The organism is Nostoc sp. ChiQUE01b (genome assembly GCF_034531255.1).
Taxonomy (GTDB): domain Bacteria; phylum Cyanobacteriota; class Cyanobacteriia; order Cyanobacteriales; family Nostocaceae; genus Nostoc.
In genome coordinates, this window is record NZ_JAVRBM010000038.1 from 1 (window position 1) to 83,928 (window position 83,928).

The following is an 83,928-nucleotide window of genomic DNA, read 5'->3' on the forward strand; positions in this document are numbered from 1 at the left end:
GCACTCAGCACTCAGCACTCAGCACTCAGCACTCAGCACTCAGCACTTTGCTATACTCCTGTTTTGTCACTTTCGGAAAACAATAATCGAAGCGAAACTCTAAAACTTTGATTCAATCAAGCTTTGAGCTTTTCTTTTCTAACAGAAACTAAAATTTATAGCTAAAAGTTGAAAGGTAAAGCTCCGAAAGGCTTTCAGGGATTGGCTTTTCCCAGATTGATAAAACAGGGTTATTTGTGCTGGTTCTAGTAAAAAGATATAAAGTAATAGTCAAGATGAAATATAGATAAATATTAATTTTTTAAATCTTTAAATATTAAAAATTTTCTTTATCCAATTTTTATATAGTTAATAAATCTGTAGATAAAACACATTAAATTATCCAATACTTTAGCAAATTTTATTTAAAGATTATCAAAACTTTTATATTCCTTTAAAAAAGGATATATCAATGTGAATATTTAAACAAAGTCCCATAAACAAGATAGACAGAACACCGCAATCTATTGTCAAATATGTAGAAGTAAAAGAATACTTAAGTAATCTATGTAAAGTTATTGCATTTGACTAATTACGCATGTATCTGCTTTTCTTAGGCATCTCTTGCCTCAACAAATACGCATCTGCACATCAGTGAGATTAGAGGGAGATTAGAGGCTCTCAAGAATTCATAAATTTGTTGAAAGAAAACAAAGGCCAATATGTTCTTCAATTAATTATTCATAATTAGCAATTACTAATATATATATTTATAGGTCAATCAATTATTAACTTATCAATATATTTATATCAAGCTTTATGATGCATTCTTTGTTGAAAATATTCATCAATGTCAAACTGATCCTGAAACATTAATTATGGCATCAAATCAAAACTTATCAACATCTGTAAGTCCAGTAATTACTACTAAATCATCTCTAGAAAGCATTGATCAGGGACAAACCAGCATTTCTGCTCGGTCTAGCCTACTCTCTCAAGGAGATGGACTCAAGGCAGAGTATTATGACAATATCGACTTCACCAACCTGAAGGTAACTCGCACAGATGCGACGGTGAACTTTAACTGGGGTGCTGGTTCTCCCGCTTCGTCGATTGATGCAGATAGCTTCTCAGCGCGGTGGACAGGTCAGGTAGAAGCCAAGTACAGCGAAACTTACAAGTTCTACACCACTGCTGATGATGGTGTGCGACTGTGGGTGAATGGTCAACAAATCATCAATCAGTTTATCGATCAAGCTGCCACCGAATCCAGTGGCTCGATCGCACTAGTTGCAGGTCAGAAGTACGATATTAAACTTGAGTACTACGAAAATAAATCCAATGCCGTTTCTCAACTGCGTTGGTCAAGCACCTCTCAGGCAAAGGAAATCATTCCTCAGTCCCAACTGTATAGTAATGTCAGCCCAACTAGTAATGTCACCCCATCTAGTAATGGCAACGGACTAAAAGCAGAGTACTACGACAACATCGACTTCACCAACCTGAAGGTAACTCGCACAGATGCAACGGTGAACTTTAACTGGGGTGCTGGTTCTCCCGCTGCATCGATTGATGCAGATAGCTTCTCAGCGCGGTGGACAGGTCAGGTAGAAGCCAAGTACAGCGAAACTTACAAGTTCTACACCACTGCTGATGATGGTGTGCGACTGTGGGTGAATGGTCAACAAATCATCAATCAGTTTATCGATCAAGCTGCCACCGAATCCAGTGGCTCGATCGCACTAGTTGCAGGTCAGAAGTACGATATTAAACTTGAGTACTACGAAAATAAATCCAATGCCGTTTCTCAACTGCGTTGGTCAAGCACTTCTCAGGCGAAGGAAATCATTCCCCAGTCCCAACTGTATAGTAATGTCAGCCCAACTAGTAATGGCAACGGACTAAAAGCAGAGTATTACAACAACATCGACTTCACCAACCTGAAGGTAACTACTACAGATCCGACGGTGAACTTTAATTGGGGTGCTGGTTCTCCCGCTCCGTCGATTGATGCAGATAGCTTCTCAGCGCGGTGGACAGGTCAGGTAGAAGCCAAGTACAGCGAAACTTACAAGTTCTACACCACTGCTGATGATGGTGTGCGACTGTGGGTGAATGGTCAACAAATCATCAATCAGTTTATCGATCAAGCTGCCACCGAATCCAGTGGCTCGATCGCACTAGTTGCAGGTCAGAAGTACGATATTAAACTTGAGTACTATGAAAATAAAGGCAATGCCGTTTCTCAACTGCGTTGGTCAAGCGCTTCTCAGGCGAAGGAAATCATTCCTCAGTCTCAACTTTATTCACCATTTCTTCAGACTAGCATCACATTAGGATCGTCTTCGATGACTGTGAACGAAGGCAGTAATAGTGTTACCGTAAAACTAATTAGAGAAGGAGATTTAAGTGGTACATCTTCAATTAAGTATGCAACTATAGCTAATACTGCTACAAAAGGAGTTGACTATGGGAGTGAAGGCATTGAAAGTGCTGGAACACTGACTTTTGCGCCGGGACAAAGCAGCACGCAGGTATCCATTCCGATCAATGATGATTCTTCGATAGAAACAGATGAAACCTTTAATTTTGTCATCGATCAGGCAGAGGGGGCAACACTAGGAGTCCAAAGAACTCTCTCAATTACGATTCAAGACAACGATCGCTCTGACCTCGATTTCAGTCAGCCAGTAGTTAATGAAGGTGACGGTACTGCTAAGGTGACAGTTACACGGGGCAACACTTCGGCGGCTGCTAGCGTCAGCTACATAACCCAAGATGGGACTGCTAAAGCTGGATCTGATTACCAAACTGTATCTGGAACCTTGAATTTTGTAGCCGGACAAACCAGCAACACCATTGTTATCCCTATTCTGAATGACAACGTTGGGGAATCAAATGAAACATTTGCTTTGAAGTTTAGTAACCCAGTTGGAGTGCAGCTAACTAATCAACAAACAAGTATCACTATTATTGATAATGACTCTGGTAACTTTGCTTTAGATACGGTAGCTTCTGGTTTGACTCAACCCATAGCTTTTGAATGGGCACCTGATGGTAACAGCATGTTCATTGCCCAGAAAAATGGGGTAGTGCGAGTCATGAAAAATGGTAGCTTATTATCAACACCATTTACTGATATTCGCACACAGGTAAATGATACGCGCGATCGCGGTCTATTAGGCATTACCGTACATCCAGATTTTGGCAAAAGTCCAAACGGTAACAACTATGTTTACCTGTTGTATACCTACGATCCACTAGAAACTAATGTAAACAATCCGAATAACAATCCCAATAGCACATTGGACAATCCTGACCAGAATGGGAATCGTACTGCACGCCTAAGTCGCTTTACAGCTGACCCCAACACTAATTACACTACTGCTATTGCTGGCAGCGAAGTTGTGCTAATCGGCACAAATGGCACTTGGGCGAATATTAGCAAGCCAGATGGAAATAGTACAGATGTCTCACTTGGCTATGCACCATCAGGAATTCTCAACAAAGATACTGGTAAACTGTTTACCAGCTTGCAGGATTATCTGAATAATCTCGATAAAGTCCAAAATGTCGAGAATTTTATAGCCAATGATAGTGAATCTCACTCAGTTGGTTCTGTGCGTTTTGGTACTGATGGTTCTTTGTTTGTTAGCTTAGGAGATGGTACTTCCTACAATGGGATAGACCCGCGAGCAATTCGCGTCCAGGATAAGAATAATCTGTCCGGCAAGATTCTGCGGATTGACCCGATTACTGGTAAAGGTTTATCAAGCAATCCTTTCTACAACGGTGACGGCAATAGCAATATTTCCAAAGTTTATGACTTAGGTCTGCGTAACCCCTTCCGTTTCACAATTGATAAAAAGACCAATACCCCCTATATTGGCGATGTTGGCTTCGGTACTTACGAAGAGGTGAATGTCGGAAAACCAGGGGCTAACTTTGGCTGGCCATTCTACGAAGGTGGCCTTGATGCAAATGGTAATATCACCAGTCTGAAACAACCATCCTACGCTACTTTAGATGCAGCAAAAGCTTTCTATAATAGTGGCTCAACTGTTACAGATCCATTGTACACTTACAAGCATTTTGGTTCTAATTCGATCCTCGTGGGTGACTTTTACACAGGTAATACTTTCCCTTCAATCTATCAAGGTGCCTTATTCATTAGTGATTTCAGTCAAGGAACTATCGATGCTTTGATATTAGATAGTCAGGGCAAAGTTGCCTCAGTTAAGCAGTTTGCTTCCCAAACAGACAGACCTAATCTAGGACTGCCTACACAAATCACCACTGGCCCTGATGGTAATCTGTATTACGCAAACTTGACCGGAGGCGAGATTGATCGTTTCCGACCTGTTTAGAGATAAATACAGTTTAGAATGAGCAACAAAACCCTGATGTAGAGACGCGATTTCTCGCGTCTTGAAAGACCAATTATCCTTAACCCAAACGTATTGGTTTAGAGATGACATAAAAATTATCAGTTATCAGTGAACAGTCGAATAACTGTTCACTGATTTTGCTTAAGATAACTTTGTTAGAAATCCCAACAATTTTTTGGTATTTGACGTTAGGAGTGTTCGACGATAAGCATCAGCGGCTTTTTTAATCGCTTCCGCTTGAGTGGGATAAGGATGAATTACACTGCTTAACTTGCTCAAACCAATCTTATTCACCATTGCCGTAGTCACTTCTGAAATCATCTCACCCGCGTGACTGGCGACAATAGTTGCACCAATAATTTCATCAGACCCCTTTTTGTGGTGGATTTTGAGAAATCCTAACTCTTCACCATCTGCGATCGCTCGGTCTACACTACTAAAAGGTATGTTGATTGTCATCACCTCAATACCCAATTTCTGCGCCTCGTGTTCGGATAACCCGACGTGAGCAATTTCTGGGTCAGTATAAGTTACCCACGGCATCACCAAACTACTGAGTTTGGAGCGTCCCAAGCCAAAGGGAGAAAACAGGGTATTTTTAATTACAATCCGCGCGGCTGCATCAGCTGCATGGGTAAACTTCCAGTTCATGCAGATATCGCCAGCTGCATAAATTTTGGGATTGGTCGTCTGGAGGTAATCATTTACCTTCACACCTTGGTGCTTGTCGTATTCCACCCCCACTGATTCTAAATTCAAACCTTCCACATTTGGCGATCGCCCCGCACCGACTAAAATTTCATCGACTGTCACCGAATCTCGATGACCATTAGCACAAAAGTAAAGCCGTTTCCCCTCGGTGACAGTTACCACTTCTTCCAACTTGGAATTGAGTACTACGCGAATTCCTTCGTTAATCAAAACCTTTTGGAGAATTTTAGCGGCTTCAGCGTCTTCTTTATTCAGGAGATGAGAACCGCTATGGAAAAGCACCACCTCACAACCCAAACGTCGGAAAGCTTGCGCTAATTCGCAACCAATGGGGCCGCCACCAATCACCGCCAAATGTTCCGGTCGTTGAATCAGCGAAAAAACCGTCTCATTAGTTAAATAACCCGCCTGTTCAATTCCCAGAATTGCCAGTTGTGCAGGTCTTGTGCCAGTTGCAATCACAGCTTTTTTAAACTTGAGAGTTTTGTCCCCAACTTCCACAGTATTTTTACTCGCAAATCGACCGCTACCCAAAAAGACATCAACACCCAACTTTTGAAACCGTTCCGCCGAGTCATTATGGCTGATATCAGCTCTTATTCGCCGCATCCTGGCCATAACTTTGGAAAAATCAACATCAATATTATGTTGGGGAATATTAACTCCTAAGTCTTTAGCATCCCAGATTTCGCCAACAACGCGGGCAGACCGAATAATCGTTTTAGATGGTACGCAACCAACATTTAAGCAATCTCCACCCATGAGATGCTTTTCAATCAACGCCACTTTTAAACCCAAATCTAGACCCGCAGCACCCGCCGCCACGACTAATCCTGCCGTACCAGCACCAATTACTACCAAGTCGTAAACATCGGCAGGTTGAGGATTAACCCAACTTGGTGGATGGACGTAAGACACCAACTTTTGGTTATACTCGTCTATTGGGCGAACTGTGACTCTTTCTAAATCTGAATTGGTCATTGGCAAAACCTCTTTTAAAATTAAAAATCCCGATTAATTTAGGCGGTTCAGTCTTTTATTTTTTATGCTTGTTTAATAAGGAATACAGCCTTTGAATTATTTTGTCAGTTTGAGAATTGACAGATACGATTGAAGCTTTCGTGTATAAACCTTTTCAAATCTCGTTTCTAGCCTCTGGCTGGAAATGCTGCTCCTGGCGGCTCTGCCGCGAGGAGAGGGAGGCGGAGCCTCTAGAACGGCATTCCCAGTCTGAGACTGGGAACGAGACAATGTACAAATAAATGTACAAATAATTTGGGATAATTTATTTTTTGCAAGTCCCTAAACGTTTCAGCAATCAATAATTTACAGCAATTTGCACTTGAATAGACCACAGTAGGTTAGCACAGCTGTCCATCTCTACAATTCCTTTTTTAAAGCTTTGCGTGCAATCCAGGTTATATAAACTGTAACGGTAACTGTTGCAATCAAACCCAAGATGCGAATTGCCCATTGTAAAGTCGGGTTGGTAGGTTGAGCCTCAGTGCCAATCATCGCCAGATTACCTGCAAGGGAACCAATATAAACATACATGATGGTTCCAGGAATCATGCCTAGAGAGCCGATGAAGTAATCTTGAAGTGAAACTCCCGTGATGCCAAAGGCATAGTTGAGCAAATTGAAAGGAAATATCGGGGACAGTCGCGTTAACAGGACAATTTTTAATCCTTCTTTACCTACTGCTTGGTCAATGGCGGCAAATTTTTTGTTATCTGCAATTTTACCAGCAACCCAACCCCTTGCTAAATAACGTCCCACAAGAAAAGCAGCGGTAGCGCCAAGGGTTGCACCGATAAACACGTAGACAGAACCCAAAACTGCGCCAAAAATTACACCAGATCCCAAGGTGAGAATAGAACCTGGGAAAAAAGCAACGGTAGCGATAATATAAAGGGCAATAAAAGTTATGGCTCCCACCGCACCCAGGCTATCAATCCACTCCAAGGCTTCGCATAAAATGGCTTGGGGATTAAAAGAATTTGAATTTGCAGATTCTTGTGCCAAAGCTTGGTCTGTGTTTAATGAGAAAGCAGTCGCTAATATCAATAATGTTAATACACTTAGGTTAAAAAATTTCTGCAAGTTTTTGGCATCAATAGTTTTAAATATCTGAATGATTGTTAGTTTTGTCATGGTTTGCTACCTTCTGAAGCTCGATGTTGACCTTCCGAGGCTTGATGTTGACCTTCCGAGGCTCAATGTTGCTTCTGAGGCTCGACGTTGACCTTCTGAAGCTCAAGTTTGAAACCTACACTTTAAATTCAATGCCTCCAAGATATACTAACTAGATGAGAAACAGCTTAACAAAGTGTAGGGTTTAAATCCCCGGCTTCATCAAGCCGCAAGTGTTGTGGCTCTTTCTAAATCCCCGTTACAACACGTAATTGCGAATTGCGTTAGCGCAGCGTTAGCGAGTCCGCGTTCGCTTTTAGCGTCTCGTAGAGAGCGTCATTGCGAATTGCGAATTGGTTTAAACTCTCTTAAATTTTTCTCAGCGATACCAGCGACGAATTCGCTCAGGTGAAACGCCGAGTAAATAAGCAATAATTATGAATTGATTAAGTAGCGTGGTTTTGAATACTCCCTTTTGCAACCATCTACGGGCTGAAGTAATAACTGGTGTAGGGATAATTACAATGCGTCCGATGCGTTTTAATCGGTGCATGAGTTCAAAGTCTTCCATGATAGGCAATTCAGGAAAACCACCAATTTGCTGAAATACTTCCTTAGTTAAAAAAATTGCTTGGTCGCCATAGGGCATTTGATAAAAATGCGATCGCACATTTACTCCCCACTCCACCCATCGTAAACTTAAAAGTGACGCATCAATCCGCAACTTAAAAGCACCAGCCACAGTCCCAGGCTGTTGTAGTGCTATGCGAATCATCTCATCAAACCCCGTTGGCAAACGGGTATCTGCATGGAGAAATAACAGAATCTCACCACTAGCCGCTACAGCACCGGCGTTCATTTGAATAGCACGACCGGGAGATGATGAAATAACTTTTACACCTAAAGACTGGGCTATTTCTACTGTGTCATCCTTTGAGCCACCATCTACTACTATGACTTCTATATTTATACTGGGTTGAGTAGTAGCAATGGCTTCTTTAATATTTCCTGCTTCATTAATAACTGGAATAATAATCGAAATTTTAGCAGCAGCAATATTCTGACTCATGATTGCTGAGTTTGCTTTTCCAGTTGGTCAGGAAATGAACACTCTACCGTTACCTTAAGATTACTTTCAGCCGTGCCTTTAGTTATATAAGGTATACCTGCTTCACCGCCAACTTTGATACCAAATTCTAGAGTGACTTTATCAATATTAGCAATAGGGATTTTCTTAAAAGCATTAAGCGAATAAACAGTGTAAGCCCGAATTGTACCTTCAATTGCTTGGAAATTTTGCACTATTTGTTTTTGTACAGCATCAGCATCGCATCCCTTATCAATTAGCGCTTCTTCTTCTCCCTCTGGAGAAACTTCGGTAATGACTGGTGGAGCATCTACATTATTTGTAGCCTCAATGTAAATAATCGTGCCATCTTCTAACTGAATAGGTGTGAGTTGAGTCATAGGATAAATCTTGCCTAAAAGAATTGCGTGTAGAGTAGCCCAGATGTGCTAACCTACCAATTTTTACGGAAAATGCGGTAAATTTCTTGTAGAAGCTGGAAATAATTCGGCACAAGTATCATAGGGCTTTCTAAGATGAGTCGAGACGCTTTGGTGGTGGGAATTAATACTTATGACCGCTTAAAGAGTCTTAATGCGCCAGCTGGGGATGGTGAAGCGATCGCTCAAATCTTACAACAATATGGGGAATTTCGGGTAACGCGGCTGCCAGCAGTCAAAGACAAGGAAAATGAGACGATTCGCATTGGTAAGCAAACTAAAGTTAGTTTAACTCAGTTAGAAAAAGCGATCGTTCAATTGTTTAAGCCAGATGGGAAGCCGCCAGACACAGCATTACTGTATTTTTCTGGTCATGGATTGCGGAAAAATCTAGGGATTCAGGAAGGCTTTTTAGCGACAAGTGAAGTCAACCCCGATGCGGGTAATTGGGGATTATCTTTACAATGGCTGCGACGACTGCTGCAAGAAAGTGAAGTAAGACAACAAATTGTGATTTTGGATTGCTGCTATAGCGGGGAAGTGCTAAATTTTGCAGAGGCAGATCCAGGCGATAGAGGTAAAGGAAGAGACAGGTGTTTTATTGCGGCTTCTCGTAATTTTGAAGTTGCTTTTGAAGAGATTAACAGCCAACACAGCGTACTAACTGCCGCACTGCTAAAAGGTTTGGAACCAAAACAAGACCGTTGGGTGAGTAACTACACTTTAGTAGACTTGCTCAATCAAGAACATCACCCCTTCCCCCAGCGTCCAATTTTTGCGAATTCTGGTGAAGCAATTAATTTCACCCGCAAATGGAATTCCTCTGTTGTTAACTCCACAGTACAGATATCAGCTATTTGTCCTTACAAAGGGTTGTCTTATTTTGATTGCACAGAAGCAGATGCCAACTTATTTTATGGCAGAATAGCGTTAACTGATGAATTATTAGAAAAAGTGCGATCGGGTAATTTCCTCGCTGTGTTGGGAGCATCAGGAAGTGGTAAGTCTAGTGTTGTCAGAGCGGGTTTACTTTATCAATTAAAGTTAGGACGTAGGTTATCGGGTAGTGAAACTTGGCAGTTAAAAATATTTCGACCAGGGATTAATCCCTTACAAAATTTAGCACTGGCATTTGTAGAATCAGAATTATCAGATATTGAACGCGCATCTCAATTAGCAAAAGTTGAAAAATTAATTGCCAAAGGTGCAGTCGGTTTAGGACAGTTGATTACAGCCGCACAAACTCAGCGCGTAGTGCTAGTGGTAGACCAGTTTGAAGAAGCTTTTACCCAATGTCAAGACATTACAAAACGACAGCACTTTTTTGAATGTATGCTAGGTGCTTTGCAACGGGACGATAAGAAACTCTGCCTAATAATCACAATGCGGGCTGATTTCTTTGGCAAATGTCTGGAACAACAATATGGCGGACTAGCTAAGAAAATTCAAGAGCATTTAGTAACAGTAACACCGATGAATCGGGAGGAATTAGAAACAGCAATTATCAAACCTGCTGAACAGGTGAACTTAGCAGTAGAACCAGAATTAGTTTCTCAAATGATTGCAGATGTAGAAAATTCACCGGGGAGTTTACCGTTGTTGCAGTACACGCTGACAGAACTATGGCAGCAAAGAATTGAAGAACGGTTAACCCTGACTATGTATAGCAAACTAGGTGGAGTCAGGGGAACCCTACAAACACGCGCTACAGAAGTTTATGAGTCATTATCACTTGAGGAACAGCAAGCAACAAAGCGGATTTTTTTAGAATTGACGCAGTTGGGAGAAGGAACAGAAGATACCCGCAGACAGGTTGTGCAACGAGATTTAGTTACTTCACAGCATCCAGAAGCTGTAATGAATAGAATAATTCAACGGTTAGCTGATGAGAAACTAGTTGTCACCAGTACCTTATCTAATCAAATTGCTGTGGTAGATGTGGCACATGAAGCACTGATTCGCCATTGGTTGCTATTACGCAAATGGATTGAGGAAAGTCGGGATGTATTGCGACAAAAGCGGAAAATTGAAGCGGCGGCTATTGAATGGCGAGATAGGCGAAGAGTTAAGGATTATCTCTTTCAGGGGAAGCGGTTAAGAGAGGTAGAAGATTTTCACAAGCAACAAACTGATAACTTAAGATTATCTGACCTAGCTATTGAGTTTATTCAAGCAAGTGTCAGACAAAGACGGAATAATAGCTTTCAGTCAATTGCTTTTTTCTTAATTATCCCGCTGGGTTTATCACCATATGTGGGCATGGTTATTGAGAAACAGATTAGGATAAGCCAACTTTGGCAAACTGTTAATGCTGCTAGAGGAAAGGAGTATAGTCAGGCAAGAATTCAAGCACTTGAAAAACTGATCCAAGCTGGTGAAAGTCTAGCTAAGGAAGATTTCAACGGTGCCAACCTCAGCTTTGCCAATCTCAGCGGTGCCAACCTCAGCGGTGCCAACCTCAGTAATGCCGACCTCAGCCGTGCCAACCTCATCTACGCTAACCTCAGCAATGCCAACCTCATCTACGCCAACCTCAGTAGTGCCAACCTCATCTACGCCAACCTCAGTATTGCCAAGTTCAGCGATGCCAACCTCAGTGGTGCCAACCTGATCAATGCCAACCTCAGCGGTGTTCACCTCAGCGGTGCTAACCTCAGCGATGCCAACCTCGTCAATGCCGACCTCAGCAGTGCCGACCTCAGCAGTGCCGACCTCAGCAGTGCCTACCTCAAGTACACCAAAAACCTTACCCCTGAGCAAGTTAAATCTGCTAATGCTAATAGTTGGAAGAAGGCAACATACAACAAGGATTTTCGTGCCAAGCTCGGTTTACCACCAGAACCAGCTAAGTGAATACTTTGGGTTGCGTTTTTACTTCTACCCAATCCTGCAATGCAACTTTTTGCAAACTTTTTCTACATCATTATTCGACTAAAACGTAGTTGTTTTGCAGTCTTCTTTGCGTCTATACGGCAAAACAAAAAGACTTATTGTTAGAGGAAGTAAAGCGATCGCTCTTTTCAGAGATTGCTTTGCTGGCAATGAGTTTTTATAATTAAGCGATCGCACAGCTAATCTGAAAAAATGGTATCAAAGAGCGATCGCTTGACTCTGAAATTCATTGCCAGGATGTCTTGATATAATTGGTCTGTGCTACTAATAGTGATTTTGCCATCTACCTGAAGTTTCTTGATGACTGCTAAGGTTCCCTTAACATTTAATCCTAGTCGAGTTGCCTCTTTTCTAGCTGCGAAGTCATCTAAAATTATGTAGTCTGTTTGTAATTCAGTGCCTAAAGCAATGGCCTCTGATTCTCCTCTCCCTAGTCGCATATTTAGACGATTGGCTAAGGAAAGTAATTGAATTTCTTTGACTAATATTTTTTCAGCATCAATTAAAGCTTTTACCTGCTGACTAGCTGCATCAGATTTAGCACTAATTTCTTCAGCAACAAAATTTGGCAAATAAAACTCATCAGAGGAATCTAGAAAAATATCGAGGAATTACAGGCGCGATAAAAAGATTAATGGAGAAGAGTTAAAAACAACCTTCACACACCTTACCAATCCTTCTCTATAGCGATATCTTGTTCAGTTAAGTACGAAAATTCCAGCCCCATCAAATTTAATAGTTCAAGAAATACATCCGACTCTATTTCCATTAGTTCTGCGGCTTTTTTCAAACTAATAACTCTCGAAAATAGCGCCCCTATCACAAACAAAAATGTTTCTTTTTGCTCAATATTATTAAATAATGGAATTTCTGAAGCAACACTTCTTAATTCTTCCTTACTAGTCATAGGTATTTCCAGCTACCGACTGAATATCCTTAGATATTATCCCAAATTTCTGTAAGCGATGTCTACTGACAAGCGAAATGGGCAGTTAAAAACTGTACGTCAGTTGATTCCGATAAAGATTTTTGTACCAAGCTGGATTTATGCCGCCTTAATATGTTTAATCTGAAAAAATGGCATCAAAGAGCGATGCCTGCGGCAGGCTACGCCAACGCAACACTCAGAGATTGCTTTGCTGGCAATCAGTTTTATAATTAAGCGATCGCAGCAAACAAAAACCAACCCTGTAGTCACTCCCGTCAACCCTGGAGCCACTTCCGAGAACTCTGCATCTAATCTGAAAAAATGGTGTTAAAGAGCGATGCCTGCGGTGGGCTACGCCAACGCTTTTTTCGGAGATTGCTTTGCTGGCAATGAGTTTTTATAATTAGGCGATCGCAGCAAACAAAAACGAACCCTGAAGTCACTTCCATCAGCCCTGAAACCACTTCTAGGAACTCTGCATCTAATCTGAAAAAATGGCATCAAAGAGCGATACCTGCGGCGGGCTACGCCTACGCTTGCTATACAAAAGCTCTAGAATTCAGAAATGGTAAATGTTTTCGGAGAGTGACAGAAGCGTCTCAGGAAGCGATGTCTGACGACAAGCCGCAAGCGTCTACGCATTCCCAATGGATGTAAAGAAACATTTCTGTTTCTTAGAAGAGGGATATAGCAGTCGAAGCATAGGTTAGGACTATGTTGGTTGCTGAAACCTTTGATAATACTGAGTTTCTACTCAGCACGGGCTAAACGCCCCGCTTCCGCTAACAGCACGGGCTAAACGCCCCGCTTCCGCTAACAGCACTCAGCACTTTGCTATAGATGAGGATTTTTACGGGCTGTAGAGGATTGCTCCTGTTGTCATATTGTTTCACATCTAGATGGATAGACAGGTTAACCGAAAGGTTCTACAATTTGACTGATTGTGGTAAATTTACCTATTGCCCAATCCATATAAGCATAGTAAAGATTTTCTAGTGATTCCGTTTGATTGCGGAAGCACTAAATTAATATAGGAAAGTCTTTGAGTAAAGGGCAGCAAACAAATGGATGTAAAGCTGATTCTAGCTGGATTAACAGTTATATTTACGCTTTCGTGCTTATTTTTTGGCACGAAGAATGGATTCTATGATTCAGATAACTATCATGGCAATGGCTCCGCACATTGAGATAAATCTGTAGACGCTCGATCGACTTCCCGGAGGGTGAGTTGGCTAAGAGCGACTCAAAACTTGTAAAGGCAAAAGAAACCACAGGCAAACTCCTTGAGCTACTAGTTTGATAGCTTCTCGTTAGCCCACCTTTCCGAACAGTGCGGGTTCGGTGCAGGCGTCCTCCCCAATCAAAAATCCGTATTCTCAGGGTGTAGGGGCGCACGATAAAACTTACCCCTAAATCACAAAAGCAAAATTTGTGTAACTTTTGGCTTTTGGGATATGTCCATGATGATGAGGTTTGAGGGGAGGAGAGCATGAGGGATAATCTATCGGCATCCTCTCGCGTAGATGCAGAAGGGGGTAGTGAGTTAGAATGTTTGCCCTATAGTGTCCAGCATGACAATGAGGGCGTATGTTTATTGGTGAAAATGGGGCCACATCGCATCCTCTTGGACTGTGGTTTGGAGGATATTTCATCGCTGGCTAAAGAGCTTAATAAGTCGGTACGTGGAACTAGTTCGCCCCTACCAGCAGATTTAGTTTTGATTAGTCATGCCCACCCAGATCACGCTAAAGGCTTACTGGCGCTGCATAAAACTTTTCCAAAGTTACCAATTTATGGTAGTGAGGTAACTAGCAAGTTACTACCACTGAATTGGGTAGACGAAGACCCTGAGAAAATTTCCCAATTTTGTCATGCCTTGCCATTGCGATCGCCTGTGGAATTCCAAGATGGTTTGGTGGCAGAATTATTTCCCGCAGGGCATTTACCAGGAGCAGTGGCAATTCTCCTCACCTATACCACCCAGCAGCGGACTTACAAGCTACTGTATACAGGAGACTTTTTCTTATCGAACTCCCGACTAGTAGAAGGTTTGCGTTTAGAGGAACTGCGAGGTTTAGACTTGGATGTGCTAATCATTGAAGGTAGTTATGGCACATCCCGTCATCCCCATCGCCGCAACCAAGAAAATCAATTAGCCGAGCGAATTAATAGAGCAATCGCTGACCATTGTTCTGTAATCCTTCCCACTCCGGCTTTAGGATTAGGTCAAGAATTATTAATGCTGTTGCGATCGCATCACCACTTCACCGGACGAGATTTAGATATCTGGGTAGATGGTGCTGTCGCCACTGGATGTGATGCATATCTTGAACTGCTGCCCCATCTCCCCCCATCGGTGCAGAACTTCGCCCGCCATCAACCCTTGTTTTGGGATGAACGAGTACGTCCCCGTGTGCGTCGTCTACAACCAGAACATCGTCCCAGTGTCGGTAAGTCACCTTGTATTGTCCTCACCGACTCGACAGCTGATTTAGGCGAACACTGCCAATTAGACACCGGGCCTTGGCTGATTCTCCTACCAGAAAAAATTGATATAAAAGTTAACAAAGAATATTTAGCGCCCACCACTCTTGAAACTTATCTCTTAGCTCAACATAGCGATGGCCCTGGTACTACGCAGCTAATTCATAATTTGCGACCCCAGCACGTGATTTTTGTCCACGGTTCCCCTGCCTACTTGGCAGACCTGACTAGCTTAGAGGAGTTGCAAAACCGCTACCATGTACACTCTCCCGCGGCTGATACCTTAGTAGAACTGCCCATCGGCGACACATTTTTACAACCGGCAGCACCAGAAACTAACTATGAAGGCGAACTGACAGAGTTAGGAACAGTAATCACAATCACCCTACCCAATGTGATTACTGCCGATCAGCGTTGGCGGCAATTTGCCGATACTGGTTTAATCGAAGCTCGTTGGCAAGGGGAAGAATTAGTCTTAAGGGGATTGTCTCAACGAGAACTGCTCAACCAAAACAGCGATCGCTATACATGGGCCGATGTAGACTGTTGTGGTACTTGCCGACATCAAAGGGGGCAGCGGTGTTGGAATCCAGCTTCCCCGTTGTATAACTTTAAGGTAACTCTCGAAGGTTACTGTCCTGCCTTTGAAGGTTTGAATGATAGCCAATAGTCATTAGCTTTTTGTCCTTTGTCATTTGTCCTTTGTCCTTTTTGACTAAATGACTAATGACCATTGTACAGACGCGATTAATCGCGTCTCTACTGACTAATGACTAATGACTAATTATTCTGGATTCGAGTCAGTGTAACGGTTATGAATGCGCTCTGCTTCGGGACAATCTTCAGTCATCAGAGGTTCTACATTACCGCGTGGTACTGAAGCCAATTTTTGGGTTACAGCACCAATGCTCTCGAGGCGAACCATTTCTTCCCAAGAACAAACTTCGTCCTCTTCTTCTGTTTCATAGCGTAGGGTTACTAAATCACCCTCTATATCTATGATGCGGGCGCGTTCAATCCAGCGTTGCTGGTCCCGCAAGAAAACACATACCTCGCGCCCATCGCAACACAGTTGATAAATCTTGCGGTGTAGCATGTATTGTTTCTGCCTTTTTAAACAACGTAGTTAAACCTGTCAAAATCTGGGTTCTACCCCATTACATTACACCTTTAAGAGGTTAATTTCACTTTTCAGAACAAGTACGCTTCATCACCCAATCCCAAGATTTGCTTCTAGTTGTCAAAATATCAGGATAATATTGGGTCATAAATCAGATGCTCTAACAATGAACTCAATCTCCCTCCGGCTTATTCTAGGGAATGTCTGCTTCTATAGAAGTCAAACAATTCGGTACCTGTGCTAACCAGGTTCATATATGTTGGTGAGTCATTCTTACCATTATGTAATAAAGAATACTCCAAAACAATCGTTGATTGCGGTTGTTTAATTTGCCTACTTTTAATCATTGGCATTACTGGGAAGTCCGGGGACTTGGCTTTACTTTTACCCACTTGTATCTGATCTTAACTCATTCTCTTGCTGACCTTGATGTTTTTCAATAACAACACTCAAATAGTTTTGAGTTTTTCAGGCAAAAACCTGAAAAAAAGCAACAGCGTAAGGGAAGAGGTAGAGGGAAAAGACCATCAGAAAATTCTACTTCAGAAGTCTCAGGAGGGTTTATGTGGTAATGGAAATTCTATAAGCACGTTCGACGAGGATGCTTCTCGTTTAATTTTTCCGGCGCGAACTGCATCGTATAGGGCTGCAAGGTCTGACAAATCCTCTGACTGATAGCATTTAGTGGTTAGCACCTGCTGGAGTAAACCCTCAGATTCAACACTAAGATATCCAGTTTGGAAAGCAGATGCAATAATTGTGCGAATCATCTTGATTAGGGCAGAGTGAGCAAATTATTAGGTCTAGTGTGGAACATTTTCCTTTCTTGCTAATTGATATGAAACATTAATACTATGTGATTAGTATTACGCTCAATCAGTGATTTACATCACAATATGATTTTTCGATACTCCTCTATTAATCTACAGAGATAAAAAGGCATAGCAATTTTCAGCATCTAATGTTGGGAAGCTGAATGTTTTAACAAAATTATATAAAATACAACAATTTTTTTGACAAGTATCCACAAAATAGAATCAAACATCAGCAATCAAGCAAAAAACTGGCGGAAATCTTCATCTTTTTGACTTAATTGTACCCAGTCTAAGTTTAAAGACTGGAATTTTTGCACCAAGCGATCGCAAGCCGGACGTTCAGTAGCGTAATGTCCAGCATCGATTAAAATGAGATTGCGGTCGCGGCTTTCTTGAAACTGATGAAATTTACAGTCAGAAGTCAGATAAGCTTGAGCACCTGTTTTGGCGACGGCTGAAATGTAACTAGCCCCCGAACCACCCAAAACAGCAACTCGTGAAATTGTTTGCTGTAAATCAGCACTTGGGGAAAAAATCAAATTATGGGGAGCAAGTCGGGTTTGAATGGTTGCGAGTAATTCCTGTAATGTCAGAAATGGCTCTAGCAAACCAACACGACCATATCCTAATCCGGCTTGTGTAAGTTCTATCGGAGTAACTTCTTTGAGTTCTAAAATCTGAGCTAACACGTCAGCAGTCCCGTCTTGCACTTGGTCAAAATTCGTGTGAGCAGTGTAAATACCAATATTGTGGGTAAAGGCTAACCGTACCATTTCGGCGATCGCTTCACCAGTGCGTAAAGATTTGAGAGGATTAAAAATCAAGGGGTGATGGGCAAATATCAGATTAGCATTTAGAGCGATCGCTTCCTGCATTACCGCCAAAGTCGGTGTCAAACACACCAAAACCCGTGTTTTTTCCTGCAAAATACCTGGCTCAATTTGCCAGCCACAATTATCCCAGTTTTCACACCAAGCGGGATTCGCCCATGCTTCAAACCAAGTAATTAAATCAGCAATTTTCATAATTATTTTTTTCAGCAATTGTTAATTGCTAATCAGCGTTTCTGTGGTTGAATATTTAATTTTAATGCTAATTGCTGGCGCATTTCCTGAAAAGGTTTGTTCCATACAGGGCTAGCATTCCAGTTCCATACTGCTACTGGAATCAGTTGTTCTTCAGCAAGATAAGTTAGCAGACGGTATTCATCTTCTGGTTCGCGAGAAAAGGTGAAGGGGTTGCGGTAGCCCGTATCACACAGTTTATAAGATACGACCTGACCATGATTAATACGTTGTAAAAGTTCCTTACCTTTGATAAGCAAATAATCCAAAAACAACAGACTAAAAGGCTCTATATATGCACGTTTTTGTGGTTCTTTTTGTACCCATCTTGCCCATTCAAACCCATACATAAAATCATGAACATAACGGAAGCGTATTTCTGTTTTATTTCCGAACATCTCTGTTAGACAAACCATCTTTTCACCAAAAACCTTTAAGAACGCAATAGCGCCCTCATCAGCATTTAAAGCCTGCCTAAGCATACTACTTACCAGAAAATCAAAATCCCAGAAGATGTTTTCTGGGAAGTTTTGCAATTGAGTACGGACTATGCTTTCGAGAGTTTCTTGAATAGTTGTGATAATTTGAATGTCAGTATTTCGTTCTGCAATCAAATTTTCTAATGCTGCAAAGCTGGTAATTAATGTTTTTTGGGGGCTAAGTGACAATAAATTAACAGACTGCTGGGCAAGTATTTCATCAATAAGTTGAAATGTATGAGTTGGCGTTAGTTCTTGCTTCATAGTAATAGAAATACCCAGGCAGCTTACACTAAATACTAGTGTATATTGTCCTCAAAAAATTATTTAATAATCACAAATAAACTTAACTTTTAAATTTACAAATTTACATAAACTTTTGAATGTCTATCTAGTTAGTTTTTAGCTCAATAATTTTGATGAAAAAATTATCAAAACAAAATTTATTTAATCCATCTCAATCAGCGGAAGTTTAAGAGATTATACCCAAAATATAGGCGGTATAACCAGAGTATTTAAACTCTACAAAACTGCACCTTAAATAAAACTTGAGAATCTGCTATCCAGATATGTGAACAACCAATTCTCTGGAATGACTGCGTTGGCGGTGTTCCCAAATATAAATTCCCTGCCAAGTTCCCAGTACCAAGTGACCGCGATTAATAGGGATATGTTCAGAAGTGTGAGTGAGTGCAGTACGGATGTGTGCTGGCATATCATCGGCGCCTTCTGCGTCGTGGATGTATTTACCTGATTCTGGGACAAGTTTTGCCATAAAATTAGCTAGATCCACAAGAACATCAGGATCGGCATTTTCTTGGATCACTAAACTGGCTGAAGTGTGGCGCAAAAATAAAGTACAAAGACCAGTTTCAACCCCTGATTCGGCAACTGCGGCTGCAATTTGTGTAGTAATGTTGTAAAAAGATTTGCCAGTGGTGGAAATTTTTAGTAACTTTTGGTAGTGAGTCATTTAAAACAGTAATTATTGATGATAGTATTTGTAGTCCGGGAATGAAATAAACTGTTACTTGATGTAACAAGGCAACAAAGGTAATTCCGGCAATTACAAACGTAGCATATCTCAAGGATTGAGATGTATCCTCTACTCACTTCTGATTTTTATTATAAGTCTCTCTCAAGTTAACTAACATCTATGACTAGTATTCTTGAAGTTAGAAATTCAAATATTTATTTTGAAGCTCGTCAGTTTCTAGGTTTGGGCTGACAAAGAGTTTGCCTGCTAATCTAATAAAGCCCGTACAAGTAGCATAAATTTGAAAAGTGGTAATAATATTTCTAATATACTGAAAAGACTAAATATCATAATTTATGTATAGCAATCCTATCTGATTTGTGAAAAGTTAGATAGGATTGCTATAGATATTATTACAAAGCTTAATTGAACAGTGTTTTTAATAAATAAAATAATCATATAAATAATAAAAAACTAACTTTATTAACTATATTTTTCAATGATTAAACGCAGATTTTAGGCGGTTAATTATAGAGTTTTTTTACCTATTGTTGGATATTGTATTATTAATTGATATTCCTGGAAACAACTTTATTTTGTGTGTAAATAATTGAGAACAGCTTTAGCGATCGCTTCATTACCATCCTTAGCAATTGATTGAGATTGCTTTGGTAGTTGGGGTAACTCATGGAGAAAATTCCAAGTTCCTTGAAAAAACTCAGATGGGGTGATGATTTGATGCTGGTTATAATTCGTTATGCCTTCTACTAGAAAAGTTGCTTCGGCAAAGTCATCACGCGGCATAGTAACAATAGGCACTCCTAGTATTGTGGCTTCCGAAAAAGTGCTGTAACCAGGTTTAGAAACAACTCGTCCACAAATAGGCATAAAATCTACAGGGCGGTAGTTGTGATCATTAATTTTCACTAAATTAGGTAAATCAGGGGCAGATTGATCGAATACGATAAATTGCCAATCTGGAAATCGTTGTAGGTTATCATAAGGAATTTGCTGTAAACCTAATCCACCAAAGGTCAACAAAATAGTTTTTTCGGCTGGTGCAGTTATTCCCCAAAGAGAACGTAAATCATTAGCAGAGTAACGGGGGGAACCGCCTGTTAAGCCGACATCTGTGATATTGTTAAAAGCTGGCATTGCTTCGTGGAAAGGGAGACGAAATAGGCGATCGCACTTTGAATACCAATCACTAATCCAATCTGCAACTGCGGTAAATTCACCTCCCCAATCTCGGTAGATAAAGTCCCAGCCAAAGTTACTTATCATCCAGCAGGGAATATTTGCAGCTTTGGCAAACCCAGGAGCGAGGAAGGGAATATCTGCCAAAATAAGATTAACGCGATTTTGGCGGATAAAATTCACTTCTGAGGCAATCAGCGAATTTTGATGTTTCTTAATATCGAGCAACTTTTCTAAAGTCGCTGCTTTATCCATTGTCAAACTATCCGTTTGCACCACACCCAAATCAAATGCACGGGGACGATAAATAAAATCGCCTTCTATATAGCACTCTAGCAGCCAGCGTGGGGCAGTACTCACCAGAATTAGCAGAACTTCTGGACATAATTTTTGAATGGTTGCGGCTATAGATGCTGTGCGGGTAGCATGACCAAAGCCGTGGTTTGTGATGGCTAAATATAAGATTGGGCGTTCCATTTTATAGTTAGGAGTTAGGAGTTATGAGTTAGGAGTTGAAATCATAATTTCTAGACGCTAACTTACAACTCATAACTTTTAATTAATTTTGCAAAAATTTTGAATCGTCTCAACCAATAGGTCGATTTCCGATTCTAAAGTAAAGTAATGGACGCTAGCGCGTATACAGCTAGGATCGGCAATTGTCCGAGTTAATATTTTTTGTGAGTCTAAAAATTGTACCAACTTCAAATGAGCTGGAGGCTGATTATTTGCAAGTTGGAAGGAGACTATACCGCTTTCAGGTGGGGAAGTTCGCAAACAGTTAATATTGGGTAACGCCGTCAATTGTCGCCAGAGGTACTCACTGTTATGGCAAATTTGCTCGTAACGTTCCTGTGACGTTCCCCATTGCTGATGAATTGCGATCGCTTCCTTTAACCCAAGATACAACGGATAAGCTAATGTAGACACTTCGTATCGTCGCCCATCTGGAAGCCAATCCACAGGCTGAGATTGACTATTCACAACAATGCCATTTAAGCCAATAAACGTAGGTTTCAGGCTTTCTCGTGCTTCTGGGCGGACATACAAACCACCCGCACCCGCTGGGCCACATAACCATTTATGACCAGTGAAAGCATAAAAATCTACTCCCAATTCAGTTAAGTTTAAAGGCAATAAACCAGCAGATTGGGCAGCATCTATTAATAGTGCAGAATGATTATTTCTGCATACTTCGGCAATTTTATCAAGAGGTAAAACTTGACCAGTATTCCAGAAAACATGACTCAATATTACTAGGCGGGTATTGGGGCGCAAATGCTGGGCAATGATGGTTACAGGGTCGCCCTCATTTAAAGTCCCTTTTAGAGGACAAGTGGTAACTTCCACAGCAAATCTCCGCGAGATTTCCTGGGCTGTAGCAATTACGCCTGGATGTTCGCAGTCGGAGAGCAGTAGATGGTCGCCAGCACGCCATTCGATGCCCCACATGGCAATATTACAGCCAATTGTGACATTTTGCGTGAGAGTAATTGTTTGGCTTGGTGCATTTAACTCCAAAGCGATCGCTTCTCTTGCGGCTTGAGTCTGGGGCGCTATCCAGCGATACGCCTCATTGCCAAAGGGGCCTATTTCCTGAACATAAGCTTGAGTTTGGGCGATCGCATCCATTGCCCTTTGGGGCATGGGGCCTTGTCCCCCATAATTAAAATAAGCCTTATTCGCTAAAGCAGGAAATTGCTCTCGATGGTGATGCAGCTTGATTGGTGATGCAGAAATACTAGTCATAATTCACAAGGGATATCTGCTGTTTGCAGGCTATTGATATTCAGACGATCCCAATCACAAAGATTGAATACTGGAATTCGTAGATAAAGTAGGGATTTTAACCCTTTCTCCAGAGTGTGACACACTTACAGATAAGACACGGCTCATGTTGTTTTGTCATGTAACCTTGTAATAATGGACAAACTGTGGTTTTTTATCACTTTCTTTTAGTTGTAATTTGGGGCAAAAGCAAACGCTTGTGCTGTTTACACCAATAGCTAACTGTTGACAGTATAAAATAAACGGCAAATTAAGTGTGGACGCGATCGCCACTTCCAGATTTTATAGCGGATTTCAACTCAGTGGAATACAGTAGCAGCAGTGGCTAAAGTAATTACGAATATCATTGGATACAACAGAGTCTAATGCGATCGTAATTGCTTCATCTAAGGCATCTCTTGAGCGTGCAGCCACAGAACGTAGAAATTCCTTAACTTTTGACCAACAGTTTTCAATTGGATTGAAATCAGGAGAGTAAGGCGATAGATAAACTTAAATAAAAAACAGCCGCCTCCACAAGGGAAGCAGCCGTTTTAGCTTCTGTAACTACGTATTAGTAATCGAAGTCGCCGCCACCAGCGCCAGCGCCAGCAGGAGCGCTATCTTTAGGCTCAGGCTTGTCAACTATAATACATTCGGTTGTCAACACCATACCAGCGATAGAAGCAGCGTTTTGCAGAGCAGAACGAGTTACCTTAGCAGGGTCAACAATACCAGCAGCTAACAAATCGACGAATTCGTTTGTTGCAGCGTTGTAGCCAACACTAAATTCTTTCTCTTTCACGCGTTCAGCGATTACAGCACCATTCTGACCAGCGTTTTCAGCAATCCGCTTCAGAGGTGCGGGTAAGGCGCGAACGACAATCAAAGCACCAATCAACTCTTCATCTTTAAGATTGCTCTTTGCCCAAGTTTCCAAGTCGGGAGCAAGATGAGCCAGAGTTGTACCACCGCCAGGAACAATACCTTCTTCCACAGCAGCTTTGGTGGCGTTAATAGCGTCTTCTAGGCGCAACTTCTTGTCTTTCATTTCGGTTTCGGTCGCTGCACCCACTTTCACTACAGCGACACCACCAGAGAGTTTAGCAAGACGCTCTTGCAGTTTTTCTTTGTCGTAAGAAGATTCGGTTTCTTCGATTTGACGACGAATCTGTTCGACACGAGCCTTAACAGGAACTTCGTTACCTTCGGCAACAATTGTAGTGCTGTCCTTGGTGATGGTGATCCGGCGAGCTTTACCCAGGCTATCCAGCTTGGTGTTATCTAGCTTCAAACCAGCATCTTCGGTAACTAGTTGACCACCAGTTAAAACGGCGATATCTTCTAGTAGTGCTTTGCGGCGATCGCCAAAACCAGGAGCCTTAACAGCAGCCACGTTCAGTACACCGCGCAAACGGTTTACTACCAAGGTTGCTAAAGCTTCTTTTTCAATATCTTCGGCGATAATCACCAAAGGACGACCAGCACGAGCTACTTGCTCTAACACTGGTACAAGGTCTTGTACCAAAGCGATTTTCTTATCGGTCAACAGTAGGAAAGGTTCATCAAAAACCGCTTCCATCCGTTCAGCATCGGTTGCAAAATAGGGAGAGATGTAGCCTTTGTCAAAGCGCATCCCTTCAGTGATTTCCAATTCGGTGAACATAGATTTCCCTTCTTCTAGGGAAATTACGCCTTCTTTGCCCACCTTGTCCATTGCTTGGGCAATCATCTGACCAACTTCTTCGTCATTACCAGCCGAGATCGCACCAACTTGGGCAATGGCTTTGGAATCTTCCACTGGACGGGCGTGTTCTTTGATTTTGTCTACGAGGAAGGCAGTAGCTTTGTCAATACCACGCTTGAGGGAAATTGCATTAGCACCAGCTGCAACGTTCCGCAAGCCTTCTTTGACGATCGCATGAGCTAAAACGGTAGCAGTTGTAGTGCCATCGCCCGCAGCATCATTGGTCTTAGAAGCAGCTTGACGAATCAGAGCTACGCCAGTATTTTCAATATGGTCTTCTAATTCGATTTCTTTAGCGATCGTTACACCGTCATTGACGATTTGCGGTGCGCCAAATTTCTTTTCTAGGACTACGTTACGACCTTTGGGGCCAAGGGTAACAGCTACAGCCTCAGCCAGGATGTCAATGCCTCGCTCTAGAGCGCGACGGGCGTTTTCGTTGTAGATAATGCGCTTTGCCATAGGTGTCTAAATTTTGCGAGTAAGTCAATTTTTTCTTGAATTGGGCATTGGGCATTGGGCATCGAGCATTGGGCATCGGGCATTGTCTTTATTTTTGACATTTCCTATTCCCTATTCCCTATTCCCCATTCCCCACTAAATAACAACTGCTAAAATATCTTTTTCAGAAAGCAGTACGTATTCTTCAGTGCCGAGCTTGATGTCAGTGCCAGCGTACTTAGAGTACAGCACCTTATCGCCAACTTTAATTTCCAATTCCTGACGGTTTCCGTCGTCATTACGCTTGCCAGGGCCAAGAGCCACTACTTCCCCTACTTGGGGCTTTTCCTTGGCGGTATCGGGCAAATATAGACCACCTGCGGTCTTTTCCTCAGAGGCGTTCACTTTTACGAAAACGCGATCGCCTAAAGGTTTAACTGTAGAAACGCTTAAAGATAAAGCTGCCATAATTATTTTTCCCAGTTTAGCACTCTCAACTCCTGAGTGCTAATTTACCGAAAAGTGGCGTCCAATGGCAAGAATCTCTTGAGTACGGGTTCCCGAACTAGAGGGTCATAGATATACTTAAGTATAAATGCTTAATTATTTCTACCTTTCAGGTTTTGTTCTGTAAGTTACGAAGAGAGTAGGGAGTGGAGAGTTAGGAGTTATAAAAATTCTTCCCCATTCCCCATTCCCTACTCCCTACTCCCCTTCTGACTCAACTTTATTTGCAAAGCTTGCAAATTGTTATAAAACTGTAATCAGGGAGCCGCTCGATGAGTAACAATACAGTGACAGCGATCCAGTCCAGCCATCAAATTCCTGAAACTACTAAGTCTCTAGAACATAAGACCCTGAGTAATTGTGTAGAAAATTTAGGAATTGCAAAAATTCAGCGACATATTTTTATTTGCGCTGACCAGGCAATTGCTGCTCAAAACGAGCTAGTCTGGAATTCTGGAATTACTTGAAAAAGCGACTTAAAGATTTAAAATTTAATGAACTGCACTAAAGTAATTCTATTTGCGTCTATAAAATTAAAGCCAACTGCTTGCGTGTTTCTTGTTCTAGACCCATAATGGTGATTTATCCTGATGGTGTCTGGTATCGCCAAGCAAACCCGGAAGTTACCCTGCGGATCGTCCGAGAATACTGAATAGGCAATAAAGTGGTAGAAGAATATGCGTTTTCAATCCATTTTTTGCCAGAAACTTCCCTAGTTTCTTGTGAACACCTCATAGAGGCTTAACAACCATAGGATATGGTATAGCAGTAAGCTTTAAGAAAGTGCGGGTTGGTTTTGAGGTAGGGTCATCTTTAAGCCAATACTTAACTAGTTAAGTCAGAAGGATTATTATTTTATCAGTGTTTTTTTAGCCCGCCCCTTTCAAAGCGATATATAATAGCGCATTATAGATACTACTGCTATACGTATCCTTGCTGGACTTTTGCTATCGAGCTAGTAGTCTCTTGAAAGTGCTCGGCATTTTTGAGACTTGAGACAGCAAAGGCAAGTTAGGTAGGCAAAAGGACAACATCTCACATAACCCACCATAGAGGATAAATATTCAAGACCTTGATGGACCGAAGCGCGACAAGTGCCACTGCTATGAAAGAGCCCAGCATGAAAGATCACAAACGACTTCTATTGATTGATGATGACCCTAACCTCATCTTGCTGGTGAAGGATTACTTAGAATTCCGGGGATATGAAGTCATCACCGCTGAAAATGGACGCGAAGCTCTGGAAATTTTAGAGCAAGATGTTCCAGACATGATTATCTGCGATGTGATGATGCCGGAAATGGACGGATATACTTTTGTGGAACAAGTCCGGCAAAACGAACGCACCAGCTGGATTCCAGTTCTTTTCCTTTCAGCAAAAGGGCAAAGTGCAGACCGAGTTAAAGGTCTGAACAAAGGTGCTGATGTTTATATGGTCAAGCCTTTTGAACCAGAAGAACTCGTAGCCCAAGTTGAGTCCTCACTGAAACAAACTATCCGTTGGAAAGAACACCAAGCAAAAGGAGGCGAAAACGGTTCCCGTATCCAAGTTCCCTTTGATGTGCAGTTAACCCCAACCGAACTGAAAGTAGTCCAGTTTGTAGCTAGGGGTTTAGCTAACCGAGAAATTGCTGAAGAACTTAACGTTAGTCAGCGTACAGTTGAAAGCCATGTGTCCAATATGTTGGGCAAAACCAATCTCCACAACCGCACTGAACTAGCGCGGTGGGCGATTGAAAATCAAATGGCTTAAACAAAGTTAAGAGTTAAAAGTTATGAGTTATGAGTTATGAATTTTTTAACTTCTAACTCTTAACTCCTAACTCCTAACTAAATCTACCGCCATCTTTTTCAGGGCTAACAGCATTTGCCCGATCAATTTGCACTACTACGACAGCTCTAATTCCGGCTTGTTCTGTACCAACAACGGGATTGAGATCGCACAAAACTACATCTTTCCGTGTGATATCTACCACTGAATTTCTCCACGCGCCAAACGTTCTTCATAATCTTCTAAAATTCAGCACTTTGTGGTGTGCGCGGGAACGGAATTACATCACGAATATTTCCCATACCCGTTATAAATTGCACGAGTCGTTCAAAACCCAACCCAAAACCGGCGTGTGGAACAGTACCATAACGACGCAAATCAAGATACCACCACAAGTCTTCTGGGTTTAATCCCTGCGCTAACACACGGCGTTCTAGAACTTCTAGGCGTTCTTCGCGCTGGGAACCACCGACAATTTCGCCAATTTTCGGTGCGAGAATATCCATTGCGCGGACGGTTTTTTCATCGTCGTTCAAGCGCATATAAAAAGCTTTGATTTGCGCTGGATAATCTGTAACGATCGCAGGCTTTTTAAATAATTGTTCAGCTAGATACCGTTCGTGTTCTGATTGTAAATCTAAACCCCAACTCACTGGATATTCAAATTTAACATCAGCTTTTTCTAAAAGTTTGATGGCTTCTGTATAAGTTAACCGTTCAAACTGATTATTAATCATATTTTCGGCTGTTGCCAACACAGATTTATCAATGCGTTCATTGAAAAATTCCATATCTTCTGGGCAAGTTTCCAACACATATTTAAAAATGTGTTTGAGAAATGCCTCAGCTAAATCCATATCACCTTCTAAGTTACAAAAAGCCATTTCTGGCTCAACCATCCAAAATTCTGCTAAGTGGCGCGACGTGTTGGAATTTTCTGCACGGAAGGTAGGGCCAAAGGTGTAGACGTTACTAAACGCCATCGCCATAACTTCCGCTTCCAACTGGCCGCTAACTGTTAAATATGTAGGTTTAGCAAAAAAATCTTGGTTGTAATCTACTGCTTGGTTTTCTGTGCGGGGAATATTCTTTAAATCCAAACTGGTAACGCTAAACAGTTCACCCGCGCCTTCGCAATCGCTAGCAGTGATGATGGGTGTATGTACCCACAAAAAGCCTCTTTGTTGGAAAAATTGGTGAATCGCTGTCGAACAAGCATTTCTGACGCGGAAAACAGCACCAAAAGAATTGGTACGCGATCGCAAATGTCCAATGGTTCGCAGAAACTCAAAGGAATGGCGTTTCTTTTGTAGGGGATAGGTATCGGGATCAGCTTCACCGTAGACTTTCACCGTCTCGGTTTTCAACTCAATTCGCTGTCCTTTACCAAGAGAAGCTACTAGTACCCCTGTCACCTCGACAGCAGCACCCGTATTCAATTTTTTCAATATAGCTTCGTAATCTGGCAAATCTTGATTAATGACGACTTGCAAATTAGCTAGTGATGAGCCGTCATTGACTTCAATAAAAGCAAACCCTTTAGACTCGCGCTTAGTCCGCACCCAGCCTTGCACTAGGAGAGACTCATCAGGTTGACCACTTCGCAATATTTCTGCAATCCGTCGATTTACCATATTTTACAACTTGTATTTTATCAACGTAAGGAGTACAGATATTAAAGAATGTTACAGTTAACCCAATCCAAAATCTAAGTTGCGCTTCCAGCGCACCAAAGGTGCGACCTAAAATCCAAAATTGGAATTATCCAGCATAAGACTTTAATATCCAGCCTATGATAACGCCCATTCCACCAAAGCGGACGACTTGCCAGAAAGGTTTTTTGAGGCTACGCCAAGAAAATAACTGGCTTTCTAAGTTTAGTTCTAGCATTTCCAACTGCCGTTGAATTTGCCGTAACTCTGCTTTGATTTCTGGTGTCTGAGATTTATTGTGCTTTAGTCGATCGCGGCGCTGTTGCGATTGTGCCTGTTGTTGGCGATCGCGTTGCACTTGATCGTAACGTTCTCTTAAGGACAAGAGCGATCGCTCTACTTCCTCTAATTCTTGTTCAAAATCTGGTTCGGGATTTTCTGCTGACGGCTGTGATTGTTTTGGCGGCTTCATGTACAAGTAGTAAACTAAGATCAATATGAGCCAAACGTTAAAAGTCAAGAGTCACTGGTTATTAAGCAAATGACAAATGACAAATGACAAATGACAAATGACAAATGACAAAAATTATGTCTCAATCTACTCAGCTGCCTAAAACCAGTCAACTGAATGAACTTAGTACTCTGGAACTAGCTCAAGCTCTCATGGAAAGACTAAGCATTTCCCCTAACGATTGGCATCGCCTCAAGTCTAACCGCAATTCCCGCGCTAATGAGCAAGTAGCAGCAGCAATTGTGTATCTTTTAAAGAATCAGCCAGAAGAAGCTCAAGCTAGATTAGAACAAGCAGTTGGTTGGTTAGATCGCTCTATTTCTGCCCCTCCCTGTCCGACTCACGGGAAGTAGGGAATGGGGAATGGGGAGTAGGGAATAGGGAATAGTTAGTAAAAAACAACTAATCAATAACTTTCCCCACTCCACTCTTATCGTCGCAGAGATAATCCCCGGCGATTTTCCATTTGTTTACAAAGCCTCAATTCTGTGCCTTTGCGGTTCCACTCTACCTGATCAAAAATTTGATGTAGAAGACATAAACCACGACCATTTTCTGACTCATCTGGTGGAAGATAGTCTGTTGGTTCTTCATTACTAGTAGATGAAGGAGTAAAGCCACTACCCTGGTCTGATATTATCCACCAATAGTGATTATCTATTACGGAAAAACGAACTACAACTGTTTTACTCGGATCGAGATTGTTACCATGTTTGGCTGCGTTGACTAGGGCTTCTTGAAGTCCCAGCCGCAGTTCTGCTTGTAATCTTGCTGGAATTTCTGCCAACAATAAGTCTAATATGGGACAAAGGTAGAGGGTTGAGGCAAAACTAATAGTGCCCCAATAACGTCCAACTGGACGGAGTGAAATAGTAATCACAAGAGAAACCCCATAGCTTTCAGTTAGCTAGACATCAGTTTGGTGTCACAGGCACCCTGATAAAAATTGAGGTGGTCATGCTGCCTTCAAACTTGCGTCTTTAAAACTAAATTTTGAAAATGCTAGGGAGCATTGGCTTTATTGTATGAATTAGAACTGTTTAGGTATATATCGGCTGAAATAATTTTGATAATGAACTCAGCAAATTAAGAATATGCTGTTAATTTTAGAGAGTATTGGCATACTCTAGTTAGTTGCCGATTTATAATTCACACAATCTTCTTCATGTTTTTAAGAACCCATGCAACTTGAATTTATTTAAACAAAATGAATTTTTATTTTTGGCTTAATTCAATTTTAGCATCTTTAGTATGCACTAGACTACAATTTTCAAATTTCAGTTTTTTTGAAGGAATTACTACCCTTGTCAAAATGTGATAGCACAAGAAAGGTGGCAGTTTCAACATGAGCAGTTTGAGGAAAAAAATCAGCAGGTTGTACCCGTGTGATGGTATATTGCCCATCTTGACAAAGCAATTTCAGGTCGCGGGCGAGGGTAGCTACTTTACAGCTGACGTAAACGATCCGAGATGGTTTCAATTGCCGTAAAGTATCTATGACTGCGCGATCGCACCCCTTACGTGGCGGATCGAGTATTACTACTTCTGGTATTGTGCCCATTTGGGGAAGCAATTTCTCTACTGCCCCGACTTGGAATGTTGCATTATCAATTCCGTTGCGGTGGGCATTCAAAATTGCTTGTTCGACTGCTGCTGGTTGCACTTCTAATCCTGTAGCAATACGCACTTTTTTGGCGAGGGGTAAAGTTAAAGTCCCAATACCACAGTAGGCATCAACTAGGAACTCATGCCCTTGAAGATTGAGTTCTGATTGAATTACCTGCAATAGTGCTTCTGCTGTTTCTGTATACACTTGGAAAAATGTATCTGGGCGCACTTGAAATTCCAGTCCAGCAAAATATTCACGCAGGTGGGGTACTCCAGCGATGCAACGGGTTTCTGATCCAAAGATAGCATTTGTGCGATCACTATTGCGATTGAGCGACACTCCCACTAACTGGGGATAGCGCTTTAACCATTCCTGGGCTTGGGTTTCAATTCCTGATAAATTCCAGTCCTTTACCACCAAAGTCAGCAATATTTCCCCTGTGTGTCGGCCAATGCGTAAACTGAGATGGCGAATTTTTCCTTGGTGGCGCTGTTCATCGTAAATTTGCCAACCTTGCTGTTGAATATCTTGTTTAACTTCGGCAAGTAAGGGATTTAATCGCACATCTTGGACTGGACATTGATTTAAGTTAATTAATTGGTGACTACCTTTTTGATAGTAACCAGCTTGTACCTGTCCTGTTGCCGATGTGGCCAGAGGATATGTAGATTTGTTACGGTAGCCGAAAGCAGAAGAGGCGGCGAGTACCGGATCTACTGGTGGTTGGACAAAACCGCCAATGCGTTCCAAAGCTTGAATAACTTGATTTTGCTTGGCTACTAGCTGGTAATCATAATTAATATGCTGCCACTGGCAACCACCGCACTTATCCGCCACAATACAACTAGGTCGGATACGGTAGGCAGATGGTGACAATAGCTGCTGGAGCTTTCCGTGGGCGTATTTTGGTTTAACATGAACCAAGCGGACAATGGCGCGATCGCCTGGGACAGTCTCTGGGACAAACACAACACGCTCATCAGCGCGTCCCACACCATCACCTGTATCACTCAGATTAGCGATCGTCACTTCAATTAATTCACCCTGTTGCCAAATTATTTTAGTCATTAGTCATTAGTCATTGGTCATTGGTCATTGGGCATGAGGCATTGGGCATGGGGCATTGGGCATGGGGCATTGGGCATGGGGCAAGAATCAATAGTTCTTTCTTCTCCCCTGCTCCCCCTGTTCCCCCCACTCTCCCCACTCCCCACTCCCTACCTCCCTACTCCCTAAACAGATAAATTCAATACATAACTAGCTCCTATCCCTTCACTTGTGTACCTCTAACTCGCTAAACTAACAGATAATATTTCAGGTGATTTCAATAATCATGACTGTAATTAGCCAAGTTATTCTCAAAGCCGACGACGAACTGCGTTATCCCAGCAGTGGCGAACTTAAAAATATCAAAGACTTTCTGCAAACTGGCGTACAAAGGACGCGGATTGCGGCTACCTTAGCCGAAAGCGAAAAAAAAATAGTTCAGGAAGCAACCAAACAACTTTGGCAGAAGCGTCCTGACTTTATCTCCCCCGGAGGTAATGCTTACGGTGAACGCCAACGCTCTTTATGTATCCGTGATTTTGGCTGGTACTTACGCCTAATTACCTATGGTGTACTTGCCGGTGATAAAGAGCCAATTGAAAAAATCGGTTTGATTGGTGTGCGGGAAATGTACAATTCATTGGGTGTTCCCGTGCCTGGAATGGTAGAAGCGATTAATTCCCTCAAAACAGCCTCCCTTAGCTTACTGAGTAGAGAAGATGCTGCCGAAGCAGCACCTTACTTTGATTACATCATTCAAGCGATGTCTTAATACAAAGTGTGTGCTGGTTCTAGGAATATACTTTCGGTCTACTAGAGTGAGTGCGAGGTATTAGCACTCGATAGGCATAAAATCCCCAATTTGATCATACCTTCCCCACATTTGGTAGTGGCTGTGGCAAAATCTCTGTCAAGTTACCAACCAGTTGTGGGGAAATTTTATGGATATGGGCATAGGGCACTTGTACTGAGTGCGTAGCGTTTCGTAGAGAAGTATTGGGTATTGGGCATTGGGCATTTATAGCGCTTCTCGTTTGGATGAAATACACTTTCAACCCCACCCCCAACCCCTCCCTGCGCGCCTATGGTGTATACACAAGTCCTAAAATCATTGCCTGGTAAGATACAAGCCTTGGTAGGCAAGGTTTTGAGTTAAGTGAACTGATTATCAATAGTGTCAGGTTATTGATAGAGTCCTAACGGAAAATCAAGGATTTTAAAAATAATTTTCCGTTGTTTTTCGTTGATTTGATTGCCAACTCGACTTGTGTATACACGGTAGCCCTGCGCGCGGTGAGGGGAGCGTTTGCGTAAGCAAATGCGGGGTGGGCTTGGGACTGTATTGCAACGAAGTGAGAACCGCTATAACAAATGACAAATGACAAATACAAAAAACCGACAGTCCTTGATTAAGGCTGTCGGCTGTTAAGTGTGTTCCCTATTAATGACTCGGCTAGAGTTCAGTTGTCATTAATTATGCCTAGTTACCGATCGCTGGGAGACGATCCTAATCATTGATATGTGTGATTCTCGTCACTTGATTGTTACATCTAAACTGTATATACCCGAATAATCTCTGAGTGGACACTAGATTCACGTAAGTAAAAGAGCTAAAAATTTCACCAAGATTAAAAAATCAAGTTATCTTTAAAGACTAAAGCATTTGGTGTGCTAATGATCTTCATCTTGTCTACCTTATTGTCGGAATAATCCTGTTGAGTGCATTTTGGGGTTTTACTACCCTTTATCCAAGAAACAAGTTTGCTTGTAAGAAAGGCTGCACAAGCATCTTCTGCCAATATTTACCAAGATGGAAATACAAGTATTTAGTTAGAGTTTAAATTAAAGAGCGATCGCGCTTCAATCTACAGGAAAGTAAAAGTGCGATCACCTTCATTGAGTAAATCACAATAGCGCGATAAGTTAGAGTAGCAGCAGAAGTGATTCACAACTGGCAAAAAACCTAGCTTGGGGTAACGATGGCAACAGATCAAAAGCACAGCAATTATTTATCAGAAGCCGAAAGCCGTTTGCGTCAACTTTCTCCTGAAAAGTTGCGAGTAGCAGTTGCAATTATTGCTTATCTACAAAAAACAGAAGAAAGTGAAGCTAATGAAAAAATATTATTAAATATTCCTGATTTTGCCGAATATTTCCGCGAAATTGAACAAAATGAAGACAAATTAGAAAATACTGCCTCAAATCAGATTGCCTCAGATGAAGAAGTGTTGCAGGCTTATTTAGCTTCTAAACAGAGATGGCAGGAGGTTTATCGTCGTCTTGCAGACTCCTAGATTTATTTCTATTTCTCAAGTCCTAGACATTCACCAAGATGAGATAAACAGCTTTGGTGGAACATCAGGTGTCAGACACAAAGGTTTGCTAGATTCAGCACTGGCACAACCTCAAGCTACTTTTGGCGGTGAACTTCTCCATCCAACAATTTACCAGCAAGCAGCAGCGTACCTCTACCATTTAACAATGAACCATCCGTTTATTGATGGCAACAAGCGCACTGCATTTGCGGTTATGGATACCTTCATAAGCTTAAATGGCTACACTCTCAACCTATCTCAAGAGCAAGCTTACAACTTGGAGATGTCTAGTAGTTCAGAAAGAAATATCCAAACAAGAATTATCTGCATTTCTGGAACTGCACTTACAGGGCAAGTAAATCGATAGAATAATGCTCTGTCCCCCCAGAGTGCATTACTTCCATGACTGCAACCTCAAAACCAGCCTTTTCCCCCCAAGAAATTGCTGCTGAAGGTATTAAACCAGAAGAATACGCAGAAATTGTCCGTCGGCTAGGCCGTCATCCCAATAAAGCTGAACTGGGAATGTTTGGCGTGATGTGGTCAGAGCATTGCTGTTATAAAAATTCTCGACCTCTACTCAAACAATTTCCTACCGATGGCCCCCGCATCCTGGTGGGGCCTGGTGAAAATGCTGGTGTTGTAGACTTGGGTGACGGACTCCAACTAGCTTTTAAGATTGAATCTCACAACCATCCCTCAGCGGTCGAACCCTTTCAAGGAGCTGCAACGGGAGTCGGAGGCATTCTCAGAGATATTTTTACAATGGGTGCGCGTCCCATTGCCCTGTTAAACTCATTACGCTTTGGTTCCTTAGAAGATCCCAAAACCCAACGACTATTTAGTGGTGTAGTAGCAGGAATCTCTCATTATGGTAACTGTGTGGGAGTACCCACCGTTGGCGGCGAAGTTTACTTTGACTCTGCTTACTCTGGAAATCCTCTAGTGAACGTTATGGCACTAGGGTTGATGGAAACGCCAGAAATCGTCAAATCTGGAGCATCTGGCTTAGGCAACCCCGTGCTGTATGTTGGTTCCACCACTGGGCGCGACGGCATGGGAGGCGCGAGTTTTGCGAGTGCAGAATTGAGCGATCAATCTATAGACGATCGCCCTGCTGTGCAAGTGGGCGATCCCTTTTTGGAAAAGTCGTTAATTGAAGCTTGTCTGGAGGCATTTAAGACGGGTACAGTTGTCGCCGCCCAAGATATGGGAGCAGCAGGGATCACCTGTTCTACCTCAGAGATGGCGGCAAAAGGCGGTGTGGGAATTGAACTAGATTTAGATAAAATTCCCGTCAGAGAAATAGGAATGGTTCCTTATGAATATCTGCTTTCGGAATCTCAAGAACGAATGCTGTTTGTTGCTCATAAAGGGCGTGAGCAAGAATTAATTGACATTTTCCATCGGTGGGGACTTCAAGCCGTTGTTGCTGGTACAGTCGTCGCTGAACCCATCGTGCGGATTCTCTTTCAGGGTGAAGTAGCAGCAGAAATTCCCGCCGAGGCTTTGGCGGAGAATACCCCACTATATAATCGGGAGTTACTGGCAGAAGCACCAGAATATGCGCGTCAAGCTTGGGAATGGACTGCTGATTCCCTACCTCCTTCTACAACTGCTGGAATCGAACTTCCAGCAGGACTGCAAAGTTGGAATGATATTCTCTTAACTTTGCTCGATACACCCACGATCGCTTCTAAAAGTTGGGTATATCGTCAGTATGACCATCAAGTACAAAATAATACAGTTATGCTACCAGGTGGTGCAGATGCAGCTGTTATCCGTTTACGCCCCCTGGAAGAGGATAGGGGGCAGGGGAGCGGGGGGGCAGAGGAGCAGAGAAGAATTCCCAATGTCCAACGCGGTGTTGCGGCCACGGTAGATTGCAATCCTCGTTATGTTTATCTTGACCCCTACGAAGGAGCTAAGGCAGTGGTGGCAGAAGCTGCACGCAATCTTAGCTGTGTGGGCGCAGAACCTCTGGCTGTGACGGATAACCTAAATTTTGGCTCTCCAGAAAAACCCATTGGTTACTGGCAATTGGCAGAAGCTTGTCGCGGTTTGGCGGAAGGTTGTCGAGAATTGGCAACACCCGTCACAGGGGGTAATGTCTCTTTGTACAACGAAACTCTTGATTCTCAAGGCATCCCACAACCCATTTATCCTACTCCTGTTGTTGGAATGGTGGGCTTGATTCCTGATATAACCAAAATTTGTGGTCAAGGTTGGCAAGCATCTGGTGATGTGATTTATCTTCTCGGATTGCCTCTGGCATCTAAAATCAGTTTGGGAGCATCTGAATATTTAGCCACTATCCACGATACTGTTGCCGGAAAACCACCACGGGTAGATTTTGACTTGGAACGCCGTGTCCAGAAAGTTTGTCGTGAAGGAATTCGTAATGGTTGGGTACGTTCAGCCCACGATTCTGCTGAGGGAGGAGTGGCGATCGCCATAGCAGAATGTTGTCTTGCTGGCAATCTTGGTGTCGAAATCAATTTAGAAATACCACCAACACAGTTAAACCGCCTCGACGAGGTGTTGTTTGCCGAAGGTGGTGCCAGAATTTTAGTTTCTGTAGCATCAGCACAACAAGAAATTTGGGAATCATATTTACAGGAACATCTGAGTCAAGAATGGCAAAAACTCGGTGTAGTTGGTAATTTTGAGACGGGTTTGGGGGTTTTCACTACTGATAACCAAACCTTAATCAAAGTTAGTATCGAAGATATGAACGATCGCTATTTCCATGCGATCGCCAGACGTATCGCCATCCACACTACTACCACCCAAGAAGTTAAGAGTTGAAAGTGAGGATTTAGGAATAAAAAGCATAACTCCTAACTCTTCCCTCTTTGACTAGCGTCTCTGAGCAAAATTACGGTAGTGTTTTAATGGATGGTTAAAGATTTGTTAAGAACTCCCCAGCCATCTATATAATCCCAGTGACTGACTACCAATTTGAGATTTTGAATTTTAGATTTTGGATTAGGGGCGTCGCTTCTAGTTCATATCTTGTTCTTACTGGGCAAAAAATCTAAAATAGCCATTCTTAAATTCCAAGCCGCATCCTTACTACGGTGCGATCGATCCAAAATCGTCAATTTCAAATCCAAGATTGATTCACCCCCCACCAGGAGTAAAGCTAGCATGATTTCTATTCATTCTGTCACTTCGGATGAATACCCCGACCAGACCAACAACCCAATCAATAGTCATGAAAATCAGCCTGACAAGCCAGAAGAAGCTTGTGGTGTTTTTGGCATCTACGCCCCAGGAGAAAACGTTGCTAAACTGACCTACTTTGGATTGTATGCCCTCCAGCATCGGGGTCAAGAATCAGCTGGTATTGCCACCTTTGAGGGTACACAAGTACATCTTTACAAAGACATGGGTTTGGTGTCTCAAGTTTTTAATGAATCTGTCTTGGATCAATTGCCTGGTAGTCTTGCTGTTGGTCACACTCGTTATTCCACCACAGGTTCTAGCCGCAAAGTTAATGCCCAACCCGCAATACTAAAAACCCGTTTAGGTTCATTAGCCCTAGCACATAATGGTAATTTAGTCAATACTGTGCAACTGCGTCAAGAGTTGCTTGAGAATAAATGTAACTTAGTCACAACAACAGACTCAGAAATGATCGCTTTTGCGATCGCAGAAGCCATAGATACAGGCGCTGATTGGCTAGAAGGTGGAATTCAGGCATTTCAACGTTGCCAAGGAGCCTTTAGTTTAGTTATTGGCACTCCCGTCGGCGTTATGGGTGTCCGTGACCCGAATGGAATCCGCCCCTTAGTAATCGGTACTTTGGCTGGTAATCCAGTCCGTTACGTTTTGGCTTCGGAGACTTGTGGTTTAGACATCATTGGAGCCGAATACCTGCGAGACGTAGAACCAGGTGAATTAGTTTGGATTACTGAAGAAGGTTTAGCTTCTTATCATTGGAGTAAACAGTCCGAGCGGAAATTGTGTATCTTTGAAATGATTTACTTTGCCCGCCCTGATAGCGTCATGCACAACGAGAGTTTGTACAGCTATCGAATGCGATTAGGACACCAGTTAGCTAAAGAATCTGTTGTAGATGCCGATATTGTTTTTGGTGTTCCTGATTCTGGTATACCTGCTGCTATTGGATTTTCCCAAGCGTCTGGTGTTCCTTACGGCGAAGGACTAATTAAAAATCGCTATGTTGGGCGAACCTTTATTCAGCCAACCCAAATGATGCGGGAATCGGGTCTGCGGATGAAACTCAACCCCCTCAAAGATGTACTGGCAGGGAAACGAGTAATTATTGTAGATGATTCGATTGTACGGGGTACTACCAGCCGTAAACTAGTCAAAACCTTACGTGACGCAGGTGCAGTAGAAGTACACATGCGAATTTCTTCTCCACCTGTAACTCATCCCTGCTTCTATGGCATCGATACCGATTCTCAGGATCAGCTAATTGCTGCTACCAAGTCAGTAACAGAAATTGCCAAGCAACTGGAAGTAGACAGCCTCGCCTATCTGAGTTGGCAGGGAATGCTAGAAGCGACACGAGAAGACACCAATAGTTTCTGTTCTGCCTGCTTCACCGGAGATTATCCCGTGGCGATTCCTGAGCAAGTGAAACGTTCTAAGCTGATCTTAGAAAAGGTAGTGGTATAAGGACTGGGGGGATTAGGCAGATGAGGAGGAAGAGTTAAAATCTTCCCCAGTACCCAGCGATGCACTGAGCTTGTCGAAGTGTCCCTAGTCCCCAGTTCAATTACGAATTGTTATTACTGGCTTCATTTGGGGATGACTCTGATTTTTCTGGCTTGAGTAAGGGAAAAGCGATCGCATCCCGAATACTGGCACAATCAGTTAATAACATCACTAACCGATCGATCCCAATCCCTAAACCACCTGTAGGTGGCATACCGTATTCCAAAGCAGTCAGAAAATCTTCATCTACACCTTGGGCTTCTAAGTCGCCAGCAGCTTTCCGCGCCGCTTGTGCTTCTAAGCGTTCTCTTTGATCGATGGGATCGGTAAGTTCTGAGAAGCTATTCCCAGTTTCTCGCCCGACTATAAATAATTCAAATCTTTCCACCAAACCAGCCACAGAACGGTGAGGTTTTGCTAGGGGCGAAATTTCTACAGGGTAATCAATTACAAAGGTAGGTTGAATTAAATTAGCTTCTACTTTCTCTTCAAAGGCTAAATTTAATAACTTTCCAATTGATTGGGCTTCATCTATACCAGGAATACCAGCATTTTTACTTGCTGTTTTTGCTTCTTCCAAATTTTGGAACGAATTAAAATCCAAGCCCGTAAATTCTTTAACTAAATCGTGCATTGTTACCCGCCGCCAAGGTGGTGTTAAATCTATCGGTTCCCCTTGATAGGTGATTTCCAATGTGCCGAGTACCTCTTGGGCAACAGTGGTAATAATTCCTTCTGTCAGCGCCATCATATCGTTGTAGTCGGCGTAGGCTTGGTAAATTTCAATTGTCGTAAATTCAGGATTGTGTCGAGTTGAAATTCCCTCATTGCGGAAAACCCGCCCCAATTCAAACACCTTTTCAAAACCACCCACAATCAGCCGTTTGAGATGAAGTTCTGTAGCAATTCGCAAATACAACTCCATTTCTAAAGTGTTGTGGTAGGTGATAAATGGACGTGCGTCTGCACCTCCAGTCTCACTTTGCAAAACTGGTGTTTCAATTTCCAGAAAATCCCGTTCTTCTAAATAACGGCGAATACCAGCAGTAATTTGAGCGCGACGGCGGAAAGTTTGCCGCACTTCTGGGTTAACAATCAAGTCAACGTAGCGCTGACGATAGCGCTTGGCAACATCCGTTAATCCATGCCACTTGTCGGGTAGGGGCAACAGGGATTTAGTGAGGATAGTATATTGTTTAACGTAGACAGATAACTCGCCCTTTTCAGTCCGTTTAATAGTACCTTTGGCTCCTAATATATCGCCTGCATCTGTAAGTTGCTTCAGGTGATTGAAGGCATCGGCATCAATATCTGCCATACCTTCTTGGATGCGATTTTTATCCAGATAAAGCTGAATTGTACCGGTTTCATCTTGCAAGGTAAAGAAAGCCAATTTACCGAAAACGCGACGCGCCATAATACGTCCGGCGATGGCAACTTCTAAATCAACTTCTTCACCACTGACTAAATCGGCAAACTTTTCTTGCAACTGTGCTGCATGATGGGTAGATTCCCAATGATAGGCATAAGGGTTAGTCCCTAGCTGCTTGAGTTGTTCTACTTTCTCCAGCCTCGCGGCTCGGATATCTTCTTCCGACATGGTAACGAACTTTCAGGGGGCAAGATTAATTATAGATGCTCCAATCAAGTGGGACGATTATCTGCAATCTTTACAAACGTCAGATTTGATGTCGCCATCAAATACTACCAAAAATTTGCCATCGGGTATTAAGCGTTGAATAACCCGCAAATATCCATCAGCATTTGATTCTGTTCGGTAATGAGCCACAACAACTCGTTGCATGTTGGCAAGCAAACGCACAACTAACCACCTATTGAGATCATCTCGATAGGGCATAATAAGATAAGTCTCCATTGAGTTTGGAGCAACAGCCAGTGCCGAACTTTCCACGGGACGCACTGGCTTTTTGCTTTAGTCAAATCTTATCAGAAAAAAGCAAAATTTACTAAAACCCCTATTATATCAAATTTTGTAGGATTTTGAAACAAAGGTGAAACAAAAATGTGCCAAACCTGTTTCAAAATAGATTCATTAAATGAACATGATGACTGGCTGACAGTTTGAGCATGGTTAAACGATTGCAGCAAAGCAGCTCAAGGTGCTTCAGTCATCAACTTTAGAATTAGGGAAAGGAAATCTGAAATTGAAAGAATGCTGGAGTATATAGCGAAAAAGCGGGGAATGACTCCTGACGAACTGTTCAAAAGCATTCTGGATGGAACTGCTGACAGCAGTGGTAATGAGCCAGGTAGTGAGGAATGAAGGTGTCGAAAGCAATATTGCTCAGTTAACGGGTAGCTGTCATGCTAAAGAGGGCAAGATTAATTTATAGATGTTACAAAAGTTAGCAGTGAAAGATACTTGTCCTTGAGGTGCGTGCGTAGGCGTAGCCCGCCGCAGGCATTGCAGGGCGTGTTTTCAAACTATAAATTTTCCTTAACTGTCCTTGCGTCTTTGTCAAGATTTTGAGATATTAAATTGAAAAATTAATTCAGATAAAATATTTATGACAACCGAGCAAGAGCTTCAATCTCTTTTTAATAAGTTAGATGGCGATCAAGATGGCAAAGTCTCCATTAACGATCTTTTTTTAAGTCCTGGCTTAAGTGCAATCATCTCATCAGAAACAAATACCACTAGTCCCCAGGAGTTACTAGTAGAGTATGATTCAGACAAAGACGGTAGTATTACCTTTGAAGAGTTAAAGGAAGCAGTTGAGAAAGCAAATAATTTAAACTAGCAGTCAAAAAATCAACGCCACACTCACTCCAAAATCCCTCTCTAGGCAACTATTGAGGGATTTGCCTTTATTTGCCCCTTAGTGACACTTTGCTATCCAACTAACGTAAATTGCCATATTGAGAAATACCTAGTCTGGCGGAAGTTTGCCTAACTTTAAGCAAGTTGCTCAAGTAACTTATCTGGTTAATTAACCTCCAAAACCAGGAATTAAACGCTTCAGGGCACGACTGGCAACATCGCCATAGCGCAGTTCTCCACACATAATCTTACCCATGATCTGGGGAGCCAAGGGATGCTTAACACCAACTTTGTAGCCAATGTTGGAAAACCGATAGAATGCTCCAGCTAATTTTTGTGCCCAAGCCATCTCAGTACCCAACTCTTCATTAATGGCTTCGCTATATTTTTCTAAAGCGTTAGTGTCACCAGAAAGTGCTTCATTAATGGTTGCGGCTGCGAGTAAACCACTAAAAATTGAGGGGCGAATGCCTTCTGCTGTCATGGGATCAACCACACAAGCAGCTTCCCCAGCTAAAACCGCATTTTGCGTGTGCAGCTTTTGATTACCATCCCAAATACATAGGGGATGACCATATTGTTTGCTGGTTTTGAGGTCTACATTCAACGATTTGGCGTACTCATCCAAAATCTTTTTGAAGTCCTGGGGTTGACGACCAATAAACGTCCCGACACCTATGGAATAACCATCAGCTTTGGGGAAGTTCCAGAGATAGCCGTTTTTGACCAAGCCAAACTCAAAATGAATTACGGGTTGATTTTCTATAATGCCAGGGATTTCTGCCTCTAAAGCCCCTGTGAGCAGACGTTTACGTTCTTTGAAACCTAGCCATTTTGCCATTGGGCCTTTAGCACCATCAGCCGCGATTAAATAGCGACCTGTAACTGGGCCATTGGCTGTGTTAACTTGCCAATAGTCACTTTGAAATTCAATACCAGTTACTTCCGTATTATCTCGTAGTTCAGCACCTTGCTTCTGTCCTTGCTGCACTAGAAAATGGTCAAAAATATCTCGTCGCACCATCCAGACTGGTTCTTTGGTGGCGATTTTTGCTTCCACGGGGTCGCCCAATTTCCAGGTAAAACGAAGGGAGTTGGCTTTTACAGAAATCGCTGGGCTAAAATCAAAGTCAAACCATTGAGCGATCGCTGGAGATACGCCACCGCCACAAGGTTTATATCTTGGCAGAGATTCTTTTTCCAACACTAATACTGAGCGACCTTGTTTGGCTAAATGATATGCAGCTGTTCCACCAGCTGGCCCAGCGCCGACGATAATGCAGTCGTACATAAGGCTGAATTTTTGCTCCTCAATTAGTTTATTTTCTAGTAAAAGGGACTGGGGATTAGGGATTGGGGATTGGGGACTGGGGATTGGGGAGGCTTAGAACTTAAAGCTTCAGGCTCAAAGGTGCAAGCTTCAGGTTCAAAGGTGCAAGCTTCAGGTTCAAAGGCTCAAGCTTCAGGCTCAAAAGCTCAAGCTTCAGGCTCAAAGGCTCAAAGGTTCAAATTCTCCAATCCCCAGTCCCCAGTCCCCAGTCCCTTGCTATACCTAAGAAATGATAAAGGCTGAAGAATTTATCCATTATCCTTCAGCCTTTATGCTTAAGACTTGAGACTTTAAACAGTCGTGATGTCTTTTTCTTTTTCTGCCAACAGTGCGTCTATTTTGGCGGTATACTCATTTGTCAGTTTTTGCAAGTTGTCTTGTTGGTCTTTTGATTCATCTTTGGAGATTTCAGAGGCTTTCTCCTGTTTGCGAATGGCGTCTATGGCATCGCGGCGAATGTTGCGAATAGCAACACGACCCTCTTCAGCATACTTGGATGCCATTTTGACGAATTCTTTACGGCGTTCGCTCGTTAAGGGGGGAATATTCAACCGAATTACAGAACCGTCGTTACTGGGTGTTAAACCCACATCTGAGAGGGAAATAGCCTTCTCAACGATGTTTAGGGTGTTGCGCTCGTAGGGTTGAATTAAGATCGTCGTAGCATCCGGCGTGCTAATATTTGCCAGTGATTTTAAGGGAGTAGGCGAACCGTAATAGTCTACCAATACCTTATCTAATAAACTCGCATTGGCGCGACCAGTGCGAATCGAGTTAAAAGCTCGTTGAGTTGCCTCAACGGTTTTTTGCATCGTACTTTCAGCTTCAGCTAATTTCACAAGAACCTCCTACAAGCGTGCCGATGGATTCTCCCAAGACTGCTCGGTGGATATTTCCTCGCACCGTTAGGTCAAATACCAGAATTGGGATATTATTTTCTTTACACAAGGCGATCGCAGTACTATCCATCACCCGCAAATCTTTGGCTAAAACGTGCGCGTAGGTTAAGCTATTGTAACGTTTAGCGTCAGGATAAATATGAGGATCGGCATCATATACCCCATCTACTTTGGTAGCTTTAAAAATCACCTCAGCATCGATTTCTGCTGCTCTTAATGCCGCAGTCGTATCTGTAGTAAAAAAGGGATTTCCAGAACCAGCACCAAAAATTACCACCCGCCCTTTTTCAAGATGACGGATGGCACGACGACGGATATACGGTTCCGCTAATTCTTGCATAGCGATCGCAGTTTGCACTCGCGTCTGTACTCCTATGCGTTCTAGCGAATCTTGCAGTGTCATGGCATTCATTACCGTGGCAATCATCCCGATATAGTCAGCGGTTGCCCTGTCCATCCCCGCCGACGCTGCTTTGACGCCACGAAAAATATTGCCGCCGCCAACAACTATGGCGATTTGAGTACCAGTGGCTATCACCTCTGCTAATTCTTGTGCTATTCCTTTGACCACTTCTGGATCAATGCCATAGCCCATGTTGCCCATTAAGGCTTCACCGCTCAGTTTGAGTAAAACCCGTCGGTAATTGGTTCCCATGAAGTTACGCTTTATCAAAAAAGTTGCAATTGCCTCCAATTTAAGATAACAGTTACAGGGACTATCTATGTCTAGTTACGCCAAATCAATGTAGTACCTACTGGTTCTGTTTGTGGTATGGCTATTTCTTTACCTTTAAACAGAGAAGCGATCGCAGTTCTCAAATAATCCTCTCTCACTGATAATGGCTCTTGGGGATGATTATCAATTTTACCTTTGTAACGGACTATACCGTTAGTATCTATGAGAAAAGCCGTTGGGGTTTTTGTTGCGCCGAAACTACCGGTCACATCTTGCGTTGAGTCCCACAGGTAGGGGAAGTTCAACTGGTGACATCGGGCAAAAGCTTTCATATTTTCAAAGCTTGATTTAGTGTCGTAGTCAACATTACTACCATTGAGTCCAATTAGTGTGAAGCCTTTTGGGGCAAATTCGGCTTGAATGTTTTTCAGCCTGCCTAAATACCGCTCTACATAAGGACAGTGGTTAGACATGGAAATAACGCCGACTGCTCGGAACTTCTCAAGATAACGCCTGAGATGGTGTACTTGACCATCAATTCCTGGCAATTCAAAATCTGGTGCGTAGCTCCCAACGGGAGTATCAATTGTTTCTAGTAGATTCATAATTTCTGGCTCGCAGAACTAGGAACAAGAAAAATATTGTTAAATTCAGCGTCAGTTTCCAGTTGCAAACCACCCCTTAGCCGATGCCTCATATTCGCCAATCTTATAGACCAAATTTGCGATCGTGAATTGTGAAACTACTGAATCTAGCACTGATGCTAATTCACTCACATCTAAAAAATAACCCAAATATTACTCATATTAGAAAAGTTATGATTTCTAATACTGACATAATCTCAGTTATGAGTAAGTTACCTTTATCAACAAGATGAAAACTCTCTATACTGGATAAAATTATCAGCTTAATGCTAGTATTATCAGCCTAGAAGCTTTTGTGGTATATGTATAGGCTATCACTAGAGCAAAGGGTGTATTTTGAAAATCTGATAAATTTTATGCAAATTAAAAACAATTTTACTTGTGCTTTGCTGCTGAAAAGCTTTTAGCATTCTTTACATTAAATTTACCATGACAACCTCAAGTTCAAAAACAGCACTTAACTCTACAAAAATCTGGATTTGGCAAGATTTTCCAATCTGCTATCAAACTCAAGGAACTACTGGCCCAGCTGTTATCTTGGTGCATGGATTTGGCGCTTCTTGGTGGCACTGGCGAAAAAATATTCCTATATTAGGAGAAAATTGCCGTGTTTATGCGATCGATTTGATTGGTTTTGGCGCTTCCGCAAAACCTCAACCTGGTGAAAAAATTACCTACACACTAGAAACCTGGGGACAGCAGGTAGCAGATTTTTGCCGTGAAGTAGTGGGTGAGCCAGCTTTTTTAGTCGGAAATTCCATTGGCTGTATTGTCGCCATGCAAGCAGCAGTAAGCAACCCAGATGTTGCCTTGGGAGTTGCTTTGCTCAACTGTTCTTTACGGCTGTTGCACGATCGCAAACGGGTAACTTTACCTTTATCTCGTCGTTATGGAGCGCCTTTGCTGCAACGGGTGCTATCTATTAAACCAGTGGGTGATTTCTTTTTCAATCAACTCGCCAAACCAAAAACTGTGCGGAAAATTCTGCTGCAAGCTTATGCCAATGCTGAGATGGTGACAGATGAGTTAGTAGATATTCTCACTTCACCAGCAAGCGATCCGGGGGCTGGGGCTGTGTTTCTTGCTTTTACTTCTTATTCTACAGGGCCATTACCTGAAGACCTTTTGCCACTGCTAGTGTGTCCAGCGATTATCTTGTGGGGAACGGCCGATCCGTGGGAACCAATTAAATTAGGGAGAGAATTAGCTAACTTTCCGCAAGTAGAAAAGTTTATTCCTTTAGAGGGAGTGGGGCATTGTCCGCAGGATGAAGCGCCGGAGTTAGTCAATTCGATTTTACTCGATTGGATTTTGGAGCGATCGCTGCTAATAGACTCGGCAAAATTAGAGGCATAATTTACCCACATTCGGCAGATATTAAAGCAGATTTAATAAATATGAAATTCGAGGAATAAAAGCCTGAAATCATTGCCAAGCAATAGTTTCAGGCTTTTATCAGATAAAATAATTGAGAATTTTATAAATTTTCTCCTCGCCTGCTAATTGCAAAGTTTAAACTACAGGACTAGATAGTTTGTAGGCAAAGCCTACTTAGTAGTAAGCTGTTACGCATTTAATTTGTATATTTAGTCGTGAGAGTTGTCATTGGTCATTGGTCATTAGTCATTTGTATTTCAAAGGACAGATGACCAATGACAAAGGACAGTCTGAATGCAAAAATGTACAATCTAGACGCGCATTAGCTTAGTAACAGCGTTTTCTGGAATATCGTCGGTCATGGTCGCGGTATCCCCAATACTCTATTATTCATTACGAATAGCTATGATAGATTTAGTCATGCCAAAAACTACTTCATGCTTGATAAAACAATCGACAAATAACTCTTGTAACATTTTTTTATCTAACAAACGATAATTTTCAAGTTTGGCGGTAGCTTCGTTAACTGTTTGAGAGCGTTTGTGATTTCCTAAATCAAAACGCATAATTAAACTAATTCTTACTGGCCTCGGTAGCCAATGGAAAAAAGGACACATAAAATGTGGCTCTATTGGAAACCAAAAATATGGTGTTTGTACATATGTATTTGGTGCTAGCCTTTTAACTTCTTTAGCAAAATTCATCATATTTTGCCAATTTCCAACATGCTCAATTACAGAATTAGAATGAACTATATGGAAAGAATTATCTGGAAAATTATTCAGGTTGCAAGCATCTCCATAAATAAATTTATAATGTTCTTCAGTTGCTGGTAAAATTTCTCCAGGTAAATTAACAATAGTTATGTGAACTTTATTTAGCTTCAATAATTCTTTGGGTAATATATTCCAGTAATTTTTTCTTCCACCAATATCAAGTATGTTAACTAATCCATGCTTTTTATAAGTTTCTTCAATTATCGAAACTAAAGTTGCGATTCGTTTGTTTCTAAACTTTGAACCGATGGATTTAGGATTATCATAATTACTTATTTTTTGGGCTATTTTATTAGATATACTCATAATTTTTTCCTTTTAGCGTTACAGAAGCAGAATAGAAATTAGCGGGAACACTATGTAATGTTGAAGAAGTGCGTTTAAAAGTTTTACACGTGTGCAAAATCTAGACTAAACCAATAATTTATCGACTATCGCTCTTTAAAAAAACAAGGCAGGAGGAAAGAGGATTTGACTTGTTTCTTCCATCCATAACGGAAGCGAGCGCGTCCGTAAACAGCTTTCATGACTCTCAGGAGATAAAAATTAAGAAATCCTCAGATTTTGGGAGATGCCTGAAATAGCGAATAAAATTCGATTCATCAATGCAATTAGTGTTAGAACTGCAATTGATAAATGTCAAATCTGAAAGACCCTAAGCTGAAATTTTAAGTAGATTAAAAAATTTGATAAATTGAATGACTAACCAGACTCCAGAGTATTGTCTCACGAGAGTTGAAAAAACGCGCTATCAATAGAGGTTAGATTAAAAATACTTATAGTAGAAAATATTTTATATTAGTTTGAATTATTAAAAGTTGTGAGTCCCAAGTTGTTCGCCTACCTGCTCGGCACAAAGTCAGGGCGGCCATATCATGTCAATAATAACAGTCTATTCTCAATAATTTCAAAAATAATCTCATTAGCCTTTACTTATTGCTAAAGGTTTAAGCATCACCGATAGCCTACCCTACAGAAAAGCAAGCTACGCATAGCGTCTCGTAGAAAAGGCAGTCCCTTGGGTGTTTTATAGAGAAGAAATAAGAGTTGCAGAGAGTTTTTGCGTAAGTCCTGAACAATTAGGAATGGCGCTCAAGAAGATTATTAACTAAGAACTAAGTTACTTAAAAAGAAGGCAAGGGCTGCACTACCCAAAGGAACTGTCAAATTGTCAATACCCAAAAATGAAACAGCCTCTAAAGCCGTAGCTATAACTGCTACTAACAGTGATACTGCCCAAGTTTGCCAACTGTTTCCTTGAGTTCCAACTAAAATCAAACTGCTGACAACATAGCTAACAAGCATCATAGTTAGGGAGCCTTCCCAACTTTTGTCTGTGCCAAAAACTTTATACTTGTGTGTACCAAAACGTTGTCCAATCAAGGCTGCTAATCCATCTCCCCAAGTCATTACCAAAATCCCTAGTGCTGCGTACTGGGGTTGTTGCAAGTACCAAAACCAAGCAACTAAAATACCGAAACTGACAGAGTAAAAAAATGTCCCTAAACTTTGCCGTCCAACGCTATTAATACCAGGAAGAATGGGCAATCGGTAGGATAATAAGGTGATTGCACTCGCTAAAATAGAAGCTGTAATCCCTACACTGGCGGGAATATGGAGCCACCAGGCGATTAGAATCACATTACCAGTGCCAATATGAACTATCTTCCGCACGATTTCTGGGTTGGCGGTGAAGCGGTTTACTACCCATGCAATCAGGAGGATGAGTAACACCCAGATTGCAGCCAACGCAATTTGCAGCCAGAAAACCGGAATTGAGGTGAATTCAGAAAATGTAATTAACAAAGATGCGACAAAATGAAAATTTTTACCCCTGTTACTAATTTATAAGATTTGGGTAGCTGCAATGAAATTATTATTGATTTGGCTGATTCGGGGCTACCGAATGTTTATCTCGCCGTTGTTTCTGCCGACTTGTCGCTTTCAACCAACTTGTTCGATGTATGCTATTGAAGCTATTGAACGATTTGGAGTGTTGCGTGGTAGCTGGATGGCAACTCGGCGGATTTTGCGCTGTCATCCGTTTCATCCAGGTGGTTACGATCCAGTGCCAGAGGTGGTAGAAAAGGTAAAGGAGCAGTAGTTTAGTAGAGCTTTGCGTATGGTGTTGAATTGAGGGGTGGAATTTAAACGCAGAGGGGAGGCAGCGCGGTGAGGCAGTGCGTTGGGCGGGTTCCCCGACTTGAAGCAACTGCCGAACCCGTAAGGGTCTTGGGGGTTTCCCCCATGAGCGACTGCCGTCGCGCAGAGGGAAGCGCAGAGGAACGCAAAGTTTGTTTTAGTCCATTCGCTACGAATTAGATTCTGCGTACCTTTGCGTTTAGTTTGGTACCTGGAGCATTTAAAACGGTAAATTATTAAAGGAAGTGTTCGTGCGTATAGCCATTTGGGGAGATGTCAACAGCTGAGGTTGTCATCTACTTTAAGTAAGGTTGAATAATTTAACTTAGACTTACCATGATTAATCCTACTGCGATTTCTATACCCGAACCACAAATTCCTACTCCTGGCCCGAGTCCGCTACCGAGTCCCAATCCTGAACCGAATCCGTTACCGAGTCCTGAACCTGTACCGGGGCCAGCGATACCCCAACCTTTACCGGGGCCTGTACCAGAACCAGTACCTGCTCCGATTCCTCAAACAGTTCCAGCACCAATTCCCCAAACCATACCGGAACCTGTTTAGTTACCTTGGTAATGTAATCCAAAATCCCAAATCTAAAATCCAAAATGCTAAGAGCCGGAATTGTCGGACTTCCCAACGTCGGAAAATCTACTTTATTTAATGCTGTAGTTGCTAATGCCAAAGCAGAAGCAGCTAACTTCCCTTTTTGCACGATTGAACCGAATGTCGGCGTTGTCGCAGTACCGGATGAACGGTTAAATGTTCTTGCTAAGATTGCCAGTTCGGCACAAATCATCCCGGCGCGGGTGGAATTTGTGGATATTGCCGGTTTAGTTAAAGGTGCAAGTCAGGGTGAGGGACTAGGGAATCAATTCCTGTCCCACATCCGGGAAGTTGATGCGATCGTCCATGTGGTACGTTGTTTTGAAAATGACGATATTATCCACGTTGCGGGTTCTGTTGACCCAGCGCGAGATATTGAAATCATTAATATAGAACTGGGTTTATCAGATTTATCACAAATTGAGCGGCGAATTGACCGCACTCGCAAACAAGCTCGTACTAGCAAAGATGCACAATTTGAAATCACAGTTTTAGAAAAATTAGCTGCGGCTTTAAATGAAGGGAAATCGGTGCGTCAGGTGGGCTTGAATGAAGAAGAAACAGTAATTATTAAAGGACTGGATTTGCTCACTTATAAGCCGATTATCTACGCTGCGAATGTATCTGAAGATGAGTTGGCAACTGGTAATCATTTTGTAGAAACAGTGCGGCAAATTGCAGCAACTGAAAATGCCCAAGTTGTGATAGTTTCGGCTCAAGTGGAAGCTGAATTAGTGGAATTACCAGATGAAGATAAAGCGGATTTCCTTGCATCTTTAGGTGTGGAAGAAGGCGGTTTGAAATCATTGATTCGTGCAACCTACACCCTTTTAGGCTTGCGAACATATTTTACTTCGGGCCCCAAAGAAACCCGCGCTTGGACAATTAATACGGGAATGTCTGCACCTCAAGCTGCTGGTGTAATTCACAGTGATTTTGAAAGGGGATTTATTCGCGCTGAAACTGTTGCTTATAAAGATTTGGTAACAACCGGTTCGATGAATGCTGCGAAGGAAAAAGGGTTGGTTCGCAGTGAAGGGAAAGAGTATGTTGTGCAGGAAGGGGATGTAATGTTGTTCCGATTTAATGTGTAGCGGTAATTAATGAGTGGCCATTATCGATAAAATAATGGTCAATCTACACCAAGTTGCGATCGCTCTAAATAAATTGACAAAGTATTCGATATATGCATATTAATGTTTAAGGAAACTGGTTGGCGATCGCAAATAAACAAGCTTTACCCAAAATATAGTTGCAACCCCTAATTAGGTCAAATAAAACGAGAGGCGCTCTCCAAAAGGGGAGCGCTTTTTAGTGTCATTAGTCAGTTGTTAGTTTTTATAAGTGGTATAGGTTGATAATTGTTGTTAAAAACGAACAATAACTTTACCACAATTTTGACCACTATATAAGTATTCCAGAGCGTCAACTATAGACTCTATTCCTTTGAATTCTGTTGAATCAACAGCAGGTTTAATTTTACCTGTCGATAATAATTCCATCAGTCGAGACTGTTTCTCTTGTAAATATTCTGAATAGTCAAGCAAGAGAAAGCCGCGTAGTGAGGCTGATTTCCATAGTAATTTGTTGTATATTCTCGGACGGTTTACCAACTCTAGTTCTGATGATAAATATTCAGAAATATATCCGACGATAACTAATCTACTGCGCTGTGCCAGGTGATCAACACATATATCAAACAACTCACTCCCAACGCATTCATAAACTAAGTCAATGCCTTGGGGATATTCTTTTTTGAGAACTTCATCAAGATTTTCTTGAGAGTAATTAATCGCTCGATGACAGCCAAGCTGCTTGAGAAATTCAACTTTTGCTTGCGATCGGCATATTCCAATCACGTGAGCACCTGCAAGCAAGGCGAGTTGGACAGCATAACTACCCGTACCACCCGCTGCGGCTGTTACTAATACCACATCACTGCTTTTGATTTCTCCAACAACTTCTAAACCAATTGCAGCAGTCATACCGCTAGCCACAACAGTCAGTATTTCTGGAGTCGCTTCTTTAATCGGAATAACTTGAGTAGCATCAATTGAAAAATACTCGCGGTATCCACCTCCTATTCGAAAAGTAATAACATGATCACCTATGTTCAGATGCTGTACATTCTTACCAAGAGCAACGACAACAGATGCAGCTTCAACTCCTATATCGAATGGTGGTGTATTTACAAAATACACCCCAGCAGCAATATTGACATCCGAAGCATTCACTCCAGCAAACAAATTACGCACGACAATCTCATTGGGAGCAGGTATAGGAAAATCAACTTCAACAATATCGACAGCGCTTCTAAAATCTCGGCTTAACTGTTTGACAACTAGTTTTTTATAAGTCTTGGGGTTCATCATTATTTCCAAATAATTGGTATCAGTTTAAATCTCACTTACCAGCTGCTACTCCTAAATCTTAATCCTGCTCTGTACCTTTTCCACCCACAATGTACACATAAGAACCCAAATTCTCGTCGTCTGTACCAACTACTACACCGCCTTCTGCACCGGGAACAAGTTCCATAGCTTCAATTTTGTGGTAATTAGAGCGGTAAAGCGGAACAAGTTGAGAATTTTGCCGCCATACAATTTTGTTGCTACGCAATTCCAAGTAACCAGCAACATACACTGCTGACTGAAATGGGCCATCATCTCCGGCATCACTTGCTGAGGTGATGTACACAATTCCTACGGGGTCTACCTTAATATCTGAAATATGGCGAACATTGCCAGATGGAAACGGTACTTTTAGATTGGCAGAACCTGCGAGGGTAATTTGATATTTAGCTAAGTCAAATATTCCCCAAAAAATAGTTGCTGGTTGTTCTCCTTCACCCCGATGTCCCCAAATAGCAACTAATTTACCATCTATATTTTGTAATCCAAATGCTTCAAAATTATTTCCTTGAATAATTCCTGGGAGATTGAATTCCTTGATAATAGAGATGGTCTTATTAGCAGGCTCTAATCTGATGTAATAAGCTTTTCCAGAACTAGTTAAAGCAATAAATGAAAATTTTGTTTTTTCTGGAACAGATGTTAAAGCTTCTAAATCGATGGGTAATTCTATGTTACTCGGCCAGTTCAATGGAAAATATTCAGGTTGGTTCTTACGCTTAATCTTAATAATTGCTAAACGACCTTGGTTTTTTTGTTTGTTGTCATGGACAATCAGAAAATCGAGCGTATTCCTTTGTTGCTCTATCAAAGCTATACCACTGATACCGAAAGGGATGCCACTGCGAACCGGACGCCAATCTTGCGCCCAAACTTGCTGGGATATGAGTAACAATGCACCTAAGACTACTATATTGATGATTAACTTAAGAAACCGAGACATATTGATTTAGTCAAGCTGTCAAACAATTTTGGATTTTGGATTTTGGATGCAAGGATTTTAGATTAACTCCATGCACGCCACTTGACGGCAGTTGCTCCACTTGGGGAGACCCCAGACGCTCGATGACTCGCTTGCCGCCGGCGCTATCGCCCTTGGCGTCTCCCCTTGGGAGAAGACCGCACTGCCTCCTCTACTTGGGGAGACCCCTTCTCTACGAGACGCTCCGCGTTCGCAAGTGCGTCTCGTAGAGAAGGCGCTAGCCTCTCCCTTTGGGAGAAGACCGCAGTGGCTCATGAATGCTCTTTCTTCAATTAAAAATTTTCGATTTTGGATGAGAGGATTTATTCTCGCGTTTAAATTCGGGAGCCACTGCGTTGGACGGGTTCTCCGGCTTGTACCCCTTCGGGGAAGCAAGTGGCGTGGGCTTCTGACCAGTTTAGATTTTAAATGAGAGAATCTTCAATTCCATTTTTTAAAATCTAAAATCTAAAATTCGGTGAGTATCGGTAAAAGGAGTGTGTTAACAGATGCTCAATCATATCAAATCCAAGCAATTTGCACCCAGATCAATAAAGCAGCTTTTTGTACTCATAGCTAACAGGATAATTACGTAATTACTTGACTCACGATAGTACTTTCTGTAAAGAAAGCAATAATTCGTTGACAGTATAGGGCTTCGACAAAAATGTATTGACACCAATAGCTGCTACTGCACTGAGCCTATTGTCAGACATAAGTCCACTGCTGGCAATAATTTTGACTTGGGGGTTGATTTTTTGCAAGGTACGCATGGCTGTTAAACCATCCAGTGAGGGCAGCATAATATCCATGAGGACGGCACTAATTTTGTCTCTATTTTGAGCGTATAATGCGATCGCCTCAATGCCATCATTGGCAACTAAGATTTTGTAGTTGTGAGCTTCTAATGAAGTTATCGTAATCTCTTGAATGGCGGCTTCATCATCCACAACCAAAATCAATTCTCCATGTCCTGTCTGTGGTGGCAAATTTTCAGGGCTAATTGTTTCCATTCCCTCTACGGCTGGTAAGTAAACCTGAAAGCTAGTGCCACTTTCCAGTTCACTATAGACGTTCACAAAACCTCCGTGACTTTTAATGATCCCTAGTACTGTGGAAAGTCCTAAACCAGTGCCTTGTCCAACATCTTTTGTAGTAAAGAATGGCTCGAAAATTCTATCTAGCATTTCTTTCGGAATCCCAACTCCAGTATCGGAGACAGTAATTACTATGTAAGGCCCCTCTTTGGCTTCTAGGTTCATGCGGGCATAATTTGCGTCAATCAACATATTTTCGGCAGAGATACTCAAAGTACCGCCATTAGCCATAGCATCGCGGGCGTTAACGCAGAGGTTCATCAGCACTTGATGCAGTTGGGTACTATCTCCAGAAACCATCCATAAATCTTGCGGTACATCAGTGCTAATTTCTATCGATTTGGGAAATGTCTCTTTAAGAACCTTGGCAATTTCCACAATTATATGTTTGAGTTGCAAAGTGATGTGCTTCCCTTCTACACCCCGCGCAAAGGACAGCACCTGTTTGACTAAATCAGCACCGCGTCTAGCGTTAATTTCTAAAATTTCTAGTAGATGACGAGTCCGCTCATCTGCATTGGGAAATTTCAGCGGTAGCAGTTGCGCTCCTGCCAAAATCGGTGTCAGGATGTTGTTGAGGTCGTGAGCAATACCACTAGCTAAAGTGCCAATGCTTTCCAGGCGTTGAGCGCGAAATAATTGGGCTTCTAGGTGTTTTTTCTCAGTAATATCTGTGTCAACAGTGAGAATTGATTTGGGTTTTCCTTGTTCATCGCATACCAGACTCCAGCGACTAGCCACAAGAACTTCTTTGTTCGTTTTAGTAAGTTTTGTTAACTCACCCTGCCATTTCCCTTGACTAAGGGCTTGCAATAGAGCCGCTTCAATTTCCGGTGAAGGTTCGTCATACAAAAGCTCGCTGGCATTTTTGCCCCAAGCCTCTGTAGCTTGCCAGCCGTAAAGTGTTTCTGCACCTTTGTTCCAGAAGATAATTTGATTGTTTAAATCTCGGACGCAAATGGCATCTGTGGTGACATCTAGTAATGCTGCTTGTTCACGAATTTTTTCTTCTGCCAATTTGCGATCGCGTAGCGCAGCTTGTCGTTCGCTAATATCTATACTGGCGCATGTCACCCCGACAATTTCTTGGGTTTCATTCCGTAGTGGCTCGACAGTTAAATCGTAATATCGTGTTGTATCTTTGATGGTAATTGATACTTCCTCTCGCGTTCCGATACCTGTAGTCAGCACCCCACGTTTAATTGTAATCAGATGTTGAGCATCTTCTACTGGGATGATATCTAAGTCTTGTTTGCCCAATATTTCCTCAACTGTCAATCCATAGGAGGGATTGTAAACCCAGGTGTACCGTAAATCCCTATCCTGGTTGTAGACAAAGATTGGAGAGTTTTTCAGGGCAACTCGAAATCGCTCCTCACTCTGCCGCAGTGCGTTGTCTGCCCGTTGACGTTCGATGGCATAACGCATAGAACGCACTAGCAAGTCGCCAGTTACTTGCCCCTTCACTAAATAATCCTGCGCTCCTTCTTGCATTGCCCTAATTGCCAGGGTTTCATCGTCTATACCCGTCAGCACAATAATTGGAGTTGCTTGTGCCTGATTGTGAGCAATGACAAAGGTTTGTAATCCCTGGCTATCTGAGAGCGAGAGGTCTAATAAAATAACATCAAAAGTTTCGTTTGTTAGGTAGTTGAGTGCTTCCAAAAGCCGCTCAACTGGCATCAATTCAACTACAACTGTGGTAACTTCTTTGAATAACTCTTGTAACAATAAGACATCACCAGGGTTGTCTTCTACTAACAAGACTTTAATAATATTTTCACCTGCCATTTCCACTACTCCGGTGGCAGTTTTACGATCGCAAACCAAAAATTTTCTATTGATTGGATTATTTTAACGAATTGATCGAAATCTACTGGCTTTGTTATATAACAGTTGGCAAAAAGGTTATAGGCTTTGAGAATATCTTCTTCAGCCTGGGAAGTCGTCAAAACTACTACAGGAATGCGTTTGAGGTTTTCATCTCCTTTTATTTCTGCTAATACCTCTCGTCCATCTTTTTTTGGAAGGTTAAAATCGAGTAGTACAATATCTGGATGAGGTAATCTAGCATATTTTCCCTGTTTTCGCAAGAATGCCATTGCCTCTACACCATCCTCGACTACGTTCAAGTGAATTGAGATTTTACTATCTTCTAGGGCGATGCGTGTAAGTTGGACATCGCCAGGATTATCTTCTACTAACAAAACCTCAATAGGCATAATCGCTGTTATGGTGTTTACCATTGCTTACCTGCTCTATCTGGAATTGTGAAGTAGAAAGTCGAACCTTGACCCGGTTTCGACTCAACCCAGATCCGGCCGCCGTGGCGTTCGATAATTTTCTTACAAATTGCTAGACCAATTCCAGTACCTGGATATTTGTCTCTACCGTGTAAGCGCTGAAAAATTATAAAAATACGTTCAGTATATTGCGATTCTAAACCAATTCCATTATCGCGCACCCAGAACAAATATTCATTTTCAGTGGGAAACTGGGTATTGTTATTCTTCTTTTCTGCCCCTCTGCCCCTCTGCTTTTCTGCTCCACATTTCCCACTCCCCACTCCAATATGAATTCGTAGCTGTTGACGATCGCAAAATTTGATCGCGTTGGCAATCAGGTTTTGAAATACTTGTGTCAATTGGGTAGCATCAGCCATCACTTGAGGTAGAGTATCGTAGGTGACAACTGCCTTTCGATCTGCGATCGCAACTTGAAGATTAATCAGCACCTGTTCTAAGACAACACTACAATCAACTGGCACAAAAGGCTGTCCACGGGTGCTGACGCGGGAATAGTTTAACAAATCGCTGATTAGGGTCTGCATCCGACTGGCCCCATCTACTGCATAGGCAATAAACTCATCCGCATTGGCATCCAGTTTGTTTTTGTATCTCCGCTCCAGCAGTTGTAAATAACTAGTTACCATCCGCAATGGCTCTTGTAAATCATGGGAAGCTACGTAGGCAAACTGTTCTAATTCTGCATTAGAACGAGTCAGTTCCTGACTTTGCTGGGTTTCTTTTTCTAATAGTTGTGCCTGAGATAAAGCAATCCCAATTTGGTTTGCTAATTGCTTTAACAAATCCATCTCAAACTGATTCCACTGTCGAGGTGCGCCACACTGATGAGCTAGCAATAAGCCCCAAATATCGTCCCTGACAAGAATCGGCACTACGAGGTTAGCCCTGACAGCAAACTGCTGAAGAAATTCTCGATGGCATGGTTGGATATGAGCAGCTTCAATGTCTTCAAGGGCACTTACTCTTCCCTGGCGATATCTTTCTATATATTTTTCTTTAAAGCAGGAGTCAAAAATATTTTCTCCTAAAATTACTGGCCAACCGGGCAGCACTGCCTCTTGTACCACTGTTCCCGAACCGTCAGGTTCCAGTCGAAAAATTAATACCCGATCAGCTTGTAGTAGTTTTTGTACTTCTGTGACAGTGGTTTGAAGAATTTCATCTATTTGTAAAGATTCTCGAATTTTCAGGGTAATTTCGGCAAATAGTTGCGATCGCAGATTTTGCCACTTTAATTCTTCATCTGCTCGCTTGCGATCTGTGATATCAGTATAAGAACCAACCATCCGCACTATATCACCCAATGCGTCCCAAAGTGCCTGTCCTCGATCTAGAATCCATTTATAGCTGCCGTCTTGGCACTGGACTCGATATTCACAGACGTAAAACGGTGTTTTCTTGGCAAAGTGGTCTTGGAAAGCCTGAAGTACCCAATCTCGCTCATCGGGATGGATTCGTTTTGTCCATTCGTCCCAACGGTTGGAAACTTCGTAGTCTTTATAGCCGAGCATTTCCTTCCATCGAGTTGAGAAGAACACTTCATTAGTCTTGAGGTTCCAATCCCAAATACCATCATTATTACCATGTAATGCTAATTGCCAACGTTCTTCGCTTTCTCGTAGGGCTTCTGCTGTTTTCCGTCGTTCAGTAACATCTTGAAAATAAACAGACAAGCCGTCTTTTGCTGGATAGGCATGAACTTTCAGCCACTGCTGCTGTGGCAAATAGAACTCCTCAAATTCGACACTAACCTGTTCTAAGATTGCCCTGCGATATTCACAATCAAATGTTGTGCCGATAATTTCTGGAAACACCTCCCAAATGTTTTTACCAAAAAGCTGATTGTGAGTTTTTTGCAACAGCTGTTCTGCTTGGCCATTAATATAGGTGAATTGCCACTTTTGATCTAGGGCAAAAAAACCATCAGTGATACTTTTGAGAAGATTGGTGATGCGGGTTTTGGTGGCTTCAGATTGGGCGCGGGCTGCTTGCTCGTGTGCCACTAGTTGATCAGTAACTTTAGATACCTCACTTACATGACGCCTGAGTTCGAGTTGGTCGATTACCAGGCGACTCAAACCCACAAACGCCTCCACTTGTTTTTGGCTTAGTTGTCGTGGAACTTGGTCAATTGCACACAGAGTTCCCAACATATCTCCTTTTGGAGTAATTAAGGGTACACCTGCATAAAACCGTATATATGGATAGCCAGTTACTACCGGATTACTTGCCAACTTCTCATCAGCTAGGGTATCAGGAACCACTACAACATGACGCTGCTCTTGGCAAAGATAAGATAACCCAACACTCCGGGGCATTTCTGATACATCTAAACCTATTTTTGCCTTAAACCATTGACGGTTTTCATCAATAAAATTTACCAAGGATATGGGAGTGCCACAAATAAAGGCCGCTAACTGAGCAAGATTGTCATAGGCTTCTTCGGGTTCTGTGTCAAGAATTTGATACTGGCGGAGGGCTTCTAACCTCGTTACTTCTTTATCAATATGTCTAGGTTTCATTAACTTTTTTTAATAAATCTAAATGTGATATCCAGTCGTCAGCGTGATTATCTGAAAAAGAGCTTAACCTTTTTTAATAATTCTTAGTCCTTTCCTCACCTTTGGCTGTTCAGGAAAGTCTGTTAAAAGCGGTTCTTAAAGGATGTTTGAAAAGTATTTTTCGTAACATCTAAGCCTTAAAAACCTAACTCTCCCAGCCCCCTTTGCCTACAAGAGAATGGGCGTTTCAAAGCCTCTCTCCGTTTCAGGGAGAGGTTTGAAGAGGGGTTTTGAGTATACTTTACAACTTTTTAAACAAGCTTTTATCAGCCACTGCCTGTCTACACCACAAATTTATTGCGTAGGCGTAGCCCGTCGTAGACATCGCACTAATCCTAGTGTAGACAAGTTTAGGACTGATATTATTTACTGTGCATGATTAAATTTAGTCAGTTGACCAGAGTAATTTACCAGTTGGACTAAACCATTCTAGGTCGATGCGATCGCCTTTTACTGTGTCGGTTTTCTTAAGAAAACTGGCTTTTACATTAATGCAAAATTTATCTGCATCAGCATAGATGCACAGCGGCTGATTGTGAGATATCGCTTTAGTATTTCCACTATATAGTTAAGGGTATCCTCAATTCGCTCAATCAGTGTACTGCGTATGTATAAATAAATCCTACTATAGGACTCATATTTGATTGCGTAAAAAAAACTCAGTACACCTTTATTCCTTCTTCCCAGTCCCCAGTCCCTAGTCTCTACGAGTAATTTAGGAATCAAATTGGATTGCTATAGCAAACAGCAGTAGTAATACGACAGTCACGTAAATGTATCAAATTGACAGACGGCAGCGAGTAGCCTGAAGTATATTTTTACTCCATTTTTTAAGTTAATCAGCTCTAATTACGTATTTATACGGCTAAATAATCGCTCAATTTTTGAGTTGTGGTGATTTTGCTGAGGTTGAATTTTTGCTCAAGAATTACACTCTTGTTGCAGTAAATCTGCTTAATCCTATTTTATTATTTGCGGACAGCATATCAAACTTTTTTGACTATCTATATTTACTGAAACACTGTTGAATCCATCGAATCAAATAAATGAAGAATAAATTCAAAGACTCAGTATTAAATAATGGTTAATTTTTGACATTAGCCAATGCTCAATAATTGGAATCGCCAAAAACTTTATTCTGAAAACATTGAAAAATCCAAATCGAAATAGCATCAATGTCTCCCTAATGAGAATCAAAAAAAATATAAAATTTTTTGGAATTTGTTTATTGTCTTCAACAATTATATATAAAATTATATTTATTCAATTATCTGCGATCGCTCTAGGCATAAACAAGCAAAACAATATTGATTTAATCGCTAATCAGAACAGGTCATTAATCAATTCCCAACAAAAAATAAATAACTTCCAAAGCAAAGAACTGTTAAAACAGACTTTAAGAAAATCTAACTCTAACTTAGAGAAACCAAAACAGTTACGAAAATTCACTATTGCTGACGTTATCCCAATTGAAGAATACAAAGACAAACCTCCCAAGCTACCTGAAGAAGATGAAGAAAAGCCCCAACCAAATCCAATTCAACCATCAAATTCAAATCCATCAAAACCATACACACCCCAGCAACAAATACTAATAGAAAAATTACGCCGAACAAAAAAGCAACCACAAGCAATCCAAAAGACAATAATTCTTGATGCTCTAACATTTAGTGCCAATAAGTATCCTTGGATTGTTAACCCTACAGATAACCTTACTTTTTCCACAGAATTATTTAAGCCAAATGAAAATGAAAATTATATAGATACGGATATCAGAGTAAGATTTTCTGGAGACAATCAGATTATTGATAAGTTTACTTATGCCAAATTTCCCAAGGCTGACCAATTTTACTGGGTTCTCGATGGCAATAGAATAGTAGTTGAAACTAAAGGCTCCCAAGTCGGTATCCTTTCTCAAGGAAGACAAACAAATACTTATATTACCCAAAATGTTACCTCACAACAGGCATTTTGGGGATTGCAAACTCTATTCGCTATACCGACAGATTTTCGGGAGTTAGCTGGAGAAGTTGAAACTAATAACTTTTCTGTAATCTCAATAGCTGGACAATTGATAAATCCTGAAGGGATACCTGCTGGCAGAGTTATTATTAATAGTGGGATTGACTCAAACAATCCTAATGTCACAGTTCTAAAAAATCCTATTCCAGTTATTGGTAGTGGCTCTACTTTGAGTGTTGATGGTGGGCAAGCTTTATTTCAAGTTTTAGATGCTACTAATGCTCCCAAAATTCTACAAGGCTTTCCAACGACAAATATACAACCTTTGTTAGACGATGGAAACGTCAGACTCCAAAAAGGCGAAATCATTCCTAATAGTGTCCTAGAAGCTGCTGGCATCTTTTGGGGAGATATCTTAACGGGAGAAGGTTTTGGTTTTACTGCTCCTATCTCTTCCTTTCCAGGTATTAAAGTTGCTCAACTTAGAAAATTTGATAACCTTGATTTGTTAAATGTAGCAGTCAATCCTTTTCTTTCTCAACCCGAAAAAGATTTTCATTATCTTAACTCTTTACAGTGGCTATCTTTAGGAAGAAGAGAACCTGTATTTGAGACACTATCTCAAACTCAAGAAAGTTATGATTGGCACAGACTATATGTTAGCCATCCTCATAATCGCAGCTTAATTCAATACGATCCAGTTGCAATTAAAGCTACTTATTCTAATATTTTTTCTGCTCCAGGATTATCTCTAACAGCTAAATTTAGCGATACTAGTATTGATACCATCCAATCGGTGAATTCTACATTAGGTTTGCTATTAGGTGGAGTTTTTGAAGCTATTAAAATTGATAATATTCAACAAGGTTTAGAAGAAGCTAGACAAAAATTAAAAAATGGCGAAGGTTTTGTTCCTTTAAATACACCTGCTACAGCTAACCAAAGAAGACAAATCAATAACAGGCTGAATCGCACTTTATCTTATGCCAATGCATCTAGTGGGTTAGAACAGGTATCTGGAACTTACACATTTCCCAGTCAAGTCACTCCTAATCACTCTAACATTTTGCAAATAAGGACAGGAAACCACAAACGAGCAGTTCAGTTTCTTGAAAGAAATATTTCTATTTTAGATGAAGGTGATACATTTTTTTCTGATCTCAGGCTCTCTAATAAAAAATTTGGGCCTCTAACTTACATTGGTATTCCAACTCCTTTAAATGGTACTTCTATTGATCCTATCAACGAAGCCTCTGCTGTAGAAGTCATTTTGACAAATCCCCAAGGGCAAAGATTTGTACAAAAATTTAATTCAGGAGATTCGACGGTAGTACCGCTCCAGGTAAGAGCAGCCGATTTAGCATTCGATTATATGGAACTCACTAGAGTTGACAAAATAGGTGTGAGTTTTAATAACTTTAATGGTTATCTCTCCTTGCCAACAGTTGAATTGCTAGCAGCAGGTTCTTCTGGAAACTTTAACTATAGTGCTAATTTAGGAACTTGGTTTAATATAGATGCTAACTCAGCACCAGGCGTTTCTAATAATAATTTAGGGACGGAAGAACCAACATTAGGTTTATATACTAATATACTTCTCAACTATATTAAAACTGATATACGCTTAAATTCAGCCAAAAGACCTGTAGCTATCAACAGTCACGTACCATATTTGAGAGTTAATTGGAATAGTGCCTCTAATAAAAATAATCCTTTTTCTACTTATTTAAGTTATTTATATCAGCATCAAGAAAGAAACTTTGGTTTTTCTTTAGCTCCTGGCATCGCTTTTATTGAAAATAATAGCAATGGAGAATTTTTAGGTCTTTTCAATGGAGAATTTAGTACTAGTCATGGTTTGAATCTCAAAACAAATTTAGAGATGGGCAAAGAGTTTTTCTTTGAATTTCAAGGTTTACACAGAGTCAGTAAGAATATTTCTGCTGGTGTTTATCTAAAAAATTATAGTATTAATAATCTGGGATTGAGCAGCCGAGTTTCTGGCTTTAATTATGGAGTCATTGTGAGGCACAATTTCTCTGACAATAGTGTGTTTATAGAAACTCAAATTGGTACAGGTGAGAATGGATTTGACCTAAAGCTTCAAGGTGGTTATCGATTTTGAAGGCATCATGAAAGCTCCCCGACTTTTTTAAAAAGTCGGGGAGCTAAGATTTTCAATTTGTCAATTCTGTTTAATCCAAACCACTTAAGCCATTGTTACCACCACCCGCTCGGATTATAGTTGTTAAATCTTCAACAGAATTACTATTGTTTAATAAATTCGCTGCTGTATCAATAAATGGGTTTGGGTTAGAGAGGATAGTAGTTTGAGCTACTCCTGGGGTTATAGTCAGACTAGTTATGGTTTCGTCATTTCCACCTGCTATACCTCCATAGGTAGGAGAAATTGTTAAACCTCCTTCATAATAAGAGCCAGAAGGTAAAATTACCTCGCCACTGACACTGAGAAAAGTACCAGAAGGTCTAATAAGAGTAACAGCACCACGAGCAGTAGCTTGTTGTGCATTTGCCGATGCAGTTAAAAAGTTTCCTACACTCACTAAACCTAATAAACAAATACTTCCCCGAATAATTATAGATAATTTGTTGGATAAGCGATTCATGTTTTATAAACTCCTCATGTTGTTGCCTTAACTTGTTTCTAGATTTTGCTTGGGAATGCAGAATATGCATCGGTCAGCAGAAATCGAGGCAGAACCTTTTGTTATTTGGCTTTTATTCTTTTAGTGTATAAAAATATAAAACCTTTGTTGGGAGCGTTTTGTGAAAAATGGACATTTTGAGGCTTCGTATTTTTACGTAAGCTCTCTATTCAATATTCAGTGAGAGTTTCAGGGTTTATATTGATATCACTAAAGCTATGTAAAGTGATGATGAGGAGTTATATATAGGAATCCGGTTTGATTTTTGAACAAAATTAGGTATTTGTAGTGGACTGACACAGCTAAAATAGGGCAATAGATTTTTGAGAAATTCGAAATAAATCAATGTTTTCTGTTTTTTCCTAATGCACCAAATTAGCTGAAACAGTCCACTACCTATCTTTTCAAAAATCAAATAGTAGTCCCATAGCAAATTATTAACGCTTTCATTCCATTTGTTTTAAAATCTCGTTTTCAAGTCTAAGAAGGAAATGTTCTTGATTAAGCTACTGCCGCTAATAATGGAGGTGGAACCTCCCAATGGGCATTCCCAGTCGGAGACTGGGAACGAGGCACAAGATGAAAAACCTATATAACAAGATTCCCGACTTCTCTAAAAAGTCGGGAATCTGAGCTACAAAGAAGCGCAATATCATATATACAAATATAAATATAGGGAAGAGATTTAGCATTGCTATTTCTCTTCCCTATGATGTATTGATTTATTCAACTGTTCTGTCAGTTGGTAAAAATTTTGTAAGTACTTACGAGGCAAAAGCAAAAACTTAATCTATTCTAAACCGCCTAAGCCATTAGAACCAGCACCAGCCCGAATGATCGCTGCTTGTGCGCCAACGTCAGCAGCGGCAGCGGTTAAGGCTGCTGCTGCTGCTGTAACGAAAGGATTGCTGCTAGCTGTGAGCAAAGTAACGTTGGGTGTGCCTGGGTCTACTTCTAAATCAGTTATGGTTTCATTATCTAATGCTGATGTGCCGCCATAGGTAGGTGTAATGGTTAGAGGCTGATCGTAGTAACCATTTTGAGGCAAGGCTAATTCACCACTAACACTAACAGAAGCGCCTGAAGCTCTAACAATAGTTACAGCACCACGGGCTGTTGATTGACCTGCGCTTGCTGGTGCAGCCAGGATATTACCAACGCCAACCAAACCTAACAAGCAGATGCTTCCTTTAACGATCGCAGAAATTTTCATGATTAACAAACTCCCCGTGTTGTTTCTCTTTACGTTTTCAATATAACCATTGGTTGCCAGAAAAATCGCAGTAATAATACTGAAGTTTTAATAAATTCCAGAGGTCATAAATTAAAAAAACTAATAGATGTAAATGTTAGTGCACATCTGAATAAAAGCTTCAAAAACCTTATAAAAATTAAGTTACAGCAAAGCTTGTGTCTACTCAGAGTCTGTATTAAAGTTGTGGCAATGATTACCAAATTTCAGATTTTGGAAAACTAAATTCAGAAAGTACTGGAGGTAAGGCTTTAGACTGCTTGCAACACTCCGAGCCTTTGTAAAAACTGCTTAATAATTCGTTAAAACTTGTCAGATATGGCTATGTCATATCTTTGCTAAATCTTAAGTGCATCTTTATGCTTAATATGCTGTGGGCAACGATTTGAATCTTTAGGCTAATTGCAGTTATTGTCTGGATGCAATATTTTGAAAGGGCACATAAGTATATGCCAATACCATATTTCACAAAATTGAAAACGGCTATAAAATCTAGTTATAGGTTGGGTGGGTAGGGTGATTATCTGGAAGATACCCAAGGCGATAGTACAAAATACCTACCAGAGGTGATATCTATGATGGGCTACGCCTACGCAAAACCCCAAAAATTTCTTAGTAATGTTGGCTTTCTTGCCTCACAAGTTGATTTTTTAGTCTTTGACTGAAGTTTTTTAAATACAAATATATTTTTGATTTAGTTATAATATCTGTCCTTTACCACTAGCGAGGTAGAGAATTAATGATAGCCAAAAATTGCTTTAGCGTTTTGCTCAAGCACCATTTAACTTACTATATTTATTGTCCCTCAGTTGAATGGGCTACATCTGCCTGCCTTTAAGTCATTATGGCAAAATCTAAGAAAAGCTCTACCCCCATCAATCTCAGCGATCCACAATATTATCTTAACCGGGAGTTAAGCTGGTTAGAATTTAATGGCAGGGTTTTACATGAAGCCTGTGACGATCGCACCCCACTTCTGGAACGTCTTAAGTTTTTGGGAATATTTAACTCTAATTTAGATGAGTTTTTTATGGTGCGGGTTGCTGGCTTAAAGCAACAGGTAGAGGCAAAAGTTAGCCTGTTAACTCCCGATGGTCGCACACCACAACAACAGCTAGACGATATTAGGTCTACCCTGACTCCCCACTTTCAGAAACAGCACCAACATTTTGAGGAAGTACTTCGTCCTCTACTAGTAAATCATGGCATTTATATTCTGAATTACATAGATTTGAATCAAAAGCAGCGGACTCATCTCAACAGCTATTTTGAGGAACAAATCTTTCCTGTTTTGACTCCTCTAGCTGTTGATCCTAGTCATCCCTTTCCTTTTATTTCTAATCTCAGTTTGAATCTGGCTGTTGTGGTCAAGAACCCAGACACCGAAGAAGAATTCTTTGCCAGAATCAAAGTCCCTAGTGTTCTACCACGATTTTTACCGATACCGCCTGAGTTGGGAGATCAGAACAGCGAAAAACCTACCCACTGGACTGGAGTACCCTTAGAACAGGCGATCGCTCATAACTTGGAATCTCTATTTCCAGGGATGAATATTCAAGAATATCATCCGTTCCGCATTACCCGTGATGCCGATTTGGTATTAGAAGAAGATGAAGCAGATGACTTGTTGTTAGCCATCGAACAGGAATTGCGAAAACGGCGGCTGGGTGGTAGTCCAGTCCGGCTAGAAATTCAATCCCAAACTCCTGAAATAGTGCGATCGCGATTATTACATGATTTGGAATTAACAGAAAGTGATGTTTACGAGGTAGATGGTCTTTTGGGACTGCGGGATTTAATGTACTTTATGTCCTTACCATTGCCAGAACTCAAAGATCCACCACGCCAATCTGTTGTACCGTTACGCCTGCAAAGGCTGAGAGAACCGAGTTTAGACCCAGATGCCCTGGAGACGGACGAAGGAAAAGACTTTTTTGCTGTAATTCGAGAAAAGGATTTACTAGTACACCATCCCTATCAATCCTTTTCGGCTACAGTAGTGCGCTTTATTACCCATGCTGCCTACGATCCGAATGTGTTAGCCATCAAGATGACCCTTTACCGGACTTCTGGTGACTCGCCCATTGTCAACGCCTTAATTGCCGCTGCTGAAAATGGCAAGCAGGTATCTGTGCTAGTGGAATTAAAGGCGCGATTTGATGAGGAGAATAATATTTACTGGGCAAAACGACTAGAAAGAGTTGGAGTTCATGTCGTCTATGGTTTAGTCGGGCTAAAAACCCATAGTAAAACCGTGATGGTAGTACGGCGCGAAAAAGACCGGATACGTCGCTACGTGCATATTGGCACAGGTAACTATAACCAGAAAACGGCACGACTGTATACAGATTTGGGATTGTTTAGTTGCCGTGAAGAATTGGGTGCTGACATTACAGATTTATTTAATTTCTTAACCGGATATTCCCTACAAAAATCTTATCGAGAGTTGCTGGTTGCGCCTGTGAATATGCGCGATCGCTTTTTGGCACTAATTCACCGCGAAATCGAAAATGTTCAAAATGGATTTTCTGGACGGATTGTCGCCAAAATGAATTCCCTAGTCGATCCAGAAATTATTGCCACTTTATATGAAGCTTCCCGCGTCGGTGTGCAAATCGACTTAATTGTCAGGGGCGTTTGTTGTTTACGCCCAGGAATCAAAGACATTAGTGAAAACATTCGTATCATCAGTATTGTCGGTCGCTTTTTAGAACACTCTCGGATTTATTATTTTCATAACAATACACAAGAGGAAATTTATATCGGCAGTGCTGACTGGATGCGCCGCAACCTAGATCGCAGAGTCGAAGTAATTACTCCAGTAAAAGACCCAGATATTGCCAAAGATTTGCAAGAAATTATGGGAATTATGCTCGCAGATAATCGCCAAGCTTGGGAATTACAAGCTGATGGTACTTACATTCAACGCCGTCCTTATGATGATTCTCCAGAAGCTAATTCACAAAAAATTCTCATGAACATGGCATTACGCTCAACTGGTGTAGTCCCAACCTGATTGATTAAAAAATAAGTTACTTATACCTTGACAACTAGCTCAACTTAGTTCCTTTGGAAAAATTGAATTTTTTGAGCAGTTGTCTAAGTTGTTTATCATCATAGGTTCACACAAGTTATTCAACCATAGGATAGAGTCAGTGCTGGCACCTATTCTCATAAACTGGAAAGGTTATTCTAAATAAATTTGTCTTTCCCCTCAATGTTAATGTTATCCTGCGAGCTTTCTACCTTGCGTGTTTTAGTAGTTGATGATCACGAACTGACTCGCTTAACCTTACAGTTGGTTTTTTCTTGCCAGGAAAATATTCAAGTAGTAGGTTTAGCCAGTAATGGTGAAGAAGCTATAGAAATGGTTAAACGTTGCCATCCTGACGTCATTGTTCTAGATTTACAGATGCCAGTCATGGATGGGTGGAGTGCGTCTAGTCACATTAAAGCTATATCTCCGAACACTCAGATACTTGCTTACTCATCAGTGGAAGACGTAAATTTTCACGGGACAAAGGCAATGTCTAGCTTTGATGACGTTTGCAAGAAAGATGTACCGACAAGCGAACTTATTGCCTTAGTTAGGCAGCTGGGGCAGCGTGCAGGAGATGGTTCAGTGGCAGGATAAATGATGCAGTGATTATTGCTTCGCCAACTCAGGCTTAGTTCAATTCTGGGGATTTTAAAGACATGATACTACTAAATAACGTCGGTCTAGCCTGAAGTTGAGGCTAAACCGACGTTATTTTTGATAAATTTTACTCTACCGGAATGGTGCGTGTAAATTCATCAATTAGTTCATCCAGTTCTTCCAAAGCCTGATTTACGTCAATTCTCAAAGTTCCCAGGTTTGGTTGCTCCAGTAAGCTTAATAGGTAATCGCGTTTACTTTGAACTGCCACAATTCGTTCTTTTATAGTCTGTACATCCATTATTTTTTTCCTATCTTTAACTACCTTTAAATTTAAAGTTAACTCAAAATCTAATATTCTGGGACACTATACGCCCTTAGTAGTCAACTTAGAGCCACTTGCCTTCCCTACGAGATGCTGCGCGAATGTAGACTAAGGAAAAATTGAGTGTTTGAAAATCACTAAAGACAAAGGTGGGTAAAGTCTCGTTTAAACGAAGCCAGTGCTTTGGGCAAAAATGCCTGACTTGTTCGGTTAGTTGAATACTAGCGCTTGGGGACGATATTCTTTCCTAATTTGTTGCTCATAGCCGATGATAATAAAACTAAGGTATTCAGACTTTATACTAATTTAAGCTCATGCTACGCCAAATCTCTTTAGGAACACTCGGTCTAACTATCGGTGGCATATTAACCATCATTGGCTTCGTCGCCTATGCTGATAATAATGCCACACTCAATCTTGTCGGATTTTTTTACGGAATTCCTCTATTATTGGGAGGGCTAGCGCTAAAAGCTAATGAACTTAAGCCAGTACCATTTAGCCAAACTACGTCACCGTCGGCATTGATACTGCGCCAGCAGCAAGCAACTGATACGCAAAATAAAATACGCAAAGACATCACCCGATATTGCTACGGTCAAGATGCTCATCTAGATACAACACTTTCTTTTCTGGGTTTGAGTCCTACAGACCAGGAACGGCCAACAGTCACAGGGTTACGAGAAACAGAAGTTAATGGAAACTATGCCCTAATTTTAGAATTTGATTCACCGCTAATACCGTTTGATGTGTGGCAAAAAAAGCAGGAAAAAATGACCAATTATTTTGGCCCTGGATTGGAGATTCAAATAACGCAGCCATCTGAAAATGTAATTGAGCTAGCGCTAATCAATACTCAAAAAGAATCACTAGTCAGTAGTTAATAGCAAAAATTATCGTTACCCAAACTTCATACCTTTATGGCTTGTTGTTACCCATATTTTTGCAAAAGTCACCCAATTTTAGATTTTGGATTTACGATAGCGAAGCGTTAGCGAGTCCGCGTTCGCGTAGCGTCTCGTAGAGAGCGTATGCGTGGATTAACCTCTCCTTATAAAGAAGAGGCTTAAATATTGAAAATTTGGGAATTTTCTTCCCGACTTAAGTCGGGGGCTTGAAACCTTTTTTTAGATTCTAGATTTCAATTTAATCCAAAATCCAAAATCTAAAATCGTCTCGCTCAAAATTATTTAATAATTCATAATTACAATTAGTGGTAGCTTTTGTATTCTTCATTGTTTTATTGTCCACTAAATTTTTGATGAGTGTGTGAGCTACTTACTGTATAGTGTCTTTGACTATTAATTAGTAATTATTCTTTTTGGAATTCCCTTAAGCACGATTTACATTCCCGATTTCTTGAAGAAGTCGGGAATTTAGACAGCAAGTTTTCTTTAAAATCTTAAAATTTTTGGGCTTCTCTTATGCACTTAAGCAAAAACTTACTTTTCTAAACGAACTGCGTACCACTGTAAATATTGCCCAGGGCCAATATCTAATTTGCAACTAGTGTCAAGTAAATATTGTGCTTGAGTTTCCACAGTATCAAATTTTTGCAAGTCAGGCGGTAAATCTTGAATTATGAGTTGTTGAAGAGTTGTTTTGAGCTTCTCTAATAACTCTGAGAGTGTCATAAATTGTTCTGGTTGATTTGTTTCTAGAACAACAAAATGATCCTGCTGATACATTAATGAGTCTGGCATTTTAAAGATTTAGCGAATGTCAATAGGTTGCGATTGTTTTTGTAAGAAATTTTACTTGTTTGTGTAGTCGAAAATAAGGCAGTTTTATGTGCTGTATGTAAAGCAATTATAGGATAGTTGTAGAACTTTATTTATGGGCAGTTTATGGCTATAGCAGTCCTAAATCATTTGTGAAAACTTCTCTTTCTTTTCTTCTCTACAAGACGCTGCACGTTCGTGAGTGCGTTCCGTTCGTGTAGTGTCCCGTAGGGAAGGAAAGGCGCTCTTGGTGTCTTTTCTAGGAGACGCTCAACGTTCGCGGAGCGTTCTGTAGGAAAGGAAAGGCAGTTCGTTAATTTTTACAACTCAAATAGGATTGCTATAGAACGAAGTAGGTCTGGAATCACTTAAAAAATAAAGCTTTGCACTAAGTTGAATTGCAATCTTATGTAATTATACTAAACTTTAGCAAGCCTTGTCGAATAGACTAAATAAATTTCAGTTAGGTGGTATTAGTATTTAGTATTAACTTCTTCTGAGGGTATTTTGGTAATTGCCTTGCCCTGGTTCGCTAGGTTTGTCAACTAACTACACAACTAAAGAATTAAGGTGTGTATTTATAATTCTCAAAAAAATCGTAATTTGACTTTAACAATAGGGAAATATAAAAGTAACATTTCCTCCCATAACCATCGCTGAACAAAAAGGTAACAACTGCCTTCGTGTTCTAATTACAGATTGTCTATGCAACTTATTTATCTACCGCTTGCTTGGCCCAACAACATTGGGCAGTCCATTGTCAAAAAACAGTTGATTGTGAAGCCAGACACACCTTTGCCGCAAATCCTGGCATTGATGAAAATAGCGATCGCCCCCATGCGATTGAGTTGCACAGCCTTTTTCAGGATAGTCCAGCAAGTGGAAGACAACTCATGTCAGGCATAAGCCCATTTACTGTTTCTAAGCAACCACCACTGATTCTAGTGGCTGATGATGACAAGACCATCCGGGTATTGTTGCGTAAAGCAATGGAACAAGAAGGTTATCGAGTGGTCGAGGTCAATGACGGTAAGCAATGTTTAGATGCTTACGAGACTATCAAACCGGATATAGTTTTGCTAGATGCTGTAATGCCTGTGATGGATGGCTTTACTTGCTGTAAGCACTTGCTCCAGATTGCCAGGAATAATTTAATCTCGGCCCTTGCCACCTTTGATACTGACTCGACTCTTAACAATACGGTCATGTCCAAGATATGGGAGCGCACTCCCATCTTGATGATCACATGCTTGGACGATGAGGAATCTGTAAACCGTGCTTTTGAAGCGGGAGCGACTGATTATGTCACTAAGCCAATTCACTGGCCTGTATTACGCCAGCGGTTGCGCCGACTGCTACAGCAAGCACAAGTATACAAACAGTTAGAGGCGGCAAATGAAGCTTTGCATCACCTTGCCAATGTAGATGGCTTAACTGAGTTGGCTAATCGTCGCCGCTTTGACGATTATCTCAATACTCAATGGATTAATCTCGCACAAGAGGGATTTCCCTTGTCAATGATTCTGTGTGATATCGACTTTTTTAAATTTTATAATGATAAATATGGCCATCCGGCAGGAGATGTATGTTTACAAAAGGTGGGTGCTGTCTTAAGCCTTAAAGCACAAAAACATCAGGATTTAGTAGCGCGTTATGGTGGCGAAGAATTTGCTGTGATTATGCCATACACTCCTGCATCTGGCGCACTTCACGTTGCTGCCGCGATCCAAGCAGGAATCAAAGATTTGCAAATTGTTCATGACGGTTCTGCGGTGAGTCAGCACGTCACTCTCAGTATGGGCGTGGCAACTGTTGTCCCGACTTGGGAATCTTCACCTTCAGAGTTGATCGTGCTGGCAGATAAAGCACTCTACCAAGCAAAGGCCGGAGGACGCGATCGCTTTGTCTCAAGTTCTTAATTGTCATTTGTCATTTGTCATTAAGTGTTGCTAGTTTTTTTTACCAATGCCCCATGCCCCATGCCCAATACCTAAGAAGGATAAACTGGCAGTGTGAAGTGAAACCATGCTCCGTTATTGGGCGCAGAATCCACCCAAATTTGGCCATAGTGTGCCAGAACGATGCGTTGGCATAAACAAAGGCCAATGCCGTAACCTTCTGTACCTTCATCCCGTTGCAGGCGAAAGTGGTTTTCAAAGATGCGATCGCGATTCTCTACAGGAATACCAGGCCCAGTATCGCCAATACTAAACTGAACTTTTTGGGTAGTGCGGTGCAATCCGGCGATGCTAATCTTGCCACCTTCTGGGGTGTATTTGATGGCATTATCCAACAGATTTACTAGCACTTGGCGGATGCGTTCTGGGTCAGCATATACATAAGGTAAGTCATTGGGAATATCTGTTTCCACCTCTTGAGATTTGGCGGTGTAGCGATCGCACAATTCTTCTAGTACATCTAAGCACAGTTTACCTAGCTGTACTTTTTGTGGTAAGATAGGGAATTCTGTGTCTTTGCCACGACCTACCTGCAAAAGGTCGGCAATCATCCGATCGATGATCTTAGTTTGATTACGGGCTTGTTTTAAGAGATGTGCCGTCAAGGATGGTTTGAGGCGCTGAAATTGGCCTGTTTCTAAATTGTAATTGGATTGGAGAGTTTCGATGGCGATCGCGGCGGCAGTTAGGGGATTGCGGAGATCGTGTGCCAGCATCGCAATCACCCGATCTTTAAACTGTAGCTGCTCTTGGAGGTTATCTTTTTCCTGTTTTAAGCGAAAAATTTCGTCTGAGAGTCGGATGAGTTCGGCAGAAACAGCAACTGAACGGATAGTGGATTTGGGTGATGTCACCCTAACAGTATCGTCTATCCGTTCTTGTAAGTCTTCCTGTAATTTCAAATAGCCGTCTACAGCGGCTTGCCAGCGAGGCCACCAGTTTTTCAATTGCGCTATGATATTACTCCCAGCTAAAACCTGTCGTGGTTCTGGGTGAATTTTGATTAAAGCTGGCGTTGCTACCAATTTAAAGTGTTCTGCTAAGTAAGGTTGTTGACCAACATCAATAGTTTGAAGTTCAAAACTATACTCAGCCTGCAATTCTTTTAAGTAAGCACGTATTCGCTGCACCTGTTGTCGGGACTTTGGGCGTCCATCGACAAAAAGTAGCAGCTGGAGTGGAGCCTCAGAATAAATAGGCTGATCCTGGGAAACTTGCATGTAATCGTGTTTCAGCACTGGTAACAACCCGGTGACGCTTTACAGAAAGTAAAAAGGACTGACGGTTGTCGATGGTCGTTGTTTTTTCTTCTTAATATCTATTTTAGATTTTCATACTCTTATCCGATCTGCGTTTTTGACATCAGACATATCTTTTTCAGCCTTTTACTCCCTTTTGGTTAACTTTATCTCCAAGAAACACCCTTGCCTCTTGAATATAAGTCTTAATTTGCCCTAAATCAAAAATTTTCAAGAGAGCCAGCAGGTGAAAGGTTTAATACTATGTCAAATCGGCTAGTCCAGCACCATGTTAATTTGAGTAATCGCTTTGAGCAAGCGATGCCCAAGAAAACACAGATGCTCATTGTATTTAATCTATCAGGAAGTTGTTAACTGTTCAAACCAAGTTTGTAGAGGGTTTTCTCAACTGCCAGTGCATTTGATGAAGTGTCTTTTTTGCTTCTAACCAATCATTAACTAGGATTGGGACAAACAACCAAAGCCAACTCTGTACTACTTCTATAACTTGCGAAGCGCACCTTCCAGCTTTCCTAAAAGAACCACAGCCCTATCCAAGAATAACAGGGGATGGGTTGATTGAGGGAAAGTTTTGGATAACATAGAGGCGATGCCTGCGTCGGTAAACTACGCACTTTTAGAGAAAGCACTCACTGCTTTCGAGGCTGTTAATAAACTCTCGACTACAGCACAAGTAGCATTTTCTCAGAAAATCAATTTAGAGATAGGGAAACTGCTGCGACACTTGACTGCTTTACCTATTACCCCAGTCGCCAACAAGAATAACGAACTTACGCTAAGTTCCTGGAATTGTTTAACACTGGCATTTTTCAGACATTGCCTGACTCACCTTACCATCGTCAGATGAATAATTTTCAGAATCGATTGTCAGCCAGTGTTAATTAACCCGATCTATTCCCCTCTTTGGGTGAGCCTAAGGGGGGCTTTATTTCTAGTTTATCACTTCAGTTGCTTGGCGATCGCATTATAACTAGTGCATCTGGAAGTAGATTCAAGCTTTTGCTAGCTAAACTGTTTTTTGACCAGTTATCAATCAGTTATCTGCTCTACAACTTGGATGTTTAGATAACTTTCTGAAAAATTGGTTTACAATCTAGTATCGATCGGTTTGTAGTCGGTGGCTCTAGTCCTCATCTAAATCCTAAAGTCCTTACTACGAACTCCCAACTCATCAAACTATTATCTAGCAAGGATTTCAGGGTTATTTATGTTTTTTCCCAAAAATGTTAGTTTTCCAGAATTTTAGGGAACTCTATAAATAAGCATAGGAATTATCAAAACCTAATGGCTGTAAAACGAAGACAATACGGTAGCTTTTGCTACCGTTTACTCATTTTTGGAGATATAGCAGAAGGCAGGAGGCAGGAGGCAGGAGGTAAAACATTACTATTCCTAACATCCACGCTTTCAAGATGTCCTAACCTTTAATTCGCTTGCTATATCATTATCACCAACAGAGACATTTATGAAAAAGACGTAGTGAGTCGGTAGTGTCTTTTGGTGATATAAAAAGTCAGAGGAGAGCAGGGAGATAAAGAATACAAAAGGATAAGAGGCACAAGGGGGAATTATTGAACAAGTCTCTTGTCTCTTCTCCATGCCCCATGCCCCATTCCCATTTAATGGACAGTCTGCGCTAGGGTAGGAATTGAAACTCAATTTGTGATTTCCTGTGCTTCCCTGTAAACGTCCAGCTGTATTTCTAATTTGGGCTGTTCTACTGACTTCCTTAACAGCCTGTGCTAATAGTCCAGTCGCCAAAAACCTTGAGGAATCTTTGGCGGCAGATCCGAAACTGCAAAGCGATCAAGTTGTCTTTGGAGAATCTCAAGGTAATCAACCGCAAGCACAGCAAAATGAATCAGCAGTTCAGTTACCATCTGATTTTCCTAAAGATATCCCTTTATATTCCAATGCCAAACTACAGGAAGTTACACCTGCTAGCGGCTCAGAAAACAAAATCTCAACTCGTTGGTTGAGTTCTGACCCCAGTAACTTGATTGCTAGCTTTTATAGTAGCCAGTTTAAAACAAATAACTGGCAGATTTTGCAACAGCCGACAGATGATGCGGGAGGTGTGTTTGAGGCACGTCGTAAAGATTTGCTGTTGAAGGTTTCCATTCAGCCTAAATCAGTTACTAACGCCACACCTAATCAACCCCAAACAGCCACTGAATTACTGATTGATTACGTACCGAATAGTACTGCATCAGCACAACCTACTTCAACTACAAATCCTAACGAAACTACTAACGCCCTTCCTCAACCGGGAAATTCACAGTTCATTGGCCCAATACCACCCACAAACTTGGCAGCACAGCCACCAAGCACAACTAATAACCAAACAATCCCTACAGCTACCCCTGAATCTCAGGAATTCAACGATCTCAACAAGGCACCGCAAGAATGGCGGCAACATATCCAAGACTTGGCTGCATTAGGTGTTTTGTCTTTAGAAGCAAAGACAACTAAGAGCAACTCTACTAACACAACTAACCAGTTTGAACCCGGTAAAATCGTTACACATCGGGAATACGCCCGTTGGCTAATTGCTGCTAACAATGCTGTATATACCAACAATCCGGCTAAACAGATTCGCTTGGCATCAGAAAGTACTCAACCAGCTTTTAGTGATGTGTCGGCAAAAGACCCTGATTTTCCAGCAATTCAGGGATTAGCCGAAGCTGGGTTAATTCCTAGTCCTTTGTCTGGAGATACTACAGTAGTTTTATTTCGTCCTGATGCACCTCTAACGCGGGAACAGTTGCTGCTGTGGAAATTACCCCTAGATACTCGCCAAGCTTTACCCTCTGCTAACTTAGATGCGGTCAAACAAACCTGGGGTTTCCAAGACGCAGCGAGAATTGACTCTAAGGCTTTAAGAGCAGTATTGGCTGATTACCAGAATGGCGAACAATCGAATATTCGGCGGGTGTTTGGTTATACGACTCTGTTTCAACCCAAAAAATCAGTAACTCGTGCTGAAGCTGCTACGGCTTTGTGGTATTTCGGTACTCAGGGTGAGGGTGTATCGGCTACTGAGGCTTTGAAATTAAAGCGAAGTTAAAAGGCGGTTAGTCTATCCCTAGCATAAAAGTGAGCAATTATCACCTTTTAGGGGGTAAATTTTTCCATTTATTTGTACAATCCCGATTTTTTATTAAGAAAATGTAAATCTAAGTATTTTCAACGTTTTTACCTGTGTTTGATGAATTTTTAAGGCATAGTTAAGTAAAACAACGTAAACTAACTTAACTTAATAAACGTACTTAGTTTTGAAATAACTCAAAAGACAAGTTGTCAGACTATCGCCTTTTGATTGCTTTTAAATAAACTAAAAAATAACGCAGGTAAAACAAATATGAAAAAACAAGCTGTCGCAGCAGGATTTGTTCTCTTATCTTTCATGTTGCCGCTCAGAGTAAATGCTGCGAGTTTTAACAAATTTTATGTATTTGGCGACAGTCTTTCTGATACTGGCAATGTTTTCACTGCTACTGGTGGTTTAGTGGCTCCGACAACAGCTATTCCCCAATCTCCACCCTACTTTCAAGGGCGTTTTTCCAACGATCAAGTGTGGGTAGACTACCTCGGAGATCAGCTGGGATTAAAACCCTCTCCATACATTACTTTAAATACTACTATTCCCAATCAAGGTATTAATTTTGCTGTGGGCGGTGCTAGTTCTGGTCAAGGCAATGCTGTTGTTCCTAGTGCACCGTTACCGGGAGTACTGGAGCAAGTCGGCTTGTTGACGCAACCCATCTTACAAGCCAATCAGAAGCTCGATCCAAATGCCGTTTATGCTGTATGGGGAGGTGCAAATGATTATGTGTTTGGTCAAGCTAGCAATGCGATTCAAACAGTTCAGAATTTATCAGATGCAGTAGGGTTACTTGCCTCATCTGGCGCAAAAAATATTTTAGTCTTTAACTTGCCTGATTTGGGCAAGATTCCATTTGCGTCTGCGACAGGTCTATCTAGCAACTTGACTAGTTTGACAAATGACCATAACAAGAGATTAGCAGAGGAACTAGGCAAATTTAGCAATAACTCTGATCTGAATCTGATCTCTGTGGATGTATTTGCCCTATTTAATCAAGTACAAGCAAATCCAGGGAAGTTTGGGTTTAAAGATGTGACTAACCCTTGCGTAGTAGGAAATTTCCAGACAATCATCAGTGTATGTTCTCAAGCAAACGATTATTTGTTCTTTGACTCTCTACATCCAACAACAGGCATTCATAAGTTAGTAGCAGATGCTGCACTAGTGGCGATTGAGGCTAAGTCTGTTCCTGAACCTTCGATCAACTTGGGAATTTTAGCCCTTAGTGCTTTTGGTGCGGTAGGAGTGCTGAAACGTCAACAAAAAAGGTCAGCAGGTCGGGTTGTTGATGCACAATTATCTCATATAACAGTTGAAAACTAAACTAATTGATGTGGGATTACGATCGCTTATTTGAAATTATTGAAGAATTAATCATGCACCATTCCCCTAGTGGTGCAGAAGCTGAGATTAACCAGTTGTTAATGCAACGATTTGCGGCGCTGGGTGTGGAAGTCTGGTGCGATCGCGCCGATAATATTATTGCGAAAATTCCAGGAAAAAACCCAGACAAAGCGATCGCTATCACAGCACATAAAGACGAAATTGGCGCAATTGTCAAGAGTCTTGGTGATGAAGGTCGTGTCAAAGTCAGCAAACTTGGCGGTTCTTTCCCGTGGGTTTATGGCGAAGGCGTTGTCGATTTACTGGGAGATAACGAAACTATCAACGGTATTCTCAGCTTTGGTTCTCGCCACGTTTCCCACGAATCACCCCAAAAAGTGCAGCAGGAAGATACTACTGTTAAGTGGGAAAATGCCTGGATTGAAACGAAGCTGACATCTGCTGAATTAGAAGCAGCTGGCATTCGACCTGGAACTAGAATGGTAATCGGCAAACATCGCAAGCGTCCAATTCGGTTAAAGGATCACATTGCTGGTTACACTTTGGATAACAAAGCTTCTGTTGCGATTTTGTTAGCTTTGGCTGAAAATCTGAAACAGCCAGTAGCGGATGTTTATTTAGTAGCCTCAGCTAAAGAAGAAGTGGGAGCAATTGGGGCGCTATTTTTCACCCAAAATCAACGTTTGGATGCCTTGATTGCTTTAGAAATTTGTCCATTATCTGAGGAATATCCTGTTAAAGATGGCGAAAGTCCTGTACTTTTATCTCAAGATGCCTATGGAATATATGATGAGGGGTTAAATGGACAACTGCGCCAATCTGCCAAGCAACTTGATATATCAGTGCAGCTAACGATACTAAGCCAGTTTGGCAGTGATGCTTCGATTGCAATGAAATTTGGTCATGTTGGGCGTGCTGCGTGTTTAGCATTTCCTACCCAAAATACCCACGGTTATGAAATTACTCATTTAGGAGCGATCGCTAATTGTATCGATTTGTTAAAAACTTTCTGCGAAACGGAGTTTGAGTGATACCTAGATATCATATTCTGCATCATCAGGGTTATCCCAGATTTTGAGCAGAACTGGTTCAGAAAGTTTTGCAGCTGTAAAGGTAAGGCTATGGTCTGTATTTTGCTGATCCAAAGAATCAATAAAATCTTCAACTAGTAAAACTTTTTCGGGAGGTAGCTGGCGAATTTTTTTAAGTAACCTTTGCTCTAAAATGCTATCAGCCTGCATTATTTAGATTCTCCTAACCTTGCCTGTATTGCTTGCTTTATGCATTCATTATAGTTTTTAGTTTTCTCTAGCGATGAAGGCGATCGCTAATTGTATCGATTTGTTAAAAGCTTTTTGCAAAACTGAATTTGAGGCTTTTACTCGAAGGAGCGATCGCATATCAACCCAAAATAGCGTGAATTTTTCTGGTTGTGGAAAATGGGCGCTCGCACACCAAAATTACTCCTACTGTTGATGTAATGTCAGCGCCATATCTCTAAATTCGGCATTAAATGTATAATTGCTGAATGCTTCGTGTATTTACCAGTTAAAACTATTAAATGACTACTGTTACACCCGAGGAAATTAGTCAGTTTCGCAGTCAGTTGGCGGATCTTCCCCAGGCTTTAGTAGCTTTAGATGCCATAGAAGAGTGTGAAGGCTATTTAGACGATGCTGTTCCACTGTTGGTTATGCGGGAAACTGCACAGGAAGCAGATAGATCGTTAAATGATTTGCTTGAAAAATGCCGCCAATTCATTTGTCAAGAGGAAGTCAGAGAATTTTTGGAATCTGGATTAATTGCTCCAATTGTAGAACCATTGGCTGTTAGTGCAGGCATTCCTCTAGGCACTGCGACTGCACTTAGCATATTGGTGTTTAAACTGGGTACGAAAAAGTTTTGTAAAGTACCGGAATCTGGTGCTTAAAGTCCAGATGCTGTAAATCCAGCCCAGTAGTAGGGATTTGCAAAAGGTAAGGGTTGACGTTGCTTAATTAGTTTCAACGATTCTTGAAATATGATGCGTTGTCCTACTCTTAGTTGAGCAAGGACTTTTTCAATTTGGGGTTTGTGTTCCTCCAAAAATCTGTCTAATTCTTCAATAGTCAGATTTCGCAGCCAGTTTTGAGCTTGTTTCAGGGCTATGGCAATATCTCCTGCTTGCAGGTTATCAAGTTTGACTAAGTTTTCGTAGAATTTAATCATTAAAAAGCTGGTGGAAAGGTCATCTACTTTCCAGAGAGAACTAACGACACTGGGACTACCTGCTAATAGAAAACCGCTAGGTAAACCAATGTATTCGTCACTGGTATTGTTAGAATCAATCAATCCAGTTTCACACGCAGAAAGGGTGACGAGGCGACATTTATCTAATTTGAGCGTGAAGATTTTATCTAAAGTAAGGCATTTGTCTAAATCGTTGGTTTCCCCTACTCGCACATTCAGATAACGTTCAGAGTCGGGTTTTGTTGGTGTGTCTGCGATAGGCGCATCTGCCAAAATTAGGGCTGATTTACCGGGATTTGTTAAGTTAAAATACCCGTGGCAGCTAAAGTGGGCGCAATGGTAAGTATTTAAGTCAGAATTATCGATTGCTGTGAGTGTCGCTGCTGTTTTTTTCAGAACGTTGGCAGTATTAAAGTAGCTTTGAATAACTTGTACTTCTAAATCTGTATAGTTTAAATCGCCTGTGGGGTTTTGAATCGCAAACAGGGATTTAAAATCAGGACGTTTGCGCTGTTGTACCTGTTGCAGTAGTTGACAACTGGGTGCATAACTCACACCACCAGCAAATAAATCTAGAAGACAGCGCGAAGTTTCAGAATTTTGATTTACAGGAATTGCATGAAGCGGGAATAAATGTAGGAATTGATGGGAAATTAGGATGAGTTGATCGCAGTGCTTTGGTATCTGGGTTAATATTTTATCAATGTGCAGAATTGAGACTAATTTTTTGAGTTCTTCTCCTAAGTTATTTCGCCATTGGTCGTTTTGATAGTAGTAATTATGCAAATATTTATTTGCCCAATCATACAAAGCTTCTCGGTCTTTTGGTTGGGATTGCCAAACAGTTACCTCTCCTTGTTTTGTGACAATAAACGCTAGAATTTTATTGTTGAGAATATACCACTCGATAATGGCTGTATGCTCATCCAAAGAACCTTGGAACGAGTCAAATTTGAAACCATAACCAACTGGTAAGTATTGGTTTTGTAATTCATTACGCTGGTTTCGCAACTGTTGGAGATATTGTGCAAGGACTTTGGGATTTTCAGCTTTGCCATTTTGGATTTGATATTGTCCTACGGCTATTTCATCCCTGTATTTTTCTAATTGAGTGAATACTTCTAGAGGGAAAATGGTTTTAGAGTCACGTTCAAGAATTTGTTCAACTAAATTGCGGGTTTTACTACGTTCAACATATTCAATTGCTTCGGTAATCTTATTTAATTCTATGCAAACTTCTACCATATAGCTATAAACTTGATTAAAGCGTTCCGCTTGTTTACGCTTGCTTTCTTCTCCAGATACTATTTCTTCTCGTAAAGATTCTATAGTGGCAATGGCAGACTCAAAAGTATTGTACGCTAAGGCAAACTGGTTTGCGTTTTGGTAAGCAATCCCTAGCCCCCACAAAGTTTCTGCCCAATCAATAGGCAAAGCATCTTTGGTTCTGACATTTAAAGCAGCAGTATAAGCAGCGATCGCAATTTCGATGTTATCTGCCCTATCTCCTTTAATTCTAAGTAGGTAGGCAGCAGCAAGATTATATTGCATTTCTGCCCAAGATTGAGGCAAAGCTTCTCTGGTGTAGACAGTTAAAGCAGCAGTATAAGCAGCGATCGCAATTTCGATGTTATCTGCCCTATCTCCTTTAATTCTATCCCTGTAAGTATTTGCGAGATTATTTTGCGTCATTGCCCAAGATTGAGGCAAAGCTTCTCTAGTGTAGACAGTTAAAGCAGCAGTAGAAGCAGCAATCGCAATTTCGATGTTATCTGCCCTATCTCCTTTAATTCTATCCCTGTAAGTATTTGCGAGATTATTTTGCGTCATTGCCCAAGATTGAGGCAAAGCTTCTCTAGTGTAGACAGTTAAAGCAGCAGTAGAAGCAGCAATCGCAATTTCGATGTTATCTGCCCTATCTCCTTTAATTCTATCCCTGTAAGTATTTGCGAGATTATTTTGCGTCATTGCCCAAGATTGAGGCAAAGCTTCTCTAGTGTAGACAGTTAAAGCAGCAGTAGAAGCAGCGATCGCTTTTTCGATGTTATCTGCCCTGTCTCCTTTTATTCTATTGCCGTAGGCAGTAGCGAGATTATTTTGCGTCAATGCCCAATCAATAGGCAAAGCATCTCTGGTTCTGACAGTTAAAGCAGCAGTAGAAGCAGCGATCGCAATTTCGATGTTATCTGCCCTGTCTCCTTTTATTCTATTGCCGTAGGCATTTGCGAGATTATTTTGCGTTGCTGCCCAATCAATAGGCAAAGCATCTCTGGTTCTGACAGTTAAAGCAGCAGTATAAGCAGCAATCGCAATTTCGATGTTATCTGCCCTGTCTCCTTTTATTCTATCCCTGTAGGCAGCAGCGAGATTATTTTGCGTTGTTGCCCAATTTTGAGGCAAAGCTTCTCTAGTGTAGACAGTTAAAGCAGCAGTATAAGCAGCGATCGCAATTTCGATGTTATCTGCCCTGTCTCCTTTGATTCTATCCCTGTAGGCAAGTCCGAGATTATGTTGCGTCATTGCCCAAGATTGAGGCAAAGCTTCTCTAGTGTAGACAGTTAAAGCAGTAGTATAAGCAGCGATCGCAATTTCGATGTTATCTGCCCTGTCTCCTTTTATTCTATCGCTGTAGGCATTTGCAAGATTATTTTGCGTCATTGCCCAATTTTGAGGCAAAGCTTCTCTAGTGTAGACAGTTAAAGCAGCAGTATAAGCAGCGATCGCAATTTCGATGTTATCTGCCCTGTCTCCTTTGATTCTATCCCTGTAGGCATTTGCGAGATTATTTTGCGTTGTTGCCCAAGATTGAGGCAAAGCTTCTCTGGAGTGGACAGTTAAAGCAGCAGTATAAGCAGCGATCGCAATTTCGATGTTATCTGCCCTGTCTCCTTTTATTCTATCCCTATAGGCATTTGCAAGATTATTTTGCGTTGTTGCCCAATTTTGAGGCAAAGCTTCTCTAGTGTAAACAGTTAAAGCAGCAGTATAAGCAGCGATTGCAATTTCGATGTTATCTGCCCTGTCTCCTTTTATTCTATCCGTGTAGGCAAGTCCGAGATTATTTTGCGTTGTTGCCCAATCAATAGGCAAAGCTTCAGGAGTTCTGACAGTTAAAGCAGCAGTAAAAGCAGCGATCGCTTTTTCGATGTTATCTGCCCTGTCTCCTTTTATTCTAT

69 protein-coding genes are annotated in these 83,928 nt (G+C 41.3%); 27 read left to right on the forward strand and 42 right to left on the reverse strand.

The window, feature by feature from the left end; all coding sequences use genetic code 11:
- Positions 1-857: 857 nt before the first annotated feature.
- Positions 858-4,346, forward strand: coding sequence for a PA14 domain-containing protein (locus RMY63_RS23055; protein WP_322730942.1), 3,489 nt, complete (start codon positions 858-860; stop codon positions 4,344-4,346).
- A 162-nt stretch (positions 4,347-4,508) separates the two neighbouring features.
- Here the strand turns inward: RMY63_RS23055 and RMY63_RS23060 are convergent, their stop codons facing one another.
- The 4 genes from RMY63_RS23060 to RMY63_RS23075 form a co-directional block, all read right to left on the reverse strand.
- The gene (locus RMY63_RS23060; RefSeq protein WP_322730943.1) at positions 4,509-6,059 is read right to left on the reverse strand and encodes a mercuric reductase; all 1,551 of its coding nucleotides are present in this window, start codon (positions 6,057-6,059) and stop codon (positions 4,509-4,511) included.
- 399 nt (positions 6,060-6,458) lie between these two features.
- Entirely contained in the window at positions 6,459-7,232 is a 774-nt protein-coding gene (locus RMY63_RS23065) for a TVP38/TMEM64 family protein (RefSeq protein WP_322730944.1), read from the reverse strand.
- Between the two features lie 358 nt (positions 7,233-7,590).
- Positions 7,591-8,280 carry a TIGR04283 family arsenosugar biosynthesis glycosyltransferase gene (locus RMY63_RS23070; RefSeq protein ID WP_322730945.1) on the reverse strand — a complete coding sequence of 230 codons (690 nt, stop codon included), beginning with the start codon at positions 8,278-8,280 and terminating at the stop codon, positions 7,591-7,593.
- Complete coding sequence (locus RMY63_RS23075) at positions 8,277-8,678, reverse strand: CU044_2847 family protein (protein WP_322730946.1); 402 nt, start codon at positions 8,676-8,678, stop codon at positions 8,277-8,279. The genes RMY63_RS23070 and RMY63_RS23075 overlap by 4 nt, the downstream gene beginning before the upstream one ends.
- A gap of 135 nt (positions 8,679-8,813) precedes the next feature.
- On the opposite strand from RMY63_RS23075, the gene RMY63_RS23080 reads away from it, so the two are divergent.
- Positions 8,814-11,570 carry a pentapeptide repeat-containing protein gene (locus RMY63_RS23080; protein ID WP_322730947.1) on the forward strand — a complete coding sequence of 919 codons (2,757 nt, stop codon included), beginning with the start codon at positions 8,814-8,816 and terminating at the stop codon, positions 11,568-11,570.
- Positions 11,571-11,788: 218 nt separating this feature from the next.
- Here RMY63_RS23080 and RMY63_RS23085 read toward each other — a convergent pair whose 3' ends face one another.
- The gene (locus RMY63_RS23085; RefSeq protein WP_322730948.1) at positions 11,789-12,181 is read right to left on the reverse strand and encodes a DUF3368 domain-containing protein; all 393 of its coding nucleotides are present in this window, start codon (positions 12,179-12,181) and stop codon (positions 11,789-11,791) included.
- Positions 12,182-12,276: 95 nt separating this feature from the next.
- Positions 12,277-12,516, reverse strand: a complete 240-nt coding sequence (locus RMY63_RS23090) for a hypothetical protein (RefSeq protein WP_322730949.1) — start codon at positions 12,514-12,516, stop codon at positions 12,277-12,279.
- Positions 12,517-14,026: 1,510 nt separating this feature from the next.
- Between RMY63_RS23090 and RMY63_RS23095 the strand changes: the two genes are divergently transcribed.
- The gene (locus RMY63_RS23095) at positions 14,027-15,691 is read left to right on the forward strand and encodes an MBL fold metallo-hydrolase (RefSeq protein ID WP_322730950.1); all 1,665 of its coding nucleotides are present in this window, start codon (positions 14,027-14,029) and stop codon (positions 15,689-15,691) included.
- A 114-nt stretch (positions 15,692-15,805) separates the two neighbouring features.
- Here RMY63_RS23095 and RMY63_RS23100 read toward each other — a convergent pair whose 3' ends face one another.
- From RMY63_RS23100 to groES, 10 genes are all read right to left on the reverse strand, one after another.
- Positions 15,806-16,117 carry a DUF6679 family protein gene (locus tag RMY63_RS23100; protein ID WP_012408115.1) on the reverse strand — a complete coding sequence of 104 codons (312 nt, stop codon included), beginning with the start codon at positions 16,115-16,117 and terminating at the stop codon, positions 15,806-15,808.
- Between the two features lie 575 nt (positions 16,118-16,692).
- The gene (locus RMY63_RS23105; RefSeq protein ID WP_322730951.1) at positions 16,693-16,911 is read right to left on the reverse strand and encodes a hypothetical protein; all 219 of its coding nucleotides are present in this window, start codon (positions 16,909-16,911) and stop codon (positions 16,693-16,695) included.
- Positions 16,912-17,192: 281 nt separating this feature from the next.
- Positions 17,193-17,981: a Nif3-like dinuclear metal center hexameric protein gene (locus RMY63_RS23110; RefSeq protein WP_322730952.1), complete on the reverse strand. Its 789-nt coding sequence runs from the start codon at positions 17,979-17,981 to the stop codon at positions 17,193-17,195.
- A 32-nt stretch (positions 17,982-18,013) separates the two neighbouring features.
- Entirely contained in the window at positions 18,014-18,763 is a 750-nt protein-coding gene (locus RMY63_RS23115) for a hypothetical protein (RefSeq protein ID WP_322730953.1), read from the reverse strand.
- A 295-nt stretch (positions 18,764-19,058) separates the two neighbouring features.
- Positions 19,059-19,472 carry a secondary thiamine-phosphate synthase enzyme YjbQ gene (locus RMY63_RS23120; protein ID WP_322730954.1) on the reverse strand — a complete coding sequence of 138 codons (414 nt, stop codon included), beginning with the start codon at positions 19,470-19,472 and terminating at the stop codon, positions 19,059-19,061.
- A gap of 594 nt (positions 19,473-20,066) precedes the next feature.
- Positions 20,067-21,149, reverse strand: a complete 1,083-nt coding sequence (locus RMY63_RS23125) for a glycosyl transferase (RefSeq protein WP_322730955.1) — start codon at positions 21,147-21,149, stop codon at positions 20,067-20,069.
- Between the two features lie 78 nt (positions 21,150-21,227).
- Positions 21,228-22,421 (reverse strand): aminotransferase class V-fold PLP-dependent enzyme, encoded by a 1,194-nt coding sequence (locus RMY63_RS23130; RefSeq protein ID WP_322730956.1) that lies wholly within the window; start codon positions 22,419-22,421, stop codon positions 21,228-21,230.
- A 333-nt stretch (positions 22,422-22,754) separates the two neighbouring features.
- Complete coding sequence (locus RMY63_RS41890; RefSeq protein WP_416212544.1) at positions 22,755-22,916, reverse strand: hypothetical protein; 162 nt, start codon at positions 22,914-22,916, stop codon at positions 22,755-22,757.
- 97 nt (positions 22,917-23,013) lie between these two features.
- The gene (gene groL / locus RMY63_RS23140) at positions 23,014-24,648 is read right to left on the reverse strand and encodes a chaperonin GroEL (RefSeq protein WP_322730957.1); all 1,635 of its coding nucleotides are present in this window, start codon (positions 24,646-24,648) and stop codon (positions 23,014-23,016) included.
- Positions 24,649-24,783: 135 nt separating this feature from the next.
- Complete coding sequence (groES, locus tag RMY63_RS23145) at positions 24,784-25,095, reverse strand: co-chaperone GroES (RefSeq protein WP_100898362.1); 312 nt, start codon at positions 25,093-25,095, stop codon at positions 24,784-24,786.
- Between the two features lie 311 nt (positions 25,096-25,406).
- On the opposite strand from groES, the gene RMY63_RS23150 reads away from it, so the two are divergent.
- On the forward strand, positions 25,407-25,601 hold the full coding sequence (locus RMY63_RS23150; protein WP_322730958.1) for a hypothetical protein: 195 nt from the start codon (positions 25,407-25,409) through the stop codon (positions 25,599-25,601).
- Positions 25,602-26,209: 608 nt separating this feature from the next.
- Positions 26,210-26,887: a response regulator transcription factor gene (locus RMY63_RS23155; protein ID WP_012407592.1), complete on the forward strand. Its 678-nt coding sequence runs from the start codon at positions 26,210-26,212 to the stop codon at positions 26,885-26,887.
- Between the two features lie 73 nt (positions 26,888-26,960).
- Here the strand turns inward: RMY63_RS23155 and RMY63_RS23160 are convergent, their stop codons facing one another.
- From RMY63_RS23160 to RMY63_RS23170, 3 genes are all read right to left on the reverse strand, one after another.
- Complete coding sequence (locus RMY63_RS23160; RefSeq protein ID WP_322730959.1) at positions 26,961-27,110, reverse strand: type II toxin-antitoxin system PemK/MazF family toxin; 150 nt, start codon at positions 27,108-27,110, stop codon at positions 26,961-26,963.
- A gap of 37 nt (positions 27,111-27,147) precedes the next feature.
- Positions 27,148-28,539 (reverse strand): asparagine--tRNA ligase, encoded by a 1,392-nt coding sequence (gene asnS, locus RMY63_RS23165; RefSeq protein WP_322730960.1) that lies wholly within the window; start codon positions 28,537-28,539, stop codon positions 27,148-27,150.
- A gap of 127 nt (positions 28,540-28,666) precedes the next feature.
- Positions 28,667-29,029, reverse strand: a complete 363-nt coding sequence (locus RMY63_RS23170) for a hypothetical protein (protein ID WP_322730961.1) — start codon at positions 29,027-29,029, stop codon at positions 28,667-28,669.
- 116 nt (positions 29,030-29,145) lie between these two features.
- Between RMY63_RS23170 and RMY63_RS23175 the strand changes: the two genes are divergently transcribed.
- Positions 29,146-29,421: a DUF6439 family protein gene (locus RMY63_RS23175; protein ID WP_322730999.1), complete on the forward strand. Its 276-nt coding sequence runs from the start codon at positions 29,146-29,148 to the stop codon at positions 29,419-29,421.
- Between the two features lie 77 nt (positions 29,422-29,498).
- Here the strand turns inward: RMY63_RS23175 and RMY63_RS23180 are convergent, their stop codons facing one another.
- Both RMY63_RS23180 and rlmD read right to left on the reverse strand, forming a co-directional pair.
- Positions 29,499-29,948 (reverse strand): anti-sigma regulatory factor, encoded by a 450-nt coding sequence (locus RMY63_RS23180; protein WP_322730962.1) that lies wholly within the window; start codon positions 29,946-29,948, stop codon positions 29,499-29,501.
- A gap of 390 nt (positions 29,949-30,338) precedes the next feature.
- Entirely contained in the window at positions 30,339-31,745 is a 1,407-nt protein-coding gene (rlmD, locus tag RMY63_RS23185) for a 23S rRNA (uracil(1939)-C(5))-methyltransferase RlmD (RefSeq protein ID WP_322730963.1), read from the reverse strand.
- A 265-nt stretch (positions 31,746-32,010) separates the two neighbouring features.
- Between rlmD and RMY63_RS23190 the strand changes: the two genes are divergently transcribed.
- From RMY63_RS23190 to purL, 4 genes are all read left to right on the forward strand, one after another.
- Entirely contained in the window at positions 32,011-32,496 is a 486-nt protein-coding gene (locus RMY63_RS23190; protein ID WP_322730964.1) for an allophycocyanin subunit alpha-B, read from the forward strand.
- 1,207 nt (positions 32,497-33,703) lie between these two features.
- Positions 33,704-34,018, forward strand: coding sequence for a hypothetical protein (locus RMY63_RS23195; RefSeq protein WP_322730965.1), 315 nt, complete (start codon positions 33,704-33,706; stop codon positions 34,016-34,018).
- Positions 34,005-34,406, forward strand: coding sequence for a type II toxin-antitoxin system death-on-curing family toxin (locus RMY63_RS23200; RefSeq protein WP_322730966.1), 402 nt, complete (start codon positions 34,005-34,007; stop codon positions 34,404-34,406). The genes RMY63_RS23195 and RMY63_RS23200 overlap by 14 nt, the downstream gene beginning before the upstream one ends.
- A gap of 35 nt (positions 34,407-34,441) precedes the next feature.
- Entirely contained in the window at positions 34,442-36,847 is a 2,406-nt protein-coding gene (gene purL, locus RMY63_RS23205; RefSeq protein ID WP_322730967.1) for a phosphoribosylformylglycinamidine synthase subunit PurL, read from the forward strand.
- 200 nt (positions 36,848-37,047) lie between these two features.
- Here purL and RMY63_RS23210 read toward each other — a convergent pair whose 3' ends face one another.
- Positions 37,048-37,191, reverse strand: a complete 144-nt coding sequence (locus RMY63_RS23210; protein ID WP_322730968.1) for a hypothetical protein — start codon at positions 37,189-37,191, stop codon at positions 37,048-37,050.
- Between RMY63_RS23210 and purF the strand changes: the two genes are divergently transcribed.
- On the forward strand, positions 37,190-38,689 hold the full coding sequence (purF, locus tag RMY63_RS23215) for an amidophosphoribosyltransferase (protein ID WP_322730969.1): 1,500 nt from the start codon (positions 37,190-37,192) through the stop codon (positions 38,687-38,689). The genes RMY63_RS23210 and purF overlap by 2 nt on opposite strands.
- 100 nt (positions 38,690-38,789) lie before the next feature.
- On the opposite strand, the gene lysS is transcribed toward purF, so the two are convergent.
- Both lysS and RMY63_RS23225 read right to left on the reverse strand, forming a co-directional pair.
- On the reverse strand, positions 38,790-40,328 hold the full coding sequence (gene lysS, locus RMY63_RS23220) for a lysine--tRNA ligase (RefSeq protein WP_322730970.1): 1,539 nt from the start codon (positions 40,326-40,328) through the stop codon (positions 38,790-38,792).
- Between the two features lie 57 nt (positions 40,329-40,385).
- On the reverse strand, positions 40,386-40,649 hold the full coding sequence (locus RMY63_RS23225) for a hypothetical protein (protein WP_322730971.1): 264 nt from the start codon (positions 40,647-40,649) through the stop codon (positions 40,386-40,388).
- A gap of 607 nt (positions 40,650-41,256) precedes the next feature.
- Here RMY63_RS23225 and RMY63_RS23230 point away from each other — a divergent pair.
- Positions 41,257-41,490: an EF-hand domain-containing protein gene (locus RMY63_RS23230; protein WP_322730972.1), complete on the forward strand. Its 234-nt coding sequence runs from the start codon at positions 41,257-41,259 to the stop codon at positions 41,488-41,490.
- Between the two features lie 189 nt (positions 41,491-41,679).
- On the opposite strand, the gene RMY63_RS23235 is transcribed toward RMY63_RS23230, so the two are convergent.
- The 4 genes from RMY63_RS23235 to RMY63_RS23250 all read right to left on the reverse strand — a co-directional run bounded on the left by RMY63_RS23235 (position 41,680) and on the right by RMY63_RS23250 (position 45,020).
- Positions 41,680-42,801 (reverse strand): geranylgeranyl reductase family protein, encoded by a 1,122-nt coding sequence (locus tag RMY63_RS23235; RefSeq protein ID WP_322730973.1) that lies wholly within the window; start codon positions 42,799-42,801, stop codon positions 41,680-41,682.
- Positions 42,802-43,130: 329 nt separating this feature from the next.
- A complete protein-coding gene (gene frr / locus RMY63_RS23240) occupies positions 43,131-43,679 on the reverse strand; it encodes a ribosome recycling factor (protein WP_322730974.1) in 549 nt (182 codons plus the stop codon).
- Positions 43,666-44,394, reverse strand: a complete 729-nt coding sequence (gene pyrH, locus RMY63_RS23245) for a UMP kinase (RefSeq protein ID WP_069074277.1) — start codon at positions 44,392-44,394, stop codon at positions 43,666-43,668. Before pyrH ends, frr begins: the two co-directional genes overlap by 14 nt.
- A gap of 71 nt (positions 44,395-44,465) precedes the next feature.
- Entirely contained in the window at positions 44,466-45,020 is a 555-nt protein-coding gene (locus RMY63_RS23250; protein ID WP_322730975.1) for a thioredoxin family protein, read from the reverse strand.
- A gap of 468 nt (positions 45,021-45,488) precedes the next feature.
- Between RMY63_RS23250 and RMY63_RS23255 the strand changes: the two genes are divergently transcribed.
- Complete coding sequence (locus RMY63_RS23255; protein ID WP_322730976.1) at positions 45,489-46,415, forward strand: alpha/beta fold hydrolase; 927 nt, start codon at positions 45,489-45,491, stop codon at positions 46,413-46,415.
- Between the two features lie 407 nt (positions 46,416-46,822).
- Here RMY63_RS23255 and RMY63_RS23260 read toward each other — a convergent pair whose 3' ends face one another.
- Both RMY63_RS23260 and RMY63_RS23265 read right to left on the reverse strand, forming a co-directional pair.
- Positions 46,823-47,518, reverse strand: a complete 696-nt coding sequence (locus RMY63_RS23260) for a class I SAM-dependent methyltransferase (protein ID WP_322730977.1) — start codon at positions 47,516-47,518, stop codon at positions 46,823-46,825.
- A 798-nt stretch (positions 47,519-48,316) separates the two neighbouring features.
- The gene (locus RMY63_RS23265; protein ID WP_322730978.1) at positions 48,317-49,018 is read right to left on the reverse strand and encodes an SEC59/DGK1/VTE5 family protein; all 702 of its coding nucleotides are present in this window, start codon (positions 49,016-49,018) and stop codon (positions 48,317-48,319) included.
- 61 nt (positions 49,019-49,079) lie between these two features.
- On the opposite strand from RMY63_RS23265, the gene yidD reads away from it, so the two are divergent.
- The 3 genes from yidD to ychF all read left to right on the forward strand — a co-directional run bounded on the left by yidD (position 49,080) and on the right by ychF (position 51,054).
- Complete coding sequence (gene yidD / locus RMY63_RS23270; RefSeq protein ID WP_292779533.1) at positions 49,080-49,316, forward strand: membrane protein insertion efficiency factor YidD; 237 nt, start codon at positions 49,080-49,082, stop codon at positions 49,314-49,316.
- A 374-nt stretch (positions 49,317-49,690) separates the two neighbouring features.
- A complete protein-coding gene (locus tag RMY63_RS23275) occupies positions 49,691-49,918 on the forward strand; it encodes a hypothetical protein (RefSeq protein WP_298904917.1) in 228 nt (75 codons plus the stop codon).
- Positions 49,919-49,962: 44 nt separating this feature from the next.
- Positions 49,963-51,054 (forward strand): redox-regulated ATPase YchF, encoded by a 1,092-nt coding sequence (gene ychF, locus RMY63_RS23280; protein WP_322730979.1) that lies wholly within the window; start codon positions 49,963-49,965, stop codon positions 51,052-51,054.
- Between the two features lie 273 nt (positions 51,055-51,327).
- Here ychF and RMY63_RS23285 read toward each other — a convergent pair whose 3' ends face one another.
- The 5 genes from RMY63_RS23285 to RMY63_RS23305 all read right to left on the reverse strand — a co-directional run bounded on the left by RMY63_RS23285 (position 51,328) and on the right by RMY63_RS23305 (position 59,257).
- A complete protein-coding gene (locus RMY63_RS23285) occupies positions 51,328-52,332 on the reverse strand; it encodes a zinc-binding dehydrogenase (RefSeq protein WP_322730980.1) in 1,005 nt (334 codons plus the stop codon).
- A gap of 58 nt (positions 52,333-52,390) precedes the next feature.
- Positions 52,391-53,314 carry a hypothetical protein gene (locus tag RMY63_RS23290; protein ID WP_322730981.1) on the reverse strand — a complete coding sequence of 308 codons (924 nt, stop codon included), beginning with the start codon at positions 53,312-53,314 and terminating at the stop codon, positions 52,391-52,393.
- Positions 53,315-53,937: 623 nt separating this feature from the next.
- The gene (locus RMY63_RS23295; RefSeq protein ID WP_322731000.1) at positions 53,938-56,220 is read right to left on the reverse strand and encodes a response regulator; all 2,283 of its coding nucleotides are present in this window, start codon (positions 56,218-56,220) and stop codon (positions 53,938-53,940) included.
- A gap of 5 nt (positions 56,221-56,225) precedes the next feature.
- Positions 56,226-56,675, reverse strand: a complete 450-nt coding sequence (locus tag RMY63_RS23300; RefSeq protein WP_322730982.1) for a response regulator — start codon at positions 56,673-56,675, stop codon at positions 56,226-56,228.
- On the reverse strand, positions 56,669-59,257 hold the full coding sequence (locus RMY63_RS23305; protein WP_322730983.1) for a GAF domain-containing protein: 2,589 nt from the start codon (positions 59,255-59,257) through the stop codon (positions 56,669-56,671). The genes RMY63_RS23300 and RMY63_RS23305 overlap by 7 nt, the downstream gene beginning before the upstream one ends.
- Positions 59,258-60,524: 1,267 nt before the next feature.
- Here RMY63_RS23305 and RMY63_RS23310 point away from each other — a divergent pair.
- Entirely contained in the window at positions 60,525-63,383 is a 2,859-nt protein-coding gene (locus RMY63_RS23310; protein ID WP_322730984.1) for a hypothetical protein, read from the forward strand.
- 70 nt (positions 63,384-63,453) lie between these two features.
- Here the strand turns inward: RMY63_RS23310 and RMY63_RS23315 are convergent, their stop codons facing one another.
- Positions 63,454-63,885, reverse strand: coding sequence for a hypothetical protein (locus tag RMY63_RS23315; RefSeq protein ID WP_322730985.1), 432 nt, complete (start codon positions 63,883-63,885; stop codon positions 63,454-63,456).
- Between the two features lie 829 nt (positions 63,886-64,714).
- Entirely contained in the window at positions 64,715-65,137 is a 423-nt protein-coding gene (locus tag RMY63_RS23320) for a hypothetical protein (RefSeq protein WP_322730986.1), read from the reverse strand.
- 883 nt (positions 65,138-66,020) lie between these two features.
- Here RMY63_RS23320 and ppk1 point away from each other — a divergent pair.
- Complete coding sequence (gene ppk1, locus RMY63_RS23325) at positions 66,021-68,192, forward strand: polyphosphate kinase 1 (protein ID WP_416212543.1); 2,172 nt, start codon at positions 66,021-66,023, stop codon at positions 68,190-68,192.
- A 201-nt stretch (positions 68,193-68,393) separates the two neighbouring features.
- Positions 68,394-68,810 (forward strand): response regulator, encoded by a 417-nt coding sequence (locus RMY63_RS23330; RefSeq protein ID WP_094348557.1) that lies wholly within the window; start codon positions 68,394-68,396, stop codon positions 68,808-68,810.
- A gap of 130 nt (positions 68,811-68,940) precedes the next feature.
- Here the strand turns inward: RMY63_RS23330 and RMY63_RS23335 are convergent, their stop codons facing one another.
- Complete coding sequence (locus RMY63_RS23335) at positions 68,941-69,114, reverse strand: hypothetical protein (protein WP_322730987.1); 174 nt, start codon at positions 69,112-69,114, stop codon at positions 68,941-68,943.
- A 338-nt stretch (positions 69,115-69,452) separates the two neighbouring features.
- Between RMY63_RS23335 and RMY63_RS23340 the strand changes: the two genes are divergently transcribed.
- Positions 69,453-70,019 carry a DUF2854 domain-containing protein gene (locus RMY63_RS23340; protein ID WP_322730988.1) on the forward strand — a complete coding sequence of 189 codons (567 nt, stop codon included), beginning with the start codon at positions 69,453-69,455 and terminating at the stop codon, positions 70,017-70,019.
- Positions 70,020-70,577: 558 nt separating this feature from the next.
- Here RMY63_RS23340 and RMY63_RS23345 read toward each other — a convergent pair.
- Positions 70,578-70,838: a chlororespiratory reduction protein 7 gene (locus RMY63_RS23345; RefSeq protein ID WP_322730989.1), complete on the reverse strand. Its 261-nt coding sequence runs from the start codon at positions 70,836-70,838 to the stop codon at positions 70,578-70,580.
- Between the two features lie 723 nt (positions 70,839-71,561).
- Here RMY63_RS23345 and RMY63_RS23350 point away from each other — a divergent pair.
- Both RMY63_RS23350 and RMY63_RS23355 read left to right on the forward strand, forming a co-directional pair.
- A complete protein-coding gene (locus RMY63_RS23350) occupies positions 71,562-71,762 on the forward strand; it encodes a hypothetical protein (RefSeq protein WP_322730990.1) in 201 nt (66 codons plus the stop codon).
- The gene (locus RMY63_RS23355; protein WP_322730991.1) at positions 71,750-72,775 is read left to right on the forward strand and encodes a PleD family two-component system response regulator; all 1,026 of its coding nucleotides are present in this window, start codon (positions 71,750-71,752) and stop codon (positions 72,773-72,775) included. Before RMY63_RS23350 ends, RMY63_RS23355 begins: the two co-directional genes overlap by 13 nt.
- 71 nt (positions 72,776-72,846) lie before the next feature.
- On the opposite strand, the gene RMY63_RS23360 is transcribed toward RMY63_RS23355, so the two are convergent.
- Complete coding sequence (locus RMY63_RS23360; protein WP_322730992.1) at positions 72,847-74,052, reverse strand: histidine kinase; 1,206 nt, start codon at positions 74,050-74,052, stop codon at positions 72,847-72,849.
- A gap of 592 nt (positions 74,053-74,644) precedes the next feature.
- On the opposite strand from RMY63_RS23360, the gene RMY63_RS23365 reads away from it, so the two are divergent.
- The 4 genes from RMY63_RS23365 to RMY63_RS23380 all read left to right on the forward strand — a co-directional run bounded on the left by RMY63_RS23365 (position 74,645) and on the right by RMY63_RS23380 (position 79,554).
- Complete coding sequence (locus RMY63_RS23365) at positions 74,645-74,920, forward strand: hypothetical protein (RefSeq protein ID WP_322730993.1); 276 nt, start codon at positions 74,645-74,647, stop codon at positions 74,918-74,920.
- Between the two features lie 825 nt (positions 74,921-75,745).
- Positions 75,746-77,140: an S-layer homology domain-containing protein gene (locus RMY63_RS23370; protein WP_322730994.1), complete on the forward strand. Its 1,395-nt coding sequence runs from the start codon at positions 75,746-75,748 to the stop codon at positions 77,138-77,140.
- Positions 77,141-77,434: 294 nt separating this feature from the next.
- On the forward strand, positions 77,435-78,502 hold the full coding sequence (locus RMY63_RS23375; RefSeq protein ID WP_322730995.1) for an SGNH/GDSL hydrolase family protein: 1,068 nt from the start codon (positions 77,435-77,437) through the stop codon (positions 78,500-78,502).
- Between the two features lie 8 nt (positions 78,503-78,510).
- On the forward strand, positions 78,511-79,554 hold the full coding sequence (locus RMY63_RS23380; RefSeq protein ID WP_322731001.1) for a M42 family peptidase: 1,044 nt from the start codon (positions 78,511-78,513) through the stop codon (positions 79,552-79,554).
- 3 nt (positions 79,555-79,557) lie between these two features.
- Here the strand turns inward: RMY63_RS23380 and RMY63_RS23385 are convergent, their stop codons facing one another.
- On the reverse strand, positions 79,558-79,764 hold the full coding sequence (locus RMY63_RS23385; protein WP_322730996.1) for a toxin-antitoxin system, antitoxin component, Xre family protein: 207 nt from the start codon (positions 79,762-79,764) through the stop codon (positions 79,558-79,560).
- Positions 79,765-80,084: 320 nt separating this feature from the next.
- Here RMY63_RS23385 and RMY63_RS23390 point away from each other — a divergent pair, with 320 nt between their 5' ends.
- The gene (locus RMY63_RS23390) at positions 80,085-80,453 is read left to right on the forward strand and encodes a hypothetical protein (RefSeq protein ID WP_322730997.1); all 369 of its coding nucleotides are present in this window, start codon (positions 80,085-80,087) and stop codon (positions 80,451-80,453) included.
- On the opposite strand, the gene RMY63_RS23395 is transcribed toward RMY63_RS23390, so the two are convergent.
- The coding region (locus RMY63_RS23395) for a CHAT domain-containing protein (protein WP_322730998.1) at positions 80,450-83,928 on the reverse strand (3,479 nt) is incomplete at its 5' end. The genes RMY63_RS23390 and RMY63_RS23395 overlap by 4 nt on opposite strands.

Coding starts and splice junctions, on each gene's coding strand:
- RMY63_RS23385 (WP_322730996.1), bottom strand. CDS start 79,764: ATGCAGGCTGATAGCATTTTAGAGCAAAGGTTACTTAAAAAAATTCGC.
- RMY63_RS23110 (WP_322730952.1), bottom strand. CDS start 17,981: ATGAAAATTGCTGATTTAATTACTTGGTTTGAAGCATGGGCGAATCCC.
- ychF (WP_322730979.1), top strand. CDS start 49,963: ATGCTAAGAGCCGGAATTGTCGGACTTCCCAACGTCGGAAAATCTACT.
- RMY63_RS23305 (WP_322730983.1), bottom strand. CDS start 59,257: ATGAAACCTAGACATATTGATAAAGAAGTAACGAGGTTAGAAGCCCTC.
- RMY63_RS23130 (WP_322730956.1), bottom strand. CDS start 22,421: ATGACTAGTATTTCTGCATCACCAATCAAGCTGCATCACCATCGAGAG.
- groL (WP_322730957.1), bottom strand. CDS start 24,648: ATGGCAAAGCGCATTATCTACAACGAAAACGCCCGTCGCGCTCTAGAG.
- RMY63_RS23285 (WP_322730980.1), bottom strand. CDS start 52,332: ATGATGAACCCCAAGACTTATAAAAAACTAGTTGTCAAACAGTTAAGC.
- RMY63_RS23345 (WP_322730989.1), bottom strand. CDS start 70,838: ATGCCAGACTCATTAATGTATCAGCAGGATCATTTTGTTGTTCTAGAA.
- RMY63_RS23375 (WP_322730995.1), top strand. CDS start 77,435: ATGAAAAAACAAGCTGTCGCAGCAGGATTTGTTCTCTTATCTTTCATG.
- RMY63_RS23190 (WP_322730964.1), top strand. CDS start 32,011: ATGACTGTAATTAGCCAAGTTATTCTCAAAGCCGACGACGAACTGCGT.
- pyrH (WP_069074277.1), bottom strand. CDS start 44,394: ATGGGAACCAATTACCGACGGGTTTTACTCAAACTGAGCGGTGAAGCC.
- purL (WP_322730967.1), top strand. CDS start 34,442: ATGACTGCAACCTCAAAACCAGCCTTTTCCCCCCAAGAAATTGCTGCT.
- RMY63_RS23320 (WP_322730986.1), bottom strand. CDS start 65,137: ATGAAAATTTCTGCGATCGTTAAAGGAAGCATCTGCTTGTTAGGTTTG.
- RMY63_RS23350 (WP_322730990.1), top strand. CDS start 71,562: ATGCAACTTATTTATCTACCGCTTGCTTGGCCCAACAACATTGGGCAG.
- RMY63_RS23150 (WP_322730958.1), top strand. CDS start 25,407: ATGAGTAACAATACAGTGACAGCGATCCAGTCCAGCCATCAAATTCCT.
- RMY63_RS23055 (WP_322730942.1), top strand. CDS start 858: ATGGCATCAAATCAAAACTTATCAACATCTGTAAGTCCAGTAATTACT.
- RMY63_RS23290 (WP_322730981.1), bottom strand. CDS start 53,314: ATGTCTCGGTTTCTTAAGTTAATCATCAATATAGTAGTCTTAGGTGCA.
- RMY63_RS23315 (WP_322730985.1), bottom strand. CDS start 63,885: ATGAATCGCTTATCCAACAAATTATCTATAATTATTCGGGGAAGTATT.
- RMY63_RS23070 (WP_322730945.1), bottom strand. CDS start 8,280: ATGAGTCAGAATATTGCTGCTGCTAAAATTTCGATTATTATTCCAGTT.
- RMY63_RS23260 (WP_322730977.1), bottom strand. CDS start 47,518: ATGAGTATATCTAATAAAATAGCCCAAAAAATAAGTAATTATGATAAT.
- RMY63_RS23095 (WP_322730950.1), top strand. CDS start 14,027: ATGAGGGATAATCTATCGGCATCCTCTCGCGTAGATGCAGAAGGGGGT.
- RMY63_RS23080 (WP_322730947.1), top strand. CDS start 8,814: ATGAGTCGAGACGCTTTGGTGGTGGGAATTAATACTTATGACCGCTTA.
- rlmD (WP_322730963.1), bottom strand. CDS start 31,745: ATGACTAAAATAATTTGGCAACAGGGTGAATTAATTGAAGTGACGATC.
- RMY63_RS23210 (WP_322730968.1), bottom strand. CDS start 37,191: ATGCTAGCTTTACTCCTGGTGGGGGGTGAATCAATCTTGGATTTGAAA.
- asnS (WP_322730960.1), bottom strand. CDS start 28,539: ATGGTAAATCGACGGATTGCAGAAATATTGCGAAGTGGTCAACCTGAT.
- RMY63_RS23115 (WP_322730953.1), bottom strand. CDS start 18,763: ATGAAGCAAGAACTAACGCCAACTCATACATTTCAACTTATTGATGAA.
- RMY63_RS23250 (WP_322730975.1), bottom strand. CDS start 45,020: ATGAATCTACTAGAAACAATTGATACTCCCGTTGGGAGCTACGCACCA.
- lysS (WP_322730970.1), bottom strand. CDS start 40,328: ATGTCGGAAGAAGATATCCGAGCCGCGAGGCTGGAGAAAGTAGAACAA.
- RMY63_RS23380 (WP_322731001.1), top strand. CDS start 78,511: ATGTGGGATTACGATCGCTTATTTGAAATTATTGAAGAATTAATCATG.
- RMY63_RS23125 (WP_322730955.1), bottom strand. CDS start 21,149: ATGGAACGCCCAATCTTATATTTAGCCATCACAAACCACGGCTTTGGT.
- purF (WP_322730969.1), top strand. CDS start 37,190: ATGATTTCTATTCATTCTGTCACTTCGGATGAATACCCCGACCAGACC.
- RMY63_RS23175 (WP_322730999.1), top strand. CDS start 29,146: ATGTCTCAATCTACTCAGCTGCCTAAAACCAGTCAACTGAATGAACTT.
- RMY63_RS23340 (WP_322730988.1), top strand. CDS start 69,453: ATGCTACGCCAAATCTCTTTAGGAACACTCGGTCTAACTATCGGTGGC.
- RMY63_RS23295 (WP_322731000.1), bottom strand. CDS start 56,220: ATGGCAGGTGAAAATATTATTAAAGTCTTGTTAGTAGAAGACAACCCT.
- RMY63_RS23170 (WP_322730961.1), bottom strand. CDS start 29,029: ATGAAGCCGCCAAAACAATCACAGCCGTCAGCAGAAAATCCCGAACCA.
- RMY63_RS23065 (WP_322730944.1), bottom strand. CDS start 7,232: ATGACAAAACTAACAATCATTCAGATATTTAAAACTATTGATGCCAAA.
- RMY63_RS23330 (WP_094348557.1), top strand. CDS start 68,394: ATGTTAATGTTATCCTGCGAGCTTTCTACCTTGCGTGTTTTAGTAGTT.
- RMY63_RS23105 (WP_322730951.1), bottom strand. CDS start 16,911: ATGATTCGCACAATTATTGCATCTGCTTTCCAAACTGGATATCTTAGT.
- groES (WP_100898362.1), bottom strand. CDS start 25,095: ATGGCAGCTTTATCTTTAAGCGTTTCTACAGTTAAACCTTTAGGCGAT.
- RMY63_RS23100 (WP_012408115.1), bottom strand. CDS start 16,117: ATGCTACACCGCAAGATTTATCAACTGTGTTGCGATGGGCGCGAGGTA.
- RMY63_RS23230 (WP_322730972.1), top strand. CDS start 41,257: ATGACAACCGAGCAAGAGCTTCAATCTCTTTTTAATAAGTTAGATGGC.
- RMY63_RS23390 (WP_322730997.1), top strand. CDS start 80,085: ATGACTACTGTTACACCCGAGGAAATTAGTCAGTTTCGCAGTCAGTTG.
- RMY63_RS23060 (WP_322730943.1), bottom strand. CDS start 6,059: ATGACCAATTCAGATTTAGAAAGAGTCACAGTTCGCCCAATAGACGAG.
- RMY63_RS23275 (WP_298904917.1), top strand. CDS start 49,691: ATGATTAATCCTACTGCGATTTCTATACCCGAACCACAAATTCCTACT.
- RMY63_RS23195 (WP_322730965.1), top strand. CDS start 33,704: ATGGCAACAGATCAAAAGCACAGCAATTATTTATCAGAAGCCGAAAGC.
- RMY63_RS23300 (WP_322730982.1), bottom strand. CDS start 56,675: ATGGTAAACACCATAACAGCGATTATGCCTATTGAGGTTTTGTTAGTA.
- RMY63_RS23090 (WP_322730949.1), bottom strand. CDS start 12,516: ATGACTAGTAAGGAAGAATTAAGAAGTGTTGCTTCAGAAATTCCATTA.
- RMY63_RS23235 (WP_322730973.1), bottom strand. CDS start 42,801: ATGTACGACTGCATTATCGTCGGCGCTGGGCCAGCTGGTGGAACAGCT.
- ppk1 (WP_416212543.1), top strand. CDS start 66,021: ATGGCAAAATCTAAGAAAAGCTCTACCCCCATCAATCTCAGCGATCCA.
- RMY63_RS23335 (WP_322730987.1), bottom strand. CDS start 69,114: ATGGATGTACAGACTATAAAAGAACGAATTGTGGCAGTTCAAAGTAAA.
- RMY63_RS23355 (WP_322730991.1), top strand. CDS start 71,750: ATGTCAGGCATAAGCCCATTTACTGTTTCTAAGCAACCACCACTGATT.
- RMY63_RS23075 (WP_322730946.1), bottom strand. CDS start 8,678: ATGACTCAACTCACACCTATTCAGTTAGAAGATGGCACGATTATTTAC.
- RMY63_RS23120 (WP_322730954.1), bottom strand. CDS start 19,472: ATGACTCACTACCAAAAGTTACTAAAAATTTCCACCACTGGCAAATCT.
- RMY63_RS23255 (WP_322730976.1), top strand. CDS start 45,489: ATGACAACCTCAAGTTCAAAAACAGCACTTAACTCTACAAAAATCTGG.
- yidD (WP_292779533.1), top strand. CDS start 49,080: ATGAAATTATTATTGATTTGGCTGATTCGGGGCTACCGAATGTTTATC.
- RMY63_RS23155 (WP_012407592.1), top strand. CDS start 26,210: ATGGACCGAAGCGCGACAAGTGCCACTGCTATGAAAGAGCCCAGCATG.